The organism is Roseateles sp. AC306 (assembly GCF_979253795.1).
In genome coordinates, this window is the sequence record NZ_CEEDEB010000018.1 from 1 (window position 1) to 99,396 (window position 99,396).

At 66.8% G+C, this 99,396-nt stretch carries 88 protein-coding genes and 2 tRNA genes; 37 read left to right on the top strand and 53 right to left on the bottom strand.

Annotated elements, in window-relative coordinates:
• Positions 1–110: 110 nt before the first annotated feature.
• Genes AC0IZJ_RS24880 through AC0IZJ_RS24900 form a run of 5 tightly spaced genes read left to right on the top strand, consistent with a single transcriptional unit; the run spans position 111 to position 8,129 of the window.
• A complete protein-coding gene (locus AC0IZJ_RS24880; RefSeq protein WP_471854380.1) occupies positions 111–3,050 on the top strand; it encodes a DUF4982 domain-containing protein in 2,940 nt (979 codons plus the stop codon).
• Positions 3,050–5,422: a glycoside hydrolase family 95 protein gene (locus tag AC0IZJ_RS24885; protein WP_471854383.1), complete on the top strand. Its 2,373-nt coding sequence runs from the start codon at positions 3,050–3,052 to the stop codon at positions 5,420–5,422. The genes AC0IZJ_RS24880 and AC0IZJ_RS24885 overlap by 1 nt, the downstream gene beginning before the upstream one ends.
• A gap of 2 nt (positions 5,423–5,424) precedes the next feature.
• Positions 5,425–6,468 (top strand): glycoside hydrolase family 43 protein, encoded by a 1,044-nt coding sequence (locus AC0IZJ_RS24890; protein WP_471854384.1) that lies wholly within the window; start codon positions 5,425–5,427, stop codon positions 6,466–6,468.
• Positions 6,465–7,232, top strand: coding sequence for an alpha/beta hydrolase (locus AC0IZJ_RS24895; RefSeq protein WP_471854386.1), 768 nt, complete (start codon positions 6,465–6,467; stop codon positions 7,230–7,232). Before AC0IZJ_RS24890 ends, AC0IZJ_RS24895 begins: the two co-directional genes overlap by 4 nt.
• 42 nt (positions 7,233–7,274) lie before the next feature.
• On the top strand, positions 7,275–8,129 hold the full coding sequence (locus AC0IZJ_RS24900) for a hypothetical protein (protein WP_471854390.1): 855 nt from the start codon (positions 7,275–7,277) through the stop codon (positions 8,127–8,129).
• A gap of 90 nt (positions 8,130–8,219) precedes the next feature.
• Here the strand turns inward: AC0IZJ_RS24900 and AC0IZJ_RS24905 are convergent, their stop codons facing one another.
• From AC0IZJ_RS24905 to AC0IZJ_RS24925, 5 genes are all read right to left on the bottom strand, one after another.
• Positions 8,220–8,633, bottom strand: a complete 414-nt coding sequence (locus tag AC0IZJ_RS24905; RefSeq protein ID WP_471854522.1) for a DUF1801 domain-containing protein — start codon at positions 8,631–8,633, stop codon at positions 8,220–8,222.
• 5 nt (positions 8,634–8,638) lie between these two features.
• Positions 8,639–9,049, bottom strand: coding sequence for a GFA family protein (locus AC0IZJ_RS24910; RefSeq protein WP_471854392.1), 411 nt, complete (start codon positions 9,047–9,049; stop codon positions 8,639–8,641).
• A gap of 93 nt (positions 9,050–9,142) precedes the next feature.
• Positions 9,143–9,808, bottom strand: a complete 666-nt coding sequence (locus AC0IZJ_RS24915) for a DUF2306 domain-containing protein (protein WP_471854393.1) — start codon at positions 9,806–9,808, stop codon at positions 9,143–9,145.
• A 35-nt stretch (positions 9,809–9,843) separates the two neighbouring features.
• Positions 9,844–11,199 (bottom strand): sensor histidine kinase, encoded by a 1,356-nt coding sequence (locus AC0IZJ_RS24920; protein WP_471854395.1) that lies wholly within the window; start codon positions 11,197–11,199, stop codon positions 9,844–9,846.
• Positions 11,196–11,867, bottom strand: coding sequence for a response regulator (locus AC0IZJ_RS24925; RefSeq protein ID WP_471854396.1), 672 nt, complete (start codon positions 11,865–11,867; stop codon positions 11,196–11,198). The genes AC0IZJ_RS24920 and AC0IZJ_RS24925 overlap by 4 nt, the downstream gene beginning before the upstream one ends.
• 136 nt (positions 11,868–12,003) lie before the next feature.
• Here AC0IZJ_RS24925 and AC0IZJ_RS24930 point away from each other — a divergent pair, with 136 nt between their 5' ends.
• Positions 12,004–12,765 (top strand): MipA/OmpV family protein, encoded by a 762-nt coding sequence (locus AC0IZJ_RS24930; protein ID WP_471854398.1) that lies wholly within the window; start codon positions 12,004–12,006, stop codon positions 12,763–12,765.
• Positions 12,766–12,767: 2 nt separating this feature from the next.
• On the opposite strand, the gene AC0IZJ_RS24935 is transcribed toward AC0IZJ_RS24930, so the two are convergent.
• From AC0IZJ_RS24935 to AC0IZJ_RS24975, 9 genes are all read right to left on the bottom strand, one after another.
• On the bottom strand, positions 12,768–13,649 hold the full coding sequence (locus tag AC0IZJ_RS24935; protein ID WP_471854399.1) for a hypothetical protein: 882 nt from the start codon (positions 13,647–13,649) through the stop codon (positions 12,768–12,770).
• 141 nt (positions 13,650–13,790) lie between these two features.
• Positions 13,791–14,324 carry a hypothetical protein gene (locus AC0IZJ_RS24940; protein ID WP_471854401.1) on the bottom strand — a complete coding sequence of 178 codons (534 nt, stop codon included), beginning with the start codon at positions 14,322–14,324 and terminating at the stop codon, positions 13,791–13,793.
• Complete coding sequence (locus tag AC0IZJ_RS24945) at positions 14,325–15,275, bottom strand: hypothetical protein (RefSeq protein WP_471854403.1); 951 nt, start codon at positions 15,273–15,275, stop codon at positions 14,325–14,327.
• A gap of 135 nt (positions 15,276–15,410) precedes the next feature.
• Complete coding sequence (locus AC0IZJ_RS24950; RefSeq protein ID WP_471854404.1) at positions 15,411–16,406, bottom strand: family 43 glycosylhydrolase; 996 nt, start codon at positions 16,404–16,406, stop codon at positions 15,411–15,413.
• A 13-nt stretch (positions 16,407–16,419) separates the two neighbouring features.
• Entirely contained in the window at positions 16,420–18,837 is a 2,418-nt protein-coding gene (locus AC0IZJ_RS24955) for a glycosyl hydrolase 115 family protein (RefSeq protein WP_471854405.1), read from the bottom strand.
• On the bottom strand, positions 18,837–19,829 hold the full coding sequence (locus AC0IZJ_RS24960) for a hypothetical protein (RefSeq protein ID WP_471854407.1): 993 nt from the start codon (positions 19,827–19,829) through the stop codon (positions 18,837–18,839). The genes AC0IZJ_RS24955 and AC0IZJ_RS24960 overlap by 1 nt, the downstream gene beginning before the upstream one ends.
• A complete protein-coding gene (locus AC0IZJ_RS24965; protein WP_471854409.1) occupies positions 19,826–21,688 on the bottom strand; it encodes a rhamnogalacturonan lyase in 1,863 nt (620 codons plus the stop codon). The genes AC0IZJ_RS24960 and AC0IZJ_RS24965 overlap by 4 nt, the downstream gene beginning before the upstream one ends.
• 90 nt (positions 21,689–21,778) lie before the next feature.
• Positions 21,779–24,925, bottom strand: coding sequence for a TonB-dependent receptor (locus tag AC0IZJ_RS24970; RefSeq protein ID WP_471854411.1), 3,147 nt, complete (start codon positions 24,923–24,925; stop codon positions 21,779–21,781).
• 312 nt (positions 24,926–25,237) lie between these two features.
• The gene (locus AC0IZJ_RS24975) at positions 25,238–26,599 is read right to left on the bottom strand and encodes a TolB family protein (protein ID WP_471854413.1); all 1,362 of its coding nucleotides are present in this window, start codon (positions 26,597–26,599) and stop codon (positions 25,238–25,240) included.
• 133 nt (positions 26,600–26,732) lie between these two features.
• Between AC0IZJ_RS24975 and AC0IZJ_RS24980 the strand changes: the two genes are divergently transcribed.
• The 4 genes from AC0IZJ_RS24980 to miaB all read left to right on the top strand — a co-directional run bounded on the left by AC0IZJ_RS24980 (position 26,733) and on the right by miaB (position 30,369).
• The gene (locus tag AC0IZJ_RS24980; RefSeq protein ID WP_471854415.1) at positions 26,733–28,400 is read left to right on the top strand and encodes a rhamnogalacturonan acetylesterase; all 1,668 of its coding nucleotides are present in this window, start codon (positions 26,733–26,735) and stop codon (positions 28,398–28,400) included.
• Positions 28,401–28,454: 54 nt separating this feature from the next.
• Positions 28,455–28,531: transfer RNA gene (locus AC0IZJ_RS24985), tRNA-Met, on the top strand.
• Between the two features lie 99 nt (positions 28,532–28,630).
• Positions 28,631–29,017, top strand: a complete 387-nt coding sequence (locus AC0IZJ_RS24990; RefSeq protein WP_471854417.1) for a hypothetical protein — start codon at positions 28,631–28,633, stop codon at positions 29,015–29,017.
• Positions 29,014–30,369: a tRNA (N6-isopentenyl adenosine(37)-C2)-methylthiotransferase MiaB gene (gene miaB / locus AC0IZJ_RS24995; RefSeq protein ID WP_471854418.1), complete on the top strand. Its 1,356-nt coding sequence runs from the start codon at positions 29,014–29,016 to the stop codon at positions 30,367–30,369. Before AC0IZJ_RS24990 ends, miaB begins: the two co-directional genes overlap by 4 nt.
• On the opposite strand, the gene AC0IZJ_RS25000 is transcribed toward miaB, so the two are convergent.
• On the bottom strand, positions 30,359–30,634 hold the full coding sequence (locus AC0IZJ_RS25000) for a hypothetical protein (RefSeq protein WP_471854420.1): 276 nt from the start codon (positions 30,632–30,634) through the stop codon (positions 30,359–30,361). The genes miaB and AC0IZJ_RS25000 overlap by 11 nt on opposite strands.
• A 54-nt stretch (positions 30,635–30,688) precedes the next feature.
• Here AC0IZJ_RS25000 and hemA point away from each other — a divergent pair, with 54 nt between their 5' ends.
• The 7 genes from hemA to AC0IZJ_RS25035 all read left to right on the top strand — a co-directional run bounded on the left by hemA (position 30,689) and on the right by AC0IZJ_RS25035 (position 36,241).
• The gene (gene hemA, locus AC0IZJ_RS25005; protein ID WP_471854422.1) at positions 30,689–31,954 is read left to right on the top strand and encodes a glutamyl-tRNA reductase; all 1,266 of its coding nucleotides are present in this window, start codon (positions 30,689–30,691) and stop codon (positions 31,952–31,954) included.
• Positions 31,955–32,020: 66 nt separating this feature from the next.
• Positions 32,021–33,106: a peptide chain release factor 1 gene (gene prfA, locus AC0IZJ_RS25010; protein ID WP_471854424.1), complete on the top strand. Its 1,086-nt coding sequence runs from the start codon at positions 32,021–32,023 to the stop codon at positions 33,104–33,106.
• Complete coding sequence (prmC, locus tag AC0IZJ_RS25015) at positions 33,103–33,912, top strand: peptide chain release factor N(5)-glutamine methyltransferase (protein ID WP_471854426.1); 810 nt, start codon at positions 33,103–33,105, stop codon at positions 33,910–33,912. The genes prfA and prmC overlap by 4 nt, the downstream gene beginning before the upstream one ends.
• A 127-nt stretch (positions 33,913–34,039) precedes the next feature.
• Positions 34,040–34,612, top strand: a complete 573-nt coding sequence (locus tag AC0IZJ_RS25020) for a hypothetical protein (RefSeq protein ID WP_471854428.1) — start codon at positions 34,040–34,042, stop codon at positions 34,610–34,612.
• Between the two features lie 54 nt (positions 34,613–34,666).
• Positions 34,667–34,981 (top strand): Grx4 family monothiol glutaredoxin, encoded by a 315-nt coding sequence (grxD, locus tag AC0IZJ_RS25025; protein WP_457420903.1) that lies wholly within the window; start codon positions 34,667–34,669, stop codon positions 34,979–34,981.
• Entirely contained in the window at positions 34,981–35,544 is a 564-nt protein-coding gene (locus AC0IZJ_RS25030) for a UbiX family flavin prenyltransferase (protein ID WP_471854430.1), read from the top strand. Before grxD ends, AC0IZJ_RS25030 begins: the two co-directional genes overlap by 1 nt.
• A 100-nt stretch (positions 35,545–35,644) precedes the next feature.
• On the top strand, positions 35,645–36,241 hold the full coding sequence (locus AC0IZJ_RS25035) for a hypothetical protein (protein WP_471854432.1): 597 nt from the start codon (positions 35,645–35,647) through the stop codon (positions 36,239–36,241).
• Positions 36,242–36,253: 12 nt separating this feature from the next.
• Here AC0IZJ_RS25035 and AC0IZJ_RS25040 read toward each other — a convergent pair whose 3' ends face one another.
• From AC0IZJ_RS25040 to AC0IZJ_RS25050, 3 genes are read right to left on the bottom strand one after another with little or no spacing between them, the layout of a single operon-like run.
• Positions 36,254–36,910 (bottom strand): lytic transglycosylase domain-containing protein, encoded by a 657-nt coding sequence (locus AC0IZJ_RS25040; protein WP_471854433.1) that lies wholly within the window; start codon positions 36,908–36,910, stop codon positions 36,254–36,256.
• Complete coding sequence (locus AC0IZJ_RS25045; RefSeq protein ID WP_471854434.1) at positions 36,907–38,019, bottom strand: DUF418 domain-containing protein; 1,113 nt, start codon at positions 38,017–38,019, stop codon at positions 36,907–36,909. The genes AC0IZJ_RS25040 and AC0IZJ_RS25045 overlap by 4 nt, the downstream gene beginning before the upstream one ends.
• Positions 38,016–39,758, bottom strand: coding sequence for a proline--tRNA ligase (locus AC0IZJ_RS25050; RefSeq protein WP_471854436.1), 1,743 nt, complete (start codon positions 39,756–39,758; stop codon positions 38,016–38,018). Before AC0IZJ_RS25050 ends, AC0IZJ_RS25045 begins: the two co-directional genes overlap by 4 nt.
• A 140-nt stretch (positions 39,759–39,898) precedes the next feature.
• Between AC0IZJ_RS25050 and AC0IZJ_RS25055 the strand changes: the two genes are divergently transcribed.
• The gene (locus AC0IZJ_RS25055; RefSeq protein ID WP_471854438.1) at positions 39,899–40,543 is read left to right on the top strand and encodes an RNA pyrophosphohydrolase; all 645 of its coding nucleotides are present in this window, start codon (positions 39,899–39,901) and stop codon (positions 40,541–40,543) included.
• Positions 40,544–40,567: 24 nt separating this feature from the next.
• On the opposite strand, the gene proB is transcribed toward AC0IZJ_RS25055, so the two are convergent.
• The 4 genes from proB to rplU form a co-directional block, all read right to left on the bottom strand.
• Positions 40,568–41,683, bottom strand: a complete 1,116-nt coding sequence (gene proB / locus AC0IZJ_RS25060) for a glutamate 5-kinase (protein ID WP_471854441.1) — start codon at positions 41,681–41,683, stop codon at positions 40,568–40,570.
• A gap of 73 nt (positions 41,684–41,756) precedes the next feature.
• Positions 41,757–42,815 carry a GTPase ObgE gene (obgE, locus tag AC0IZJ_RS25065; RefSeq protein ID WP_471854443.1) on the bottom strand — a complete coding sequence of 353 codons (1,059 nt, stop codon included), beginning with the start codon at positions 42,813–42,815 and terminating at the stop codon, positions 41,757–41,759.
• Positions 42,816–42,950: 135 nt separating this feature from the next.
• Entirely contained in the window at positions 42,951–43,214 is a 264-nt protein-coding gene (gene rpmA / locus AC0IZJ_RS25070) for a 50S ribosomal protein L27 (RefSeq protein ID WP_394482031.1), read from the bottom strand.
• A 35-nt stretch (positions 43,215–43,249) separates the two neighbouring features.
• Entirely contained in the window at positions 43,250–43,561 is a 312-nt protein-coding gene (gene rplU, locus AC0IZJ_RS25075) for a 50S ribosomal protein L21 (RefSeq protein WP_471854445.1), read from the bottom strand.
• Positions 43,562–43,915: 354 nt separating this feature from the next.
• Between rplU and AC0IZJ_RS25080 the strand changes: the two genes are divergently transcribed.
• The 8 genes from AC0IZJ_RS25080 (at position 43,916) to AC0IZJ_RS25115 (ending at position 50,678) form a co-directional block, all read left to right on the top strand.
• Complete coding sequence (locus AC0IZJ_RS25080) at positions 43,916–44,845, top strand: polyprenyl synthetase family protein (protein ID WP_471854523.1); 930 nt, start codon at positions 43,916–43,918, stop codon at positions 44,843–44,845.
• A 26-nt stretch (positions 44,846–44,871) separates the two neighbouring features.
• Positions 44,872–44,948: transfer RNA gene (locus AC0IZJ_RS25085), tRNA-Pro, on the top strand.
• Positions 44,949–45,153: 205 nt separating this feature from the next.
• Positions 45,154–46,821, top strand: coding sequence for a type IV-A pilus assembly ATPase PilB (gene pilB / locus AC0IZJ_RS25090; RefSeq protein ID WP_471854525.1), 1,668 nt, complete (start codon positions 45,154–45,156; stop codon positions 46,819–46,821).
• An 18-nt stretch (positions 46,822–46,839) separates the two neighbouring features.
• A complete protein-coding gene (locus AC0IZJ_RS25095; protein WP_471854446.1) occupies positions 46,840–48,063 on the top strand; it encodes a type II secretion system F family protein in 1,224 nt (407 codons plus the stop codon).
• A gap of 69 nt (positions 48,064–48,132) precedes the next feature.
• Positions 48,133–49,074, top strand: coding sequence for a prepilin peptidase (locus AC0IZJ_RS25100; RefSeq protein WP_471854447.1), 942 nt, complete (start codon positions 48,133–48,135; stop codon positions 49,072–49,074).
• Between the two features lie 4 nt (positions 49,075–49,078).
• On the top strand, positions 49,079–49,684 hold the full coding sequence (gene coaE, locus AC0IZJ_RS25105) for a dephospho-CoA kinase (protein WP_471854448.1): 606 nt from the start codon (positions 49,079–49,081) through the stop codon (positions 49,682–49,684).
• 15 nt (positions 49,685–49,699) lie between these two features.
• Positions 49,700–50,455, top strand: a complete 756-nt coding sequence (zapD, locus tag AC0IZJ_RS25110) for a cell division protein ZapD (RefSeq protein WP_471854450.1) — start codon at positions 49,700–49,702, stop codon at positions 50,453–50,455.
• Between the two features lie 7 nt (positions 50,456–50,462).
• Complete coding sequence (locus AC0IZJ_RS25115; protein ID WP_348014033.1) at positions 50,463–50,678, top strand: DNA gyrase inhibitor YacG; 216 nt, start codon at positions 50,463–50,465, stop codon at positions 50,676–50,678.
• A 10-nt stretch (positions 50,679–50,688) separates the two neighbouring features.
• On the opposite strand, the gene AC0IZJ_RS25120 is transcribed toward AC0IZJ_RS25115, so the two are convergent.
• Genes AC0IZJ_RS25120 through tal form a run of 3 tightly spaced genes read right to left on the bottom strand, consistent with a single transcriptional unit; the run spans position 50,689 to position 53,872 of the window.
• Complete coding sequence (locus tag AC0IZJ_RS25120) at positions 50,689–51,309, bottom strand: HAD family hydrolase (protein WP_471854451.1); 621 nt, start codon at positions 51,307–51,309, stop codon at positions 50,689–50,691.
• Positions 51,306–52,928, bottom strand: coding sequence for a glucose-6-phosphate isomerase (gene pgi / locus AC0IZJ_RS25125; RefSeq protein ID WP_471854453.1), 1,623 nt, complete (start codon positions 52,926–52,928; stop codon positions 51,306–51,308). Before pgi ends, AC0IZJ_RS25120 begins: the two co-directional genes overlap by 4 nt.
• 2 nt (positions 52,929–52,930) lie before the next feature.
• Positions 52,931–53,872, bottom strand: coding sequence for a transaldolase (gene tal / locus AC0IZJ_RS25130; RefSeq protein WP_471854454.1), 942 nt, complete (start codon positions 53,870–53,872; stop codon positions 52,931–52,933).
• 123 nt (positions 53,873–53,995) lie between these two features.
• On the opposite strand from tal, the gene zwf reads away from it, so the two are divergent.
• Both zwf and AC0IZJ_RS25140 read left to right on the top strand, forming a co-directional pair.
• Positions 53,996–55,441 (top strand): glucose-6-phosphate dehydrogenase, encoded by a 1,446-nt coding sequence (zwf, locus tag AC0IZJ_RS25135; RefSeq protein ID WP_471854456.1) that lies wholly within the window; start codon positions 53,996–53,998, stop codon positions 55,439–55,441.
• A gap of 2 nt (positions 55,442–55,443) precedes the next feature.
• Positions 55,444–56,304 (top strand): MurR/RpiR family transcriptional regulator, encoded by an 861-nt coding sequence (locus AC0IZJ_RS25140; RefSeq protein ID WP_457421018.1) that lies wholly within the window; start codon positions 55,444–55,446, stop codon positions 56,302–56,304.
• 15 nt (positions 56,305–56,319) lie between these two features.
• Here the strand turns inward: AC0IZJ_RS25140 and AC0IZJ_RS25145 are convergent, their stop codons facing one another.
• The 6 genes from AC0IZJ_RS25145 to AC0IZJ_RS25170 are packed head-to-tail and all read right to left on the bottom strand — an operon-like array spanning position 56,320 to position 60,291.
• Positions 56,320–56,628: an STAS domain-containing protein gene (locus AC0IZJ_RS25145; RefSeq protein WP_471854458.1), complete on the bottom strand. Its 309-nt coding sequence runs from the start codon at positions 56,626–56,628 to the stop codon at positions 56,320–56,322.
• A gap of 2 nt (positions 56,629–56,630) precedes the next feature.
• Positions 56,631–57,281 carry an MlaC/ttg2D family ABC transporter substrate-binding protein gene (locus AC0IZJ_RS25150; RefSeq protein WP_471854460.1) on the bottom strand — a complete coding sequence of 217 codons (651 nt, stop codon included), beginning with the start codon at positions 57,279–57,281 and terminating at the stop codon, positions 56,631–56,633.
• Positions 57,282–57,340: 59 nt separating this feature from the next.
• Positions 57,341–58,195, bottom strand: coding sequence for an MlaA family lipoprotein (locus tag AC0IZJ_RS25155; protein WP_471854462.1), 855 nt, complete (start codon positions 58,193–58,195; stop codon positions 57,341–57,343).
• A complete protein-coding gene (gene mlaD / locus AC0IZJ_RS25160) occupies positions 58,192–58,692 on the bottom strand; it encodes an outer membrane lipid asymmetry maintenance protein MlaD (RefSeq protein WP_471854464.1) in 501 nt (166 codons plus the stop codon). The genes AC0IZJ_RS25155 and mlaD overlap by 4 nt, the downstream gene beginning before the upstream one ends.
• 19 nt (positions 58,693–58,711) lie before the next feature.
• Entirely contained in the window at positions 58,712–59,491 is a 780-nt protein-coding gene (gene mlaE, locus AC0IZJ_RS25165; protein WP_471854466.1) for a lipid asymmetry maintenance ABC transporter permease subunit MlaE, read from the bottom strand.
• A complete protein-coding gene (locus AC0IZJ_RS25170; protein ID WP_471854468.1) occupies positions 59,488–60,291 on the bottom strand; it encodes an ABC transporter ATP-binding protein in 804 nt (267 codons plus the stop codon). Before AC0IZJ_RS25170 ends, mlaE begins: the two co-directional genes overlap by 4 nt.
• 312 nt (positions 60,292–60,603) lie before the next feature.
• Here AC0IZJ_RS25170 and AC0IZJ_RS25175 point away from each other — a divergent pair, with 312 nt between their 5' ends.
• The 7 genes from AC0IZJ_RS25175 (at position 60,604) to AC0IZJ_RS25205 (ending at position 68,739) form a co-directional block, all read left to right on the top strand.
• A complete protein-coding gene (locus AC0IZJ_RS25175; protein WP_471854470.1) occupies positions 60,604–61,050 on the top strand; it encodes a type IV pilin protein in 447 nt (148 codons plus the stop codon).
• Between the two features lie 2 nt (positions 61,051–61,052).
• Entirely contained in the window at positions 61,053–61,670 is a 618-nt protein-coding gene (locus AC0IZJ_RS25180) for a pilus assembly FimT family protein (RefSeq protein WP_471854473.1), read from the top strand.
• Positions 61,664–62,155: a type IV pilus modification protein PilV gene (pilV, locus tag AC0IZJ_RS25185; protein WP_471854475.1), complete on the top strand. Its 492-nt coding sequence runs from the start codon at positions 61,664–61,666 to the stop codon at positions 62,153–62,155. The genes AC0IZJ_RS25180 and pilV overlap by 7 nt, the downstream gene beginning before the upstream one ends.
• The gene (locus AC0IZJ_RS25190; RefSeq protein ID WP_471854477.1) at positions 62,155–63,201 is read left to right on the top strand and encodes a PilW family protein; all 1,047 of its coding nucleotides are present in this window, start codon (positions 62,155–62,157) and stop codon (positions 63,199–63,201) included. The genes pilV and AC0IZJ_RS25190 overlap by 1 nt, the downstream gene beginning before the upstream one ends.
• Positions 63,202–63,203: 2 nt before the next feature.
• Positions 63,204–63,833 carry a PilX N-terminal domain-containing pilus assembly protein gene (locus AC0IZJ_RS25195; protein ID WP_471854478.1) on the top strand — a complete coding sequence of 210 codons (630 nt, stop codon included), beginning with the start codon at positions 63,204–63,206 and terminating at the stop codon, positions 63,831–63,833.
• A gap of 24 nt (positions 63,834–63,857) precedes the next feature.
• On the top strand, positions 63,858–68,123 hold the full coding sequence (locus AC0IZJ_RS25200; protein ID WP_471854480.1) for a pilus assembly protein: 4,266 nt from the start codon (positions 63,858–63,860) through the stop codon (positions 68,121–68,123).
• Positions 68,124–68,280: 157 nt separating this feature from the next.
• Entirely contained in the window at positions 68,281–68,739 is a 459-nt protein-coding gene (locus tag AC0IZJ_RS25205) for a hypothetical protein (RefSeq protein ID WP_471854482.1), read from the top strand.
• Here AC0IZJ_RS25205 and AC0IZJ_RS25210 read toward each other — a convergent pair.
• The 12 genes from AC0IZJ_RS25210 to AC0IZJ_RS25265 form a co-directional block, all read right to left on the bottom strand.
• Positions 68,736–70,211 carry a glutamate synthase subunit beta gene (locus AC0IZJ_RS25210; protein WP_471854484.1) on the bottom strand — a complete coding sequence of 492 codons (1,476 nt, stop codon included), beginning with the start codon at positions 70,209–70,211 and terminating at the stop codon, positions 68,736–68,738. The genes AC0IZJ_RS25205 and AC0IZJ_RS25210 overlap by 4 nt on opposite strands.
• Positions 70,212–70,222: 11 nt before the next feature.
• Positions 70,223–74,983 (bottom strand): glutamate synthase-related protein, encoded by a 4,761-nt coding sequence (locus tag AC0IZJ_RS25215; RefSeq protein WP_471854486.1) that lies wholly within the window; start codon positions 74,981–74,983, stop codon positions 70,223–70,225.
• Between the two features lie 127 nt (positions 74,984–75,110).
• On the bottom strand, positions 75,111–75,836 hold the full coding sequence (locus tag AC0IZJ_RS25220; RefSeq protein WP_471854487.1) for an REP-associated tyrosine transposase: 726 nt from the start codon (positions 75,834–75,836) through the stop codon (positions 75,111–75,113).
• A gap of 60 nt (positions 75,837–75,896) precedes the next feature.
• Positions 75,897–77,033, bottom strand: coding sequence for a deoxyguanosinetriphosphate triphosphohydrolase (locus AC0IZJ_RS25225; protein ID WP_471854489.1), 1,137 nt, complete (start codon positions 77,031–77,033; stop codon positions 75,897–75,899).
• Positions 77,033–78,127: a 3-dehydroquinate synthase gene (aroB, locus tag AC0IZJ_RS25230; RefSeq protein WP_471854491.1), complete on the bottom strand. Its 1,095-nt coding sequence runs from the start codon at positions 78,125–78,127 to the stop codon at positions 77,033–77,035. Before aroB ends, AC0IZJ_RS25225 begins: the two co-directional genes overlap by 1 nt.
• Before the next feature lie 47 nt (positions 78,128–78,174).
• On the bottom strand, positions 78,175–78,735 hold the full coding sequence (locus tag AC0IZJ_RS25235; RefSeq protein ID WP_471854527.1) for a shikimate kinase: 561 nt from the start codon (positions 78,733–78,735) through the stop codon (positions 78,175–78,177).
• Positions 78,732–82,190, bottom strand: coding sequence for a beta strand repeat-containing protein (locus AC0IZJ_RS25240; protein ID WP_471854493.1), 3,459 nt, complete (start codon positions 82,188–82,190; stop codon positions 78,732–78,734). The genes AC0IZJ_RS25235 and AC0IZJ_RS25240 overlap by 4 nt, the downstream gene beginning before the upstream one ends.
• A gap of 37 nt (positions 82,191–82,227) precedes the next feature.
• On the bottom strand, positions 82,228–84,402 hold the full coding sequence (gene pilQ, locus AC0IZJ_RS25245; RefSeq protein ID WP_471854495.1) for a type IV pilus secretin PilQ: 2,175 nt from the start codon (positions 84,400–84,402) through the stop codon (positions 82,228–82,230).
• Positions 84,399–84,923: a pilus assembly protein PilP gene (locus AC0IZJ_RS25250; RefSeq protein WP_471854496.1), complete on the bottom strand. Its 525-nt coding sequence runs from the start codon at positions 84,921–84,923 to the stop codon at positions 84,399–84,401. Before AC0IZJ_RS25250 ends, pilQ begins: the two co-directional genes overlap by 4 nt.
• Positions 84,920–85,600 (bottom strand): type IV pilus inner membrane component PilO, encoded by a 681-nt coding sequence (locus AC0IZJ_RS25255; protein WP_471854499.1) that lies wholly within the window; start codon positions 85,598–85,600, stop codon positions 84,920–84,922. Before AC0IZJ_RS25255 ends, AC0IZJ_RS25250 begins: the two co-directional genes overlap by 4 nt.
• A 5-nt stretch (positions 85,601–85,605) precedes the next feature.
• Complete coding sequence (locus AC0IZJ_RS25260; RefSeq protein WP_471854501.1) at positions 85,606–86,208, bottom strand: PilN domain-containing protein; 603 nt, start codon at positions 86,206–86,208, stop codon at positions 85,606–85,608.
• Entirely contained in the window at positions 86,205–87,284 is a 1,080-nt protein-coding gene (locus tag AC0IZJ_RS25265) for a pilus assembly protein PilM (protein WP_471854503.1), read from the bottom strand. Before AC0IZJ_RS25265 ends, AC0IZJ_RS25260 begins: the two co-directional genes overlap by 4 nt.
• Before the next feature lie 285 nt (positions 87,285–87,569).
• Here AC0IZJ_RS25265 and AC0IZJ_RS25270 point away from each other — a divergent pair, with 285 nt between their 5' ends.
• Positions 87,570–89,969 carry a penicillin-binding protein 1A gene (locus AC0IZJ_RS25270; protein WP_471854504.1) on the top strand — a complete coding sequence of 800 codons (2,400 nt, stop codon included), beginning with the start codon at positions 87,570–87,572 and terminating at the stop codon, positions 89,967–89,969.
• 18 nt (positions 89,970–89,987) lie between these two features.
• Here AC0IZJ_RS25270 and cyaY read toward each other — a convergent pair whose 3' ends face one another.
• Positions 89,988–90,320, bottom strand: a complete 333-nt coding sequence (cyaY, locus tag AC0IZJ_RS25275; RefSeq protein WP_471854505.1) for an iron donor protein CyaY — start codon at positions 90,318–90,320, stop codon at positions 89,988–89,990.
• A gap of 11 nt (positions 90,321–90,331) precedes the next feature.
• Between cyaY and lptM the strand changes: the two genes are divergently transcribed.
• Positions 90,332–90,481: an LPS translocon maturation chaperone LptM gene (lptM, locus tag AC0IZJ_RS25280; protein ID WP_471854506.1), complete on the top strand. Its 150-nt coding sequence runs from the start codon at positions 90,332–90,334 to the stop codon at positions 90,479–90,481.
• Here lptM and AC0IZJ_RS25285 read toward each other — a convergent pair.
• The 9 genes from AC0IZJ_RS25285 to AC0IZJ_RS25325 all read right to left on the bottom strand — a co-directional run bounded on the left by AC0IZJ_RS25285 (position 90,478) and on the right by AC0IZJ_RS25325 (position 99,268).
• Entirely contained in the window at positions 90,478–91,473 is a 996-nt protein-coding gene (locus AC0IZJ_RS25285) for an ABC transporter ATP-binding protein (RefSeq protein ID WP_471854508.1), read from the bottom strand. The two genes, lptM and AC0IZJ_RS25285, sit on opposite strands and share 4 nt — an antisense overlap.
• Entirely contained in the window at positions 91,470–92,450 is a 981-nt protein-coding gene (locus AC0IZJ_RS25290) for an ABC transporter ATP-binding protein (protein ID WP_471854528.1), read from the bottom strand. Before AC0IZJ_RS25290 ends, AC0IZJ_RS25285 begins: the two co-directional genes overlap by 4 nt.
• A 5-nt stretch (positions 92,451–92,455) precedes the next feature.
• Positions 92,456–93,400, bottom strand: coding sequence for an ABC transporter permease (locus AC0IZJ_RS25295; RefSeq protein ID WP_471854510.1), 945 nt, complete (start codon positions 93,398–93,400; stop codon positions 92,456–92,458).
• 6 nt (positions 93,401–93,406) lie between these two features.
• The gene (locus AC0IZJ_RS25300) at positions 93,407–94,384 is read right to left on the bottom strand and encodes an ABC transporter permease (protein ID WP_471854512.1); all 978 of its coding nucleotides are present in this window, start codon (positions 94,382–94,384) and stop codon (positions 93,407–93,409) included.
• 319 nt (positions 94,385–94,703) lie between these two features.
• On the bottom strand, positions 94,704–95,246 hold the full coding sequence (locus AC0IZJ_RS25305) for a hypothetical protein (protein ID WP_471854514.1): 543 nt from the start codon (positions 95,244–95,246) through the stop codon (positions 94,704–94,706).
• Between the two features lie 16 nt (positions 95,247–95,262).
• A complete protein-coding gene (locus AC0IZJ_RS25310; RefSeq protein WP_471854515.1) occupies positions 95,263–96,174 on the bottom strand; it encodes a glycoside hydrolase family 16 protein in 912 nt (303 codons plus the stop codon).
• A gap of 41 nt (positions 96,175–96,215) precedes the next feature.
• Positions 96,216–97,547 carry a GH1 family beta-glucosidase gene (locus AC0IZJ_RS25315; RefSeq protein WP_471854517.1) on the bottom strand — a complete coding sequence of 444 codons (1,332 nt, stop codon included), beginning with the start codon at positions 97,545–97,547 and terminating at the stop codon, positions 96,216–96,218.
• A 9-nt stretch (positions 97,548–97,556) separates the two neighbouring features.
• On the bottom strand, positions 97,557–98,375 hold the full coding sequence (locus tag AC0IZJ_RS25320; RefSeq protein WP_471854518.1) for a carbohydrate ABC transporter permease: 819 nt from the start codon (positions 98,373–98,375) through the stop codon (positions 97,557–97,559).
• Positions 98,372–99,268, bottom strand: a complete 897-nt coding sequence (locus tag AC0IZJ_RS25325) for a carbohydrate ABC transporter permease (RefSeq protein ID WP_471854520.1) — start codon at positions 99,266–99,268, stop codon at positions 98,372–98,374. Before AC0IZJ_RS25325 ends, AC0IZJ_RS25320 begins: the two co-directional genes overlap by 4 nt.
• Positions 99,269–99,396 lie beyond the last annotated feature (128 nt).

Genomic DNA, 99,396 nt, shown 5'->3' on the forward strand with positions numbered 1-99,396 from the left:
GGGCGGTCGGGGGGAGCTCTTTGGTTACTTTCTGGCGGACCAGAAAGTGACTCGCCCGCCGGGGCGAAATCCCGGCACGGCACTCGCCAACAACCCACAGATTCCAAAACATGACGCTGCATCGCATCGCTCTGACCTTGGCGATTTTCGCCCTCGCCCTCAGCGCCCACGCCGCCCGCGAGGTCTACAACTTCAACCCGAGTTGGCGCCTCCACGTCGGCGACGCCCCCGGCGCCGAAACCCAGACGTTCGACGACCGAGTCTGGAAACCCGTCACCCTCCCCCGCGCCTGGAACGAAGACGATGCTTTCGCGAAAGACATCATTGACCACAGCACCGGCATCGCCTGGTACCGCAAGCGCTTCATCCTCCCGACAAACATCGCCACTCGCAAGGTCTTCATCGAGTTCGAAGGCGCAAGACAAGCCGCAGAAATCTGGGTCAACGGCCAGCGAATCGGCCTGCACGAGAACGGCGTGACCGCTTTCGGCTTCGACCTGAGCCAGGCCGTCAAGCCCGGCAACAACCTCATCGCCGTGCGCACCGACAACCGTTGGGATTACCGCGAGCAGGCCACCAACCAGCGCTACCAGTGGGCCGACAAGAACTTCAACGCCAACTACGGCGGCCTGCCCAAGAACCTGCGGTTGCACGTGACGGACAAGCTCTACCAGACGCTGCCGCTGTTCTCCAACCTCGGCACCACCGGCGTCTATGTCCACGCCGCCGGCTTCGACATCAAGGCCGGCAAGGCCACCATCACCGCCGAAGCCCAAGTCCGCAACGAGCACGAGAAGCCGCGCCGCTTCGGCTACGACGTGACGCTACGTGACACCAACGGCCGCGTCGTCGCAACCTTCAAGGCGCCGGCGCAGACCGTTGCCGCGGGCGCCACCACCACCGTCGCTGCCAGCGCACCGGTGACGGGCCTGCAGTTCTGGAGCTGGGGCCACGGCGCGCTGTACGACGTCGAGACGACGCTCACCGTCGACGGCAAACCCACCGACAAGGTGGTCACGCGCACGGGCTTTCGCCAGACGGCGTTCGCCAACGGCATGGTCACGCTGAACGGCCGCGTCATCCAGCTCAAGGGCTATGCGCAGCGCACGTCCAACGAGTGGCCCGCCATCGGCCTGTCCGTGCCGCCCTGGCTCAGCGACTACAGCAACGGCCAGATGCTGGCCAGCAACGCCAACTTCGTGCGCTGGATGCACACGGCGCCGTGGAAGCAGGACGTCCAGTCGCTGGACCGCCTCGGCCTCATGCAGGCCATGCCAACGGGCGACTCCGAGGCCGACGTGACGGGCCGCCGCTGGGAGCAGCGCATGGAGGCGATGCGCGACGCCATCGTCTACTTCCGCAACAGCCCGAGCATCCTGATGTACGAGACGGGCAACCGCGGCGTCAGCGTTGGGCACATGGCGGAGGCCAAGGCCATCCGCGACCGTTACGACCCGCACGGCGGCCGTGCGTCCGGCAGCCGCGAGATGCTGTCCAAGGCGCTGCAGGACGTGGCCGAATACGGCGGCGAAATGCTCTACGTCAACAAGAGCGCGCGCCGGCCGATGTGGGCCACGGAGTATTCACGCGACGAAGGCGCCCGCAAGTTCTGGGACGAACTCTCGCCGCCCTTCCACCGCGACGGCGACGGCCCCGAGCACAAGGGCCAGCCCGCGCCCACCTACAACCGCAACCAGGACTCCCACGCGCTGGAAGACGTGCGCCGCTGGGTGGACTTCTGGCGCGAGCGGCCGGGCACCGGCACGCGCGTGTCGTCGGGCGGCGTCAACATCATCTTCAGCGACAGCAACACCCACCACCGCGGCGCCGAGAACTACCGCCGCAGTGGGGAGGTGGACGCGATGCGCATCCCCAAGGATGGCTTCTTCGCGCATCAGGTGGTGTGGGACGGCTGGGTCGATGTCGATAAGCCCCGCGCCCATCTACTGGGCCACTGGAACTACGCGGCGGGCACGGTCAAGACAGTCACCGTGATCTCCAGCGCACAGCGCGTGCTGCTGACGCTGAACGGCAGGCCGCTGGGCGCGGCCCAGGCCAGCGAACCGTTCGTCTTCACCTTCCCCGGCGTGACCTTCGAGCCCGGCGAATTGCGTGCCGTCGGGCTGGACAAGGACGGCCACAAGGTCTGTGAAGACGTGCGCATCACGGCCGGCGCGCCGGCGGCGCTGAAGCTGACCGTGCAGACCCACCCGCAAGGCCTGCAGGCCGACGGCGCCGACCTGGCGCTGGTGCAGGTCGAGGTGGTGGACGCCGCCGGCCGCCGCAATCCCATCGCGCTGGACACGGTGAAGTTCACGCTGGACGGCCCCGCTGAATGGCGCGGCGGCATTGCGCAGGGGCCGGGCAACTTTGTGCTCGCGCGCGAGCTGCCGGTGGAAGGCGGCGTCAACCGCGTGCTGGTGCGCAGCACGACCGAGGCGGGCGTCATCAGACTGCGCGCCGAGTCGCAAGGCCTGGCGCCGGCGACGCTCGAAATGCACTCGCAGGCCGTGACGGTCAGCGGCGGGCTGAGCGCGCGCTTCCCAGCAGACGGCGTCGTGCCGCAATCCACGCGCGGCGCGACGCCGGCCACGCCCTCGTTCACCACCAGCCGCATCGCCGTCGCCGTGTCCTCGTCGGATGCCGACAGCGGCACACCCGCCAACGCCTTCGACGATGACGAGACCACGTCATGGACCAGCGAGGCTGGCAAGGGCGCCATCCGCTTCAAGTTGGCCGAGCCGGCCACGCTGAACGAGATCACGCTGAAACTCGGCGGCTGGCGCGAACGCCAGTACCCGCTGGTCATCCGCGTGGACGGCGCCGAGGTCTGGCGCGGCTTGACCGAGCGCAGTCTGGGCTACGTGACGCTGCCGCTCAAGCCTCAGCGCGGTCAGCTCGTCAGCATCGAGCTGACCGGCGAGGCCAAGGGCGGCACCGCCACGGCCAACACCGAAGTTGCCAACCAGAAGATCGTCGACACCGGTGCCGCCAGTCTCGGGCGCGGTGTGCTGTCCATCGTCGAAGCAGAGTTCTACAAAGCACCCTGATGATCACCTCACGCCGCCTCTGGCTGCTGCAGCAGCTCGCCCACTCCAACCTGCTGCGCCTGGGCGCGCCGCTGCTGGCCACCGCCCCTGCGCTGGCTCAGATGCCCGCGCCCAACCCGCTGCGCCTCTGGTACCGCCGCCCCGCGGACGAATGGACGGCGGCTCTGCCGCTGGGCAATGGGCGCCTCGGCGCGATGGTGTTCGGCGGCACGCACACCGAGCGCATCCAGCTCAACGAGAACAGCTTCTTCTCGGGCGGGCCCTACGACACGACCAACCCCAAGGCCCGCGAAGGCCTGCCACGGGTGCGCGAGCTGGTGTTTGCCGGCCGCTACGCCGAGGCCGAGAAGCTGGCCAACGAGACGCTGCTGGGTGTGCCCAACCGGCAAATGACCTACCAGCCGCTGGCCGAGCTGCTGCTCGTCTTCCCCGGCCTGGACGGCGTGCGGGACTACGAGCGCAGCCTGGACCTGGACGAAGCCGTCGCGCAGACGCGGTTTCGCGCAGGCGGAGCGACGCTGACACGCGAGGTCTACGCGTCCGCGGCCGACCAGCTCATCATCGTGCGCCTGGCGGCGGACAAGCCCAAGTGGATCAGCGCCGACATCACGCTGACAGCGCCGCACCAGCAGCGCAGCGGTGGCGAAGGCGGCCACACGCTGTGGGTGGCCGGCAGCAGCCCGACGGTGGCAGGCATTGAAGGCCGGCTGCCGTTCGAATGCCGGCTGCAGGTTGTCACGCGCGGCGGCAAGCTCGTCGCCCGCGATGGCGGCCTGCAGGTGCAGGGTGCCGACGAAGTCTTCATCCTCATCGCCGGCGCCACCGGCTACAAGCGCTTTGACGACGTGTCCGGCGACCCCGCGGTGCTGAACCGCCAGACGCTGGCCGCCGCAACGGCGCGCGGCCCCGAGGCCCTTCGTGCCGCCCACCGCGAAGACCACCGACGCCTGTTCCGCCGCGTCGCGCTGGACCTCGGCGCCGGCCCCAACGGCGCCCTGCCCACCGACGAGCGCATCGCCCGTTTCGCCGAAGGCCAGGACCCCGGCCTCGCCTCGCTCTATCTGCAATACGGCCGCTACCTGCTGCTGGCCAGCTCGCGGCCGGGCTCGCGCTTCCCGGCCAATCTGCAGGGGCTGTGGAACGAGAAGACCAATCCGTCGTGGGGGTCCAAATGGACCATCAACATCAACACGGAAATGAACTACTGGCCCGCCGAGGTCTGCAACATCGGCGAAACCATCGAGCCGCTGATCGCGATGGTGGAGGACCTGTCCGTCACCGGCGCGAGGCTGGCGCGCGCCATGTACGACGCGCCCGGCTGGGTCGCCTTCCACAACACCGACGGCTGGCGCGTGGCCGCGCCGACCGACGGTGCGAAGTGGGGGCTGTGGCCCATGGGCGGCGTGTGGCTGGTGAACACGCTGTGGCAGAGCTGGCTGTTCAGACGCGACCCGGCATTGCTGAAGCGCCTGTACCCGCTGATGAAGGGCGCCGCCGAGTTCCAGCTCGCCACGCTGGTGCGCGACCCGAAGAGCGGCTTCATGGTCACCAACCCGAGCGTGTCGCCCGAGAACAACCATCCGCACGGCTCCTCCGTCTGCGCCGGCCCGGCGATGGACAACCAACTGCTGCGCGACCTGTTCGCCGACTGCGCCGACGCCGCGCGCGAGTTGCGCATCGACCGCCCCTTCGAGCGCGCCTGCGCGGCCATGCGCGACCGCCTGCCGCCCGACCGCATCGGCGCCGCCGGCCAGCTGCAGGAGTGGCAGGAGGACTGGGACCTGCAGGCCCCTGAGCTGCAGCACCGCCATGTGTCGCACCTGTACGCGCTCTACCCCTCGGACCAGATCACGCCCGAGGACACGCCCGCCCTGGCCGCCGCCGCGCGCAATGTGCTAGAGCGCCGCGGCGACGACACCACCGGCTGGGGCATAGGCTGGCGCATCAACCTGTTCACGCGGCTGAAGGACGGCGAGCACGCCTACTCGGTGCTGCAGCGCCTGCTGCACCCCAGCCGCAGCTACGCCAACCTGTTCGATGCCCACCCGCCTTTCCAGATCGACGGCAACTTCGGCGGCGCTGCCGGCATCGCGGAGATGCTGCTGCAAAGCCACCGTGGGCGCATCGAGCTGCTGCCGGCGCTGCCCTCGGCGTGGCCTGACGGCAGCGTCAGCGGCCTGCGCGCGCGTGGCGGTTTCGAGCTGGCGCTGACCTGGAAAGGGAGCGAGGTGCAGGCCGTGACAATCACGAACACGGTTGGCGGCAGCACGGAACTGCGCTGGCGCGGGGGCAAGCTGCCGCTGCGCCTGACCGCCGGCCAGACCGCCCGATTCGAACGCCGCGATGGACGGCTTCAACGCCTGGAGAGCTGACCTTGACTTCCCTGATCTCCCGCCGCCTGGCGCTTGCCGCCGCGCTGTGGATGCCGGCCCTGCCCGCGCTTGCGCAGGCCCCCGCCGCGCCCGCACCGACCCCGCTGCCCTGGCCCAACCCGCTCGTGTCCCAGCGCGCCGACCCACAGATCACCCGCCACGGCGACTGGTACTACCTGATGGCCACCGCGCCCGCTTACGACGTGCTGGAGCTGCGCCGCGCACGCAGCATCGCCGCGCTGGCCACGGCCGAGCCCAAGGTCGTCTGGCGCAAGCACGACAGCGGGCCGATGAGCCGCCACATCTGGGCGCCGGAGCTGGCTTTCCTGGACGGCCGCTGGTACATCCACTTCAGCGCGGGCGAGGCCAAGGAGCCATGGAAGATCCGCCTGTGGACGCTGGAGAACGCCGCCGCCGACCCCATGCAAGGCGAGTGGACCGAGCGCGGCCAAGTCAAGACGCAGTGGGAGACGTTCACGCTGGACGCCACCGTCTTCGAGCACCGCGGCAAGCGATACATGGCCTGGGCGCAGACCGACCCGGCCAAGAAGAACCACAGCACCGACATCTTCATCTCGCGCATGAAGAGCCCGACCGAGCTGGAGGGCCCGCAGGTGCGGCTGAGCCAGCCGGACTACGCCTGGGAGAAGGTGCGGCACATCGTCAACGAGGCGCCGGCCGTGCTCGTCCACGGCGGTCGCGTCTTCATGACCTACTCGGCCGCCGGCACCGGCGCCGAGTACTGCCTGGGCCTGCTGTGGGCCGACGAGAACGCCGACCTGCTCGACCCCAACAGCTGGCGCAAGTCGCCCGGCCCGGTCTTCAGCACCAGCGCCGAGAACAGCCAGTACGGCCCGGGCCACAACAGCTTCCTCGTCGAGCCCGACGGGACGGTGCTGAACGTCTTCCACGCCCGCAACTACCGCGACATCGTCGGCGACCCGCTGAAGGACACCGGCCGCGCCACGCGCGTGCAGCCGCTGCGCTTCACGGCCGACGGCATGCCGGACTTCGGGCTGCCGTTGAAGGAGACCGCCAAGCCATGACCGTGATTGCTCTCTCGGCAGGTGAGCCGAACGTTTTCGACGGCGAGTCCCCAGACCGCATCTGCCGCCGCCCCACACGCGCCGAGCTGCACGCCTATGTGTCACCAACACCGGCGCGCGGTCGCGCCCTCGTCTACGCGGGTGGCGGCTATCTGCAACTGATGCACGACAAGGAAGGCGTCGAGATCGCGCAGTGGCTGAACACGCTGGGGCTGGACGCCTATGTGCTCGTCCACCGCCTGCCCGGCCAGGACGGCAACTCGTTCGACATCGCCCTGCAGGACGGCTTGCTGGCGCTGGACCACCTCGCCACGCTGCCGCCGCTGCCGCTGCTGCATATGGGCCTGTCCTCCGGCGGCCACCTGGCCGGCGTGATGGCCTGCCAGCGTGAATCAGCAGGCGCCGTCATCGCCTATGCGCCGCTCAACGCCAACCACCGCGACCACAAGTTCCCGGCCGGCAAACCCGACTTCGCGCCGCCCGAGAAGCAGGCCTTCTACGACGCCTGGCCCATCGGCATCGCCAGCGAGCCCCACGGCCTGCCGCGCTGCCCGGTCTTCCTCGCTTATGCGCTGCATGACCCTATCGTCCCGGTGCAGCACGCGCTGAATCTCATCGTCGCGGCGCAGCGGCACCAGCTGGATGTCGAGGCGCATGTCTTCCCCCAGGCCGAGCACGGCTTCGCATTGCGCGGGCTTGCGGGGACACAGGAGCAGTGGCCGGGGCTGGCGGCGCGCTGGGTCACCGAGAAGCTGGGCCACTGAACATCGCCTACCCTTGCACGCTCATCAGAACAAGACTGAAGCATGCTGGAAGCAATCAACACCTGGGGCGACTACAAGGCCAAGGTCCGTGAATTCGACGCCGTGCTGGAGCATGGCCGGGCAATGTCGGCAGCGCTGGCCGGCTTCGTGGCCCCCTCCGTGCAGGTGGCCTACGGCGGACTGATCTTCATCAAGCTGCTGTCCCACTGCGCAGCCCTGCGCAGCCTCGCCGCGCAATCGGGCGACAGGACCGTCAAGGACCTGCAGGACGTGCCCTCCATGAGCGCCCTGGCCCGCTGCGCGGTAGAAGCGCACGACGCCTTCGAGTACGTCGCCGGGCATGCCGTGACGGACCCGGAACGCAGCTTTCGCATCCAGCTGTGGGAACTGCACGACGCGACCCGCCGCCTGAAGATGTTCGGCGACATGGGTGCGGCGGACCCGCGCGTCGAGACCATCCGCGCCGACGTCGCGCGGCGCCAGGCCGGCATCGAGGGCCACGATTTCTTCGCTTCGCTGCACGCCGCATTGCGAGCCGCGCTGAGCGAGCGCATGGCCAAGGGCGACCCGCCGGCATTCCATCTCGGCCAGCGCCAGCGCTGCGCGCTGAGCGGCGTGAACGCCGACTGGCACAACGCCATCACGCTGCAACTTTCGCAGCAGGTGCACACGCTGCCGTCCTCCGCGCAGTTGCACCTGGACGTTCAGCCGGGCACGACCGAGGCGCTGCGCCTGATGGTGCTGCCGCTGCTGTTTGCGCTGCCCTTCCTGGCCCGCGTCACGCAGACGACGGCGCAGCTCATTCCCGAGCGGGCGCCAGAGCCACCGAGCCGCACGGCTCGCACCATGGCGTGGTGGCGCGCGCTGGCCGAGCAGGGCGTTCAGGCCCGGGGATGAACCCGCACGACGGGGCCAACGCGGCGCGGGTCGATCCGGCGCCGGGGTACACGAACCTGGCGCGCTATCTGAACGGGCTGCTGGTGCACCTCATGCAGGGCGTCGCTCCAGGTGATAGGTCAGCGCCGCCGCGATGCACCAGCCCAGAGAATCCGTCGGCATCTTCCGATCAAGATCGAGCACCAGGGCGCGGTTGCCCTCGAAGCGGAAGTCGTTCGGGAACATCTGCCGGAACGACTCGACCAGATTCGTCTGGCAGTTGAAATAGACGGCGTACTGCGCCGGTGCCCTGGGCTTCCAGTCGATGCGCACCGTGCTGCCCGCCTTGTTGACGGTGACGTAGGCCGGCTCGCCCCACTTCAATGTTTCCTCAATGGCACCGACGCCGGGCGTTTGCGCGGCCGCCTTCAGCACCAGCTCCCTGAGCGCCAACATGCGGCGCCGAACGCCGGCCGGGTAGGCCTCGAATCGGGCCTGAACCTCGGGGCGAAGGAATGGCGTCATCGCGCTCAACCGGCATCGCCGGGCGGTGCGTACTGAGCGATGACCTGCTGCTCGGTCAGCATGGGCGTCTGGTTCGCGAAGTCGTAGTAGCCGGGCTTGTTGTCGACATAGATCTGGCTGGCCAACTCGAAGTCGCCCGACTCGAAGGCGCCGGCCGGCACGAAGTACTCGCCGGTCGCAAGCAGCTTGTAGAAGAGATGCGTGCCGCAGTGCTTGCAGAAAGCGCGCTCTGCCCACTCCGATGAGGCATAGACACCGATGTGCTCCTGGCCATCGAACTGGACGTCAGGCCCGCAGTGGACAGCCAGCAAGGGGCCGCCGCCCCAGCGCCGGCAGAAGCCGCAGTGGCAGGCGCCGATCTCCCGGGCATCGGGCGACGTGAAGCGGACGGCGCCGCACAGGCAATGACCATGCATGGAGGTTCTCCAGGGAGCCAGGACAGGTGCGTGGATTCTTGCGCCGCCGCTGCCCTGCCGGTGCCGGGATCTGTCAGCAGCTGCGCCGCAGGCTCAACGCCCATCCATCTGTGCGTCCGGCCACGCCGGTGCCGGCTGTGGCCCGCGGGCAGGTGCACTGCGCCACAGCCACCATTCCAGCCACAGCGCCTGCGGCAGCCAGGAGCTCCAGGCCAGTGCCGTGTAGAAGGCGTCCACCGGCACGCCAAAAGCCGAGCCCGCGAGGATCTGCAGGCGCAGCGTGATGCCGCCGGCCGTCAGCACGAAGCTGCGCAGCATCCAGCGCCGGTGCGCCGCGACGCGGCGGGCGCGGATGTGGACGAGGGCGATGGCCGTGCTTGCCAGCCACAGCAGGCCGAGCAAGCCGAAGCCCAGTTGCGCCAGCGGCCCGCCGTCGGCCTGCAGCGCCAACGGCAACGCCGTCAGCCCACCGACGAGCAGGCAGCTCGCATAGCCCCAGCCGATGGCCCGGTGCAGGCGCGGGTGCCGCTCGCGCAGCCGTTTGACGAACTGCCACGGGCCCAGCATCAGGGCCAGCCCCGCGCTCACGGCATGCAGCACCAGCAGCTCGCGCTGCGTGGCCAGGTTGGTCAGCGGCGGCGCCCAAGGCTGGCCCGGCAAGGCATAGCGCAGCGCCATGAAGCCGGTGACGGCGGCGGTCACCAGCAGCAGCGCAAGGCCGAGCCGGCGGGCGAATGGGGAAGGGTGTGCGGTGTTCATGCCGTTCAATCTAGGCGGCATGAATGAGTTGGGACTTAGGGCAGGTGAACTCGTGCGACGAGACCGCTGCGCCCGTCCTCCCGATCGCGCAGCTCGATGCGCAGGCCATGCTTGAGCCCCGCCTGCCGCGCAATGGCCAGGCCCAGGCCACTGCCGCCGGCGGGCGCGTCGGGCATGCGGAAGAAGCGGTCGAAGACACGCTCGCGCATGGCCTCCGGCAAACCAGGGCCGCTGTCCTGCACATCCACCCAGCGCGCGCGCCCGGTGCCTGCCGCCAGCCTGAGCTCGACCTCGCTGCCCGGCGGCGCATGGCGCAGCGAGTTGTCGATGAGGTTGTCGAACAGGCTGCGCAGGTCACCTTCGACGGCGCTCAGCAGCAGCGGGCCTTCCACATGATCGACAAAGCCGACCTCCACGCCACGCCGGTCAGCCAGAGCCATGGCCTGACCGATGCTGGCGCGCAGCAGCGCGCGCAGGTCCAGCAGGGCGCCGCCATCTGTCGTGCGCGCCGCCTCCTGGCGCGACAGGCTCAGCATCTGCTCGACGAGATGCTGGGCCCGGTGCATGCCCTGCTGCAGCTGCCCAAACTCGGCTTGCGCGCCGGCCATGTGGGGGCGCAGGTTCTCCAGCTGCAGGTTGAGGGCCGTCAGCGGCGTGCGCAGCTCGTGGGCGGCGTCCTGCACGAAACGGCGCTGCGCCAGCAGCCCCTCGCGCAGCCGCCCGAGCAGCGCCTCGAAGGCCCCCACCAGCGGCGTGATCTCGCAAGGAACATCCAGCGCACCTTCGCCAGTGCTGTGCTCGTCTCGCTGCGCCAGTTGCAGCGCCACACCGCGGAGCCGCCGCGAGGTGCGCCCGATCACCTTGCCCAGCACCAGCAGCGATACCGGCAACAACAGCAACCCCGACAGGCTGGCCAGCACCGCGCGCCCGCCCACCTCCTGGTGGCGAAAAGCCTGGCTCTGCAGCACCTGGGCGCGCAGCTCGCCAGCGTCGCCCGCTGGGGCGGTGTAGGCATACCAGTCCTCGCCGCCGGCACTGAGCGTGCGCCAGCCGGGCTCGGCCTGCAGCGGCACGTCCAGCGCCGGCCAGGAGCTCGCGCGGCGCGCCGGGTCGCGCGCGCACCAGAGCTGCACGATGAAGCCACCGGCCTCGTAGACCTCGGGGCCTGTCCGCTGCAGCGGAACGCTCAGACCCGCGCAGGAACGCGCGGCGTGCGAGTGCGCGAGCGCCTTCATCTGGCCGTCCATGAAGCCATAGACGATGCGGCCGTAGCTCCAGTAGAAGGCGCCACCGATGGCGGCCGTGGTCAGCAGGTGCAGTGGCAGCAGCCACAACACCAGCTGGAGGTGCAGGGAGATCGGTCGCCGCGCGCGCGTCACTGGAGCGCTCATGCCGCGTCCACCAACGCCACGCGCCAGCCCAGCCCGCGCACGTTGCGGATGGCGTCGGCGCCGAGCTTGCGGCGCATGCCGTGGATGAGCACGTCGATCATGTTGCTGCCCACCTCCTCGCCCCAGCCATAGATGCGCTGCTCCAGCTGCTCGCGCGAAAGGATGGCGCCCGGCCGCTCCAGCAGCGCGCGCAGCAGCGCGAACTCGCGCGCGGTCAGCGTCTCGCGCTGGCCGCCGCGCAGGGCCTCGCGGGTGTTCAGGTCCAGCTGCAGCGCCGCGCCCGTGCCCAGCAGCGACTGGGCCGCGCCGCTGGCCCGGCGCAGCAGCGCCCGCATGCGCGCCTGAAGCTCGCCAAACTCGAAGGGCTTGACGAGGTAGTCGTCGGCGCCCAGATCCAGCCCCTGGATGCGGTCCTCGACGCCGTCACGCGCGGTCAACACCAGCACCGGCGTCAGCTCGCCCTTGGCACGCAGCTGGCGCAGCAGGCTCAGGCCATCCAGCCGCGGCAGGCCCAGGTCCAGCAGCACACAGGCATAGCCGCCGTCGGCCAGCGCTGCGCGGGCGGGTTCGCCGTCGCGCACCCAGTCCACCGACCAGCCGGCGCGGGCCAGCGCCTGGGTCAGGCTCTTGCCGATCATCTCGTCGTCTTCCACTAGCAGTGCACGCATGCGCGGCAGCTTAACGACGCCGACTTAAGCCTCCGTGAGGATGGCCAATGCCCCGGCACCTTCCAACCTAAGCCGGCGCTAATTCGCGGCTTCTAGTCTGCGCGGCGTTTCCATCCCCACCCCCAAGGATTTGTCCATGCAAGCCCACGCCCTCCGCCTTGTCGCCGCGCTGCTGATCGCCTCGCCGGCCCTGGCCCAGAACAGCCCGTCCGAGGGCGGGCCGCCCAGGTCGGTGACCATTGCCGGCATCGGTGCCGGTGCCGTGCGCGAGCCCTACCGCGGCGTGGACACCAAGGCCCGCGTGCTGCCGCTGCTGATCTACGAGAACAAGTGGGTGTCGGTCGCGCTGCCCACCCTGGACGTGAAGCTGGGCAACACCGGCCCGGTCAGCTGGCGGCTGCGCACGCGCTTCGGTTTCGAGGGCTACAAGGCCAAGGACTCGGACTTCCTGCTCGGCATGGAGCGCCGCAAGGGGAGCCTGTGGCTGGGCGGCGCGGCCATCTGGGACGGCGAGCTGGGTGAGCTGTCGCTGGAGGCGGTGGGAGACGCCATGGGCAACAGCAAGGGCCGCATCGTGTCGCTGCAGTACGAGAAGCGCTTCGATTTCGGCGACCTCGCCCTCACGCCGCGCGTGGGCCTGCGCGGCGTGGACCGCAAGTACGTGGACTACTACTTCGGCGTACGTACCGCCGAGGCCACGGCGCTGCGGCCGGTCTACGTGGGCGACTCGGCAACGCAGAGCGAGGTGGGCGTGCGACTGACCTATGCGACCGGCAAGAACGAGATGCTGTTTGCCGACGTGTCGGGCATGAAGCTGGGCAAGCCGGTGGAGAACAGCCCGCTGGTGGAGCGACGCTATCAGGCGAGTGTGTTTGCGGGATGGTTGTATCGGTTTTGATGCTAGTTTGGACAACGGGTCTGCATGTCGGACACCAGCCGTGCGACCTCGACGGGATCGGCACCTGCGGGCGTGTCCAGCCCGGCCAGTTTGCGATCCAGAGTGGCCTTCACCATTGGATTTGTCTGAGCGAACGCAGTGATCTGGGCCCGATCCAGCGCGTTCACCGCACCAGCCACATCGAGGCCAATCAGTTGCGGACGGTTGCGCGCAAGGGACCGAAGCATGACAAAAGAAAGGCCATCGCATGCCCAGGCGTCGCGCAACAGGCCGGCGACGATCTCCGGTTCTGCCACCGGGTCAAAACGCTCGCCCAGCGCAAGAACCAGTCTGGCCGCCGCGTCCGCGTCGCCTTCGGCGAGGCTGCGACGCAGCAGCGGCACCCATTGCGCGCGCGATGAACCGTCAACGGCCTGGCAGGCGCGCTGCCGCTCTTCAAGACGGGCGAGCGCATCCCGATAGCCCGCCTCGGACATGCGATGCCGGTCGGCGTCCAGCCGCTCGCGCGGCCGTTCGCCCAGCTCTTGAGTGACCCAGCAGTCGTGGAGATACTTCAACGCTTGGCGAGCCTTGCCACGCTCGTTGCCGTTCAAGGCGACCTGGATCTCGCGCTGCATGCGCGAGACGTCCGGCGGGGGGCGGCTCACCCCCGCGACGGACGCCGGTGCCGGAACAGTGGAAGCAGCTGCCTCGACGGGTGAAGCGGAAGCCGGCATCGGCGCCAGCGTTGGTTCCGGCTGGTTGCGCACTGCCGCAGCGGCTGTTGCCGGCATCTGATCGGGCGGTGCGACGTCATCGGCGCGCCAGCCCGCCGCAGCCCAGGCCATCACGCAGGCTCCAGCGATGGACATCAGCCAAGTGATCCGTCGAGTGGTGGGCTTCATCGTGTGCAGTGGCTTGCAGTCATGGACGACTGCGGACTATGCCCACCGGAATCCATGCAACAGCGCGGTAGTTTTTACGGCGCCTCAGCGCCCACAGGCCCATGGGTGGAGACGACAGTCGACGAGCAAGCCACCCGGCCCTCAGGAGGACAGCACCGCAGCGAGCCGCTCGGCGAGCTGCGTCCGCTTGTCCTCCGATGACACATTCCCCAGCGAACGTTCGGCCGCCGCCCTGGCGTCTGCGGTGCGGCCGGTAGCAAACATCGCCTCGGACTGCGTCAGGTTCAACAACCAATCGTCTGGCAAGGCCACCAACGACGGCGTTACCACCTCCAGCGCGCGCTGAGGCTGGCCCTGGCGTATCAAACGGTCCGCCAGGAAATGGCGGGCAAGCTTCACGCTGGGCGAGGCGTCGTCCGCCCCGCCTTGCGCTTGCTCGGCGGCCAGCGCCAGTTCCGACTGGGCAACTGCGGCATCGAGTCGCCCCTGCACGTCCAGCACGCCGGCCAGTTGGGCGTGCAGGTCCGCCACCGCCGGCAGGCCGCCGTCACGAACCAGCGTGATGGCCGCGGTGAAGCCCGCTGAGGCCTCGACCAGCCGCCCGGCGCCCCAGTGGGCGAAGGCCTGGCGGGCCAGCGCGTTTATCTGCGCGTAGGGATTCTGGGCTTGGCTCATCTAGCTGCCAACGCCACGAGGGCCGCCACCGGGAAGGGCGGTTTGCGCGGCCTCGCAGCGGGCCTGGATCTCGGCCGAGATCCGCGCGACTTCTGCAGGGTCGGCCTCGGGCGGCGGCTTGAAGGTGGCCAGGATGCCTGCGATGGCGGCCTGACGCTTCGGGTCACCTTCAGCCTTGCGCAGCAATGCCTCCAAACCCTTGCTGAACTGGATGCGTTCCTGATCGCGCAAGGCCCCGATCTCGTTGGGGGCCAACAGTTGCGGATCCCGGCGGACCAGACTGCTCAGCACACGTTGTGAGCTGCGGTCGCAGTCCCAGGCGTCACGGCGCAGCGCGGGAACGATGGCGGGCTCATCCACCAGATTGAAGTTCCTTCCCAAGGCCTGCACCAGGCCTTCAGCCGCGCCCTTGTCGCCCTCGTCAAGGCTGCGGCGAAGCAACGGCACCAACTGTTCGCGAGACGCCGCGTCCACGGCCTGGCAGGAGGCAACCAACTGCTGGTGGTTGGCTCTCATGACGCTGTGCGCGGCTTCGGGCAAGCTGCGCAGCATGTCCTCCATCCGCTGGCGCTGTCGCTCTGGGTCGCGCTCCAACGCCAGGCACCTCTGGATATGCCGCGCTGCTTCCCCCGCCTTGCCACGCTGATCGCTGCCGATGGCAAGCTGGATTTCGGGCTGCATGCGCGAGACGTCCACAGGCGGGCGGCGCAAGACGGCAGATGCAGGCATCGCCACTGTCGGCACCGAGGCGGCGACAGTGGCGGCGGCGACGGAGCGCCCCTCATCCAACGGGACGGATGGCGCCGGCGCCACGGGCGGCGAAGGCGCCGGCACAGAGGCTTGCTGCGGCATGGCGTCGCTGTCGCCACGCCAGTGGGTCACGGCAAAAGCCACGGCACCGACACAGGCGACGCCCGCCAGCCAAGCCAAACGTTGGACACCAGGCTTCATCGGGACAAGTCCTTTGTGCTCATGAAGGAAGCGGGCGATGGCCACGCAACGGAAAGATGCAGGCCGCGACAGGTTCTGGATATCGCCCGCCTGGGCTGCAGCGGCCAGCAGGGCAAGGCGCGCTTGCCGTGCGCACTACTTTGTCACGCCTGCAGCAGTGCCAGGTGTTGCCCGCTTGGGAAAATCACCCACGCCTTCGTTCGTCCGCTCCACCTTGCGGATCGTGCCGTCGTCATTGAAGTGCACGTACTCAGCCGTCACATGCCGCTGCTTCTTGTGGCAGGCCGCGCCAGGCGTCTCCAGCCAGCGGTGATAGAACAGGATCCACTGCCCCTTGTACTCAACGATGGAGTGGTGGTTGTTGGCGTTGTTCTCCTGCTCCATGATGACGCCCTTGTACTTCCACGGTCCCTTGGGCGAGGTGGCCGTGTAGTAGGTCAGGATGCGGTTGTGCTCGGGCATCGTGAAGTAGTACAGGCCGCCCCGCTTGAACACCCACGGCCCTTCCATCGGTGGCTCGTAGCCGCCCATGTCCATCTTCTGCAGCTCGCCCTTGAGGCTGCGCATGTCGTCGGCCATCTCGGCCACCAGATAGTTGACGCCCGACGTGCGGCTGTAGAGGTAGGCGCGGCCGTCGTCGTCGACGAACAGCACCGGATCATTGGCGTAAGGCTTGCGCCACAACGGCGCGCCGATCATGTCCTTGAAGGGGCCGGCGGGCGAGTCGCCCTCGGCGATGCCGATGCCCATCCACTTGGTGCTGTTCTTCGGGTTCTGCCGGTCCTTGATGCCGGTGCCGGCGGGGAAGACGAGGTAGTACTTGCCGTTCTTGTAGGCCGCGTCGGGCGCCCAGGCGTAGTCGTCGGCCCAGGTCAGGTCCTTCACCGACAGCACGGCACCGTGGTGGGTCCAGTTGACGAGGTCGGTGGACGAAAAGGCATACCAATCCTTCATGTGGAAGTCGGCCTGGCACTCCTCGTCGTGCGATGTGTAGAGCCACATCCTGCCGTCCTTCCAGACGTGGCCGGAGGGGTCGGCGGTGCGCAGATCCTTGCCAAGGGCAAGCGGGTTCTGGGCCTGCGCCGACGTGACGAACAGCGCGGCGAGGGCGAAAGACAAGAGGCGTTTCATCGCACCTTCCTTTTCATGGGCGGCAGGCGCCGGGCAGCAGTTCGGCGCCGTCGAACATCAGGTCTTCTTGGCCCGCCTTCAGATGCAAGCGCAACGGGCTGGCGCTGCCCGGCAACGTCAGCGAAGTGGTGAGGCGGTTGGCCAGCACGCCCTGGGCCCAGGCGGCGTCCTGCGTGCCACGGGGCCAGCGCAGCGGGTGGGCGCGTCCGTCGACGAGCACATCGGCCTGCCAGGCCTCGCCGGCCGTCAGCGTGTACGTGGGCAGCACATGGACGCGCAGGCAGGCGGTGTCGGTCGCGGGCGATTCGAGTGTCAGCATCGCGCCGGCCCGCTGCGCCGCGAGCACACCGTCGCCACGGCCCAGGCCGGGCACGCGACGCCAGCCGTCGACGGCGGTGACGCGCAGCAGCGGTGCGATCGTCTCGATGAGCGGCAACGGCGCCAGGTCGGCCGCCGCCCTGGTGATGTCGTGCAGCGCATCGGGCGCGCTCCCACCCAGGCCCGCAGCGGGCAGCAGCGGCGCCTGCTGGCGGTAGCTGGTCCACAGGCCGTCGGCCGGCTCCTCGGCCAGGATTCCCGCCCAGCGGCCGCCGTTGTAGCGCGCCGTCAGGGCCTTGAGGCGCTGGTCGGCGCGCACGGCCTGGGCTGCGAAACGGCGAGCGCCGGCCGGGTCGCGCTCCATCGTCGCGGCGTAGCGCTCCAGTGCGAAGAAGCGCTCGTTGGCCAGAGCCGAAGCGCGCAGCGGGTATTCGACCAGTTGAAAAAAACCGTCGCGCTGGGCCGCGGCCACACGCGGCCGTACGGCATCGAGCGCAACCAGCAACTGCGCGAAGCGGCTCAGCCGCTCGTCGACGGCACCCGCCGGCAGGCCGCTCCGCTTCACGCGTTCGCCGGGCAGGTGGAACTGCAGATGCTCCGGCCGCCGCTCGAAGTTGACGCGGTAGTAGCCGTCCCAGATTTGGGCGATGTCGGCGATGCCGAACAGCCGCTGCGCCAGCTCGTGCAGGTAGCCGCGCTGGCCTTGCGCGCGCACGGCCGCCGGGTTCCAGGCCAGGTCGAACCAGTGGCTGAGGTTGACCTCGTGCGGCTTGATGTCGCCCGCGTTGGCGACCCACAGGCGCTGCACGCCGGCATCGAAGGCGCGGCGCATCTCTTCGGCGACAAGCGCGGGCGGCGTCGTGCTCAGCCACAGGTAGGACAGCGGCGCGCCGAGATAGCTCAGGTGGTAGTACACGCCCGAGCCGCCCGAACGCTTCGCCTGAGCGGCATCCGGGAACTGGCGGATGTAGCCGAAGTTGTCGTCGGGCCAGACCAGCGTCACGTCGTCGGGCACGGCCAGGCCCGGTGGCGTGGCCATCAGCGGCAGCACTTCCTTGTAGGGCACGAAGACCTGGGGCAGCGTCGCCGGGTCGCCCACATGCTTGGCGAGCAGCTCGCGCTGGTCGGCGATGAGGCGGTTCAGCAGCGCCTGCTTCTCGGCCACCGTGCCGCCGCCCTGCATGCCTGAGTCGTGGATGCCGCGCATGCCCAGCGTGTAGAGGTTCTCGTAGCGGCCATTGGTCTTCAGCCGCTCGGCCCAGTAGTCGCGCACCTGTTCGGCATGCGCCGCGTAGTTGTACTGGTCGGCCGGCGCCTCCCATTCGGCGACGTTGTTGCGCAGCATGGGCTCCGCGTGGGACGAGCCCATGACGATGCCGTAGCGCCGCGCGAGCTCGGCGTTACGCGGGTTGGCGTTGAAGGCGCCCGACACCTGGTGCATGGCCGGCCACAGCGTGTTGGCCTTCAGACGCAGCAGCAGGCGGAAGACCTGCTCGTAGGTGCGCGGGCCGATGTTCCGGGCCTCGGGCTCGAAGGTGTTCGCGGCCCAGGGAAAGAGGCCCCAGTCCTCGTCGTTGATGAAGAGACCGCGGTATTTCACGGCGGGGCCGTCGTGCAGCGGCTCGTTCACCGAGACGTGCAGCGGCCCGCGCTTGAGCGGCGCCACATCGGCCCACCAGTGCCAGGGCGACACGCCCAGCGCCTGGCTCAATGTGTAGACGCCGTAGGCCGTGCCGCGGCGGTCGGCGCCGACGATGACCAGCGCCTGCTTCACGCCGGGCGCGGGGTTGCGCAGCAGCGTGATCTGGAAGCACTCCCAGCAGCCCTTGAGCTTGCTCAGGTCCAGGCCGGCGCCGTCGATCTGCGCATGTCGGCCGGCGGTGCCGACCCAGATCTGCACCGGGCCTTTGGTCGCAGCCCTCAAGCCCAGGCGCTTGAAGTCATCGGCCAGGTCTTGCGCGACAAAGGCCTCGAGCGGATCAGCGTCGGCCGCCGTGACGATGACGGCGCCGTCGAGCGGCATGCTGCCGGGCGAAGCCGATGTCGCCACGCTCAAGCCTGCTTGAGCCGCCCCAGTCACGCTCAACAACAAGGCCAGCAGCAGCGCGCGCATCAACGGGCTCCGAAAGCCGCGCGCAGGTCCGGTGGCGGCGCGTTGCGGTCGACGGTGAGCCAGCCACCTTCCAGCTTCAGCTCGGCCACCTGGATGACGGTGCGCTGGTGCCAGCGGTCGTCGGTCGTGGCCTCGGGCTCGCCGCTCTGGTGCGTGAAGTAGAAGAGGTAGGCGCGGCCGTCGACAACCGTGACGCCGGGGTGCTGGCCCTTGGCGCGGTCGGTGGGATGCTGGCCAATGCCGGCCAGCAGGCGGCCAGGCTGTTCTTCCCAGTTGTTGGCATCGTCGGAGCGCATGACGAGCAAGCCCTTCCACAGGTCGGCCACCAGCCACCATTTGCCAGCGAACTGGAACACCGTGGGGCCTTCGCCAGGCAGCTGGCTGACCGGCCCGCGCACGGTCCAGGCCTTCAAGTCCGGGCTGTCGGCCACCTTGAGCTTGCTGCCGGCCTGCTCGTCCTTGAACCACATGCGCCAGCCGCCCTGCGGCGCACGGATGACGGATGCGTCGATGACCTTGGGCGACCCGAGGTCAACACGACCGGCGCACTGCCAGTTGCGCAGGTCGGTGCTGGTGAGGTGCTCGATGCGCCGCTCGCCGGTCCAGCTCTTGTGCACGCCGGGCACGATGGTCAACCACAGGTGGTAGACCCCATCGAAGTCCTGGATCTCGGGCGCCCACAGCGTGACGCCGGTGCACTCGGCGGGGAACTTCGCCTCGCCCGACGCGCGCCAGTGGTTGCCGTCGTCCGTCGTCGCAATGCCGATGGGCGTGGCGTGCACCCAGCTCACATCCTTGGGATCGTCCAGCCGCAGCGTCGCGCGGCGGTTGGTGTAGAACATCTCCCAGCGCTTCAGGCCACGGTTGAAGACGAGGGACACGTCGGCCGCGCCGTCCAGCACCGGGTCGCGGTAGAGCGGGCGCGGCGCGGGTTCGGGCGTGGCGCAGCCCGCGAGCGCGGCAAACAGCAGCAGGGCGGCGACGAGTCTCATGGCGTCTTGATCGCAGCGGGCTTGGGCGCCTTCATGCCGTGGCCCAAGTGGTAAGAGGTGTGCGGCGGCTGGTTGTAGCCGGTGTTCTGCGCGGCTACCTGCACACGGTACTGCGGGTCGTGCATCAGCGTGACGAGGCGGTGCTCGGTGGGCAGCGGCGTGGAGAAGACGAGCAGAGCGGTGCTCTCCTCGTTGCGCCAGACGACCTCCTCGCGCCAGTCGCCGAGCAGGTCGGCCGACAGCACCGGCGTGCCCTTGGTGCCGTTGTTGGAGGCGGCGCCGAAGGGCTTGCCGTTCAGCACGTTCTCGAACTTGAACGCGGCGGGGTTCCACTTGTCGATGGCGACGTGGTCGAGCGACTCGCGCAGCAGGTCGCCGTCCCACCAGACCGCGAAGTTGTAGCGGTTGGGGTGGTTCTCGCTGATGAGCTTGCCGCCCGCGCTCATCAGGCCGCCGACATTGCCCCAGCATTCGGCGCCGGGGTGGGCAGGGTCGATGTCGAAGCAGACGCCGCGGCCCACGTCGGTGTTCTTGCCGGACATGCTCCACAGCAGCTTGCCGGTGGCAGCGTCGTGCATCTCCAGGCCATGCTCGCCGTAGCAGCGCGGGCTTTCGTGAACCATGAAGATCTGCTGCTCACCCTCGCGCGCCGGGTCGAAGGCGCTGACATGCAACGCGTCGCCGTGGCACAGGCCGGTGCTGTAGAGCAGCTTGCCGCTGCTGGCGATGGTGGCCGCGCCGTAGATGATGTCGTCGCGGCCGTCGCGGTCCACGTCGGCAACGGAGAACCAGTGGGCGCCCTGCCCCGCTGCGGGTTTGCTGGCTTCGTCTGCGGCGCTGTCGAACACCCAGCGCTGGGTCAGCTTGCCATCGCGCCAGTCCCAGGCGGCAATGACGGCGCGGGTGTAGTAGCCACGGGAGAACACAGCGCTGGGCCGCTTGCCGTCCAGGTAGGCCACGCCGGCCAGGAAGCGGTCGACGCGGTTGCCGTAGGCATCGCCCCAGCTCTCGCCCTGACCGCCGCGCGGCGGGTCGTAGTCGGCCGTCGCCATGGCCGCGCCGGTCTGGCCGTTGAACACGGTGATCCACTCCGGCCCCCCCAGCACATAGCCGGTGGCGTTGCGGTGGTCGGCCTTGGCATCGCCGATCACCTTGCCTTGGCCGTCCACCGTGCCGTCGGCCGTCTTCATCATCACCTCGGCCTTACCGTCGCCGTCGAGGTCGTAGGCCACCATGTGCGTGTAGTGGGCACCGGCGCGGATGTTGGCGCCGAGGTCGATGCGCCACAGCCGCGTGCCATCGAGCTTGTAGGCGTCGACGAAGGTGTGGCCGGTGTAGCCGCGCTGCGAGTTGTCCTTGGCGTTGGTGGGCTGCCACTTCACGACCAGTTCGTACTGGCCGTCGCCGTCCAGGTCGGCCGGCGCGCCGTCGTTCATCTGGTAGGTGTAGGCAACGCCGTCGGGCGTGGTGCCGCCCTCGGGCTTGTGCAGCGGCACGCGCAGATAGGGCTGGCTCCACGGCGAGACCGCGGCCTGCATCGCCTGCTCATGGCCGTTGACGACGGCGCGCACGCTGTAGAGGCTGTCGGGCTTGCCTTGCGCGTCCAGCAGGTTGGTCAACGCCTGCGGCTCGCGGTTGATGCGCTTGCCGTCGCGGTAGACATTGAAGCGCACGCCGGCCGGCTCGGTGCCGAGCAGCCGCCAGCTCACGAAGACGCCCTTGGCCGTCGCCAGCGCGACCACGCCACGGTCCAGCTTCTCGACCTGGCGTGTGTCGGCCTGAGCCGCCAGCGTGCCGGCCAATAGCAAGCCAAAGGCGACGCCACGCGCTCGGCGGGAAAGACGGAACAGAGAAGTCATGTGCGAGCACCCAAAAAAGAGGCCCCTCGCGGGGCCCGCACCTGACATTCAGGTGCAACAGGATTGGCCATGCCGGCCAACGCCCGGAGATCAGAGCTTGAAGCCCAGCGTCACGTAGTAGCGGCGGCCGGACCAGGCCAGTTCGTTGGGGCGCGACAGGTCGCCTGCATAAGTCAGTTCGGCCTGATCGGTCAGGTTCTTGGCCTCGATGGACAGCGTCAAGTTCTTGGTCGCTTTCCACTGGAACTTGGCATCCAGATAGCCCGTCTTGTCAGCAAAGTTGGGGTTGCCGGACACGTCGTTGCCACCCGTGTAGTACTTGTCGCGGTAGGCGTAGGCCAGGCGGGCGTTGAACAGCTCGTTGTCGTACCAGAGCCCGAGGTTGTAGGAATTCTTCGACAGGCCCGGATACGGCAGCACCGAGTTGTCCAGCGGGCTGATGAGCTCGTTGCCCTTGGCGTAGCTGAACGTCATGCGCGTGTAGTTGGCATCCACGCCGAAATTGCTCAGCCAGCCCGGCAAGAAGGACAGCGCCGTGCGGCCCGCCAGTTCCAGCCCCTGCGTGCGGGCACCCTCGCCGTTGATGGCCTGGGTCACATCGAAGATGCGACCGTCGCCGTAGAAGTTGACCCCGCGATTCACGATGCCCTTGCGGACATAGGTGTTGATGTCGGTGCGGAAGGTGGCCAGGCTGACCTGCGTGTCGCGGCCGGGGTAGTACTCCAGGCTCAGGTCGTACTTGGTGGCGCGGTAGGGCTTCAGGCTCGGGTTGCCGGCCGTGCAGTCGTCGGTGCCGTCACCGCCGGGGCGCGCGGGGCTGCCGCTGCCGGTTGTGCAGGTGATGTTGGGCGCCAGCAGGTCGATCGCCGGGCGGGACATCACCTTGGACCAACCACCGCGCACCAGCAGCTGCCCGTTGAGCAACTGCAGCGTGCCGTTGAGACTCGGCAGCACGTCGTTGTAGCTGTTGGTGAGCGTCACCACCTTGTTGCTTCTCACGAGGACCGTGCAGGTCGACACGGCGCTCGGGTCGCACTCGCGGTCGGCCTGCAGGCCGGTCGTGGTCAGGTCGGTGCGGGCGTAGCGCACGCCGACGTTACCGTCCAGAGGCAGGCCGAAAATCTCGGTACCCCAGTCCAGCCGGACGTAGCCCGCCTTGACCTTCTCGGTGACGTCGAACGCCGGGATCTGCGGATAGGTCTTGCCGTCGTTGCCGGGCGACGAATAGAGGTACTTGTGGGAGAAATCGCTGGTATCGAAGATGCCCGACGCCACCGTCGCCGCGTAATTGGGGGACGTCCAATTCGTCGGCACTCCGCTGACGTCGCCATAGCCGCCCATGAACGTGCCGGGCGACTTCGTGCGGATCGTGTTGACGATCTCCTGCATGCGGGTGCCGGTCACATACGACGTCTTGTAGCCGCTGTTGATGTAGGTCTGCGCATCGTTGGGGCGCTGCGCCGTGCCGGTGTAGAGCGGGTCGAAGATGAGGGTCTGGTTGATGTTGGCGGTGCGGACATTGATGTCCACCGCCTCGTCGGTGAGATTCGGCAGGCCGTTGTTCTGCACGAGGTAGCCGCCGCCGTTGAACTGGCGCGCGGTGGACTCGCGGAGCTGGCCCCCGAACCACAGGCTCTGGAAGAAGCTGTGATCGAGGTAGTACTGGAAGTCCAGCTTGCCCTGGCGCTCGGTGTTCTTCGTGGCCGAGGGGCGGTACTGCAGTTGCGCCTGCACATAGGACGCCGCGTTGTCGGGGCTGTAGGCGCCAGGGAAGGTGAACTGCGGCAGGCGGTTGTCGTCGAGCTTGACGATCAGGCCGGGCGCGTTCTGCGTCAGCACGATGTTGTTGCTCTCGCTCTTGTAGTCCGACTTGGAATCACCCAGCAGACCTTCGACGCGCCACTTGTCGTTCTTGAACCTGAAGCCGGCCGTCGTGTACTTGGACTTGATGTCCAGCGCGAAATCGCGCGCCGACGTGCTGAAAGCGCCCTGGCCGCCCTGGCCGGCCACGTTCAGGCAGTTGCCCGCGGTGAACTGCGTGACGTGGTGGTTCTCGACCACCATGCCGGCCGGCGTGGCGGCGGCCGGCGCGGCGACGCAGGTGCCGGCCGTCTGCACCGTGCCGTCGGCCCGGTAGACGGGCGCATTGCCCGCCGAGGCCAACCGCGTCACCGCCGAGAAGTCGGTGCCGTAGTTCATGTCGTTGAGCTTCTGGGCCTGCGTATTGGCCTGGTAGCTCACGTAGGCGTCCAGCTCCTTGGAGAACTGGTACTGCGCCGTCAATTCGGCGGAGCTGCGCTCGTGGTCGCGGGTCCAGATGCCGTAGCGCGAGATGCGCGGTGAGTAGTCGAACCACTGGCTGCGGCAGGGCGCCTGGTCAGCGCTGGCCAGGCTGCCGCAACCGCCAGGAGTGGTCACGGCGGCCGCGTTCGCGTTCAGGCTGGTGAGGGTCTTTTCGGCCGAGAAGTCCCAGTCGCGCAGGAAGGCCCATGACGTGTTGCGCGAGAAGTCGCCGCGCGTGTAGATCTTGTCGTAGACGAGGTTGGCCATCAGGCCGAGCTTGCCGTCCAGGAACTTGTCGGCCAGCAGCAGCGTGCCGCGGGGCTGCACACCGCCGCGCAGGCTGCCCTGCTCGGCCGACAGCGTGCCGGCGATGGTGCGCTTGGTGAAGTCCAGCGGCTTGCGCGTCTTGACGTCCACGGTGCCGCCGATGCCGCCTTCGGTCATGTCGGCCGTGGAGCCCTTGACGACGTCGATGGAGGCGATCAGCTCCGAGGCCAGCTCGCGCAGCTCGGCGCCGCGCCCGGCACCGCCATTGGTGCCCAGCACCGACATGCCGTTGATCTGGACCCGGTTCAGGTCGGGCTCGACACCGCGGATGGACACCTGCGAGCCTTCGCCGAACTGGCGCGAGAGCTGCACGCCGGTGATGCGCGACAGCGCCTCGCCGACGTTCTTGTCCGGGAACTGGTCGATGTCTTCCGCAACGATGCTGTCAGAGACGGTGGACGCATTCTTCTTGCGGTCGATCGCGCTCTGGATGGAGCGGCGAATGCCCGTGACGACGACGGTCTCCAGCTGGTTGGTGTCCGCAGCAGCGGGCGCGGATGCGGCGGACGCCGGCGCGGCTGGCTGCTGAGCCTGTGCCTGTGCCTGGCTGGTGAACGCGGCGGTAACGGCCAGCGCAAGAGGAGTCCAACGGGAAACCGGCGCGCGGCCGTGAATCTGCTTCAGCATTTTGTCTGTCTCCAAGATATCAACCCAACCGGCGCGGCAAAGGCGCCTTCTCTTATTGCCCCGTGACCAGTCTAGGCGCGTGGTTTCTGGCCGTGCCAAGCGATCAAGAAAGAATCAGGGGCGTGATTGCTTAGGCGCGCGTTAACCCTGCAAAACGCAGCCTGGGCTTGCTTTCACAAGCGTTCCCGTTGCGGCACGGCCACTCATTGAATATTCGACATATTCAGGAGCGCCGTGCACGCAAACCATTTCCAACATCAAAATGTTTGAATATCGAATCTCGCCATCAAACGAGAAACATATTCAAACAAGTCAGGGCCTGCGCTCCAGCCAGGCCTGCGGCACCGGCACGATGCAGATACTCATCTCGCGCCCATCCGCGGCCAGGAGCGCGGACTGGATCTGGATCTTCTTGCCATCGGGGCTGAAGGTCGGGTGCGGGTGGTCGCGCGCCGTCGTCTTGTGGCCAGCGCTGAGCAGGATCATTTCGCGCGTGCGGCGGTCGATCAGGTACAGGCCGCGCTCAAAGTCGTCGCCGACCGCGAAGCGGCCGTCGTAGGAACCATGCACATGCCACAGGCCGCTGCCCTTGGGCGTTTGGCCGGCAATCGTCATCTCGCGCGTGCGCAGATTGATGATGGCCAGGCCGGTCGGCTTCTCGCGCGTGCCGGTGTTGCCCCAGCCGTCCTCCTGGCCCGGGTTGGCGCCGCCCACCTCGGTGCCCGCCGGGCGCTTTGGGTCGACCACGCCTGGAACGGGGCGGTGGCCCATGATGGCCAGCGCCACTTCGTCCTTGCCGATGAAGGCCTCATGCGTGACCCACTCATAAGGCGCCTCCGGGTACAGCGGGCGCAGGTCGGTGCCGTCGCCCTTGACCGTCCAGGTGCGCTGCGGCGACTTGCCGCCCGTCTCCCAGCTGAACACCAGTTCGCCCGGGTTCCACGAGTTCGATTGGATGTGACCGATCTGGAAGGGCACCGAGACGACGTGCTGGACCTCGCCCGTCTTCACGTTGATCTTGCCGATAGCATGCGGGCCGGCGCCCATGCCACGCGGGCCGAAGGGCGGCTCGACCTTGGTGCCGGCCGGCAGCTTGGCGCCGGCGTAGGCCTTGCCCTGGATGCGGAAGTAGAACCACTGGCCATCGGCGTCCAGCGCGTTGTCGCCATAGGCCTCCAGCTCCGCCGGCAGCGTGGCGAAGATGCGCTGGTAGGCGCTGGCCGGCTTCATGGCGCCGGCCGCGCTGTCGGCGAACACGCGATCCAGGTCCACCTCGACAGCCTGCCTGACCTTGTCCTTGTCCGCGCCGCCCGGTTCCTTGCGCAGGAAGTAGAGCTTGTTGGCGCCCGACTGCGCGAGGTTGAGCATGCCCTCGTAACCGCCCTCGGTGACCTGCACCAGGTCGCCCGTCGCCTCGTTGACGGCGATGGCCTCGCCCTTCACGCGGTTGGAGCGAAACACCAGCCATTGGCCGTCGGCCGTCCACTGCGGATGGCTGGGGTAGATCTTGGAGTCACCGCGCGGCTGCGTCGTCAAAAAGGTCAGCGGCGTGCCGGTCACCGGGTCGGGCACGACACGCTTCTCGGACGGGAAGCGCTGGCCGATCTGGGCCCAGGCGGAGCCGAGCGCCAGGCTGAGCAGGGCACCGATGAACAGGGATTTGTTGGAGCGCATGGCAGGGCCGTCAGTTCAAAGTGCGGCGACTCTAGGCCCGGCTCTGTCAAGGACTGTTGCTGGCCGCGAATCGCTCAAGAACTTGCGCCGTCGCACACGACGGGCGGCGCACATCGCTCCTAGCATGCGCGCCATGACGCTCATGCCTGCCCTCACCCGCCGCCTAGCCGCGGCCCTGCTGCTTGCGCTGCCCCTGGCGCAAGCCCATGCGCAGGAGTTCTCCGCCACCACCGACCCCGCCCGCGCGCAGATCCAGCTGCCCGAGCCGGCCAGACCTGAGCTGCCGTCGCTGATCCTCATCGGCGACTCCACCGTGCGCAACGGCCGCGACGACGGCCAGGGCAAGGGCGCCGAGGGGCAATGGGGCTGGGGCACGCCCATCGCCGCCTACCTCGATCAGAGCAAGATCAATGTCGTCAACCGCGCCGTGGGCGGACTCTCCAGCCGCACCTACCGCACGAGCGGCCACTGGGAGCGCACCAAGCCCTTCATCAGACGAGGCGACTGGGTGGTCATGCAGTTCGGCCACAACGACGCCAGCCCCGTCAACGACAACAGCCGCGCCCGCGGCGTGCTGCGCGGCACTGGGCCCGAGAAGGAAGACATCAACAACCTGCTGACCGGCAAGCCGGAGACGGTCTACACCTATGGCGCCTATCTGCGCGGCTACATCGCCGAGATCCGCGCGGCGGGCGCCACGCCGGTGGTCGCTTCGCCGGTGATCCGCAAACGCTGGGAGGCCGATGGCGTGAAGGTGACGCGCGCCGGTGGCAACTTCGCCGGCTGGGCCGCCGAGGTGGCGAAGCAGGAGAACGTGGCCTTCATCGACCTCAACGAATGGGGCGCGCTGCGCTACGAGGCGCAGGGCAAGGCGAACGTCGAGAAGTTTTTCCCGGCCGACATGCCGCAGGAGACCGTGCACACCAACTGGCTCGGTGCTGCGGTCAACGCCCAGCTCGTCATCGCCGGCCTGATCCAGAACAAGGTGCTGCCGGACGCGGTCTACACGCAACGCTTCGCGCCCGATGGCAGTGATGACCGGCCGGTGGTCGACGCTCGCAAGGTCAAGGTCGAAGCCCCACGCGACCCCAAGCTTCCCAGCCTCGTGCTGATCGGCGACTCCACCGTGCGCAGCGGCGGCCAGAACGGCGCCTACGGATGGGGCGAGCGCCTGGCGCCCTTCTTTGACACGCAGCGCATCAACGTCGTCAACAACGCCATCGGCGGGCGCAGCAGCCGCACCTTCTTCACCGAAGGCCGCTGGGCCTCCGTGCTCGACCAGTTGAAAGCCGGTGACACGCTGCTGATCCAGTTCGGCCACAACGACGGTGCCCGCATCGGCGACCCGGCCGGCAAGAATCGCGGCTCGGTGCCCGGCATCGGCCCGGAGGCCGTCGAGGACACCAAGCCCGACGGCACGAAGGAGATGGTGCAGAGCTTCGGCTGGTACCTCGCCCGCTACATCAACGATGCCAAGGCCAAGGGCGTGAACGTCGTCGTGCTGTCGCCCATCCCGCACAAGGACCGCTGGAAGCCCGAGCAGCCGCGCGACTTCGAGAACTACGCCGCCTGGGGTGAGCAGGTCGCCCGCGCCAACGGCGCCCAGTTCATCGACCTGACGATGCTCGTGGCCGAGGCCTATCGAACGGCCGGCCCCGAGAAGGTCGACACCTTCTTTGCCGATGCCCGCACCCACACGAATGACGCCGGCGCGGTGTTCAACGCCACCCAGCTCGTCGAGGGCCTGAAGCGCCTGCCGGGCAAGCCGCTGCAAGGCTACCTGCGCCCCGCTGCACCTTGATCTGAGCCGCCTACTTGCCAGCCCCGAAAAACTTCGCTTAGAATGGCGGGCTCAGGCGCTTTAGCTCAGTTGGTTAGAGCGATGGAATCATAATCCACAGGTCCGGGGTTCGAGTCCCTGAAGCGCCACCAGACAAGTCGAGAACGGCCCGAGCAACCCTCGGGCCGTTTTCAATTCCGCAGCGCCTTCTTCTCACCGAAGATGCCTGCCTCGCAGCCACTGGACATGCCATGTACCGCTGTGTTCTCCCTCTCGCGGGTGCCGTGCTCGCCATCAGCAGCCTGGCCGCTCAGGCCCAGGAGCATCGCTTCTTCACGCCACATACGCTGCGTGGCGAACTCGTCGTCACCCAGCACCCCGACGTTCTGCTGAACGGCCGCTCCGCGCGCCTCGCGCCCGGCAGCCGCATCAAGGGCGACACCAACCTGCTCGTGCAGCCGGGCGCCATCACGGGCCAGAAGCTGATCGTGCACTACACGGTGGAGAACAGCGGGCTGATCATGGACGTCTGGATCCTCAACCCCGTTGAGCTGGCCAACAAGCCCTGGCCGACGACGCGCGCCGAAGCGGGCACCTGGCAATTCAACGGCGGCAACCAGACGTGGATCAAGCAATGACTGATGTGATCTCCAAAAAGGTCTACATCAAGACCTTCGGCTGCCAGATGAACGAGTACGACTCGGACAAGATGGCCGACGTGCTGGGCGCAGCGCAAGGCTATGAGCCCACCAACGACCCCGAGAAGGCCGACCTCATCCTCTTCAACACCTGCTCGGTGCGGGAGAAGGCGCAGGAGAAGGTCTTCAGCGACCTCGGCCGCGTGAAGCACCTGAAGGCCAAGGGCGTCATGATCGGCGTCGGCGGCTGCGTGGCCTCTCAGGAAGGTGCGGCCATCATCGAGCGCGCGCCCTATGTGGACGTCGTCTTCGGCCCGCAGACGCTGCACCGCCTGCCCGCCATGCTGGACGCCCGCCGCGAACAGCGCCGCCCGCAGGTGGACATCTCCTTCCCCGAGATCGAGAAGTTCGACCACCTGCCGCCGGCCAAGGTCGAAGGCGCCTCGGCCTTCGTGTCCATCATGGAAGGCTGCTCCAAGTACTGCTCCTACTGCGTGGTGCCCTACACCCGCGGCGAGGAGGTCTCGCGCCCCTTCGACGACGTGCTGACCGAGATCGCCGGCCTGGCCGACCAGGGCGTGATGGAGATCAATCTGCTGGGCCAGAACGTGAACGCCTATCGCGGCAAGATGGGCGACACGTCTGAATTCGCCGACCTCGCCCTGCTGCTGGAATACGCGGCCGAGATTCCCGGCATCAAGCGGCTGCGCTTCACGACCAGCCATCCCAACGAGTTCAGCCCGCGCCTGATCGAGGCCTACGGCAAGATCCCGCAGTTGGTGAACCACCTGCACCTGCCCGTGCAGCACGGCAGCGACCGCATCCTGATGGCCATGAAGCGCGGTTACACGGCGCTGGAGTTCAAGAGCACCGTGCGCAAGCTGCGCGCCATCCGCCCGGATCTGCGCCTGGCCAGCGACTTCATCGTCGGCTTCCCCGGCGAGACGGACGAAGACCATGCCAAACTGATGAAGCTTGTCCACGACGTCGGCTTCGATGCGTCGTTCAGCTTCATCTTCAGCCCCCGCCCCGGCACACCGGCCGCAGCGCTGGAGGACACGACGCCCTACGAGGTCAAGGTCAGGCGGCTTCAGGAACTGCAGGCCGCCATCGAAGCCCACGCGCTGACCATCTCGCAAGGCATGGTCGGCAAGGTCGAGAAGGTCCTCGTCACCGGCACTGCCCGCAAGGACGCCACCGAGCTGATGGGCCGCACCGAGTGCAACCGCATCGTCAACTTCCCGGGCTCGCTGCGGCTGATGAACCAGCTGGTCGATGTGCGGATCACGACCGCCTTCGCGCATTCGCTGCGCGCCGAAGTCGTGACGACCGAAGACGTGCTCAACGCTTGAAGCTGAGCAACCACCACTGCGGCACGGCGACTCCGAGCACCAGCAAGGCATAGCCCGCCATGCGGCCGTCACGGCCCAGCAGCACCAGTGCCACGATCACCGCGGCCGTGCCGCCCGCCGCACCCCAAACGCACAACTTCCGCCAGCTCAAAGACTTCGCCTGCTTCCGCCACAGCCCCTTGATCGACAGCGCCAGCAATGCCGCCAGCCCCCAGGCCGGGGCAAACAGGTTGGCGATGTGCCAGAAGGCGTCGAGTGCACTCATTTCGAGGAAGCTTAGGCAGACGGTGAAAAAGCCGCGAATCCTACAATTCAACCCATGTCGGTCTTTGCTCTCGGCCTGAACCACAACACCGCCCCGCTCGACTTGCGCGGGCGGTTCGCGTTCACGCTCGAGCAACTCGCGCCGTCGCTGGCCGGCCTGCGCCAGAAGCTGCCCGGCGCGCCTGAGGCCGCCATCCTGTCGACCTGCAACCGCACCGAGGTGTACGTTGCAGCGCCGTCGGCCCAGGTTCAGCCGGCCATCGCCTGGCTGGCGCAAGCCGGTGGTGTCGAAGCTGGCGCGCTGCGCGAGCACGCCTATGTGATGCAGGGCAGTGCCGCCGCCCGCCACGCCTTTCGCGTCGCCAGCGGGCTGGACTCCATGGTGCTGGGCGAGCCGCAGATCCTCGGCCAGATGAAGCAGGCCGTGAAGGAAGCCGAGGCCGCCGGCGCCCTGGGCACGACGCTGCACCAACTCTTCCAGCGCAGTTTCTCGGTCGCCAAGGAAGTGCGCAGCTCCACCGAGATCGGTGCTCATTCCATCAGCATGGCCGCCGCCGCCGTGCGCCTTGCCGGGCAGCTTTTCGAAGACCTGGCCAAGACGCGCGTGCTGTTCGTCGGTGCTGGCGAGATGATCGAGCTGACCGCGACCCACTTCGCCGCCCGCACGCCGCGCCACATGGCCGTGGCCAACCGCACGCTGGAGCGCGGCGAGAAGTTGGCCATCCGCTTCGGCGCCGAAGCCGTGCGCCTCTCCGACCTGCCCGACCGCCTGCACGAGTTCGACATCGTCGTCTCCTGCACGGCCTCCAGCCTGCCGCTCATCGGCCTGGGCGCCGTCGAGCGCGCACTGAAGAAGCGCAAGCACCGGCCGATGTTCATGGTCGACCTGGCCGTGCCGCGCGACATCGAACCCGAGGTCGGCCAGTTGGACGACGTCTATCTCTACACCGTCGACGAGTTGGCCCAGCAGGTGCAGACCGCCGGCGAAAAGCGCCAGGCCGCCGTCGAGCAGGCCGAGGCCATCGTCGAGACCGGCGTGCAGAGCTTCATGCACTGGCTGGACCAGCGCCACACCGTGCCGCTGATCCAGGCCCTGCACGCCCAGGCCGATGACTGGCGCGCGCTGGAGATCGCCAGGGCGCGCAAGCTGCTGGCCAAGGGCGCGGACGTCGACGAAGTGATGGATGCCCTGGCCAAGGGCATCACGCAGAAGCTGCTGCACGGCACGCTGGCCGAGCTGAACAGCAGTGATGGCGAGCAGCGCCTGCAACTGGCGCAGACCGTGTCGCGCCTCTTCCTGCGCGGCAACAAGCAGTCTTAGCGGCGCTCACCGCCGCCGCCCGGCGCAGCCTGCGCCGCCCCTGACTGCCTCTCCGTTTGCCGCCCAATGAAAGACTCCCTGCGCCAGCAGTTCGACCGCCTCGGCTTTCGCCTCGCCGAGCTGGACACCATCCTTGCCGACGGCAGCATCGCCGCGGACATGAAGCGCTACCGCGCGCTGACGAGGGAGCAGTCCGAGGTGGCCGGCCTCGTCGAGCGCTACCGCCGCTACCAAGCGCATGAGGCTGACCTGGCCGCCGCGCGCGACATGCTGGCCGACCCGGAGATGGCCGACATGGCCCGCGAGGAGATCGCGTCCAACGAAGCGGCGCTGATGGCGCTGGACGCCGAGTTGCAGCTCGCTCTCATCCCCAGGGACCCCGACGACGAGCGCAACGCCTTCCTCGAAATCCGCGCCGGCGCAGGCGGCGACGAATCGGCGCTGTTCGCCGGCGACCTGGCGCGCATGTATCTGCGCTTTGCGGAGGGCCAGGGCTGGCGCACGGAGATCCTGTCCGAGAACGTGTCGGACCTGGGCGGCTACAAGGAGCTGGTGGTGCGCGTCGAGGGCGACAACGTCTACGGTCGCCTGAAGTTCGAGAGCGGCGGCCACCGCGTGCAGCGCGTGCCGGCGACCGAGGCCCAGGGCCGCATCCACACCAGCGCCTGCACGATCGCCGTCATGCCAGAGCCTGACGAGACCGAGGCGATCACGCTGAACCCGGCCGACCTGCGCATCGACACCTTCCGCGCCAGTGGCGCCGGCGGCCAGCACATCAACAAGACCGACTCCGCAGTGCGCGTCGTCCACCTGCCGACCGGCATCGTGGCCGAATGCCAGGACGGCCGCAGCCAGCACAGCAACAAGGCGAAGGCGCTGCAGGTGCTGCAGGCACGCATCCAGGACAAGGAGCGCAGCGAGCGCGCTGCCAAGGAGGCCGCCACCCGCAAGGGCCTGATCGGCACCGGCGACCGCAGCGACCGCATCCGCACCTACAACTTCCCCCAGGGGCGGCTGACCGACCACCGCATCAACCTGACGCTCTACAAGCTCGGCCAGATCATGGACGGCGACCTGAGCGATGTGATCCAGGGCCTGCTGGCGGCGCAGGCGGCGGAACAGCTGGCCCAGTTGGAAGAAGGTCGCACATGACGGTCGACGAGGCGCTGGCGCTGGCCCGTCAGCTCGGCGTCGAGCGCGGAGACGCGCAGGTTTTGATCAGCCACCTGACCGGCCGGGACCGCGCCTGGCTGATCACCCATGGCGACGCACCGGCTCCCAATGCCGATCAGGCCCTGCGCCGCCTGGCCGCTGGCGAGCCGCTGGCCCATCTGACCGGCTGGCAGCCCTTCCACGGCCTGATGCTGCAGGTCACGCCGGCTACGCTGATCCCCCGCCCCGACACGGAAACCCTGGTCGATTGGGCGCTGGAACTGCTCGCCGGCCTGACTGGCCAACCGAGCGTCGTCGACCTCGGCACCGGCAGCGGCGCCATTGCGTTGGCCATCAAGGCCGCCTGCCCGCGCGCGCAGGTCACGGCCGTGGACTTCAGCGCGAACGCCCTGGCCGTTGCCCGCGCCAATGGCGAGCGCCTCGGCCTCGCGGTGGACTGGCGCCACGGCAGCTGGTTCGAGCCGCTGGCCCGCCAGCGCTTCGACCTCGTCGTCAGCAACCCGCCCTACATCGCCGGCGACGACCCGCATCTGCCCGCGCTGCGCCACGAGCCGCTGACCGCGCTGACACCCGGCGGCGACGGCCTGGCCGATCTGCGCCTTCTGATCGACACGGCGCCCCAGCATCTGAACCCCAGCGGCTGGCTGTTGCTGGAGCACGGCTGGGACCAGGCCGATGCGGTGGCGCAACACCTGGCCGTCAGTCATTTCGGGGACATCGGCCTTCGCCGCGACCTCGGCGGCCGGGCCCGCATCAGTGGCGGCCGCTGGTGCGACCAAGCCTGACTTGCCGCTCGGCGAACGCATCACGCAAATACGTGATCTTTTGCCAGCAGTTCTTCGCTCACAAGCGGTAACAGCGGGCGTAGTATCAAATCCCGGTGCCTCCCTCTGCACCGTGCAGGAGTCGATCATGGCCCGCCTTGCAAGCGCTGCAGTACTGAGCCTCTCTGCCCTCTTCACGTTGCCGGCCTGGGCCGATGGCGACACGCAGCCTCGTTGGCAGGCGCGATTGCAGCTGAGCAGCGCTGATGGCGGCTCCGACACCCTGCCTCATCTGGGCGGCTCCCGCATCCTCAGCGCCAACCTGCTCGGCGACTACTACCTCACCAGCTCCGGCTTCTCCAGCCTGCGCGGCGGCCTGCGCGCTACCGGCGGCCTGCTGCTGGGCCCCTTGTCGATGTCGCAGAGCAGCGGCGGTCTTGCCCTCGGCAGCGGCCCGCTGTCTGCCGGCCGCCGCAGCCTTGTCGTCAGCGGCCTGGACGCCTACTCGCTTGAGCCGAGCGCCAACCTCTCCTACGTGGGCATCGGCTACACCGGCCGGCTGAAGAGCAGCGGCTTGGCCTTCAGCGCCGATCTGGGCCTGATGTCCGGCAGCGTCGGCAGCATGCGCCTGGGCCGCAGCAGCGCCCAGGGCTTTGAAGACGCGATGCGAGATCTGCGCTTCAAGCCCTTGCTGCAACTGGGTCTGGCGTACAGCTACTGAGTCCACGCCCGGGGTGTCCGGGATAATTGCGGTTTTGCCTTACCGAGAACTGCAATGAGCGACGTTCAGCAACGCATCGACGACCTGGTCAAGTCCAACCGTGTCGTGCTCTTCATGAAGGGCACGGCGCAGTTCCCCATGTGCGGCTTCTCCGGCCGCGCTATCCAGATCCTGAAGGCCTCGGGCGTCACCGACCTGAAGACCTTCAACGTGCTCGAAGACGAGGAAGTGCGCCAGGGCATCAAGGACTACGCCAACTGGCCCACCATCCCCCAGCTCTACATCAACGGCGAGTTCCTCGGCGGCTCGGACATCATGATGGAGATGTACGAGTCGGGTGAGCTGCAACAGGCGCTCGCCACCGCCTGATGACCCGACGCCTGGTTGTCGGCCTGACAGGCGCGACCGGTGCGACCTACGCGCTGCGCCTGCTGCGCCGCTCGCGTGAGCTGGGTGTCGAAACCCATCTGGTCGCCACGCCCGCCGGCATCCTCAACGCCCATCACGAGCTGGGCCTGGATCGCTCTGCGCTTGAGACCGAAGCCAGCGTTGCCTATTCGCCCGGCGACATCGGCGCCTGCATCGCCAGCGGCAGCTTCGCGACGGCCGCCATGGTGGTTGCACCGTGCTCGATGAAGTCGCTCGCGGCGATTGCCCACGGCCTGGGCGACAACCTGCTGACGCGCGCCGCCGACGTGACGCTCAAGGAGCGCCGCCGGCTCATCCTGATGGTGCGCGAGACGCCGTTCAACCTGGCCCACCTGCGCAACATGGTGGCCGTGACCGAGATGGGCGGCATCTGCTTCCCGCCGTTGCCGGCCTTCTATCACCACCCCAAGACCATCGACGAGATGGTGGCCGAGACGGTGGAGCGCGTGCTGGAGCTGGCCGGCGTGGCCCAGGCTCAGCCCAAGGTCTGGACCGGCCTCTAGGCTCGGTCGCCTCGATCAGGGCGGCGAACCCCGCCCTGCTGCGGCCTTCGGGCCTGCACCGGCCGCTGCAAGATGCACCCACCAACTCTGCGGGTGTGCGATGTTTTCCGGTCTCAATGGTTCTCTGCTCAGCTATCTGTCCACACAGGGCCAGGGCACGTCCACCAAGGCCGGCACGACTCCCCAGGCCACGGCTTCAGGCAGCAAGGCGGGCACGCCCACCCTGTCGCCGGCGGCGCTGCAACGAGCGGCCGGCGCCACCAAGGCCGCCACCGCCGCCCATGCGCTGGAGACCGGCCAGAAGGCCCTGTCCAACGGGCTGCGCGCGGCAATGGACAAGGCCGGCGTCAAGCTGACAGGCACGGTCGAGTTCACGATCAAGAGCGACGGCAGCGTCGACATCAAGGGAAGCGACGCTGACAAGGCCGCCGCCAAGGCCTTCCTGAGCACCGACTCCAGCCAGCCCAGCTTCGCCACGCGCATCGCCGGTCAGGCCCGCGAGGCGCTGAAGCTGTCGGCGACGATCCAGCAGAGCGCCGCCATCTCGCAGGCGGCCAAGCTCGCCAAGAGCAGCAGCGGCGTCATGTCGCTCTTCAGCTCGCTGATGCAGCAGGCGGGCACAGCCAGCGTCGTGTTCTCCGTCTCGGCAGCGTCGAGCGCCCTGACCTATCCCGGTTCGCTCGCGACCAACGCCTGAGGCCAGGCCCGGCTACTTCTCGCCCGGCAACAGCCACTGACGGCGCGACGCGAACACCGCGTTCGGATACTCCGGCCGCCCCCGGCTGCCGTTGTAGCGGCCCAGGGCCAGGTACATGTCGCCCTTCTCGATGTCGAGGTAATGGCGCAGGATCACGCAGCCGAATCGCAGGTTGGTCTGCATGTGGAAGAGGCCCGACGCATTGCCATCGCCGATGGCCCGCGTCCAGAACGGCATGACCTGCATATAGCCGCGCGCGCCGGCCGTGCTGATCGCGTACTTGCGAAAGCCGCTCTCCACCTGCACCAGGCCCAGCACCAGGCTGGGCTCCAGGCCCGCGCGCCGGGCTTCGTACCAGACGGTCTCCAGGAACTCGATGCGGATCTGCGTCTCGGTCTTGCGCTTCTTCAACCGCTCGCTCATGGCGCCCAGCCAGCGCAGATAGGCCATGCGCGCCTCGGTGTCGTCGAACCTCGGCCGGGGCGGCGCGGCCTGGGCAATGGAAGCGCTCAAGGCCGAGCGGATCGAGTCCATCAACGGCTCCTCGCGCTGAGCGCCGGCCCAGGCCGGGCGAGACGGCAGCAGCAGCCCGGCCGCCCCGGCCAGCAGCAGGCCACGGCGCGAAAGCGACTCCGTCAACGAGGAAAGCACTGTCTTCCCGGCCATCATCTGGACAACCACGCCTCCAACGGCAACCGCCCTTGCCAACGCGGCGCCAACGCCACCCAGACGCCCCAGTAGAGCATCGCCAGCGCGCCCAACGCCGCCGTGCCCAGCGGCAGCGCCAGGCCGGCACCGCTGAGCAGCGCGAGGCTCAACAACGAGCTGCCGATGTACAAGCTGAGCGTATGGCGCCCGGCCATGGCCAGGCGCTCCATTGCAGCCCCGCGGCGCCGCGCTGCCAGCACCAGCCACGGCACCACGCCGAGCAGCAGCGGCATCGCGACATACATGCTGAACGCGTAGGCGACATCTGCCCAACCCGGCTGCGCGGTGCGCAGCCCGTACCAAAGCAGGAAGCCCCACGCCAGGTTCAGCGCCATACCCGGCCACAGCCAGCGCCGCGCGCAGCGCTGGAGTGCGGGTCGCCAGCGTGGGTGACTGAACAGCCGCAGACGCGCGGCCAACAAGCCGGCAGTCATCAAGCCCAACGGCAGCAGGAAACCGAGCAACAGCAAGCTCATCTGGTTGACCAAGAAGCCTCGGCCGTTCAGCGCCAACCACTGGAGCAAATCCGTCGGTGTGGCAAGTGACGCCAACACGGCCTGGGGCTCATCTGCGGCCAGATAAATCATCCACGGCGAGATGAGGGCGATCAACACCAGTTCGACAGACATCAACCCGATGAAACGCCGCCGCAACTGCCGCAAGCGCAGGCGCGACCAGCTCAGCATCAACAGTCCGCAGGCAGCGTAGAGCGTGAGGATGTCGCCTGCGTAGACGAGCAGGCCATGCACCAGACCGAGCAGCAGCAGCCGCGCCATGCGACGCCGGCGCACCGCGCTGGCCTCCGTGCCACGCGCCTGGCGCGACAGCCCCTGGCTGTAGCCGAACAGAAAGGCCAGCAGCGTGATGCCCTTGCCGGCCAGCAACGTCGCGACGGCGATCAGCCAGCCCTGCGCAAGCCAGGAATCCGCAGGCGTCGCAGCGCCGAGCGGACCGGCATCGGGCAGCGTGGCATAGCCCACCCAGTTCACCGCCACCACGGGCAACAGCGCCAGCGCCCGCAGCGCATCTACCGCCACCTCACGAGGCGGCTGGCGCCCCGCGGCGGTCACGCCAACTTTTGCTTCAGGTGGGCCACCACATCGGCCACGGCCACCTTGGTCGCGGCCTCATCGCGGCGCCCCTGGTACTCGACTTGGCCTTCCTTCAGGCCGCGGTCGCCCAGCACGACACGGTGCGGAATGCCGATCAGTTCCCAATCCGCAAACATCGCGCCCGGGCGCTCGCCGCGGTCGTCCAGCAGCACGTCGACGCCGAGCGCCTTGAGTTCGTCGTAGAGCTTGTCGGCGGCAGCCTTCACGTCCGCGCTGCGGTCGGCGCCAATGGGGCAGATGACCACCGTGAACGGCGCAATCGCGTCCGGCCAGATGATGCCGCGCGCGTCGTGGTTCTGCTCGATGGCCGCGCCCAGGATGCGCGTGACGCCGATGCCGTAGCAGCCCATTTCCATCAGCCTGGGCTTGCCGTTCTCATCGAGGAAGGTGGCGTTCATCGCGGCCGAATACTTGGTGCCGAGATAGAACACATGGCCCACCTCGATGCCGCGCTGGATGGCGAGCACGCCCTTGCCGTCCGGCGAGGGGTCGCCAGCGACGACGTTGCGAATGTCGGCGACGACGTCGGGCTCGGGCAGGTCGCGGCCCCAGTTGGCGCCGGTGAAGTGGAAGTCCGCCTCGTTGGCACCACAGACGAAGTTGGCCATGTTGGACACGGTGCGGTCGGCAACGATCTTGAGCGGCGCCTTCAGGCCGATGGGGCCGAGGTAGCCCGGCTTGCAGCCGAAGTGGGCATCGATCTCGCCGCCCGTCGCGAAGCGGAAACCGCCCTTGAGGCCTTCGACCTTGCCGGCCTTCACTTCGTTCAGCTCATGGTCGCCGCGCACCAGCAGCAGCCACACCTGGGTCTTGGCGATGTTGCCGTCCTTGTCCAGCTCGTCGGTGGCCAGCACCAGCGACTTGACGGTCTGCGACAGTGGCAGGCCCAGCAGCTCCGCCACATCAGCGCAGGTGCTCTTGCCAGGCGTGGGCGTCTTTGCCAGCGTCTGGGTCGCCGCAGCGCGCGACGCCGTCAACGCCACGCCCTCTGCCAGCTCCATGTTGGCCGCGTAGTCGCTCGTCGGGCAATAGACGATGGCGTCTTCGCCGGTGTCTGCAATGACCTGGAACTCGTGCGAGCGGTCGCCACCGATGGCGCCGGTGTCCGCTGCCACGGCGCGGTATTGCAGGCCGAAGCGGTCGAAGATCTTGCCGTAGGCCGCGTACATGTTGTCGTAGCTGCGGCCCGCAGCCTCGACGTCACGGTCGAAGGAGTAGGCATCCTTCATCGTGAACTCGCGGCCACGCATCAGGCCGAAGCGCGGGCGGCGCTCGTCGCGGAACTTGGTCTGGATGTGATAGAAATTTTTCGGCAGCTGGCGATAGCTGCGCAGCTCCTGGCGGGCGATGTCGGTGATGACTTCCTCGCTCGTCGGCTGCACGATGTAGTCGCGCCCATGGCGGTCCTTCACGCGCAGCAGCTCGGGGCCCATCTTGTCGAAGCGACCCGTTTCCTGCCACAGCTCGGCGGGCTGGATGACGGGCATCAGGCACTCGATGGCACCAGCCGCGTCCATCTCCTCACGGATGATCTTCTCGACCTTGCGGATGACGCGAAGTCCCATCGGCATGTAGTTGTAAATGCCCGCACCCAGGCGCTTGATCATGCCGGCGCGCATCATCAGCCTGTGGCTGACGACCTCGGCATCCGCCGGAGCTTCCTTGAGCGTAGAGACGAAGAACTGGGTGGCTTTCATGGGCAGACCAAATGCAAAGGCCGGGTGCAAACCCGGCCGGAATCAAGACAGAACAGAGGCAAATCTTCAGGTTAGCGATCGCCGTACCGCGATCGCGGCCCGATGCAATAATCGAACCAACTAGAGATTTGAGGTTGATTATGCTCGACCGTGAAGGCTTCCGCCCCAACGTCGGCATCATCCTGCTCAACCATCGCAACGAGGTCTTCTGGGGCAAACGCATCCGGACGCACTCGTGGCAGTTCCCGCAAGGGGGCATCAAACACGGCGAGACGCCTGAGCAGGCGATGTTCCGAGAGCTCCACGAGGAAGTGGGGCTCATTCCAGAGCATGTGCGCATCATCGCGAGAACGCGAGATTGGCTGCGCTATGAGGTGCCCGAGCACTTCATCCGCCGCGATGCACGTGGCCACTACAAAGGCCAGAAGCAGATCTGGTTCCTGCTGCAGATGGTCGGCCGCGACTGCGACATGAATCTGCGCGCCACCGACCACCCCGAGTTCGACGCCTGGCGCTGGAACGACTACTGGGTGCCGCTGGAGTCCGTTATCGAGTTCAAGCGCGGCGTCTACGAGATGGCGCTGACGGAACTTGCGCGCTTCCTGCCGCGCATCAACCACCACAACCGATACCTGCGCGCCGGCATGCGGCCGGCGCACCGCGGCGAAGGGCGGAGCAGCGGACCGATGCCACTGGATGGCCCGGAGACGCCGCCGGACGGTGAATCGCCGGGCGACTCGGGGCAGGATCAGGTGGTATCGGCGCCGCAGTTTGGTCGTCCCTAGCGGGGCACCAAAGTTTGGCTGCTCCTAGCGGAGCACCAGATTGTCCCGGTGGATCAGCTCCGGCTCGGCGGCGTAACCGAGCACGCTTTCGAACTCCGACGACGGCCTGCGCGCGATGAGTCGCGATTCCGTGCCCGAGTAGTTGGCCAGTCCACGCGCCAGCTCGGTGCCGTCAGGCGCCAGCACGGCGATGACATCACCACGGTGGAAATCGCCCTGCACCTCGGTGACGCCGATGGGCAGCAGGCTCTTGCCCTCGCCACGCAGCTTGGTCACCGCACCCGCGTCGATGCGGACGGCGCCGCGCATCTGCAGGTGGTCGACCATCCACTGCTTGCGCGCCGCCAGCTTGGGCGTCGCTGCGTGCAGGGCCGTGCCGATGGCCTCGCCGCGCGCCAGGCGCAGCAGCACATCCGGCTCGCGTCCCCAGGCGATGACGGTGCCTGCACCGCTGCCTGCGGCTCGCTTGGCCGCCAAGATCTTCGTGATCATGCCGCCCCGGCCGATGCTGGACCCGGCGCCACCAGCCATGCGCTCCAACTCGGGGTCGCCGGCCAGGGCGTTGTCGATGAAGCGCGCGTTAGGGTCCTTGCGCGGATCAGCCGAGTACAGGCCGCGCTGGTCCGTCAGGATGACGAGGGCATCCGCTTCGACGAGGTTCGCTACCAGCGCGCCCAGCGTGTCGTTGTCGCCAAACTTGATCTCGTCGTTGACGACGGTGTCGTTCTCATTGATGACCGGCAGCACGCGGTGGGCCATCAGCGTCAGCAGCGTCGAGCGGGCATTGAGATAACGCTCGCGGTCGGCCAGGTCGGCGTGGGTCAGCAGCACCTGGGCGCTGTGCATGCCATGCGCGCTGAGCTGGCTTTCGTACATCTGCGCCAAGCCCATCTGGCCCACGGCGGCGGCGGCCTGCAACTCGTGCAGTTCCTTGGGCCGCGTCGTCCAGCCCAGGCGCTTCATGCCCTCGGCGATGGCGCCGCTGGACACCATGATCAGTTCCCGCCCTTCGCTCGCCAACGCCGCAAGTTGGCGGCTCCAGTTCGCGATCGCCTCGGCATCAATGCCTCGGCCCTCGTTGGTGACGAGGCTGGAACCGACCTTGACAACGATGCGGCGCGCGCTGGACAACAAACTCATTGGTGCACCCTTCGGCCTGCCGCCGGTCCCGCCAAGCGGGAGCGAGCTTGCCTAGGACGGCCCGGCGCGGCGCTCATTCAGCAGGAGATTCGAAACGGATATCGGGCTCTTCGAGCACACGCTGCTCGGCAGCGACGTGGTCGTAGATGGCGTGGATCAGCGGCTGGCAGCCTTCTCGGGTCAGCGCCGAGATCTTGAAGACCGGACCTTTCCACTTGTAGCGCTTGACGAAGTCCTTCACGCGGGTTTCGCGCTCTTCTTCAGGCACCATATCCAGCTTGTTCAACACCAACCAGCGCGGCTTGGCGTGCAGCGCCGGATCGTATTTCTTCAGCTCCGCGACGATGGCCTTCGCTTCCTTGACCGGATCGACTTCCGGGTCGAACGGTGCTAAGTCGACAACGTGCAGCAGCAATCGCGTGCGCTGCAGATGGCGCAGGAACTGGTGGCCCAGGCCGGCACCTTCAGCGGCGCCTTCGATGAGGCCCGGAATGTCGGCAACGACGAAGCTCTTCTCCGGCGCGACCCGCACGACGCCCAGATTGGGGTGCAGCGTCGTGAAAGGGTAGTCCGCGATCTTGGGCTTGGCGTTGGACACTGCGGTGATCAGTGTCGACTTGCCAGCGTTGGGTTGGCCCAGCAGGCCGACGTCGGCCAGCACGCGCAGCTCCATGCGCAGCTTCTTGACCTCGCCTGGCCAGCCCGGTGTCTTCTGACGCGGCGCGCGGTTCGTCGAGGTCTTGAAATGCAGGTTGCCGAAACCGCCGTCGCCGCCCTTGGCCAGCAGGATGCGCTGGCCCGGCTCCAGCAGTTCGCCAATGACGGACTCGGTTTCAAGGTCGGTGATGATGGTGCCGACCGGCACGCGCAACACAACGTCGTCGGACGCCGCGCCAAAGCAGTCGGAGCCGCGGCCCGCCTCGCCGTTGCGCGCCTCATGGCGGCGCGCATAGCGGTAGTCGATCAACGTGTTGAGGTTGCGGTCGGCTTCGGCCCAGACGCTGCCGCCCTTGCCGCCGTCGCCGCCGTCCGGCCCGCCGAACGGGATGAACTTCTCGCGGCGAAAGCTCGCACAGCCCGCCCCGCCATTGCCAGCGGCGACATCAATGGTGGCTTCGTCAACGAATTTCATGGCGGGCGGCCATCGTAATGGCTGGGTTGTGGCCGGCCCGCCGTCGTGCGGCGCGCCAGGCTTCAGAAATGACAAAGCCCCGGGAGGGCCGGGGCTTGGAGCGTCGGGCGATGAAATCGCCCGCGACGGCTGACCTTAGGCGGCCAGCGGCGTGATGACGACCGTGGAACGGTTCTTCGCGCCCTTGACAGTGAAGCTGACATGGCCGTCGACCAACGCGAACAGCGTGTGGTCCTTGCCGATGCCGACGTTCACGCCGGGGTGGAACCGGGTGCCGCGCTGACGCACGATGATCGAACCAGCGGAGATCAGTTCGCCGCCGAAAGCCTTGACGCCCAGCATCTTGGGCTTGGAGTCGCGGCCGTTCCGTGTGGAACCGCCGCCTTTTTTCTGTGCCATGAGTTAGCTCCTCAAAATTAGCGAAAGCGGCTGGATCAGCCGTTGACCGCGCTGATTTCCAGCTCGGTGTAGTTCTGGCGATGGCCTTGGCTCTTCTTGTAGTGCTTGCGACGGCGCATCTTGAAGATGCGAACCTTGTCGTGCTTGCCGTGGCTGACGACCGTGGCACTGACCGTGGCGCCAGCGACCAGCGGAGCGCCGACCGTCAGGCCGTCACCGCTGCCAACTGCCAGCACTTGGTCGATGGTGACCAAAGCGCCGACTTCCGCGTCGAGCAACTCGACCTTGATCTTCTCGCCGGCAGCAACCTTGTATTGCTTGCCGCCAGTCTTGATGACTGCGTACATGTTCGTCCTTTCACACCTTGCGGTGCATTCACCTGGCTCACAGCGACCACCTGGGTGATCCCCGCATGCGCCGGGCCTTTTTGTCGGTTTTGTTTTCTCTCGGCGCTCGCAGCCATGACGGCGCACGAGTTGCAAAGAGCCCGCGAGTATACCCGTAGCGCCAGCTCAATGGCAACTGGCTCCGCCGCAAGCTCCATGCGCGCCTTGTTCAGCCGCCGACAGGCGATCCTGAATGGACCACGCAAGCCGCTTCCTATAATCTTCGAATTCCCAGCCTGAGAGTCCAGTGTGCGCGTCGAGTCAGCCTCGCCTTCACCCCAAGTTGCCGAGGCCTTGAATCTGCTGGCCGCCGAGATGGCCCAGGTCGACACCGTCATCGCCCAGCGACTGAGTTCCGATGTGGCGCTGATCGACCAGATCGCCCACTACATCGTGCATGCCGGCGGCAAACGCATGCGCCCCAAGCTCGTGCTCCTGTTCGCGAATGCGCTGGGCTTCGAGGGCCAAGCGCGATTTGAACTTGCGGCTGTCGTCGAATTCATCCACACCGCCACGCTGCTGCACGACGACGTCGTCGACGAATCCTCGCTGCGCCGTGGCAAGCCGACGGCCAATGCGCTGTTCGGCAACGCAGCCAGCGTGCTGGTCGGAGACTTCCTCTACTCGCGCGCCTTCCAGATGATGGTCTCGGTGGACCGCATGCGGGTGCTGGACGTGCTGGCCGAAGCGACGAATGTCATCGCCGAGGGAGAGGTCCTGCAGTTGATGAACATGCACGATCCCGACATCACGGTCGAAAGCTATCTGCGCGTCATCCGCTTCAAGACTGCCAAGCTTTTCGAGGCCAGCGCCCGCCTGGGCGCCGTGCTCGCGAACGCGTCGACCGAAGTCGAGGAAGCCTGTGCCGCCTACGGCCGCTCTCTCGGCACCTCTTTCCAGCTTATCGATGACGTGCTGGACTACGAGGGTGATGCCCATGAACTGGGCAAGAACATTGGCGACGACTTGCGCGAAGGCAAGACGACACTGCCGCTGCTGATCGCGATGGAGCGCTCCAAACCCGAACAGCGTGCGCTGCTGCGCCATGCGATCGAGGAAGGCGAACTGGAGAAGCTGGAGGAGATCGTTGCCATCGTCCGCTCGACCGGTGCGCTGGAGTCCACTCGCGAGGCCGCTCGCGCCGAGGCACGGCATGCGAGCGAAAGTCTGCAGCTGTTGCCTCGAAATCGGTGGACAGAATCTCTGCTAGAATTCGCGATTCAGTCGGTTGAGCGGCATTCATGAATGCCTGCTGACGACGATGAAGACATCGGGGTGTAGCTTAGCCTGGTAGAGCGCTACGTTCGGGACGTAGAGGCCGGAGGTTCGAATCCTCTCACCCCGACCAAGTCTTCCGCCCTCGGGACGAGGGCCCTATCGCCGCACTGCGGCATTGCTGAATCCGTCACGGAACTTCGGCGAATCCGCTCGCTGGGTAATAGTTCCGCCGCTGGCACAATCATCAGACTTCGTGTCTTCGCGTCGCTGACGCCATTGCAGTGGAAACCACGCTCGTCGAGCCGCTTCAGTCCGCCCTGTCCGGGGTTGCGCGCATGCTCGTGCACGCCGGCAAGCTGCAGGCCAAGGCTGCCGAGGATCTCGTCAAGCAGGCGCGCGACAAGAAGATCAGTTTCGTCACCGCCGTGATTGCCAGCGGCCAGGTGTCGCCGTCGGACTTGGCGCACACCCTGTCCAGTGCGTTGGCCCTGCCGCTACTGGATCTGGCGGCGATGGACCCGCAGCGCATGCCGAAGGACATCATCGAAGGCAAGCTGGCCCAGCAATATCAAGTCGTCGCGCTGTCGAGGCGCGGCAATCGGCTGTTCGTCGGCGGCGCGGACCCGACCGATCTCGAGGTCATCGAGCGCATCAAGTTCGCGACGCAGCTGCAGCCTGAATGGGTCATCGTCGAGCACGACAAGCTTGCAAAGATGCTGGCCAATGTCGGGGTCAGCGCAACCGAGTCGCTGGAATCCATCGCTGGCGGCGACTTCGACTTCGACATCGCCGAGGACGACGCACCGACACAGCAGGAATCAGCCGAACTGGCCGATGTCGAGGACGCACCGGTGGTGCGCTTCCTGCAGAAGATGCTGGTGGACGCCATCAACCTGCGCGCATCCGACCTGCACTTCGAGCCCTACGAATACCACTATCGCGTCCGCTTCCGCGTCGACGGCGAGCTGCGCGAGATCACGCAACCACCCATCGCCATCAAGGACAAGCTGGCCTCGCGCATCAAGGTGATCTCGCGCCTGGACATCGCCGAAAAGCGTGTACCCCAGGACGGGCGCATGAAGCTGAAGTTCGGCGCCAAGTCCATCGACTTCCGCGTCAGCACGCTGCCCACGCTGTTCGGCGAGAAGATTGTCATTCGTATCCTGGACTCGTCCTCGGCCAAGCTGGGCATCGAGGCGCTCGGCTACGAGAAGATCGAAAAGGAGCGGCTGCTCGCCTGCATCTACCGTCCCTACGGCATGGTGTTGGTGACTGGCCCGACGGGCTCCGGCAAAACGGTGTCGCTCTACACCTGCCTGAACATCCTCAACCAGCCCGGCGTCAATATCTCGACGGTTGAAGATCCGGCTGAAATCAACTTGCCCGGCATCAATCAGGTCAACGTCAACGACAAGGCCGGCCTGAACTTCTCGGCCGCGCTGAAGTCCTTCCTGCGCCAGGACCCCGACATCATCATGGTGGGTGAGATCCGCGACCTGGAGACGGCAGACATCGCCATCAAGGCCGCGCAAACGGGCCACATGGTCATGTCGACGCTGCACACCAACGACGCGCCCAAGACGCTGACCCGCCTGCTGAACATGGGCGTGGCGCCGTTCAACATCGCGTCGAGCGTGCTGCTGATCACGGCACAGCGCCTCGTGCGCCGGCTGTGCGAGAACTGCAAGCAAGCGGCGGACTATCCTCGCGATGCGATGCTCAAGGCAGGCTTTACCGAGGAAGAGTTCGACGGCAGTTGGAAGCCTTATCGCGCAGTCGGCTGTAGCAACTGTACGAACGGTTACCGCGGCCGGCTGGGGCTCTACCAAGTGATGCCCATTACCGAACCGATCCAGCGCATCATCCTGGCCCAAGGAACGGCGATGGACATCGCCGAGCAAGCCAAGAAAGAAGGCGTGCGTGACCTGCGTCAGTCCGGCCTTGTCAAGGTTCGCGCGGGCGTCACGACGCTTGAAGAAGTCCTGTCCGCCACCAACGAATAAGTCGAAAAGGGAGAGCGCATGGCCACTGCCACCGCTTCAGCAAAAGGCGTCAAGGATTTCGTTTTCGAATGGGAGGGCAAGGACCGCAACGGCAAGATCGTCAAGGGCGAGTTGCGCGCTGGCGGCGAAGCCATGGTCAGCGCAACGCTGCGCCGCCAGGGCATCCTCGTCAACAAGGTCAAGAAGCGTCGCGTCAGTGGCGGTTCATCCATCAAGCAGAAGGACATCGCCGTCTTCACGCGGCAGCTTGCGACCATGATGCGCGCAGGCGTGCCGCTGCTGCAGGCCTTCGACATCGTCGCCCGCGGGGCGACCAATCCGCGTTTGGCACGGCTGCTCAACGACATCCGCCAGGACGTGGAGACCGGTACCAGCCTGTCGTCGGCTTTTCGCAAGCATCCGATGTATTTCGACGCGCTCTACTGCAACCTCGTTGAGGCCGGCGAGACGGGCGGCATTCTTGAGGCCCTGCTGGACCGGCTGGCTGTCTATCAGGAAAAGACGGTCGCGATCAAGAACAAGATCAAATCGGCGCTGACGTATCCGATCGCCGTGCTGGTCGTCGCCTTCATCGTCGTCGCGGTCATCATGATCTTCGTCATCCCAGCCTTCAAGGACGTGTTCACGTCCTTCGGCGCCGACCTGCCCGCGCCGACGTTGATCGTCATCGCAATGTCGGAGTTCTTCGTCAGCTATTGGTGGGCCATTTTCGGCAGCATCGGTGGAGGCCTGTATTTCTTCTTCCAGAGCTGGAAGCGCTCGGTGAAGATGCAAAAGCGCATGGACCGCATCCTGCTGAAGATCCCGGTTTTCGGCGATCTGCTGTTCAAGTCGGCCGTTGCCCGCTGGACGCGCACCTTGTCGACGATGTTTGCCGCCGGCGTGCCGCTCGTCGAAGCGCTGGACTCGGTCGGCGGCGCCTCGGGCAATGCTGTGTTCCAGGAAGCCACCGAGCAGATCCAACGCGACGTGTCGACCGGCTCGGCGCTGACGACCTCGATGCAGACGACCGGCATCTTCCCGACCATGGTGCTGCAGATGGCCTCCATCGGCGAGGAATCCGGCTCGCTGGACCACATGCTGGCCAAGGCCGCCGAGTTTTACGAGGACGAAGTGGACGAGGCCGTGAAGGCCCTGTCCAGCCTGATGGAGCCCTTCATCATCGTCATCCTCGGCACCATCATCGGCGGCATCGTCGTGTCGATGTACCTGCCCATCTTCAAGATCGGCACCGTGGTCTGAGCCAGGCGCAAGGTCGCTGCACGCGGGTAGATTCCTGCCCGCCTCCCCTTTCACCTGCACCACAACACCATGTCCCTCGCCTCCATCGACTGGTCTATCTGGCTCTCGCCCTGGGTGCTGGGCATCCTCGGTCTGTGCATCGGCAGCTTTTTGAATGTCGTGATCCACAGGCTGCCGCTGATGCTGGAGCGCGACTGGCTGCATGAGTCGGCCGCGCAATTGACCGAGGCGGCCGCGATGGCACGCGTGGCGCGCATCCCTCAGCCCGAGGCCGACAAGCTGGCCAAGGCGGTCGACGACTTCGGCACTCGGATAGAGGCACTGCCGCCTTTCAGCATCGCCGCGCCGCGCTCGCGCTGCCCGCATTGCGGGCACCAACTGCGCTGGCACGAGAACCTGCCCGTCATCGGCTGGCTGCGGCTGGGCGGCAAGTGCGCGGCCTGCAAGGCGCCCATCGCCAAGCGCTATCCCATCGTCGAGTTGCTCACCGGCCTGGCCTTTGCGGCACTGTCCTGGCGCTTCGGCGCCCAGCCGACGACGCTGCTCTGGTGCGGCTTCGTCGCCGCGCTGATTGCGCTGGCGATGATCGACTGGGACACGACGTTGTTGCCCGATGTCATCAACCAGCCGCTGCTGTGGGCCGGCCTGCTCGCTGCGCTGCTGGGCTGGACGCCCATCTCTCTTGAGAACTCCGTCATCGGCGCGGTGGCGGGCTATATGTCGCTGTGGTCCATCGCCTGGCTCTACGAGAAACTGCGCGGCCAGATCGGCATGGCGCCGGGCGACTTCAAGCTGCTGGCGGCGCTGGGCGCCTGGTTGGGCTGGCAGATGCTGCTGCCGGTCGTGCTCGGTGCGTCGGCCGTCGGTGCCGTCATCGGCCTGCTGATGAAAATGACGGCCAGCCTGCGCGAAGGTCGCTACGTGCCCTTTGGCCCCTTCTTGGCCGGTGGTGGCCTCGTCGTGCTGTTTGCGGGCCGGGAGACCGTGCTGGGCTGGCTCGGCTGGGCATGAAGAAATGAGGATTGGCCTGACCGGCGGCATCGGCTCGGGCAAGAGCACGGTCGCCGGCTTCCTGCGCGAGGCGGGAGCCGCCATCGTCGACACCGATGCCATCTCGCGCGGCCTGACGCTGGCCGGCGGCGCAGCCATGCCGGCCATCGCACAAGGCTTCGGCGCCGACTTCGTGACGACTGACGGCGCGCTGGACCGCGAGCGCATGCGCGCTCTCGTCTTTTCGGACGCCACTGCCAAGCGCCGGCTCGAGGCCATCCTGCACCCGCTGATCACCGCCGAAGCGCTGATCCAGGCCGACGCAGCCACCTCCGCCTTCGTCGTGTTTGACGTGCCGCTGCTCGTCGAATCCAGCCGCTGGCGCGCCCGTGTCTCGCGCGTGCTCGTTGTCGACTGCTCGGCCGAGACGCAGATCGAACGCGTGCTGCAACGCCCGGGCTGGACGCGCGAGCGCGTTGAAGGCGCACTGGCCGCGCAGACCACGCGCCAGGCCCGTCGTGCCGCAGCCGATGCGGTGCTGCTGAATGATGGCCTTGCGCTTGTCACGCTCAGAAACGAGGTCATGAGCCTGGCCGCACGCTGGGGCTGTGAAACAATCCACACGCCCTGACTGAAGCCCTCCGCCGTGGTCCTGTACGAGTACCCGTTCAACGAGAGCATCCGCACGATGCTCCGCCTGGAACACCTGTTCGACCGTCTCGGCACCTTGATGGCCCGTGACCCTGCGCTCGACCATCATTTCGCGCTGGTCACGCTGTTCGAGATCCTCGACGTCGCCTCGCGCGCCGACCTGAAGAGCGACCTGCTCAAGGAGCTCGAAAAGCACAAGGCGCAGTTCAACGCCTACCGCGGCAGCCCCGGTGTCGATGACACGCGGCTGGATGAGGTCGTCGCCCGCATCGACGGTGCCTACCAGCGCCTGAACGCGCTGACCGGCAAGACTGGCGCGACGCTGAACAGCAACGACTGGCTGATGAGCATCCGCAGCCGCATCAGCATCCCGGGCGGCACCTGCGAGTTCGACCTGCCGGCCTACTACAACTGGCAGCAGCTGCCGCCGGTGCGCCGCCGCAAGGACCTGATGGGCTGGGCCCAGACGTTGATGCCCATGGCCGAAGCTCTGCAGGTGCTGCTGAGCCTGCTGCGCGACTCCGGCGCGCCGCACAAGGTGGCGGCCACGGCCGGCCAATTCCAGCAGAGCCTGCCGGCCGGCCGGGTCTACCAGCTTCTGCGCATGCGCCTCGACCCCAGCCTCGGGCTGATCCCCGAGATCTCGGGCCACCGGCTGATGATCTCCATTCGCCTGATGCGCCAGGACGAGGAAGGCCGGCTCAAGCTGGCCGCAGAAGACAGCGGCTTCGAGCTCGCGCTTTGCCAGTGAATAGCCAATGAAGACGAACGCCCAAGGTGAGCGCATCGTGCGCTGCCCGCAGTGCGGTGGCGACAGCGTGTTCGCGCCCAGCAACAAATGGCGGCCGTTTTGCAGCGAGCGCTGCCGGCAGATCGACCTCGGCGCCTGGGCCAGCGAGTCCTTCCGCGTACCCGCCACGCCGCCGCAGAACCCCGATGAATACGGGCCGGACGGCGAACCGCTGGTGCATTGACTGGCGCTGATCAGGCGTTCAGCAGCCGCCTGGAGATCAGCTCCCGCCGCGCGCTGGCGGCGTCCGTGAACAGGAAGGACTGCCAATCACGCGACAACGCCGCGTCGACGTTGACCGGGTGGTCATCGATGAAGAGCAGCTCCTGCGGCTGAGCGCCGAAGTGCCGCTCGGCCATCGCAAAGATTTCTGCGTTCGGCTTGATCTGCTTGATGCGGCCCGAGAACAGCCCCGATTCGAACCACTCGGTGAGCGGATAGGTCGTGCTGAGGTGGTCCGCGTAGGGCTCGGGCATGTTTGACAGGAAGTGCAAGGTATGCCCCGCCGCCCGCAAGTCGCGGATCAGCACCACCGTGCCCGGGATGGGCATCAGCTCATCGGGCACCGCGCGCACGACAGCCTCGACCTCGCCGCGCGGCCAGCCGGTGCGGGCGGAGATGCGGCGCACGACCTCGTCTGCACCGATCAGGCCCTGGTCGAACAGACCCCAGTCGCCGCCGTAGTTCTGGAAGAACTGCGCCGCCGCCTGGGCGCCCTGCTCCAGCGTCTCGATGCGCTGCGGCCAGATGCGCGCCAGGAAGCTGGCCGGGTGCCAGCGGAAGACGACGCCACCGAAGTCGAAGACGATCTTCATGCGGCCACCAGTCGGGTGAGCAGGCCGGCCGTGGAGCCGTCCAGGCCGGCGGTGTCGCCGCTGTCCAGGCGCGGCAGCAACTGGTTGCACAGCGCCTTGCCCAGCTCCACGCCCCACTGGTCGAAGCTGTTGATGCCCCACAGAGCGCCGGTGACGAAGACGCGGTGCTCGTAGAGGGCGATCAACGCGCCGAGGGAGCGCGGCGTCAGCGCGTCCAGCACGAGGGTCGTGCTCGGGCGGTTACCTGGAAAACTGCGGTGGCGCGACAAAACCGCGCGGTCCAGTGTCGCGGAAGCGGTGGGCGCTGTTTCGCTCAGCGCCTCGGCAGCGGTCTTGCCCTGCATCAGCGCCTGGCTCTGGGCGAGGCAGTTGGCGAGCAGCTTGCGGTGCTGGTCAGCCAGCTTCGCTGCCAGCTCGCCGGTCACGCCGTGGTTGGGGCGCTTCACGGCGATGAACTCGACCGGGATGACGTCCGTGCCCTGGTGCAGCATCTGGAAGTAGGCGTGCTGGCCGTTGGTGCCGGCCTCACCCCAGACGACCGGCGATGTGCCAAGCGGCAGCGCGTTGCCATCCAGGTCGACCCCCTTGCCGTTGCTCTCCATCTCCAGCTGCTGCAGATAGGCCGGCAGCCGACGCAGGCCCTGGTGGTAGGGCGCGACGCTGCGGCTGCTGAAGCCGTGGAAGTTGCGGTACCAGATGTCGACCAGACCCAGCAGCACCGGCAGGTTCTGCGCCAGCGGCGCAGTGGCAAAGTGCTGGTCCATCGCATGCGCGCCGGCCAGCAGCGCGCGGAAGTTGTCGGCGCCGACGGCGATGGCGATGGGCAGGCCGATGACCGACCAAAGGGAGTAGCGGCCGCCGACCCAATCCCAGAAGCCGAAGGCCGTGTCGATGCCGAAGGCCGCAGCGGCGGCAGTGTTGCTGCTGGTGGCAACGAAGTGGCGCGCCACGTCCGTGCCACCGGCGGCGGTAAACCAGGCCTTGGCCGCCTGCGCGTTGGCCAGCGTCTCCTGCGTCGTGAAGGTCTTGGAGGCGATGACGAAGAGCGTGTGCTTCGCGTCCAGGCCGGCCAGCACGGGGACCAGGTCGTGACCGTCGACGTTGGAGACAAAGTGCAGGGTCAGATCACGGCGGCCGAAGGCCTGCAGCGCCTGCACGACCATGGCGGGGCCAAGGTCACTGCCGCCGATGCCGATGTGGACGACATCGGTGATCTGGCCCCGCTCGCCGCGGCGCACGCTCTCGGCAAAGGCCAGCATCGCGTCCAGCGACGCCTGCACCTCGGCGTTAAAGGGGGCGTCACTGCCGGCCGGCGCGCGCAGCGCCGTGTGCAGCACCGCGCGGCCCTCGGTGTGGTTGACGGGGTCGCCGCGCAGCAGCGCATCGCGCCGCGCCTCCAGGCCACAGTCGCCGGCAAGCTTCAGCAGCAGAGCCAGCGCGGGCGCGTCGATGCGGTTCTTGGACAGGTCGGCAAAGACCTCGGGCGCTTCAAATGACAGCGCGCCGAACCGTCCCGAGTCGGTCGCGAAAGCCTGGCGGATGTCGAAGCCGCGACCACTCGCGGCGTAGTGGGCTTGGAGTTCAGCCCAGACGGGAGAGAGGTCGCAGCGCGTCGACATGGTCAGGCCTCCTGGATCAGCTTGTCGAGCTTGCCGGCATCGACCGCGAACTGGCGGATGCCTTCGGCCAGTTTCTCCGTCGCCATGGCGTCCTCGTTCAGCGCGAAACGGAAGGCGGCCTCGTCGAGATGCTGCGCGGGGATGTCGGACGGCGTCGCCGGGTCGAGCGCGCGCTCCAGCTTGGCATCGGTCGCCTGCAATTGCGCCAGCAGGTCGGGGCTGATGGTCAGCAGATCGCAGCCGGCCAGCGCCTGGATCTGGCCGATGTTGCGGAAGCTCGCGCCCATCACCTCGGTCTTGATGCCGTGCTGCTTGAAGTAGGCATAGATCTGGCTCACCGACTTGACGCCGGGGTCGTTGACGCCGGCCTGCGCGGCTTCGTCCCAGTTGCTGCCCGCCGACTTCTTGTACCAGTCGTAGATGCGGCCGACGAAGGGCGAGATCAGCTGCACCTTGGCTTCACCGCAGGCCACGGCCTGGGCAAAGGCGAACAGCAGTGTCAGGTTGCAGCGGATGCCTTCACGCTCCAGCTCGGCGGCGGCCTGGATGCCTTCCCAGGTCGATGCCAGCTTGATCAGCACGCGCTCGCGCGCGATGCCGGCGGCCTCGTACAGGCCGATGATGCGGTGGGCACGGCCTAGGCTGGCGGCCTTGTCAAAGCTCAGGCGCGCATCGACCTCGGTGGACACGCGGCCCGGCACGACCTTGAGGATCTCCAGCCCGAAGCGCACGAGCACATGGTCGACGATTTCGTCGAGGGGCTTCTCGCGGTGGGCGGCGACCGTTTCTTTCAGCAGCGGCGCGTAGTCGGGCGACTGGACGGCCTTGAGGATCAACGAGGGATTGGTTGTCGCGTCGCGCGGCGCAAACTGCGCCAGCTGCAGGAAGTTACCGGTGTCGGCAACGACGGTGGTGAGGGCTTTGAGCTGGTCAAGTTGGTTCATGGCGTCCGTTCCGGATTGACCCGGGGAAGAAACTGCTGCATAGTATTTCACGAAACTTAGTTACACAACGGTTAGCGCCATCCTGGTTTCACATAGGGGGACGCTGGCCTGGAGACTCCGCAGATGTCCTTCGATCTCGTGTTTTTCGGTGGTACCGGCGACCTGACGTGGCGCAAGCTGATGCCCGCACTTTTCCAGGCCTTCCGGCATGGCAAGCTGCCTGAGGGAGGTCGAATTCTCGCCGTGGCACGTGACGAACAGACGGACGAACGCTACCGCGAATGGCTGAAGGAGCGCTTCCGCGAGGTGGACGGCGCCAAGCGCCCGACCGACGAGGAGTTCGAGAAGTTCGGCGCGCTGATCCACTACCGCCGCATGGATTTGTCGCAGCCCGAGCACTACCAGGGCCTGAAGGACTGGCTGGACGCGCGCAATGCCGACACGGTCGTCCTTTATTTGGCGACCAGCCCGCATCTGTTCACCGGCATCTGCCAGCAGCTGGGTGCCGTCGGCTTGAATCACCCCAAGGTGCGCGTGGTGCTGGAGAAGCCGCTGGGCCACGACCTGGCCAGCGCGCAGGAGATCAACCGCGCGGTGCGCAGCGTCTTTGCCGAAAGCCAGGCCTTCCGCATCGACCACTACCTGGGCAAGCCCTCGGTGCAGAACCTGATGGCGCTGCGCTTCGGCAATGCGCTGTTCGAGCCGCTTTGGCGCCGCGAAAGCATCGCCAACATCCAGATCACGCTGGCCGAGCGCCTGGGCGTGGGCACGCGCGGCGCCTTCTACGACGGCACCGGCGCTCTGCGCGACATGATCCAGAACCATGCGCTGCAGCTGCTGACGATGATCGCGATGGAGCCGCCGAGCAGCAACGACGCCGACGCCATCCGCGACGAGAAGCTCAAGGTGCTGCGCTCGCTCAAGCCCTTCACGGCCGAGAGCGTGGCTCGCGACGTCGTGCGCGGCCAGTACCGCGCCGGCAGCATCGAGGGCAAGGCCGTGCCGGGCTATCTGGAAGAAGTGAAGGTGCCTGCGGACAGCCAGTGCGAAACCTTCGTGGCCCTGCGTACCGAGGTCAACAACTGGCGCTGGGCCGGTGTGCCCTTCTATCTGCGCACCGGCAAACGCCTGGCCGAGCGCGACGCGCAGATCGTCGTCAACTTCCGCCAGGTGCCGCACAAGATCTTTCCTGGCGGCAGCCAGCCGAATCGCCTGGTCATCAAGCTCCAGCCCGAGGACGGCCTGGAGCTGCAGCTGCTGGCCCAGAAGGGCGCCAGCCACGGCGAACAGCTGACCCCGGTGTCGCTGGACCTGGACTTCGACAAGGCCTTTGCGACGCAACGGGTCGGCGCCTACGAGCGCCTCCTGCTGGACGCCATCGCCGGCCGCCTGAACCTGTTCGTGCGCAGCGATGAGCAGGAACAGGCCTGGCGCTGGGTCGAGCCCATCCTGGACGCCTGGGAAGCCGACACGAGCGGCCCCCGGCCTTATTCCTGCGGCTCCTGGGGCCCGGCCGCCGCCAGCGCGCTGGTTGCACGTGACGGTTTCCACTGGGCGGAAGAGCAATGAGCATCCTCGAACGAGTGAAGGCGGCGCTGCCTGCCCTGCCGCCAGCGGAACAACGGGTCGCAAAGCTGCTGTTGCTGGACGCACGCAGCTTCGCCAGCCTGCCGGTCAGCGAGCTGGCCGACCGGTCGCACGTGTCCAAGCCGACGGTGGTGCGCTTCTGCCGCAGCGTCGGCTACGACGGGCTGGCGGACTTCAAGCTGAAGCTGGCCGGCAGCGTCAACGAGGGCGTGCCCTTCGTGCACCGCGCCGTGGATGAGGACGACAAACCGCAGGACATCATCGTCAAGGTGGTGGACAACGCTGTCGCCGCCCTGCTGCACTACCGCAACGACGCCGCCAGCCATGCCTTCGAGCGTGCCATCGAAGCGCTGGCTGACTCGGCCCGCCACAACCGGCGCATCGAGTTCTACGGCGTCGGCAATTCGGGCATCGTCGCCCAGGACGCCCAGCACAAGTTCTTCCGCCTCGGCGTGAATACGGTCGCGACCAGCGACGGCCATGTGCAGCTGATGAGCGCGACGATGCTGAGCGCCGGTGACTGCGCCGTCATCATCAGCAACTCCGGCCGCAGCCGCGACCTGCTGGATGCCGCCGACATCGCGCGCAAAAAGGGCGCGACCATCATCATCATCACGGCCAGCGCCTCGCCGCTGGCGCAGCTGGCACTGGGCCCCAGCCAAATCCTGCTGGCAGTGGACCATCCGGAAGACTTTGACCGCTACAGCCCGATGGTGTCGCGGCTGCTGCACCTCATCGCGGTGGACATCCTGACGACGGGTGTGGCGCTGAAGCTGGGCCAGCAGCTGCGGCCCATGCTTCAGGAGATCAAGAAGAACCTGCGCGCGAAACGCTACGCGGGTTGAACGCTTGCCGGCTGATCAGCTGACCGCGGGTGCCGGCCAGAGCAGCTCGGCCACGCCGTAGACGCGGGCCAGTTCGCGCAGCTTGTCGGGCGCATCGTCAAGCTTCAGCGTCGCGCCTTGCTCGGTGCATTGGCGCCCGGCGGACAGCAGCAGGCTGAGCGCCGAGGAATCGAAGTCCCTCAACTCCGCCGCCGAAAGCCGCACCTCGCGGCCGGCCGCAGCCAGCACCTGGGCGGCCTCGGCGCGCAGGGCGGGCGACATCTGCGCCCAGGCGGCACGGGCGCCGTCCGTGCGCAGCCGCGAGGGCAGCTTCAAACCGCTCAAGATCAGCTCTTGGCGGCCGGTGCGCCGGCCTTGGCGTTCTTGTCGGCCAGGCTCTTGATCAGGCCGTCGATGCCGTTGGCGCCGATCTCCTGGGCAAAGCTGTTGCGGTACTGGTCGGCAAGCCAGATGCCAAGCACATTGACGTCATAGATCTTCCAGCCGGCGGCACCCTTCTCGAGGCGGTAATCAAGCTGGATGGCGTCGCCCTTGCCGCGGATCTCGGTACGTACGACGACCTCGGTGTCAGTAGGCTGGGCGCGCAGCGGCTTCAGGCCGATGGTCTGGTCCTTCACCTGGGTCAGCGCCCCGGCGTAGGTGCGCACGAGCAGCGTCTTGAACTCGGCCTGCAGGCGGGCCTGCTGGTCGGGCGTGGCCTGGCGCCAGAAGCGGCCGACGGCAGAGGCCGTCATGCGCTGGAAGTTGACGTGGGGCATCACCTTGGCGTCGACCAGGGCAATGATCTTGTTGACGTTGCCCGCCTGGATGTCCTTGTCGGCCTTGACGGCCTCGATGGTTTCCAGGGAGAGCTGGCGAATCAGTTGGTCGGGCGCGCCGGCGTCGGCGGCATGCGCGGAGTGCACGAGGCCCAGGCCCAGGGTCGCAATGGCGGCCACGGTCAGCACACGGCGGCGCAGGGAAGTCAGCAAAGTCATGGTGTCGCTTTCTCAGAACAGGACCAGCGCTTAACGCACGAGCCCAGGTTTTGGTTGGCCTAGCGTGAGGCGGCGGATGCGGGTTCAGCAGGCATTTTCACGGCCGGCGCAGATGCCGCAGCCTCCGGCGCAGAGGCCGCGTCAGCGGGCGCCGAAGCCCCGTTACCAGGCACCAGCACCTCGACCTCTTCGTCATCGTCGAAGCTGCCGCGGCGCTGCAGATAGGCGTCGCGGTAGAAGGTGTACTTGTCCAGCGCGATGCCCTCGAGCATGGCGCCGGCGCGCAGGAAGTTGGCGCGTGTGTTGACCAGGCTCAGCGTCGTGATGGCGACCTTCTTGCTGCCGTCGTCGAAGACAACGCCAGGCGAGGCCTGCCAGTCGACCGGCAAGGCCAGCGAGTCGCGCACGGACGACGGGCCGAACAGCGGCCAGACGATGTAGGCCCCCGTACCCATGCCCCAGTGCCCCAGCGTCTTGCCGAAGTCCTGGCTGTTCTTCTCCAGGCCCGCCTCGGTGGCGATGTCGAGCACGCCAGCGAGGCCGAGCGTGGAGTTGACGGCAAAGCGCATACCCTGCTCGACACCCGCCTTGAAGCGCCCTTGCAGCATCAGATTGAACGCGGACCAGGCGTCGCCGATGTTGCCCATGAAGTTGTCGATGCCAGTGCGGATGGGCGAAGGCACGATCTCGGAGTAGGCCGTTGCGACGGGTTTCAGCACGTTCGCATCCAGCTTCTCGTTGAAGGCGAAGACCTTGCGGTTCCACTCCTCCCAGGGGTCCAGGCGCTGACCCTTGGAGCCCATCACCTTGTCCAAAGCTTTGTCGATACGCGTACCGACGCCCTTGACGGTCTGGCAGCCCACCAGGCCCGTCGTCAATACGAGCAGCGCGAACCAGCGGATCACTTGGCTCACGGCTTGCCTCCCGAGGCTGCGACCGGCGTGGCGGCACTGCCCATGTCAGAAGCCTTGCTGTTGATGAACTGGCCGATCAGGTTCTCCAGCACGACGGCGCTCTGTGTCTGGCTGATCAGATCGCCAGCGGCGAGGTTCTTCTCATCGGCCCCCGGCTCCAGGCCGATGTACTGCTCACCAAGCAGTCCTGACGTGAGGATCTTGGCGGAGCTGTCCTTGGGGAATTGCGTCGCCTTGTTCAGGTTGATGACGACCCTGGCCTGGAAGGTCTTGTCATCGAAGCTGATGGTTTCCACGCGGCCGACGACGACGCCAGCGCTCTTCACCGCCGCGTTGGGCTTGAGGCCGCCGATGTTGTCGAAGCGCGCCGACACCTGGTAGGTCGCGTCGAAATTGAGGCTGAGCAGATTGCCGGCCTTCAGCGCTAGGAAAAGCAGCGCCGCGCCGCCGAGCAGCACGAAGAGACCCACCCAGGCGTCATGTCGAGAGGCTTGCATGTGGTGTCCCTGACTCCAATCAAATCGAAAACATCATCGCGGTCAGCATGAAGTCCAGCGCCAGCACGGCGAGGGACGACAGCACGACGGTGCGCGTGGTGGCTGCGGACACGCCTTCCGGCGTGGGCCGGCAGGTATAGCCCTGCAGCAGCGAAACAAAGGTGACGGTCACACCGAACACCAGGCTCTTGACGACCCCGTTGCCGATGTCCTTGAACACATCCACGCCGCCCTGCATCTGCGACCAGAAGGCGCCGGCGTCGATGCCGATCAGCGGCACCGCCACCAGCCAGCCGCCGATGATGCCGAGCGCCGAGAAGACTGCCGCAAGTAAGGGCATGGCAATAAAACCGCCCCAGAAACGCGGCGCGAGCACGCGCTGCACGGGGTCGACGGCCATCATCTCCATGGCGGTCAGCTGCTCGCCGGCCTTCATCAGGCCGATCTCGGCTGTCAGCGATGTGCCAGCCCGGCCGGCGAAAAGCAGCGCCGTGACGACCGGCCCCAGCTCGCGCACGAGGCTGAGCGCGACCAGCAGGCCGACCGCCTCCGCAGAGCCGTATCGCTGCAGCGTGTAGTAGCCCTGCAGCGCGAGCACAAAGCCGACGAAGAGGCCAGACACGCCGATGATGGACAACGACTTGTTGCCCAGGTGGAAGACCTGCTCGCGAACCAGGACGAAGCGCGCCAGCGCCTTCGGCGAGCGGCCCATCAGGCTGATGAACAGCCGTGCGGACGAGCCGACGTCAGCCAGCGTCAGCCGCACGCCGGCGCCGATGCGGGCGGCGAAAGCCATCATGACGTCATCCCGAAGTCTTCGGCCACGGAGTTGGCCGGCTGGTGGAAGCGCACCGGCCCGTCGGGCTCGGCGCCGACGAATTGACGCACGAGCGGATCGTCGCTGTTGCGCAGTTCGTCCGGCGTGCCCTGGGCGACGACGCGGCCGTTGGCCACCATGGCCACCTCGTCGGCGATGCCGAAGGTTTCGTGCAGGTCGTGCGAGACGATGATGCTGGTCAGGCCCAGCGCGTCGTTGAGGTCGCGGATCAGGCGCGCGGCAATACCCAGGGAAATCGGATCCAGGCCGGCGAAGGGCTCGTCATAGAGCACCAGGTCAGGGTCCAGCGCGATGGCACGGGCCAGCGCCACGCGGCGCGCCATGCCGCCGGAAACCTCGCTGGGCAGCAGGTCGCGCGCACCGCGCAGGCCGACGGCATTGAGCTTCATCAGCACCAGGTCGCGGATCATGGCTTCCGGCAGATCGGTGTGCTCGCGCAGCGGAAAGGCCACGTTCTCGAAAACGCTGAGGTCGGTGAACAAGGCGCCGAACTGGAACAGCATGCCCATGCGCCGACGCACGGCGTAGAGGCCGTCCAGGTCCAGCGGCGCCAGGTCCTGGCCGTCGAACAGCACCTCGCCCGAGATGGGGCGCAGCTGCCGGCCGAGCAGGCGCAGCACGGTGGTCTTGCCGCCGCCGGAGGTGCCGATCAGCGCCAATATCTTGCCCCGCGTCAGCTTGAGATTGACGCCGTCCAGGATCACGCGGTCGCCATAGCCGACGCTGACATTGCGCAGTTCGATCAGGGGAGCGGTGGTCAAGGAGTTCACGCGGGCGGGCCGAAACCTGCGGACAGAAAGGGCGCCATGATAGGGGAAACACCGAGTGTCGCTGGGCAGCCCCTGAATGCGCCCAGAAAGATGCCGATAAGCCGTCCAGACGCCGCCCGCTGTGGTTGTTAAGCCTGGCAGCCCACGTCAACCCCGTGGACGACTGCTGCGGGCGCCTAAAGCGTGTGCCAGTTCACAGATGGGGAGCCTCCTGCGACCAGCGTTCATCGCGCCGCGACGAGCGGTAGGCTGCAATCAGGGGTCGACACCAAAATAGCCGCAACCGCCATGAATGCTGCCGCCATGCCCCCCCGCCAACACCGATGCACTCCCGCCAGGGGCTTCACGCTCGTCGAGCTGATGATCACCGTGGCCATCATCTCCATCCTGGCTGCGGTAGCGGTGCCGCAGTACACGAGCTACATCACGCGCGGCCGTATCCCCGATGCGACCAACATGCTGGCCACCCGGGCGGTGCAGGCCGAGCAGTACTTCCAGGACAACCGCACCTACGCCAACACAGGCACCGCGAACAATCCCGGCTGCGTCAGCGACAGCTCGGGCAAGAGCTTCAACTTCAGCTGCTCTTCGGCCACGGCAACGGGGTTTGTCATCCAGGCCGTTGGCAAGGGCACGATGGCCGGCTTCACCTACACGATCAATCAAGCGAATGTGAAGACGTCTACGGTGCCGACGGGCTGGACTGGCTCATCCACCTGCTGGGTCATCAAGAAGGACGGCTCGTGCTGAGCATGAGGCGTCACCGGGGCGTGAGCATGGTCGAGGCCCTCGTGGCGCTGGTGATCGGCGGCATTCTGCTCGCTGCGGCCCTGCCCAGCTTCTCCGCCTGGATCACCGGCACGCGCATCCGGGCGACGACCGAGGGCCTGCTGGCCGGGCTCCAATACGCCAAGAGCGAAGCGACGACGCGCAACACGCAGGTGCGCTTCCAGCTCACGACGTCGCTTGACGCCACCTGCCGCCGCGCCACGACCAGCGGCAACTGGGTCGTCGATGTCGTCGACGCCAATGCCGCAGAGGACTCGGTCGAAGGCCAGTGCAACGCAGCGCCAAGCGACACCGTCGCGCCCAGCATCCTGCAGCTGCGTGCAGCGACGGAGACCGGCAGCGGCGCGCTCGTGAGCGCCGGCGCTGACCAGATCATCTTCAACGGCCTCGGCCGTCAGGCTCCGGTCGCGGCGGGCGGAGGGACAAACGCCGTCACCATCGACGTGACACCTGTCACCACCAGCGGCCGCTGCCTGAGCGCAGGTGGCAAGATCACCTGCCTGCGCATCGTCGTCTCGCCTGCGGGCCAGGTGCGCATGTGCAACCCCAGCGCCGCCACTGGCGACCAGCAAGCATGCTGAGCTACCCACGCCCGCGCCGCGCGCAGTCCGGCGTCATGCTGCTTGAAGTGCTGATCGCACTGCTGATCTTCTCGCTCGGCGTGCTCGGCCTCGTCGGCCTGCAGGCCAGCGCCGTCAAGCAGTCGGGCCAGGCCAAGTACCGCGCCGATGCGACGCTGCTGGCCAATGAGCTGATCGGTCAGATGTGGCTCAGCGGCCGTACCTTTGCGGTCCTTCAGGCCGGCTTCAGCAGCACCGGCGCTGGCGGCGCCCAATACAACACCTGGAAAGCCCGCGTTACCACGGCACTGCCCGGGGCCGCCGCCAATCCGCCGACAGTTGCCCTGGCGGCGATTCCTGCGCTCCCCGTCCTCATCGCAGGCGTCGAGGTGCCTTCCGCGGAGCCGCCCAGCACTCGCGTGACGATCACCATGCGCTGGAAGGCGCCTGGCGAAGCCACCAGCGACCCCGCTCACAGCTTTGTGCTGGTCAACGAGATCAAGTGATGCGCAGCCTCGCTTTCATGTCCTCTCGCAAGGCAGCCGGCTTCAGCCTTGTTGAACTGATGGTCGGCATCGTCGTCGCCATGGCGGCGGTGGTCGTCGTCATGCAGGTCTTCAAGGTGTCCGAGGGCCAGCGCCGCAACACCACGGGCGGCGACGACGCCGCAACCACCGGTGCCATCGCGGTGAGCCTGCTGCAGCGCGATCTGCGTCAGGCGGGACAGGGCTTCGTGAACCCGCAGATGCTGGACTGCCAGCTGAACCTCGGCAACGGCCGCAGCGTGGGCGACTTGGTACCGGTCCACATCAACCCGACCACCATCCCGGCAGGCGACGACAACACAGACGTGCTGTTGATCAACTACGGCTCGGGCTGGGGCGCGCCGGAGGGCGGTCTGATCATTTCCCAGCCGGGGCCGGCGCAATACAACACCGGGGCGCCGCAGGCGTATCAGGTCGGTGATCGCCTCATCGCAACGCCGGCCATCCGCACGGCACCGTGCTCGCTGACCCTGACCAGCTTGGCCGCCGCACCGGCGGGCAACACCGTCACGGTGGGCTTCGGCATCGCTGGCGCCTCCGGCGGCATGCTGTTCAACCTGGGGCGCACGCCGCGCTTCATCGCCTATGCCGTGCGTTCGGGCCGGTTGACCGCCTGCGACTTCCTCGTGCAGAACTGCACCAACGCCGCGCCGGACAACTGGACGGAGATCGCCGACAACATCGTCAGCATGCGGGCCGAGTACGCGATCGACACGACATCGCCGACGCGGGACCTGGTCGTCGACAGCTACGCGCAGAGGCCGCCCACCGCGTTGTTTCCCGTCGCAGCGTGCGCCTGGTCGCGCGTCTACGGCCTGCGGCTTGTCCTGGTCGCCCGAAGCCGCCAGTCAGAGACGAGCGATGTGGTGGCCCCGGCGCCGACGTGGTCGTCAAGCGCCTCCACGCCCATCACGCTTGAGGATGGGTGGGAGCGCTTTCGCTACAAGACCTTCGAGACCACGGTGCCGCTGCGCAACATGCCGCTCGCCTTCACAGGATGCCCCTGACCATGCGCGCCTCCCCTCGTCGCCAGCACGGCCTCGTTCTCGTGCTCGCCCTGGTCGTACTGGCGGCCATGTCACTCGCTGCCGTTGGATTGATGCGCGGCGTGCTGGGCAGCAACCGCGTCGCCGGCAACCTGGCCTACCAGCAGGCCGCAGTCCAGGCCGCCGATGTCGGCGGCGAAACGGCCATCGCATGGCTGGAGCAGATGGACAAGGAAAAGCTGGCCGGCAGCGCGCCGAGTTCGCCCCCCGTCGACGCCAACCGGCTTTACAACAACCTCCTCAAGACCGCCGGCTCCCGATTCAATTACGTGGCCACGCGTGCCGACCCCGGGGTGAACCAGACGTGGGAAGGCTTCTGGCAGACCCTCGTGGGCGCCGGGCAGGTCAACGACCTGCCCGCAGATGCGACAGGCAACCGGGTGTCCTTCGTCATCCATCGGCTGTGCGCGCGTTCGGGCGCGCCGAAGGACGCGGTCTGCGAGACCTCGCCGGTCATGTCTTCGTGCGAAGGCTGCAGCCATGGCCCCGAGGAACAACTCGACGGCCTGGGGCAGGTCTATTACCGCATCACCGTGCGAGTCCAGGGGCCGCGCAACGCCACCAGTTTCATTCAAGTCATGGCCGCGATCTGAGCGCCCTTTACTGACGAGGTCATCATGAAGTTCAGTTCGCTCCGCCCTTTCATTGCCCTGCTCACAGGACTCCTGGCCCTTGGCTTGAGCCTGCCCGCCTCGGCCGCCGTCACGGACATCGCGCAGTCGCCCCTGATCGTTGCTTCGCCCGATGCCGTCAAGGCCAACCTGCTCTTCATCCTTGACGACTCGGGTTCGATGAATTTCGACTACCTGCCCGACCACGTCAACGATGCGATGTGCCGCAGCACCGGAGCCACGCCGACCAACAGCGGCAACTTCGGCAATGCCTGCTGCATCGGCGGCAGCGACAGCGCGGCCTGCTGGCTCAACGCCGCGCCGTTCGGCACGGCCCGTGGCCAGCCGCCTTTCCTCGCCTCGGCCTTCAACGGCCTCGCCTACGACCCGGCCATCCACTACAAGACACCGGTCAAGGCCGACGGCAGCAACTGGGCAAGCCAGACCCGCTCGGTGACGACCGGCTGGACGTCGGTCAAGAACGATGCCTACAACGTCCAGAACACCGGCAGCATCGACCTGACCACGCAATACCCCGACACAGCCTGGTGCGTGGACGCGACCTTCACCGACTGTCTGCGCAACGACAACTACGTGTTGCCCGGCACCGTGGACGGCAAGGCCTACACGACTTATTTCGCCACCGTCGCCTCGGGCAGCGGTTCAGTCGCGACAGGTGCGCCGGACAACGCCACGACCGCCGCGCGCTCATTCGGGCCGCACTACTACGTCATCGTCGCGGCCGAGTACTGCAACAACGTCAACCTGCGCGACTGCCAGGGGTCGTCCAGCGGCGCCTACACCATCCCCGCGCCGCTGCGCTGGTGCCGGAGCGACGCGGATTCGAGAGCCTCGACGCCTGCCGTGGCCGCCTGCCAGGCAACCCGCAACGGCACCTTCTCCTTCGCCCGCTTCCCGACCAAGTTCTTCTCGGCAGGCTCGGCCGGGTCCGCTGCGGCGCCGGCCAAGACGACCTTTTCGTTCACCGCCAGCCCGAGCTGCGCCATCCAGGTGACCGCAGTGACGGTCAGCGGCGTCAACCTGTTGAATGCCATCACGGCGTCGAGCAATAACCGCAACACCATCGGCACGCAGATCGCGGCCCAGATCAACGCCAAAACAAGCTCGACGGGCTACTCCGCCGGCACGACCAACAACGGCCGCACCGTCACCATCACCGCGCCGGCCGGCCTCAACACGACCGCCACGGTCAGCCTCACGCGCACCCCGACGAACTGCACCTTTCCGCTTGATGTCGCGAACCCGGCCTTCAGCGGCTACGCGCCCGCCGTGGCGCCGGTGCCGGGCAGCTTCACGGGCCGCTTCCAGCGCGTCGACATCGTGTCCACACGCACCAGCTACCCCAAGGCCGCGACCCGCGTCGACTGTGTCGCCTCAGCGGGCGTCTGTTCGTACGACGAGGAGATGACGAACTTCGCGAACTGGTGGACCTACTACCACACGCGCATGCAGTCGATGAAGTCGTCGGCCGGCCTGGCCTTCGGCGCCATCGGCAACAACCGTCGCGTCGGCTACCTCAGCATCAACAACAGCACCAGCAAGGACTACCTCAATCTCAACACCTTCGAGGACGTGGCTTCCAGCAGCTACACGCAGAAGTCCAGCTGGTTCGCCAAGCTCGTGGCGGCCAAGCCGAACAACTCGACACCGCTGCGCGCCGCGCTTTCGACGGCCGGCAAGCTGTTTGCCGGCAAGCTGAACAACACCTCGCTCAACGGCTCCACCGTCAAGGACCCGATCCAGTACTCCTGCCAGCGCAACTTCACCATCCTGTCCACCGACGGCTTCTGGAACGAGACGGCCACGCCGACCAAGCCGGACGGTAGCGAAATGGGCGACCAGGACGGCGCGCTGGAACGGCCGAGATACGACGGCACGGCGACAACGAATACGTTGGCGGACGTTGCGGCCTTCTACGCAACTACCGACTTGCGTACCGGCACGACCGGCACCGCGGCCTGCCTCAGCGGCAGCGGCACCAACGCCGATGTCTGTGGCAACACCACCAACGCAGCGGTCAAGCCTGACGAAGTGCAGAGCATGAAGACCTTCACGCTGGGCCTGGGCGCCTCGGGCTACATGCAGTTCTCGCCCAACTATCTGACGGATGTCACGGGTGACTTCTATTCGGTCCGGGAAGGCGTGGCTCCCAATTCGGCGGCGGGCATCTGCACCTGGCAGACCAGCGGCAACTGCAATTGGCCGACACCGGTAAGCAATACGCTGACCACCATCGATGACCTTTGGCACGCGGCCGTGAACGGCGGCGGGACCTATTTCAGCGCCTCCAACCCGACATCGCTCTACACGGGGCTGGCCAGCGCGATCAAGGCGCTGGACGGCCAGACAGGTGCCGCCGCAGCCGCCTCGGTCAGCAACCCCAACGTGGCGACCGGTGACAACAAGGTCTTCGTCTCGAACTTCATCTCATCGGAATGGTCTGGCGAAGTGCGCAGCCTGGAGATGAACATCGAGACCGGCGCCATCAACCTGGAATCGCCGAACTGGTCCGCGCGCGAGCAGCTTGATGTCAACACCTCGCGCACCATCTACATGTTCGGCGGCTCTGACGCCAGCAAGCTCAAGCCGTTCGACTGGGCCAACATGACCTCGGCCGAAAAGGCCAATTTCAACCTGCCCAACCTGACGACGAGTGGACGCGCGCTGAGCCAGTTCTGCACCTTTGGCCCCTATTGCGTGAGCAGTGGCGATCAGGCGTTGGCCGCTGGCGAGAAGCTGGTGAAGTTCCTGCGCGGTGAACGCACCAACGAGGGCGACCTCTCGGACCCGAGCAAGTACTTCCGCCAGCGCGCTCACGTGCTGGGTGACATCATCAGCTCAGAGGCTGCCTATGTCTCCAAGCCGCGCCTGGCCTATGTCGACTCTGGCTACGGCGCTTTCAAGTCCACTGCCGCCACCCGCACCGGCATGATCTACGTCGCCTCCAACGACGGCATGGTGCATGCGTTCAACGCAGAGACAGGTGCCGAGGCCTGGGCCTTCGTGCCGACCTCCGTGCTGCCCAACCTTTACAAGCTGGCGGACAAACAGTACGCCACCCAACACCAGTACTTCGTCGACGGCTCGCCCGTCTCCCGCGACATTTACATCAACGGCGAATGGCGCACCTTGCTGGTGGGCGGCCAAGGGGCCGGTGGTCGCAGCTACTACGCACTGGACGTGACCGACCCCACGGCCCCCAAGGCGCTTTGGGAGTTCACCGACAGCAACCTGGGCCTCACCTTCGGCAAGCCCGAGATCGGCAAGCTGAAGGACGGCACGTGGGTGGTGATGTTCGGCTCGGGCTACAACAACGTCTCGCCGGGCGACGGTGTCGGCCGCCTGTACGTCGTCAACGCCGCCACGGGTGCACTGGTTCGCAGCATCTCCACCGGCGCAGGCAGCACCGCTTCACCGGCCGGCCTGGCTCACATCACGGCCTGGGTTGACGACAGCAAGGTCGACAACACCAAGCAGCGCGTTTATGCCGGTGACAACCTCGGCAACGTCTGGCGTTTCGACATCAACAACATCATCGGCGCCGCAGGCTATGACGCCCAGCGCATCGCCACGCTCAAGTCCAGCACCGGCGTGGCGCAACCCGTGACGTCTCGGCCTGAGCTCGGTCGGGTAGGCGAATACACGATGGTCTTCGTCGGCACGGGCCGTTACCTCGGCCAGACCGACCTGAGCGACAGCACCTCCCAGAGCATCTACGGCATCAAGGACAAGCTGGACACCACCGACATCGGTGATCCGCGCAGCGCCGGCAACAGCTTCGTCGAACAAGTGCTGACTGCGGGGACCTGCCCGTCGGGCCTCACTGCATGCCGCCCCGGCCAGGTCATCCGTACCAACAATGCGCCGAAGGCAGTCAATCTCGCGGTGAACGGCGGCTGGTTCGTCGACCTGCCGCAGAGCCGGGAACGAGTCAACACTGATCCACAACTGGTGCTGGGTACCCTGATCGTCACATCGAACGTGGTCGATGCAGGCAACATCTGCACCGCAGACGGCACCAGCTGGATCAACTACTTCGACTATCGCAGCGGTGCGCCGGTCAGCAGCAATCTGGCGAGCGTGGCCATGGGCGATGCCTCCACGCGCATGACGGTGACCCGGCTGATCAATGGCGACGTCATTGGCACCGTCCTCGGCGCTGGAGGCGGCGTCAAGCAGGCGCCACCCGACATCGCCGGGCAAAGCGACAAGACCCGTCGCGTGTCGTGGCGCGACCTGCTGCAGCAGTGAGCGGGTGAACGGGGCGAAATCCATCGCGGCCTGCGTCGCCCTCGCCGTCGGCGGGCATGCCGCCTTGCTCGTGCGGGGGGCGCCGGACGCGGGGGATCAGGTCCGTGAGGCCGCAAGGGCGCTGACCGTGCGGCTTCAAGCGGACGACGCTCCTGCGATGAATGCCCCTGAACCCGAGGCTGACGAAACCGCTGCGGCCCTGCCCACCCCGCGGTCGACACCAACGCCGGCCGAAGGCCCTGCGCCCTCCATCAGCACCGAAGCAGCGCCGTCATTCGACGGCGGGCCGCCCGGCATCGACTTTCCCGATGCGCCCTTGCCTGAACGCGGTGCCGATGTCCGGGCCTACCTCACGCTGGACGATCAAGGCGCGGCTCAATCCGTCATCACGGCGGCCTCGCCCGGCCTGCCGGCGGGATTCCAGAGATTGACCGAACTCGGCCTCAAGCAGGCCAGGCTCCACCCCGGCCAAGGCACGCGCTACTGCTTGCTGGTGCGCTTTGAACCCGAAGCCTCATCGGCCAAGCTGGCCTGGCTTCCCGGCGCCGCGCAGGACGCCGCGCGCTGCCTCGCGGGCGCCCTGCCGGCACCGCGCGAGATCACGTCAACGCCTTAGCGCGGCAGGCTGCTCACGCCCATCAGGTATTCGTCCACCGCCTTGGCGGCCTGGCGGCCTTCGCGAATGGCCCAGACGACCAGGCTCTGGCCGCGGCGGATGTCGCCGGCGGCGAAGACCTTGTCGACGTTGGTCTTGTAGGCATTCACGCCCTCGGTCGACGCCTTGCCGTTGCCGCGGGCGTCCTTGTCGACGCCGAAGGCTTCCAGCACGGTGGCGACCGGGGCGGTGAAGCCCATGGCCAGCAGGGCCAGGTCGGCCTTGAGGATCTGCTCGCTGCCTTCGACCTCGGTCATCTTGCCGCCCTGCCATTGAAGGCGCACGGTCTTGACGCCGGTGAGCTTGCCCTTCTCACCGATGAATTCCTTGGTGGCGATGGCGAACTCGCGCTCGCAGCCTTCCTCGTGGCTGGACGAGGTGCGGAGCTTGATCGGCCAGTACGGCCATGTCATCGGGCGGTCTTCCACGTCGGGCGGCTGGGGCAGCAGCTCGAACTGGGTCACGCTCTTGGCGCCGTGGCGGTTGCTCGTGCCGACGCAGTCGCTGCCGGTGTCGCCACCGCCGATGACGATGACGTGCTTGCCGTCGGCGCGCAGCTGGTTCTTCAGCTTGTCGCCGGCGTTGACCTTGTTTTGCTGCGGCAGGAACTCCATCGCGAAGTGCACACCGGCCAAGTCGCGGCCGGGGACCGGCAGGTCGCGCGACTGCTCGGCGCCGCCGGTCAGCACGACGGCGTCGAACTGGGCTTTCAGGTCGTCGGCCGAAATGGTTTCCTTGGCCCAGTTGGTGACCTTGCTGCCCTCGGGCAGCGAAGCGACCATCACGCCGGTGCGGAACTCGACGCCCTCAGCCTTCATCTGCTCGACGCGGCGATCGATGTGGGTCTTCTCCATCTTGAAGTCCGGGATGCCGTAGCGCAGCAGGCCGCCGACGCGGTCGTTCTTCTCGAACAGCGTGACGCTGTGGCCGGCACGCGCCAGTTGCTGCGCGGCCGCCATGCCCGCTGGGCCCGCGCCGACGACGGCGACTCGTCTGCCTGTCTTGACCTTGGGCGGCTGCGGCAGCACCCAGCCTTCGCTCCAGGCACGGTCCGCGATGGCGTGTTCGATCGACTTGATGCCCACCGCGTCGTCATTGACGTTCAGCGTGCAGGCGGCCTCGCAAGGCGCGGGGCAGATGCGGCCGGTGAACTCGGGAAAGTTGTTGGTGCTGTGCAGCACCGTGCTGGCGTTCTTCCAGTCCTCCGGACGGCCCTTGTAAACGAGGTCGTTGAAGTCCGGAATGATGTTGTTGACCGGGCAGCCGCTGTTGCAGAACGGCGTGCCGCAGTCCATGCAGCGCGCACCCTGCTGCTTGGCCTGCTCGACGTTCAGGCCGATGACGAATTCCTTGTAGTTCTTCAGGCGAACCGGCGCGGGCTCGTAGCCCTCTTCCAGACGCTCGTATTCCATGAAGCCGGTGACTTTTCCCACGAGCTTTCTCCTTAGACCTTGGCGGGCTCGGCCTGCTTGGCCTGAGCGATGGTGGTGGCGGCTTCCTTGGCGGCGTTGAGTTCACCCAGGGCGCGGCGGTATTCGTTCGGGAACACCTTGATGAACTTGCTGCGCGCTTCGGCCCAGTGGTCGAGGATGTCGCGCGCACGCTGGCTGCCGGTCCAGCGGTGGTGGTCTTCGAGCAGCTTGCGCAGGATGGCTTCGTCGGTCTGCGCGTCGCGGTCGACGCCGTCCACACCCTTGGTGCGGTGCCAGATCGCCTTGTCGACGCTGGCCTCCTGCTCCTGTGCGGTCATGAACTTCTCCAGCGAGACCATGCTGGTGTTGCAGCGCTTGGCGAAGTGGCCGTCCTCGTCGTAGACGTAGGCGATACCGCCGCTCATGCCTGCGGCGAAGTTGCGGCCCGTCTTGCCGAGCACGGCGACAGTGCCGCCGGTCATGTATTCGCAGCCGTGGTCACCGGTGCCTTCCACAACCGCCGTGGCGCCGGACAGGCGCACCGCGAAGCGCTCGCCCGCCACGCCGCGGAAGAAGGCCTCGCCGCGCGTTGCGCCGTACAGCACGGTGTTGCCGACGATGATGTTCTTCGTCGCATCGCCGCGGAAGTCGATGCTCGGGCGCACGACGACGCGGCCGCCGGACAGGCCCTTGCCGGTGTAGTCGTTGGCGTCACCGATCAGATAGAAGGTGATGCCGTGCGCCAGGAAGGCGCCGAAGCTCTGGCCGCCTGTGCCTTCCATCTGGATGAAGATGGTGTGGTCGGGCAGGCCCTCGGGCTTGCGACGGATCAGCTCGCCGGAGAGCATCGCGCCCACCGTGCGGCGCACGTTGGTCACTTCCTGCATGAACTGCACCTTCTCGCCCTTCTCGAAGGCGGGCAGGCACTTCTCGATGAGCTTGACGTCCAGCGCACGGCCCAGGCCGTGGTCCTGCACATCGTTGTGGATGCGGGCCACGTCGGCCGGCACGACCGGGCGATGGAAGATGCGGCCGAATTCCAGGCCCTTGGCCTTCCAGTGGGAGATGGCCTTCTTGGTGTCCAGCCAGTCAGAGCGACCGATCAGTTCGTCGAACTTGCGCACGCCGAGCTGGGCCATGATCTGGCGCGCTTCCTCGGCGACGAAGAAGAAGAAGTTGACGACATGCTCCGGGCGGCCGGAGAACTTCTTGCGCAGCACCGGGTCCTGGGTGGCCACGCCCACCGGGCAGGTGTTGAGGTGGCACTTGCGCATCATGATGCAGCCCTCGGCCACCAGCGGTGCCGTAGCGAAGCCGAACTCGTCGGCGCCCAGCAGCGCGCCGATGACGACGTCGCGGCCGGTCTTCATCTGGCCGTCGGCCTGCACGCGCACGCGGCCACGCAGGCGGTTGACGACGAGGGTCTGCTGCGTCTCGGCCAGGCCCAGCTCCCACGGCGTGCCGCAATGCTTGATGGACGACCAGGGCGATGCGCCCGTGCCGCCGTCATGGCCGGCGATGACGATGTGGTCGGCCTTCGCCTTGGCGACGCCGGTGGCGATGGTGCCCACGCCGACTTCGGAGACCAGCTTGACCGACACATCCGCCCGCGGGTTGACGTTCTTCAGGTCGTGGATGAGCTGGGCCAGGTCCTCGATGGAATAGATGTCGTGGTGCGGGGGCGGGCTGATGAGGCCGACGCCGGGCACCGAGTGGCGCAGCATGCCGATGTACTCGGACACCTTGCCGCCGGGCAGCTGGCCGCCTTCGCCGGGCTTGGCGCCCTGTGCCATCTTGATCTGGATCTGGTCGGCGCTGACGAGGTATTCGGTCGTCACACCGAAGCGGCCCGACGCGACCTGCTTGATCTTGGAGCGCAGGCTGTCGCCTTCGTTCAGCTCGTAGTCGGCCTCCATGATCTTGTGGCCGAGCACGTCGCCGATCTTGGCGCCCTGGACGATCTTGATGCCCTTGAGCTCGTTGCGGTAGCGGGCCGGGTCTTCACCGCCCTCGCCCGTGTTGCTCTTGCCGCCGATGCGGTTCATCGCCACGGCCAGCGTCGCGTGGGCTTCGGTGGAGATGGAGCCCAGCGACATGGCGCCGGTGGCGAAACGCTTGACGATGTCGGCGGCTGACTCCACCTCTTCCAGCGGCACGGCCTTGGAGGAGTCGAACTTGAACTCGAACAGACCGCGCAGCGTCATGTGGCGCTTACTCTGGTCGTTGATGATCTGGGCGTATTCCTTGTACGTCTCGAACTTGCCGCTGCGCGAGCTGTGCTGGAGCTTGGCGATGGCGTCAGGCGTCCACATGTGGTCTTCACCGCGGACGCGCCACGCGTACTCGCCGCCGGCGTCGAGCATGCTGTCCAGCAGCGGGTCGTCGCCGAAGGCACCGTCGTGCATGCGGATCGCTTCCTCGGCCACCTCGAAGACGCCGATGCCGCCGACCTGCGTGGGTGTGCCGCGGAAGTACTTCTCGACGAAGTCGGCCTTCAGGCCGATGGCCTCGAAGATCTGCGCGCCGCAGTAAGACATGTAGGTCGAGATGCCCATCTTGGACATGATCTTGGACAGACCCTTGCCCACAGCCTTGATGTAGTTGTAGCGGGCCTGTTCGGACGTCAGCTTGGCCGGTAGTTCGTCCTTCATCGCCTCGAGCGTCTCGAGGGCGAGGTAGGGGTGGACGGCTTCGGCGCCATAACCGGCCAACACGGCGAAGTGGTGCACCTCGCGCGCGGTGCCGGTCTCGACGACCAGGCCAGCCGTCGTGCGCAGGCCTTCACGCACCAGGTGGTGGTGCACGGCGGACAGAGCCAGCAGCGCCGGGATGGCGATGCGATCGGCGCTGAGGTGGCGGTCCGTGATGATGAGGATGTTGTGGCCGCTCTTGATGGCGTCCACGGCCGAGGCGCACAGCGAGGCCAGTTGCGCTTCGACACCGGCGCGCCCCCAGGAGACCGGGTAGGTCACGTCGAGTTCGCTGGACTTGAACTTGCCGTTGGTCGGGCCCGCGATGCCGCGCAGGCGCGCCATGTCGTCGAAGTCAAGGATGGGCTGGCTGACCTCCAGGCGCATCGGCGGGTTGATGGCGTTGATGTCCAGCAGGTTCGGCTTGGGGCCGATGAAGCTGTTCAGCGACATCACGATGTTTTCACGGATCGGGTCGATCGGCGGGTTCGTGACCTGGGCGAACAACTGCTTGAAGTAGTTGTAGAGCGGCTTGTTCTTGTTCGACAGCACCGCGAGCGGCGAGTCGTTGCCCATCGAGCCGATGCCCTCTTCGCCATTGGCGGCCATGGGCGCGAGCAGGAACTTGATGTCTTCCTGCGTCGTGCCAAAGGCCTGCTGGCGGTCCAGCAGCGAAGTGGTGAAAGCCGGGCGCGCGGCTTCGGCGGAGACGGCGATGTCGTCCAGCTTGACGCGGACGTTCTCGATCCACTGGCGGTAGGGGCGCGCGTTGGCGAACTGGTTCTTCAGTTCCTCGTCGTCAACGATGCGACCCTGCTCCAGGTCGATGAGGAACATCTTGCCGGGCTGCAGGCGCCACTTCTTGACGATCTTGCTTTCCGGGATGGGAAGCACGCCCGACTCGGAAGCCATGACGACGAGGTCGTCGTCGGTGATGCAGTAGCGAGCGGGGCGCAGGCCGTTGCGGTCGAGCGCAGCGCAGACCTGGCGGCCGTCGGTGAAGGCCATGGCGGCGGGGCCGTCCCACGGCTCCATCATCGCGGCGTGATATTCGTAGAAGGCGCGGCGGCGCTCGTCCATGCCTTCGTGCTGCTCCCAGGCCTCCGGGATCATCATCATCGCGGCGTGCGCGAGCGGATAGCCGGCCATCGTCAGCAACTCAAGCGCGTTGTCGAACGTAGCGGTGTCGGACTGGTGCTCGAAACTGATCGGGTAGAGCTTCTTCAGGTCATCGCCCAGCACCGGCGACTTCATGACGCCTTCGCGGGCGCGCATCCAGTTGAAGTTGCCTTTGACCGTGTTGATCTCGCCGTTGTGGCAGACCATGCGGTAGGGGTGGGCCAGGGGCCACTCCGGGAAGGTGTTGGTGGAGAAGCGCTGGTGGACGAGGGCAATGGCCGAAACCACGCGCGGGTCAGCCAGGTCCTTGTAGTACTTGCCGACCTGGTCGGCCAGCAGCAAGCCCTTGTAGATGATGGTGCGGCAGCTCATGCTGGGCACGTAGTACTCGCGGCTGTGCGTGAGCTTGAGTGCCTGGATGGCGCTGGAGGCGGTCTTGCGGATGACGTAGAGCTTCCGCTCAAGCGCGTCCGGCACGATGATGTCCGGGCCGCGGCCGATGAAGATCTGACGGATCACCGGCTCCTTCTCGCGCACGGTGGGCGACATGGGCATGTCGCGGTCCACCGGCACGTCGCGCCAGCCGATCAGCACCTGACCTTCGGCCTTGATGGCACGGGCGAGTTCCTGTTCGCAGGCCAGGCGGGAGGCGGCCTCCTTGGGCAGGAAGATCATGCCGACGCCGTATTCGCCCGGCGGCGGCAGCGTGATGCCCTGCAAGGCCATCTGTTCGCGATAGAACTCGTGCGGCACCTGGATCAGGATGCCGGCGCCGTCGCCCATCAGCTTGTCGGCACCGACAGCGCCGCGATGGTCCAGGTTCTCGAGGATCTTCAGACCCTGCTGAACGATGTTGTGCGCCTTGTGGCCCTTGATGTGAGCGACGAAGCCGAGGCCGCAAGCGTCCTTCTCACTGGTCGCCCGGTAGAGCCCGTTCTCGGCAAGGTCTTGAAGCTCGGACTGAATCTGCGCGGCGTGGCTCATGGCGCCCTCCTGGAACACGACAGCGGCGAGCGTAACGCAGGAGATCCCATGCATCAACCCAATAAAATGGGGTCAGAGTCGGTTTAACTTCATCAGGCGCTTCAGATTGATTTAATTGGGGCCATAGTCATTGCTCCGTTTTGGGTCCGGACGCTGCCGTCGCCGGTGCGGCTTTCGGCGGCCTGCCGCGTGGGCGGCGGGCGACGACGGCGCCGTGGTCAACAGCCAGCGGCTCAAGGAATGCGTCGCTGCCAACCGGCCGCCCGCGTAACACCGCATCAGTGAACTGGGACCGCTCGGCCGTCGTGACGCCCTGTTCCATGAACTCCCGGTAGGCGTGTTCGCGCTCAAAAGGCGTGTTGCCGAGCAGCCAATACATTTCGTGCTCGGTGATTAGCACATTGCGGGCCAAGCCCAGGTGATGCGCGGCGCTGGACCACGGCCACTGCGCCGGCTCGGTGCACAGGCCGGCGCGCACCGGGTTGAGTTCGATGTAGCGCATACAAGCCAGCAGGTGGCGTTCACCCTCGATCAAGCCAGCGCGGAAGCGCCCTTCCCAGAGCGTGCCGCTGCGCTGATGGCGAACGTTGAACCACCCCACGTAGCGCCGCCCCAGGGACTGCATGGTGCGGCTGAGGGCATCCGCCGTTGGCGGCGTCAGCAGGAGATGCAGATGGTTGTCCATCAGCACATAGGCGTGGACGGCAACGCCGTACTGGGAGGCGGCATCCGCGAGCGTGGCTAGCAGATGCTGGCGGTCCAGGTCGCTGTAGAAGATGGCTTGGCGGTTATTGCCGCGCAGGATGACGTGGTGCGGCTGATCGGGCAGGATCAGTCTGGGAAGGCGAGCCATGCGTGTCCTCATCGCCCGGGTCTGGCGTGGCGGTCAGCATAATTGACTCCGACCCCATTTTTAGAAAAGCGTCTTGCCCGTCATCCTTTGATGCTCGCGAATGGCGAAGCGGTCGGTCATCCCGGCGATGTAGTCGGTGCAGGCCCGCTCGCGGTCGGGCCGCTCGGCGAAGTCCTGCGGCATCTGGGTCGCGTCGCCGGCGTACAGAGCAAACAGGTCGCGCAGCACTTCTTCGGCGCGTGCCCGCGTTGACTGGACCTGCGGGTGGCGGTACAGGTTGGCGAAAAGGAAGCGCTTCAGCGCCGTGCTCTTGGCGCGCATGTCGGGACTGAAGCGCAGCAACGGCTTGTCGCCGCGTCGCGCCGCATCTGCGTCCACCGGGGCCGCGTCCGCAAGGGCTGAACGGGTCGCGTCGATGATGTCGTAGACCTGGGCCGACAGCATGCGGCGGATGGTCTCGAACAGCAGGCGCTTGCCGGCCAGTTGCGGATGAGCGTTCAGCGCCGCGCGCCAGTGCTCACGCACCAGATCCACGTCCAGCAACTGCTCCAGTTCGACGAGACCGGAGCGCACACCGTCATCCACGTCATGGGCGTTGTAGGCCACCTCGTCAGCGAGGTTGCAGAGCTGGGCCTCCAGGCTGGGCTGGCCGCCGTGCAGAAAGCGCGTTGCGATGCCGCCCGGCTCTGCCGCCTCGATGAGTTCGGCGTTGCGGCGGGAACAGTGCTTGAGGATGCCTTCACGGGTCTCGAAACAGAGATTGAGACCGTCGAAATCCGGGTAGCGCTGCTCGAGCGTGTCGACGACGCGCAGCGACTGCAGGTTGTGCTCGAAGCCGCCGTGCCCGCGCATGCAGTCGTCCAGCACGTCCTGGCCGGCATGGCCAAACGGCGTGTGCCCAAGGTCGTGCGCCAGCGCGATCGCTTCGACGAGGTCTTCATCCAGGCCCAGGCTGCGCGCGATGGAGCGGCCCAACTGCGCTACCTCCAGCGAGTGCGTCAGGCGCGTGCGAAACAGGTCGCCCTCGTGGTTCAGAAAGACCTGGGTCTTGTAGACGAGGCGGCGGAACGCTGTGCTGTGGATGATGCGATCGCGGTCGCGCTGGAACTCGCTGCGCGTCGGCGCGGCTGGCTCCGGCAGGCGGCGGCCGCGGCTGCGCGCCGGGTCGGCGGCATAGGCCGGGCGCAGCGGTGCCATCAGGCAGCTCCGTGGGCGACGAGCGTTTCGGCGATCAGCGGGTCGGGCACGGCATGCAGGCCGGCCTGCCCCAACTTCTCGATGAGCACAAAGCGGATCGCACCCGCTTCGGCCTTCTTGTCGACACGCATCAGCTGCAGATAGCGCTCTGCGCCCAGCTTCGGCGGCTGCATCGGCAGGCCGGCGCGTTCAATCAGCGTGCGCAGCCGCACGACGAAATCAGCAGACACCAGCCCCATGCGTTGGGACAGGTCTGCCGCCAGCACCATGCCGCAGGCGACGGCCTCGCCATGCAGCCAGGCGCCATAGCCCAGGCCGGCCTCGATGGCATGACCGATCGTGTGGCCAAAGTTGAGGATGGCGCGCAGGCCCTGTTCCTTTTCGTCCTGCCCGACGACATCGGCCTTGATCTCGCAGCTGCGCCGTACGGCATAGCCCAGAACTGCCTTGTCGCGGGCCAGCAGTGCGTCGAGGTTGTCCTCGATCCAGCACAGGAAGCCGGCGTCGGCGATGGGGCCGTACTTGATGACCTCCGCCAGTCCGGCGCGCAACTCACGGTCGGACAGGCTGTCCAGCGTGTCGAGGTCGGCAATCACGCGCTCAGGCTGGTAGAAGGCGCCCAGCATGTTCTTGCCGAGCGGATGGTTGATGGCCGTCTTGCCACCCACCGAGGAATCGACCTGGGCCAGCAGCGTGGTGGGCACCTGCACGAAAGGTACGCCGCGCATGTAGATGGCAGCCGCGAAGCCGGTCATGTCGCCGATGACGCCGCCGCCGAGCGCGAACAGCACCGTCCTGCGGTCCAATGCCTGGCCCAGCAGGTGGTCGCAGATGCGGTTCAGGCTGTCCCAGTTCTTGTGCTGCTCGCCGTCGGGTAGCACGACGAGATCAACGCGAGGATAGACAACCTGAAGGCGCTCACGCAGCCGCTCGGCATACAGGGGCGCCACGGTCTCGTTGCTGACGATGACGGCAACCGCTGCCTTGGGCAGGCCCTGCCAGCTGGCGGGCTCGTTCAGCAGGCCGGTGCCGATGCGGATCTCGTAGTCGCGGTCGCCGCGGAGATGGATGTGGACGGTGTCGGGAGCAGGCATCGGCCAAGTGTAAGAGCCGCCCTTCCCGCAACGATCCCACTGCGTCGCTACAGACGCTCGGCGCCGACGGTCGCCGCTACGAGGGTTGGATCGAGCAGACCGGCCAGTTCCAGCTGCATCAGCGCCATGTTGACAAGGGCATGCACCGAAGGCCGGGCGCTCTCGAGCACGTAATGGGCGCAGCGGCGGTAGAGGGGGTCGCGCTGGTGATGCAGTTCGCGGAGCTTGGCCAACGGGTCCTTCACCTGCAGCAAGGGCCGGGTCGTGTCATGGCGAAGCCGGCGGAACAGGTCCTCCGGCGTGGAGCGCAGATAGAGCACCGTAGAGCCGCCGTGCAGCAGCTCGCGGTTGCGCTCGCGCAGCACGGCGCCACCCCCTGTAGCCAGCACGCAGTCACCCGGCATCGCAACGAGGTCCGCGATGGCTTCGGTCTCGAGGTCCCGAAAGGCGTCCTCGCCGTGGCACTCGAAGAACTCCTTGATGCTGCTGCCGATGCGCAGCTCGACTTCATGGTCGGAGTCGACAAAAGGCACGCCGATTTGGCGTGCCAGTTGTTTGCCGACGGTGGACTTGCCACCGCCGGGCATGCCAACCAGGGAAAGCTTCAGGGGCAAGGAGTCACTCGGCTCACCGTGAAGGAGTATGACGTTCCGGTTCCACGCGGGCTGGTGAACGTCACCGTAACCGAGCCGGTACTTGCGGTATCGAAGGTGTAGCCGATCGCGACCGCATTCGCCTGGGGCGAGTTGGGTACCGGGCTGCCTCCGGCCATGCTCACCGAGAAGCCATTGGTCGGCGTGCTGGCGGTGACGACGGTTCCGGCGGGCATCGGATTCAAGCGCGGCAAGACGATGTAGTTGTTGCTGTTGTTCGTATCGCTGACGCTGTCATACGAAAAACCATCCTTCAGCAGACCCGGATTCGCATCCGCCGCGATCAACCGGAAGGTGCCGCTTGCGCCAGCACCGCAGATCGTGTCCCCGCTAGCGACGTTGTAGTTGGTCATCTGCGAGGGAAGCGGCCCGGTCTGCATCGGCAGAGTCCTGCTGCTGTTTGCGTAATTCACTCGCGAGTCGGTTCCGGGCCAAAGCGGGCGCGCCTTGGAGGTGGACAGGACGGTCTCGACGGCACGACGGACATAGATCTGCCCCGAGCCCGTCCACTTGCCATCGCAGGTGATCGGCACGCTGGGCGTGTAGGCGGTCAGCCCGAAGATCGCGACGGTCGTTGGCGGCACGCAGGCTGTGCTCGTGTTGCCTGCCAGGTTGACGCCGATGAATTCATCCAGCGTGCTGGTGTAGATGCCGTCGTAGTTGCGGTCCTTGTAGATGTTGCCCAGGTCCTGGAACTCTTCACCGCTGTCGAAGATGTTGTTGCCGTTCTTGTCGATGAACGACTCCTCGCCGAGGGCAAAGGCGACGACGGTGACACGGCCATCAACAGGCTTGGGCTGCGCCGAGACGAAATTCGACGTGGCTTGTGAAATGCCGTTGGTCTGAGAAATCTGCTTGCTCGACTCGACCTGGCCGCCTTCCGTCACGAAGTTGATCGTCGTTCCCACCGGCACGGGGTTGCCGCTGCGGTCGGCAGCGATCAGCGTGTAGGTGTTGGGCACGTTGTCGATCTCGTAACCCTCGATGTTGTACGTCTGCTGTGACATCGAGAAATTGAGCTGCGACGGCAGGCCGATACCCACGCTCAGGTTGCTCGACACCGTGGCGACGGTGTCGCCATTGAGCTTGGCGTGCACGCGCACCGGCGTCGGCTGAGTGCCCGAGTTCACCCGCACCGACACACGCCCAAGGGCGTTGGAGGTTTGCGTGAAGGGGCTGGCGGACGGCGGATCGACGGACTCGACACCGCGGCCTTCCATGGTCACGCCGCCGGCGCCGGTCTGCAGGCGCAGTTCGACCAGCTTGTTGGGCAACGGGTTGCCGGCCGCATCACGCACCTCGAAGGTGACGATGGACGACTCGGTGAAGCCGGAACCCTTCAGGAAGATCTGCTCGGGCGTCGAGGAGATGAAGGCCAGGCTGACCGCCGCCGGAGCGGCGATGGGCAGTGTCAGTTGCTTGGCCGTCGACGTGCCGTCGATGACGACCTGCAACAGGTCCGACGGTTGGACGGCGCCGCAGCCGTTGTCGCGGTATTGCAGCGCAACCGTGTTGCTCGTGGCCGAGATCGACGAGGGCGACACGGTGGCCTTGCCTGCCGCTGCGCACGACGACGAAACGCTCAGCTTGACTGGTGAGTCGACCGCCGCGCCGGTCAGCGTGAGCGTCAGCGTGTCTTGCCCATACGCGGACAACGCCGCCGGGCCGGTGAAGCTGACGATGGTGGCATTGGTCGCCTGGACCTGGAAGCCCTGGGTGGCCGACAAGGATGCGCCGGCGTATTGCACCGTGGCCGTGACCTCGTCAGCGCCTGCCGAAGCCGACGTGGCCGGCGACAGCAGAGCGACGGCCTTGCCCGTCGCATCGGTCAGCGCCGTACCGACGTTGGTACGGCCGAGGCCGCGAATGACGGTGAAGGTGACGACCTGTCCGGAGACCGGGTCGCCACGCGTGTCTGTGAGCTTGGCTGTCACCGTTGCGGGCACGGCGGCACTGACCGACGCGGACGACAAGCTAAGTTGCAGCACCGGCGTACCGGGCGATGTCGCGCTGACCACCTGCACCGGCTTGCTGTCCGTCGCGGCGATGCCGCCCACCGTCACCGTGGCCCTGACAACGTCTGCGCCGTTTGACGAAGAAGTGGCCTGAGTCGCCGTGACCTTGGCTACACCGGTCGCGTCGGTCACCGCCGTGGAGGCGTCGAACTTGACGAGGCCGAACTGCGAGCTGAACTGCACGATCTGGCCCGACACCGGGTTGCCGCCGACATCGCGCACCAGCACGCTGGCCGTCGAGGAAGTCGTTGCACCGCCGATGTTGGAGTTGCTCAGCGTCATCGTTGCCGTGGGCGACTCGCCGACGATCTGCACGACAACGTTGCTGGACAGGAACTGGCTCGCATAGCTGGCGGTCACGCGCAGCGTGTCCGTCGACGAACTGGTGCCGGCAAAGGTGCTCAGGTTGAGCGTGCTGCGCACGATGCCGTTGGTATCGGTCGGAGCGGTGTCCGGATTGGGCGTCACGCTGATGCCGGACGACGGCGAGAAGCTGACGATCTGGTTGGCAACCGGATTGCCGGCCGCATCGCGCAGCGTCGCCGTGACCTGCGGCGCCGGCTGCGACAGGCGCAGCGTGACGGTGGCAGGGCTGACGGTCAGCGTCGGCAGCGCGTTGGTGACGGTGAAGGCCTGCTGCGCGCTGACCGTTGCGGAGCCGAGGGTGGCGAAAGCGGTCACATAGTCGGCACCGGTGACGCCCGAAGGGCTGGCCTTCAGTTGGGCAGTCGCCTGCCCATTGCTGTCGGTACGCACGGTGGCGACGGACAGGTCGGCCAGGTTGCCGCGGCCGGTGGCCAGGCTGACGACGACGTCGGACATGGCCACGCCGGAGGATGATTTCAGTGACAAGGTGACCGTTGCGCCGACCGCAGGCGTGATCTGCGTCGTGGACAGGCCAACCGTCAGCGCCGGGCCGGTGGTCGTGCCGGTGGGCGACGGCGTGACGACGGTGATCTGCGCCGTTTTGGTGATGGAGCCGCTGACGGCCGTCACGGTGATGGTGCGCTTGGATTGGTCCGAGCCTATGCGGACCGAGCCCGTGACCAGGCCGCTGGCGTCGGTCTTGCTGGCGCTGGTGGAAATCAGCGCATTCGAGTCGACTGACACGGCCACGGGCACGTCGGCCAGCGTGTTGCGCTTCGCGTCGACTGCGTAGACGGAGACGAGAACAGAACCCGTGCCATCGGTCGGCAGCGTAGAACCGCTGAGGGTGACGACGAGGTCGGATGCCGTCGGACCGGTGGTCGTGCCTCCACCGCCTGGGCCCGGGAACGTCGGATCGCCGGCACTACCGCCGCCGCCGCCGCAACCTGACAAAAAGGCCGCCATTCCCAGTCCCAGCGCAGCCTGGGCAAGGCGGCGCCAGCCCTGCGTGACGATGGTTTGCAACATGCTCGAACTCCTGAATATCTCTGAATGTCTTGGCGTCTTAGCGCACTGCGGCCCGCTCGCTGACGACCTTGGGCGTCAGGAAGATCAAGAGCTCGGTCTTGGAAGTCGTGCGCGTCTTGTTCTTGAACAGGTTGCCCAGGAAGGGCACATCGCCCAGCAGAGGGACCTTGTTGACGGTCTCGCCTTCGTCCTGCGTGTAGATGCCGCCGATGACGACCGTGCCGCCGTTCTCCACCAGCACCTGCGTCTGCGCATGCTTGGTGTTGATGGCATAGCCCTGGGGCGTCAGCGTGCCGCGGCTGTCCTTGTTGACGTCCACGTTCAGGATGACGCTGCCCTCGGGCGTGATCTGCGGCGTGACCTCGAGCTTGAGGTTGGCCTTGCGGAAGGCGATGGACGTCGCGCCGCTGGCTGTGGCGACCTGGTAGGGCAGTTCCTCGCCCTGTTCGATGATGGCCTTGACTTGGTCGGCCGTGATGATGCGCGGGCTCGACACGACCTTGCCCTTGCCGTCGGACTCGAGGGCAGACAGCTCCAGGTTCAGGAAGCGGTTGGCTGTGGCGCTGAAGAGCGACACCGCGACCGTCTGCGCCACCGCACCGGCAAAGCTGTCCGACGACGTGTTGGCGGGCAGGTTGACGACGTTGGTGTTGTTGTAGCCGGGGTCGACCGAAGTCTGGCGGGTCTGCCAGCCGACGAGGTTGTAGTTGCTGCCCACCGTCAGGTAGTTGTCGCCGCCGACGTTGTAGCCCGGGATGCCGCCCGCGCGACCGCGTGCGTCGTAGCCACCGAGCTTGACGCCCAGCGCCCGGCCGAAGCGGTCGTTGGCTTCGACGATGCGCGCCTCGATCAGCACCTGGCGCACCGGGATGTCGATCTTGGCGATCATGGCCTGGATCTCTTCGAGCTTGCTCGGAATGTCCGACACGAAAAGCTGGTTGGTGCGCGACTCGGAGATGACGCTGCCGCGCGGCGACAGGATCTTGGTGCCCGAACCCGAACCACCGCTGCCACCGCCGGAACTGGAGCCGATGCTCTGTCCGGTCAGCCCCTTGGCGATCTCCTCTGCCTTGACGTAGTTGAGCTGGAAGGACTGCGTGCGCACCGGCTCAAGCTGGGCGATGGCAGCCTTGGATTCGAGATCCAGCTTTTCCTTGGCAGCCAGTTCATCCTTGGGTGCGATCCACAAGACATTGCCGGACTTCCTCAGGCCCAGGCCCTTGGCCTGCATGATGATGTCCAGGGCCTGGTCCCAGGGCACATCCTTCAGGCGCAGCGTGACGTTGCCGGTCACGGTGTCGCTGGTGACGACGTTGAAGTTGGTGAAGTCGGCAATGACCTGCAGCAGCGCGCGAACTTCGATGTTCTGGAAGTTCAGCGACAGCTTGTCGCCGGAATAGCCCGGCCCCTGCGTCAGCTTGTTGGGGTCGATCTTCTGCTGCCGCACTTCGAGCACGAACTGGTTGTCGCTCTGGTAGGCGCTGTGCTCCCAGTTGCCCTTGGGCTGGACGACCATGCGCACGCGGTCACCCGCCTGCGTCGTCGTGATCATCTGCACCGGCGTGCCGAAGTCGGTCACGTCGATCTTGCGGCGCAGGTTCTCGGGCAGGCTGGAGCGCAGAAACTCGACGACGAGGCCCTGGCCCTGCTGCTGGATGTCGACCCCCACCTGGTTGCTCGGCAGGTTGACGACGACGCGGCCGGCCCCGTCCGCGCCACGACGGAAGTCGATGTCGCGCAGGGGTTGGGGCGCGCTGTTCAGGCTCTGCGCAAAGTGCACAGGCTCGCCGGGTGCCTGCGCCGTCGGCGCCGATGCATTCAGCACGAGCACCAGGGCGCTGCCCTCCAGCTTGGCGCTGTAGGTGGACGCCTGGCGCAGGTTCAGCACCACGCGAGAACGGTCTCCCGCCTGAGCCACATTGGCCGAGCGCAGATTGCCCTGGTTGATGTCGACGACGTTGCGGCCGATGGCGTTGACAACACCCGGCAGATCGATGGCGATGCGTGGCGGCGTCTGGACCGTGAAGCCTGTCGGCACGGCCGACAGCGGTTCACTCAGTTCGATGCGCACGACATCCACACCCGCCTGCTGGCTCGTGTTGATTGCCTTGATCTGGGTCTGTGCCCACGCTGCCGGCGCGCTCAACAGCGCGACGGCAACCCCCAGCAACCAGCTACGGCCCATTGCCTTGTTCTCCTGCAGTGTCTTCATCGTCCCTTCTCCTGTAGCTGGAGGGTACTGGTGCGTTCAATCCACTCGCCCGCAGCGTCCTGGACGACTTCTCGCAACGTGATTTCGGTCTCGCTGATCTTGGTGACGCGACCGAAGTTCTGGCCGAGGTAGTCCCCGGCCTTGACCTGATAGAGCAGGTTGTCGACGCGCAGCAGCGCATAGCGCCGGTTGTCGCGCGTCAGGCTGCCCACCATGTTCATGCTGTCCAGCGGATAGGCCTCCAGCGGCTCCTTGCGCCGATTGATCTCGGCGGTCAGCAGCGAATTGGGCTGGGCGGCTTCCTGCTTGATGGCGACGCTGAGCTTCTGTGTGCTGAAGGGCTCGACGCCAGCGCTTGATTCGTAAGGCTGGGGCAGGAACTTCTTGGGCGGCAGCAGCGGCGTGACCGAAGGCTTGGCCTCCTTGCGCTGCTGATCCATCCACTGTCGCAGTTCTTCCCTGTCGCCACCGCATCCGGCCAGGGCCGTCAACGCGGCCATGCAAATCAGCTGGCGCTTCATTTCTTGCCCCCCGCTGCCTTGGCCGCGGCCTTCCTCTGTTCGGCCACTTCCGTCGGATCCAGATAGCGGTAGGTGCGCGCGGTCGCTTCCATGCTCAGCGGGCTGTTCGGAGCGGCCGGCGCAACCACGACAAGGTTGTGCAAGGTGACGATGCGCGACAGGTTGGACACGTCGGCCGCAAAGGCGCCGATGTCGTGATAGCGGCCCGACACGCGCAGGGCGATGGGCAGCTCGGCGTAGTAGTCCTTGACGAGGATCTGACCGGGCCGGAAGAGTTCGAACTGCAGGCCCCGGCCGACGCCGGCGCTGCTGATGTCGGACAGCAGGCTGTCGATCTCGGCCTTGCCGGGCAGTTGCTTCTCAAGCTGGGTCACGTACTCCTCGACCTGGCTCTTCTGCTTGCGCAGCTCGGGCAGGTTGACGGCCTGGCCAAGCTTGTTGCGGAAGTCCTCGCGCAGCTGGGGCTCGCGGGCGTGCTCGGCTTCAAGGCGGTCCTGTTCGTCCTGCAGCAGGGCGATATAGCCGGCGCCGACGACGGTCAGCACCACGGCCAACGCGGTCGCAAGCTTGGGCGCCCAGGGCCATTGGCCGGGCTCCTTGGGATTGAGGTCCTTGAACTGGCTGGCGAATTCCGCGAACCAGGCGTTCACATCGAACTTGGGCATTGAAGTGGCCATCGAGATCAGCCCTTCTTGGGTGCAGACGCGCCCGATGCAGGGTCACGCGGCGGCACCTTGATCGAGACCTTCATGGAGAAGTCGAGCAGCCGACGCTGATCGCGCGTGTTGGCGGTGACGTTCGCCAACTTCACCTCGATGAGGTCCGGCTTTTCAAGCCACTCCGAACCTCGCGACACGTTGCGCAGGAACTCGGAGACCCGCTCGTTGGTCTGGGCAATGCCGCTGACGGTGACCACCTTGTCGGCTTGCCGAATGGCGGTCAGGTAGACGCCTTCGGGCGCCAGCCGCGCCAGGTCGTTGAGCAACTGCACCGGGGTGTTGCGATCGGTCTGCAGGTCTTCCACCGCGCGCTGGCGCGACTTCAGCGACTCGATCTCGGCCTTGAGGTTGGCGATGTCCTTGATCTGCGCCTCCAGGCGCGTGATCTCGGTCTGGATGTACTGGTTGTGCGATTGCTGCTCCTGGGTCAGGAACTGCAGCAGCAGATAGGCAGCCACGACGATGCCCGCGCCGATGATGGCCGCCAGGCCCATGCCGGCGAAGAAGGCAGCCTTGCGCCGCTTGCGCCTCTCCTCGCGGTAAGGCAGCAGGTTGATCAGGATCACTGGAAAAACCTCCGCATCGCGAGGCCGCAGGCGGTCAGATAGGACGGCGCCTCACGCTGCAGCTTGGATTCGCGCACCGTTGAGGCCAGGCTCATGCTGTCGAATGGATTGACCACCATGCAGGCAAAGCCGGTCAGGTCAGTCACCCGCTCCTTGAGGCCGGGCAGCGTCGCCGTGCCGCCGGCCAGCATCACGTAGTGCACCTTGTGATGCGGCGTGCTGGTGAAGAAGTACTGCAGCGCGCGGCCGATTTCCTGCGACAGACTGTCGACGAAGGGGGTCAGCACGCTGGTTTCGTAGTCTTCCGGCAGATCGCTGGACAGCTTTTTCTGCTCGGCCTCTTCAAAGGAGAAGCCGTACTGGCGCGAGATGAGTTGCGTCAGCTGGGAGCCGCCGAAGGACTGGTCGCGGTCATAGAGCAGTTCGTCGTCGCGCAGCACCTTGAGGCTGGTGGTGTCGGCGCCGATCTCGAACAGGGCGACGAGGGCGTCCCTGCCCTCGTTCGGCAGTGCGGCAATGAGGCGGCCCATGGCCATGCGCGAGGCGTGCGATTCGATGTCCAGCACGACGGGCCGCAGGCCGGCCGCTTCGGCCAAGCCCTGCCGGTCCTGTACGCGGTCTTTCCTGGACGCGGCGATCAGCACCTCGACGTCACCCACCGATGTCGGACTGGGGCCTATGACGCAAAAGTCCAGGCTCACCTCGTCGAGCGAGAAGGGAATGTATTGGTTGGCCTCGGCCTCGACCTGCAGTTCGAGTTCTTCCTCGCGCAGGCCGGCCGGCAGCATGATCTTCTTGGTGATGACGGCGGACTGGGGCATGGCCAGGGCGGCGTCGCGGGTCTTGCTGCCGCTGCGGGCCACCACACGGCGCACGGCATCGGCCACTTCGTCGAATTTCTCGATCTGGCCGTCGACGATCCAGCCTTTCTCGAAAGGCTCACTGGCAAAACGCTCCAGCACGAATTCGCCGCTCTTGGTCTGGTTCAACTCCACCAGCTTGACGCTGGAAGAACTGATATCCAGGCCAATCAGCGCTGGGTGCTTGCGACCCAAAAGTGCGTCAAGTATTCCCATGCCCTTTGTCCCCGATGCGTGGAGTTACGTATCGGACTATTAATAAGTTACTTGAATGCTAGCAGCAAAGCCATTGACAGCGAACGGGATTTCCCTGCGAGCTCGTAACGCCACGTTGCTAAACATACACGATCAAACAGGTTTGCAACCTCTTGAAAGACACATGGGAAGCGTTCGTTTGGCACGGCATTTAGCGGTCTGATTGGTATACAAGGGGTTGTACATGCGCCTTCCTATAATCAACCGCCTCCCCCTCATGCGCCCGCAGGCGCGACTTGCCGGCACATGAAAGATAAGTCTCGATCCGCTGCGCCCAGCCCGTCCTCCGCAGTTGCCGGTTCTCCCTCCGCCTCCCGCTCTACCGCCTCGATGAGAGCCCGCCTGGGTCATCTGGCGCTGTGGGGCGTGGGCCTGCTGGCGGGCGGCGTCGTTGCGGTGGCCTTGCTATTGGCGCTTGGCCTTGCGCTGGCCTATCCCAACCTGCCGGACATCGGGGGCCTGACAGATTACCGCCCCAAGCTGCCAATGCGCGTGCTGTCCAGTGACGGCGTTCTGATGGGCGAGTTCGGCGAGGAGAGGCGCAGCTACCGGCCGATCGAGCAGATCCCGAAGCTGATGCAGGAGGCCGTGCTGGCCATCGAGGATGCGCGCTTTTATCAGCACGGCGGCGTCGACTACCTCGGCGTCATCCGCGCGGGCCTGGCCAACGTCGGCGAGTCGCGCAGCCAGGGTGCGTCGACGATCACGATGCAGCTGGCCCGCAACTTCTACCTGTCGACCGAGAAGACCTTCACCCGCAAGATCTACGAGATCCTGCTGGCGCTCAAGATCGAAGCGGCCCTGCCCAAGGAAAAGATCCTCGAGATCTACATGAACCAGATCTTCCTGGGCCACCGCGCGCATGGCTTTGCTGCGGCCAGCGAGGTCTATTTCGGCAAGACGCTGGACAAGCTCAGCATCGCCGAGGCCGCCATGCTGGCCGGCTTGCCCAAGGCGCCGTCGGCCTACAACCCCATCAACAACCCCAAGCGCGCGACGATCCGCCAGCAATACATCATCGAAAGGATGTATGAGACGGGCTATATCACCGAGGAGCAGCGCGACGAAGCCAAGGCCGAGAAGCTGCGCATCCGGCCGGTGCAGGAGTCGGTGTCGCATGCCGAGTTCGTGGCCGAGGCGGCGCGCCAGCTCATCTACAGCCAGTACGGCGACGAGGCCTACTCGCGCGGCCTGAATGTCTACCTGACCCTGAACAGCGCCGAGCAGAACACCGCCTACCGCGCACTGCGCCGGGGCATCCTCGACTACGAAAGGCGTCAGGTCTACCGCGGACCCGAGGCCTATGCCGACCTGCCCAGCGACGCCAAGGCGCTGGACGCACGCGTCGCCGAGGCGCTGACTGACCACCCGGCCAACGATGAGCTGCTGGCCGCGGTCGTGCTGGAAGCCGACCCCAAGAAGGTCACCGCCGTGCTGCAGAGCGGTGACACCATCGCCATCGTCGGCGAGGGCCTGAAGCCCGTCACGTCCGGCCTGGCCGACAAGGGCAACCCCAAGACCCGCATCCGGCGCGGGGCGGTCATCCGCGTCGTCAAGGGGCCGAAGCAGAAGGACGGCGGCGAGTGGACTGTCACGCAGTTGCCCGAGGTGGAAGGCGCATTCATCTCGCTGGACCCGCACAACGGCCAGGTGCGCGCCATGGTGGGCGGCTTCGACTACGCCAAGAACAAGTTCAACCACGTGACGCAGGCCTGGCGCCAGCCGGGCTCCAGCTTCAAGCCCTTCATCTACTCGGCAGCGCTGGAAAAGGGCTTCACGCCAGCCACCGTCGTCAATGACGCGCCGCTGTTCTTCGACGCCGGCACCACCGGCAGCCAGCCCTGGGAGCCCAAGAACTACGACGGCAAGTTCGAGGGGCCGATGCCGCTGCGCACAGCGCTGGCCAAATCGAAGAACATGGTGTCGATCCGCGTGCTGCATTCCATCGGCGTGCGCTACGCGCAGGAATGGCTGACTCGCTTCGGCTTCGAGGCCGAGAAGCACCCGGCCTATCTGACGATGGCGCTTGGCGCCGGCTCGGTCACGCCGATGCAGATGGCCCAGGGCTATGCGGTGTTCGCCAACGGCGGCTACCGCGTCAGCCCGCAGCTCATCAGCCGCATCACCGACAACAAGGGGCGGATGCTTTACGAGGCCGTGCCCGTCACGCTGACCGACAACGCCCGCGCCATCGAGCCGCGCAACGCCTTCCTGATGAGCAGCCTGCTGCAGGAGGTCACGCGCAGCGGCACGGCCGCCCGTGCGCAAGCCACGCTGAAGCGCCCCGACATCTACGGCAAGACCGGCACGACCAACGACTCGATGGACGCCTGGTTCGCCGGCTACCAGAAGGACCTGGTCGCCATTGTCTGGATAGGTTATGACCAGCCGCGCAAGCTCGGCGACCGCGAGACCGGTGGCGGCCTGAGCCTGCCGGTCTGGATCGAGTACATGCAGTTCGCGCTGCGAAACAAGGCCGTGGACGAGATCACGCCGCCCGAGGGCATCATCAACATCAACGGCGAGTGGTTCTACGAGGAGTACACGGCCGGCAGCGGCGTGCGCGAACTCGCCAGCGAGCCGACCGCGCCGCCGGCGGCGACGGACGACGAGAAGAAGTCGATCCTCGACCTCTTCAAGCGCTGACCAAACGGGTCCTGCGGATCAGGCGCTGAACGTCAGTGCCTGGCCGGCCTGCTCGCTCGCGCAGCGCGACAGCCGCGCGAGGATCTCCTGACCCTCGCGGTCGACCCACTGGGCGCCGTCCCACTTGAAGTGGAAGCCACCCGAGCGCGCGGCCAGCCACAGTTCCTGCAGCGGCGGCTGCGTGTTCAGCACGATCTTGCTGCCGCCGGGCATGCTCAACTCAAGCAGGCCACCCGTGCGATGGGTGTCGATGTCGACCAGGTCTTCGTCCAGCCAGGCGTCGATCTGCGCCTCGATGCGGGCAAGCAGGGCGTGGGCCCTGGCGTGGTAATCGGCGTCGGACAGGGACATAAACTGGGCAGATGAACAAGACTGCCGTCAGTGTAGGTGGGCGCCTTGCGGCGCTGCTGATCACCCTTACCGCCCTTGCGGGTTGCGGACAGAAGGGCCCGCTGACCCTGCCCAAGCCGGCCGACTCCGCGTCGGCGCCGGGCTCCGCGCCCGCCCGCTAGTCCCTGCCCTCTTCGACCGCGTGGCAGGCCACGCGGACACCACGCAGTTCCAGCAACGCCGGCCGCTCGGCCTTGCAGCGCGCGTTGGCCAACGGGCAGCGCGGGTGGAAGCTGCAGCCGCTTGGCGGGTTGAGCGGGTTGGGCACCTCCCCCTGCACCGGCGTGCGGGCGCGGCCGCTCATGTGGATGTCGGGAATCGCATCCAGCAGCATGCGCGCGTAGGGGTGCAGCGGCCGCGCGAACAGCTCCGCCTTGCCCGCCACCTCGACAAGCCGACCGAGGTACATGACGCCGACCCGGTCCGCCACATGGCGCACGACGGCCAGGTTGTGCGAGATGAAGAGGTAGGTCAGGCCCTTGTCGCGCTGCAGGTCCTTCATGATGTTGAGAACCTGGGCCTGCACGGAGACGTCCAGCGCCGACGTCGGCTCGTCGCAGACCAGGAACTCCGGATTCGTCGCCAGCGCCCGCGCAATCGAGATGCGCTGGCGCTGGCCGCCGGAGAACTGGTGCGGGAACTTCTCGGCGTCGGCGGGGTTCAGCCCCACCGAACTCAGCAGTTCGCCGACCCGCAGGCGCGCCTCGGCATCACCCGTCACGAGACCATGCTCGCGCAGCGGCTCGGCAACGATGTCCAGCACCTTCCAGCGCGGGTTCAGCGACGCATACGGGTCCTGGAAGATCATCTGCATGCGCCGCCGCAGCGGGGCGGCACCCGAACCGGCCAGTGTCTTGACGATGTCCTCGCCGTCGAAGCTCACGGAGCCACGCGTCGCACCGTAGAGGCCGACCAGCAGCCGCGCCACCGTGCTCTTGCCGCAACCGCTCTCACCGACGAGAGCCAGCGTCTGGCCGCGCTCGATGGCAAACGAGACGCCGTCTACCGCATGCACGAAGGCCTTGGGCTTGCGCTCGACGACGCGGTTCAGCCAGGGCGGCGACACGTCGAAGACCTTGGCGAGGTCTCGCACCTCGACGAGAGGCTGGCTCATCGCGCCACCTCCACGGTCACGGGGCGCCAGCAGGCTGCGCTCGTCGCTCCGACCGAGGCCAGGTCAGGCCTGTCGACACGGCAGCGCTCAACGACGCGGCTGCAGCGCGGGTTGAAGGCGCAGCCGGGCGGGATGGCCGTCAGCCGCGGCATGGATCCGTCGATCTGCAGCAGGCGTTCGCGGTCCTCGTCCATGGCCGGGATGGAGCCCATCAGGCCGACGGTGTAGGGGTGGGCCGGGCGGTGGATGACGTCGGCCACAGGCCCGATCTCGGCGATGCGGCCGGCGTACATGACGGCGACACGGTCGCAGGTCTCGGCAATGACGCCCATGTCGTGAGTGACCAGCATGACGGCCGCGCCCTGGTCTTTGCAGACCTTCTTCAGCAGCGCAATGATCTGCGCCTGGATGGACACGTCCAGCGCCGTGGTGGGCTCGTCGGCAACGATGAGCTTGGGGCTTGCAGCGAGGGCCAACGCGATGACGACGCGCTGGCGCATGCCGCCGGAGAACTGGTGCGGGAAGTGATCGATGCGCGCCTCGGGCGCCGGAATGCCGGTGGAGGCAAGCAGCTCGATGGCGCGTTGGCGCGCTTGGGACGCGCTCAGGTCGAGGTGGGTCGTGATGGTCTCGACCAACTGATGGCCGACGGAATAGAGCGGGTTCAGCGAGGTCAGCGGGTCCTGGAAGACGGCGCCGATCTCGCGGCCCCGCACGCGGCGCATCTGCTCGTAAGGCAGGTTGTCGATGCGCCGGCCGGCGAGGCGGATCTCGCCAGCGGCGATGCGGCCCGGCGGGTCCAGCAGGCCGATGATGGCCGCGCCGGTCAGCGACTTGCCGGCGCCGGATTCACCGACGACGCCGAGGATCTCGCCCGGCGCGATGGCGAAGGAGATGTCGTCCAGCGCCAGCAGCGTGCCGCGGCGGGTTGGGAACTCCACGCGCAGGTGGTTCACTTCAAGCAAGGGAGCAGTCATCGCCATCAACGCAGCCTTGGGTTGAGCGCGTCACGCAGCCAGTCACCCAGCAGGTTCACGCTGAGCGTGATCAGCACCAGGGTCAGGCTGGGCCAGGCGGTGATCCACCACTCGCCCGAAAAAAGATAGTCGTTGCCGTTGCGGATGAGCGTTCCCAGCGACGGGCTGGTGACCGGCACGCCGACGCCGAGGAAGGACAGCGTGGCCTCGGTGATGATGGCCGAGGCAATCTGGATGGTGGCCAGCACCAAGACCGGGCCCAGCACGTTGGGCAGCACATGGCGGCGCATGATGCGCAAGGACCCGACACCGATGACGCGGGCCGCCTGTACGTACTCCTTGTTGCGCTCCACCAGCGTCGAGCCGCGCACGGTGCGTGCGTACTGCACCCAGCCGGTCAGCGAGATCGCCAGCACCAGGACGACGAAGGCCAGGGCGTCAGGCGCGTTGGGGAAGAGGCTGCGGCCGACGCCGCTGATCATCAACGCGACCAGGATGGACGGGAAGGACAGCATCACGTCGCAGATGCGCATGACGAAGGCATCAACCCGCCCGCCGACGAAACCCGCGAGCAAGCCGAGGCTGACGCCGATGACGATGGACAGCAGCACCGAGGCAATGCCGACGAGCAGCGAGATGCGCGCGCCGTACATCAGCGCGGACAGGATGTCGCGACCCTGGCCGTCCGTGCCCAGCAGGTATTTGGACTCGCCGCCGTTTATCCAGGCCGGGGCTTTCAGCGAGTCCATCAGCTCCAGGGTCGCCAGATCGAAGGGGTTGTGCGGCGCGACGACTTCGGCGAACAGCGCGCAGATGAAGCAGACCAGCGTGACGGCGGCAGCCAGCATCGCCACCGGCGATGAGCGGAAGGAGTGCCAGACGTCGCCGTCGAAGAAGCCGCGCAGCGCAGAGGCCGACGGCGTGGCGTGGGGGTTGGCGTCGACTGCCATCTTGTTTCAGTGCGCCTTGCCCTCGACACGCAGGCGCGGGTCGACGGCGAAATAGAGCAGATCCACGCCGAGATTGATGACGACGAAGATCAGCGAAATCAGGCAGAGGTAGGCCGCCATGACGGGGATGTCGGCGAACTGCACGGCCTGGATGAAGAGCAGACCCATGCCGGGCCACTGAAAGACCTGCTCCGTGATGATGGCGAAGGCGATCAGCGAGCCGAGCTGCAGGCCGGTGATGGTGATGACCGGCACCAGCGTGTTCTTCAGCGCATGGCCGAAATAGACGCTGCGGTTGGTCAGCCCGCGGGCGCGGGCGAAGCGGATGTAGTCGGTGCGCAGCACCTCCAGCATCTCGGCGCGCACCAGACGCATGATCAGCGTGAGCTGGAAGGCCGACAGCGTGACGGCCGGCAGGATCAGATGCAGCAGGCCGTCGCGGGTCAGCAGGCCGGATGTCCAGCCGCCGAAGTCGACGACCTCACCGCGGCCGAAACTGGGCAGCCATTTCAGCTCGACGGCGAAGACCCAGATCAGCACAATGCCGATGACAAAGTTGGGCAGGCTCACGCCGAACAGCGTTCCCGTCATCAGCAGCTGGGCGCTGGCCTTGCCGCGCCGCAGCGCCGCGTAGACACCCAGCGGGATGCCGAAGCCCAGCGCGATCAGGCCGGCGACGAGGGCCAGCTCCAGCGTCGCCGGAAAGCGTTCGACGATGAGGCTGGACACCTTGCGACCCTGGCGCAAGCTGATGCCGAACTCGCCATGGGCGGCATTGACGGCAAAGCGCGCAAATTGCACAGGAAAGGGCTGGTCAAGCCCGAGGTCCTTGCGCAGCGCGGTGCGCTGCTCCTCGGTCGCGTCCTGGCCCAGCAGGTTGGTGACCGGGTCGCCGACATACTGGAACAGCATGAAGGCGATGAAGGCCACCGACAACATGACGACGACGGCCTGGGCCAGCCGGCGGAGGATGAAAACCAGCATGACGTTCTGGCGCCCTAGATACCGCAGTCGCGCGCAGCGCGCCAGGCCGGCAAGTGGGCAGCATGTGTCACCAAAGTGGTGAGCGTTGAGCAGTTCTCAGGTTGTGGATGCACCAAGACTTTCGCCGAGTAACAAGCGGCCAATTGCCGGATCTGGGTTGCGGGCCAGTCGCGCGGCTGCGCCGCAGGAGGAAGCGATCATGGCGAAGGCCGCGAGGCCCTGACGCCCGGGAAAGCCCTAAACAGCAAAAGCGGTGCCCGGATCGCGACGAAGGCGATCAGCTTACCCCGAGCGAGCGCATCCCGCGCCGCTCAGCGCCTCATTGCGGCGCGGATGCGGCTGCGGCGGGCAGCGCCCACGCAAAGCCCTCGATGCCCTTGGCGAACTGGTCCATCAGCTCCTTGTACGGGCTGCCCGGCGGGCCCTTCAGCAGCACCACGAGGCGGTAGCCGCCATTGACGGCGACGTAGCTGACGGCACGCGAGCCGTTGGGCAGCTTGCCCTCGTAGCGGCCGGCTTCCACGCCGCCGACCAGTGCCGGCTTGGCGGCCTCGCGGGTCAGGCTCTTGTCGAAGGGGTTGCCGATCTTGACCGCACCGTCCAGCGGGTCGTAGGGCTTGGCCGGATCGGGCTCGGCGTAGTTCCACACGACGATGAAGACGGCCTTGGGATCATCGGTGCGCGAATAGACCACCATGCCGGCGGGCTTGCCGGCCTTGTCGGGCTTCTCGTCGCGGTTCACGACGGTCACGCCGTCCGGCGCGTTGAAGCTGCCGTAGCCGGTCTTCACTTCGGCGGCCTGGGTGACCGGTGCGCAGAGCAGGCCGGCCATCAGCGTCAGGGTCGAGAGCAGGCGTTGCATGGACGGAACTCCTTGCTCAGTTTTCCTTGTAGATCCGCACCCAGTCCACCTGCATCTGCGCAGGCAGCGGCGTGGTCGCGTCCGGCGCGCCAGGCCAGTCGCCGCCGACGGCCAGGTTCAGGATGACGAACAAGGGCTTCTCGAACACCCAGGTGCCGCCGGCCGGCAGGTTGGCGGGCGTCAGGCGGTGGAACTCCTTGCCATCGACGTACCAGACGATCTCGTTGGGCCGCTTGACGATGGTGTAGGTGTGGAAGTCATTGATCACCGGCGCGCCAAGGTCGACCGGCTTGCCGATGCCCTGTGCGCCCGAGTAGCCCGGGCCGTGCAACGTGCCGTAGGTCGAGTTCGGCGTCTGCGGGACGAACTCCATGATGTCGATCTCGCCCGAGGCCGGCCAGGGGTTGGTGGCGATGTCGGTGCCCAGCGCCCAGAACGCCGGCCAGATGCCCTTGCCGGTCGGCAGCTTCATGCGCGCCTCGACCTTGCCGTAGATGAAGCTGACCTTGCTGTTGGTGTGGATGCGGGCGGACGTGTAGTCGCAGGGCTTGCCGTTCCAGCACGGGCCGGGGTTGCTGGCCTTCTCGGCGGTGATGACGAGCATGCCGGCGCCATCGGTCCGTGCGTTGCGCGCGTCGCTCGTGTAGTACTGGAACTCGTGGTTGCCCCAGCCGCCCTTCTCGGCGTTGCCGAGGTCGTAATTCCAGTGCTTGGCGTCGGGCACGGTGCCGGCGGCGCCGTTGAACTCGTCGCTCCATACCAGCGCCCAGGTGTTGGACGGCGTGGGCGTCGGCGCGGCCGGCGCCGCGGCAGGCGCCGCGGGCGTCGCAGCCGTGGCCGAGCCGCCACCGCCGCCGCAGGCGGTCAGCGCAAACGCGATGGCGGGCAGGACGCCGCGCCAGCGTCGAGGGGCAGGGCTTGGGGTCATGTCTTGCATGGGTGTTGTCTCCGGGTGTTGTCGTTATGGGGTCAGCCGCGCCAGTCGCGCAGAAAGGCGCGGTACCAGTCGGCGCTGGCCTTGGGCGTGCGGACCTGCGTGCCGTAGTCGACATGAACGATGCCGAAGCGCTTCAGGTAGCCGCTGGCCCATTCAAAGTTGTCCATCAGGCTCCAGACCATATAGCCGGCCATGGGCACGCCCTGCTGCATGGCGCTGGCCACCGCCGCGATGTGTTCGCGCAGGTAGGCCACGCGGTCGTCATCCTGCACGCGGCCGAGCACGACCGTGTCGTCCTTGAAGGCGCCGCCGTTCTCGGTCACGTAGACGGGCGGCAGGGCGGCGTAGTCGCGCTTGAGCAGCACGAGCAGGTCGGTCAGGCCCTGCGGGTAGATCTCCCAGTCCATGTCCGACACCGGCAGGCCGCGGGCCTTGGCATTCCACTCTTCGCCGCCGGCCGAGACGACGCTGCGGGTGTAGTAGTTGACGCCCAGGTAGTCCATGGGCTGGGCAATTGCCGCCAGGTCACCGGCCTCGACGACGGGCGCGTCTGCGCCCAGTTCGGCCAGTACATCCTCGGGATAAGCGCCCTTGAACAACGGGTCGGCATACCAGCGGCGGCCACGCGAGTCGGCGAGGTTGGCGGCGGCGATGTCGGCGGGCATGGCCGTGGCCGGCACGCATGACGACAGATTGAGCACGATGCCCAGCTGGCTCTTCGCACCATCGGCGCGCAGCGCCTGCAAGGCCAGGCCGTGGCTGAGCAACAGGTGATGGGAGACCTGCGTGGCGATCTTCTTGCTCTTGATGCCGGGCGCGAAGTTGCCCTGGTCGTTGCCCAGCGTAGCGACGACCCAGGGCTCGTTGTGCGTCGTCAGGCCGTGCAGCCGGTCGCCGATGCGCGCCTGCACGTGGCGGGCGTAGTCGACGAAGCGGTGCACGGTGTCGCGGTCGTTCCAGCCGCCACGGTCCTGCAGGCCTTGCGGCAGGTCCCAGTGATTGAGCGTGGCCCAGGCCTGGATGCCGCGCGCCTTCAAACCGTCGACGAGGCGCTCGTAGAAGTCCAGGCCCTTGGGGTTGAACGGCCCGTGGCCCAGCGCCTGCACGCGCGGCCAGGCGATGGAGAAGCGGTAGGCGTTGACGCCGAGCGAGGCGATGAGGTCGAGGTCTTCGTCGAGGCGGTGGAAGTGGTCGCAGGCGACCTCGCCGTTGCTGGCGTCGGCAATCGCGCCGGGCTGCTTGCAGAAGCGGTCCCAGATGGATTCGCCCTTGCCATCGGCGAAGGCGGCGCCTTCGATCTGGAAGCTGCTGGTGGCCACGCCCCAGACGAATTCGGGCGGGAACTGACGGTGCAAAGGATTCATGGACTGTTCTTATTTGACGGCGCCGGCGGTCAGGCCCGCGATCAGTTGGCGCGACGAGATGACGAAGAGAACGATCAGCGGCAGCGTGGCGATGGCCGAGCCCGCCATCAGCGCGCCCCACTCGGTGCTGGTGGTGCTGAACAGGCTGCGCAAGGCCAGCGGCAGCGTGTAGTTGTCGGCATTGCGCAGCACGATCAGTGGGCTCATGAAGTTGTTCCACGAGCTGATGAAGGTGATGAGGCCGAGCGTGCCGAGCGCCGGCTTCATCAGCGGCAGCGCGATGCGCCAGTAGATGCCCAGCTCGCTGGCGCCGTCGATGCGCGCCGCATTGAGCAGTTCCTTCGGCACCGTGCTGGCCGCGAACTGGCGCATCAGGAAGATGCCGAAGGCGCTGGCCGCGCCGGGCAGGTACAGCGCCCGGTGGGTGTCTATCCACCCTAACGCGTCCATGACCATGAAGCTGGGGATCATGTTCATGAAGCTTGGCACCATCATGGTGGCCATGACGAGGGCAAACAGCGCCTTCTTGAAGCGGAACTCCAGCATCGCGAAGGCATAGCCGGCCATGGAGCAGAACAGCAGCGTGAGGCCGGTAGACATGAGCCCGACGTAGAGGCTCCAGCCGACGTTCTTCCAGAACGGCAGCCGCGTCGTCAGCACCTTGATGTTGTTGAGCAGCTCGTCGCTGAAGAACAGTGGCGGCGGGACGTTGAAGATGTCGGTGCGCGACTGCGTGGCGAACACGAACATGAAATAGAACGGCGCCAGCATGAAGAGCGCGCCGATGGCCACGATGCCGTAGGCCAGGAACTTGGGGGTTTGCTTCATGGCTGCACCTGCCTTTCCGCAAAGGCCTTGTTCGTCAGCCAGGTCAGCAGCGCAATGATCCCGAACATGATCCAGGCCAGCGCGCTGGCGCCACCGAAGTCGCTGAAGTCAAAGGCCAGGCGGTAGAGGTACATGGCCACGGTCATCGCGGCCTGGTCGGCGCCGCCCTTGCCGTTGGTCAGGATGAAGGGCTCCTCGAACAGCTGCAGCCCGCCGATGATGGACAGCGTCACGCCGAACAGGATCATGGGCTTGATGCCCGGCAGTGTGATGCGCAGGAACTGCTGCCAGGGGCCGGCGCCGTCGAGCTTGGCGGCCTGGTAGAGGTCGTGCGGAATGGTCTGCAGGGCGGCCAGGTACAGCACCAGGTTGAAGCCGACGTAGCGCCAGAACACGATGATGGCCACGGCCGGCTTGATGGCATCCGGCGAGCGCATCCAGTTGATGTTGTCGGTGCCGAACATCGCGTGCAGCGCCTGATTGACCAGGCCGTAGTCGGTCGAGAACAGCGAGCCGAACAGCATCGCGATGGCGACGGTAGAGGTGATGTAGGGCAGGAAGTAGGCGCCCGAGAACAGGCCGCGCCAGCGCCCGAAGGACCGGTGCAGGAAGACCGCCAGCGGGATGGCCACGAGGTGCTGCGGCACGCCGGTGGCGATGGCCAGCCACAGCGTGTTGCGAAGCGCCTTCCAGAACCAGCCGTCGGTCAGGGCGAAGACGAAGTTGTCAAAGCCGACAAACTGCATGGCCTCGATGCCGCTGGTTGGCTCCCAGGACTGGAAGGCCAGCCAGGCCGAGAACAGCAGCGGGAACAGGCCGAAGACGGCAAACAGGATGAGGAAGGGGCTGACCAGGAGGTAGGGGGCCCAGCGGGACGGGATGCGCAAGTTCATGTCAGTGGCGCTCCACGGTTTCTCGCGGGAACGGTTTTGTGGCGAGGCCCAGCCGGGATTTCGCCCCGGCGGGCGAGTCACTTTCTGGTCCGCCAGAAAGTAACCAAAGAGCTCCCCCCGACCGCCCC

Excerpts from the sequence above, each read along its gene's own strand:
- AC0IZJ_RS24885 (WP_471854383.1), top strand. The coding sequence starts at position 3,050 with ATGATCACCTCACGCCGCCTCTGGCTGCTGCAGCAGCTCGCCCACTCC.
- AC0IZJ_RS25100 (WP_471854447.1), top strand. The coding sequence starts at position 48,133 with ATGTCCCTCGCCTCCATCGACTGGTCTATCTGGCTCTCGCCCTGGGTG.
- AC0IZJ_RS24950 (WP_471854404.1), bottom strand. The coding sequence starts at position 16,406 with ATGAAACGCCTCTTGTCTTTCGCCCTCGCCGCGCTGTTCGTCACGTCG.
- AC0IZJ_RS25050 (WP_471854436.1), bottom strand. The coding sequence starts at position 39,758 with ATGAAAGCCACCCAGTTCTTCGTCTCTACGCTCAAGGAAGCTCCGGCG.
- grxD (WP_457420903.1), top strand. The coding sequence starts at position 34,667 with ATGAGCGACGTTCAGCAACGCATCGACGACCTGGTCAAGTCCAACCGT.
- AC0IZJ_RS24990 (WP_471854417.1), top strand. The coding sequence starts at position 28,631 with ATGTACCGCTGTGTTCTCCCTCTCGCGGGTGCCGTGCTCGCCATCAGC.
- AC0IZJ_RS25020 (WP_471854428.1), top strand. The coding sequence starts at position 34,040 with ATGGCCCGCCTTGCAAGCGCTGCAGTACTGAGCCTCTCTGCCCTCTTC.
- AC0IZJ_RS25300 (WP_471854512.1), bottom strand. The coding sequence starts at position 94,384 with ATGCTGGTTTTCATCCTCCGCCGGCTGGCCCAGGCCGTCGTCGTCATG.
- mlaE (WP_471854466.1), bottom strand. The coding sequence starts at position 59,491 with ATGATGGCTTTCGCCGCCCGCATCGGCGCCGGCGTGCGGCTGACGCTG.
- AC0IZJ_RS24895 (WP_471854386.1), top strand. The coding sequence starts at position 6,465 with ATGACCGTGATTGCTCTCTCGGCAGGTGAGCCGAACGTTTTCGACGGC.
- AC0IZJ_RS24980 (WP_471854415.1), top strand. The coding sequence starts at position 26,733 with ATGACGCTCATGCCTGCCCTCACCCGCCGCCTAGCCGCGGCCCTGCTG.
- AC0IZJ_RS25000 (WP_471854420.1), bottom strand. The coding sequence starts at position 30,634 with ATGAGTGCACTCGACGCCTTCTGGCACATCGCCAACCTGTTTGCCCCG.
- AC0IZJ_RS25265 (WP_471854503.1), bottom strand. The coding sequence starts at position 87,284 with ATGGGAATACTTGACGCACTTTTGGGTCGCAAGCACCCAGCGCTGATT.
- AC0IZJ_RS25180 (WP_471854473.1), top strand. The coding sequence starts at position 61,053 with ATGAGGCGTCACCGGGGCGTGAGCATGGTCGAGGCCCTCGTGGCGCTG.
- AC0IZJ_RS25095 (WP_471854446.1), top strand. The coding sequence starts at position 46,840 with ATGGCCACTGCCACCGCTTCAGCAAAAGGCGTCAAGGATTTCGTTTTC.
- AC0IZJ_RS24940 (WP_471854401.1), bottom strand. The coding sequence starts at position 14,324 with ATGAGCCAAGCCCAGAATCCCTACGCGCAGATAAACGCGCTGGCCCGC.
- pgi (WP_471854453.1), bottom strand. The coding sequence starts at position 52,928 with ATGTCGACGCGCTGCGACCTCTCTCCCGTCTGGGCTGAACTCCAAGCC.
- AC0IZJ_RS24965 (WP_471854409.1), bottom strand. The coding sequence starts at position 21,688 with ATGACTTCTCTGTTCCGTCTTTCCCGCCGAGCGCGTGGCGTCGCCTTT.
- prfA (WP_471854424.1), top strand. The coding sequence starts at position 32,021 with ATGAAAGACTCCCTGCGCCAGCAGTTCGACCGCCTCGGCTTTCGCCTC.
- AC0IZJ_RS24960 (WP_471854407.1), bottom strand. The coding sequence starts at position 19,829 with ATGAGACTCGTCGCCGCCCTGCTGCTGTTTGCCGCGCTCGCGGGCTGC.
- pilV (WP_471854475.1), top strand. The coding sequence starts at position 61,664 with ATGCTGAGCTACCCACGCCCGCGCCGCGCGCAGTCCGGCGTCATGCTG.
- AC0IZJ_RS25205 (WP_471854482.1), top strand. The coding sequence starts at position 68,281 with ATGAATGCCCCTGAACCCGAGGCTGACGAAACCGCTGCGGCCCTGCCC.
- AC0IZJ_RS24900 (WP_471854390.1), top strand. The coding sequence starts at position 7,275 with ATGCTGGAAGCAATCAACACCTGGGGCGACTACAAGGCCAAGGTCCGT.
- coaE (WP_471854448.1), top strand. The coding sequence starts at position 49,079 with ATGAGGATTGGCCTGACCGGCGGCATCGGCTCGGGCAAGAGCACGGTC.
- lptM (WP_471854506.1), top strand. The coding sequence starts at position 90,332 with ATGAACAAGACTGCCGTCAGTGTAGGTGGGCGCCTTGCGGCGCTGCTG.
- AC0IZJ_RS25030 (WP_471854430.1), top strand. The coding sequence starts at position 34,981 with ATGACCCGACGCCTGGTTGTCGGCCTGACAGGCGCGACCGGTGCGACC.
- AC0IZJ_RS25285 (WP_471854508.1), bottom strand. The coding sequence starts at position 91,473 with ATGAGCCAGCCTCTCGTCGAGGTGCGAGACCTCGCCAAGGTCTTCGAC.
- AC0IZJ_RS25195 (WP_471854478.1), top strand. The coding sequence starts at position 63,204 with ATGCGCGCCTCCCCTCGTCGCCAGCACGGCCTCGTTCTCGTGCTCGCC.
- AC0IZJ_RS25055 (WP_471854438.1), top strand. The coding sequence starts at position 39,899 with ATGCTCGACCGTGAAGGCTTCCGCCCCAACGTCGGCATCATCCTGCTC.
- AC0IZJ_RS25225 (WP_471854489.1), bottom strand. The coding sequence starts at position 77,033 with ATGGCACCGCTGCGCCCGGCCTATGCCGCCGACCCGGCGCGCAGCCGC.
- cyaY (WP_471854505.1), bottom strand. The coding sequence starts at position 90,320 with ATGTCCCTGTCCGACGCCGATTACCACGCCAGGGCCCACGCCCTGCTT.
- AC0IZJ_RS24925 (WP_471854396.1), bottom strand. The coding sequence starts at position 11,867 with ATGCGTGCACTGCTAGTGGAAGACGACGAGATGATCGGCAAGAGCCTG.
- pilQ (WP_471854495.1), bottom strand. The coding sequence starts at position 84,402 with ATGAAGACACTGCAGGAGAACAAGGCAATGGGCCGTAGCTGGTTGCTG.
- AC0IZJ_RS24880 (WP_471854380.1), top strand. The coding sequence starts at position 111 with ATGACGCTGCATCGCATCGCTCTGACCTTGGCGATTTTCGCCCTCGCC.
- AC0IZJ_RS24930 (WP_471854398.1), top strand. The coding sequence starts at position 12,004 with ATGCAAGCCCACGCCCTCCGCCTTGTCGCCGCGCTGCTGATCGCCTCG.
- AC0IZJ_RS25315 (WP_471854517.1), bottom strand. The coding sequence starts at position 97,547 with ATGAATCCTTTGCACCGTCAGTTCCCGCCCGAATTCGTCTGGGGCGTG.
- AC0IZJ_RS25325 (WP_471854520.1), bottom strand. The coding sequence starts at position 99,268 with ATGAACTTGCGCATCCCGTCCCGCTGGGCCCCCTACCTCCTGGTCAGC.
- pilB (WP_471854525.1), top strand. The coding sequence starts at position 45,154 with ATGCTCGTGCACGCCGGCAAGCTGCAGGCCAAGGCTGCCGAGGATCTC.
- obgE (WP_471854443.1), bottom strand. The coding sequence starts at position 42,815 with ATGAAATTCGTTGACGAAGCCACCATTGATGTCGCCGCTGGCAATGGC.
- AC0IZJ_RS25150 (WP_471854460.1), bottom strand. The coding sequence starts at position 57,281 with ATGACTTTGCTGACTTCCCTGCGCCGCCGTGTGCTGACCGTGGCCGCC.
- AC0IZJ_RS24945 (WP_471854403.1), bottom strand. The coding sequence starts at position 15,275 with ATGAAGCCTGGTGTCCAACGTTTGGCTTGGCTGGCGGGCGTCGCCTGT.
- proB (WP_471854441.1), bottom strand. The coding sequence starts at position 41,683 with ATGAGTTTGTTGTCCAGCGCGCGCCGCATCGTTGTCAAGGTCGGTTCC.
- AC0IZJ_RS25305 (WP_471854514.1), bottom strand. The coding sequence starts at position 95,246 with ATGCAACGCCTGCTCTCGACCCTGACGCTGATGGCCGGCCTGCTCTGC.
- AC0IZJ_RS24975 (WP_471854413.1), bottom strand. The coding sequence starts at position 26,599 with ATGCGCTCCAACAAATCCCTGTTCATCGGTGCCCTGCTCAGCCTGGCG.
- AC0IZJ_RS25175 (WP_471854470.1), top strand. The coding sequence starts at position 60,604 with ATGCCCCCCCGCCAACACCGATGCACTCCCGCCAGGGGCTTCACGCTC.
- AC0IZJ_RS25035 (WP_471854432.1), top strand. The coding sequence starts at position 35,645 with ATGTTTTCCGGTCTCAATGGTTCTCTGCTCAGCTATCTGTCCACACAG.
- AC0IZJ_RS25255 (WP_471854499.1), bottom strand. The coding sequence starts at position 85,600 with ATGGCCACTTCAATGCCCAAGTTCGATGTGAACGCCTGGTTCGCGGAA.
- AC0IZJ_RS25290 (WP_471854528.1), bottom strand. The coding sequence starts at position 92,450 with ATGACTGCTCCCTTGCTTGAAGTGAACCACCTGCGCGTGGAGTTCCCA.
- AC0IZJ_RS25220 (WP_471854487.1), bottom strand. The coding sequence starts at position 75,836 with ATGGCTCGCCTTCCCAGACTGATCCTGCCCGATCAGCCGCACCACGTC.
- AC0IZJ_RS24955 (WP_471854405.1), bottom strand. The coding sequence starts at position 18,837 with ATGCGCGCGCTGCTGCTGGCCTTGTTGTTGAGCGTGACTGGGGCGGCT.
- hemA (WP_471854422.1), top strand. The coding sequence starts at position 30,689 with ATGTCGGTCTTTGCTCTCGGCCTGAACCACAACACCGCCCCGCTCGAC.
- AC0IZJ_RS25215 (WP_471854486.1), bottom strand. The coding sequence starts at position 74,983 with ATGAGCCACGCCGCGCAGATTCAGTCCGAGCTTCAAGACCTTGCCGAG.
- AC0IZJ_RS24920 (WP_471854395.1), bottom strand. The coding sequence starts at position 11,199 with ATGAGCGCTCCAGTGACGCGCGCGCGGCGACCGATCTCCCTGCACCTC.
- rpmA (WP_394482031.1), bottom strand. The coding sequence starts at position 43,214 with ATGGCACAGAAAAAAGGCGGCGGTTCCACACGGAACGGCCGCGACTCC.
- mlaD (WP_471854464.1), bottom strand. The coding sequence starts at position 58,692 with ATGCAAGCCTCTCGACATGACGCCTGGGTGGGTCTCTTCGTGCTGCTC.
- AC0IZJ_RS25310 (WP_471854515.1), bottom strand. The coding sequence starts at position 96,174 with ATGACCCCAAGCCCTGCCCCTCGACGCTGGCGCGGCGTCCTGCCCGCC.
- AC0IZJ_RS25320 (WP_471854518.1), bottom strand. The coding sequence starts at position 98,375 with ATGAAGCAAACCCCCAAGTTCCTGGCCTACGGCATCGTGGCCATCGGC.
- AC0IZJ_RS24915 (WP_471854393.1), bottom strand. The coding sequence starts at position 9,808 with ATGAACACCGCACACCCTTCCCCATTCGCCCGCCGGCTCGGCCTTGCG.
- AC0IZJ_RS25240 (WP_471854493.1), bottom strand. The coding sequence starts at position 82,190 with ATGTTGCAAACCATCGTCACGCAGGGCTGGCGCCGCCTTGCCCAGGCT.
- AC0IZJ_RS25270 (WP_471854504.1), top strand. The coding sequence starts at position 87,570 with ATGAAAGATAAGTCTCGATCCGCTGCGCCCAGCCCGTCCTCCGCAGTT.
- AC0IZJ_RS25120 (WP_471854451.1), bottom strand. The coding sequence starts at position 51,309 with ATGAAGATCGTCTTCGACTTCGGTGGCGTCGTCTTCCGCTGGCACCCG.
- AC0IZJ_RS24905 (WP_471854522.1), bottom strand. The coding sequence starts at position 8,633 with ATGACGCCATTCCTTCGCCCCGAGGTTCAGGCCCGATTCGAGGCCTAC.
- AC0IZJ_RS24935 (WP_471854399.1), bottom strand. The coding sequence starts at position 13,649 with ATGAAGCCCACCACTCGACGGATCACTTGGCTGATGTCCATCGCTGGA.
- miaB (WP_471854418.1), top strand. The coding sequence starts at position 29,014 with ATGACTGATGTGATCTCCAAAAAGGTCTACATCAAGACCTTCGGCTGC.
- AC0IZJ_RS25295 (WP_471854510.1), bottom strand. The coding sequence starts at position 93,400 with ATGGCAGTCGACGCCAACCCCCACGCCACGCCGTCGGCCTCTGCGCTG.
- tal (WP_471854454.1), bottom strand. The coding sequence starts at position 53,872 with ATGAACCAACTTGACCAGCTCAAAGCCCTCACCACCGTCGTTGCCGAC.
- aroB (WP_471854491.1), bottom strand. The coding sequence starts at position 78,127 with ATGCCTGCTCCCGACACCGTCCACATCCATCTCCGCGGCGACCGCGAC.
- AC0IZJ_RS25190 (WP_471854477.1), top strand. The coding sequence starts at position 62,155 with ATGCGCAGCCTCGCTTTCATGTCCTCTCGCAAGGCAGCCGGCTTCAGC.
- AC0IZJ_RS25250 (WP_471854496.1), bottom strand. The coding sequence starts at position 84,923 with ATGAAGCGCCAGCTGATTTGCATGGCCGCGTTGACGGCCCTGGCCGGA.
- AC0IZJ_RS25200 (WP_471854480.1), top strand. The coding sequence starts at position 63,858 with ATGAAGTTCAGTTCGCTCCGCCCTTTCATTGCCCTGCTCACAGGACTC.
- AC0IZJ_RS25040 (WP_471854433.1), bottom strand. The coding sequence starts at position 36,910 with ATGATGGCCGGGAAGACAGTGCTTTCCTCGTTGACGGAGTCGCTTTCG.
- zwf (WP_471854456.1), top strand. The coding sequence starts at position 53,996 with ATGTCCTTCGATCTCGTGTTTTTCGGTGGTACCGGCGACCTGACGTGG.
- prmC (WP_471854426.1), top strand. The coding sequence starts at position 33,103 with ATGACGGTCGACGAGGCGCTGGCGCTGGCCCGTCAGCTCGGCGTCGAG.
- AC0IZJ_RS25080 (WP_471854523.1), top strand. The coding sequence starts at position 43,916 with ATGGCCCAGGTCGACACCGTCATCGCCCAGCGACTGAGTTCCGATGTG.
- rplU (WP_471854445.1), bottom strand. The coding sequence starts at position 43,561 with ATGTACGCAGTCATCAAGACTGGCGGCAAGCAATACAAGGTTGCTGCC.
- AC0IZJ_RS25115 (WP_348014033.1), top strand. The coding sequence starts at position 50,463 with ATGAAGACGAACGCCCAAGGTGAGCGCATCGTGCGCTGCCCGCAGTGC.
- AC0IZJ_RS24970 (WP_471854411.1), bottom strand. The coding sequence starts at position 24,925 with ATGCTGAAGCAGATTCACGGCCGCGCGCCGGTTTCCCGTTGGACTCCT.
- AC0IZJ_RS24910 (WP_471854392.1), bottom strand. The coding sequence starts at position 9,049 with ATGCATGGTCATTGCCTGTGCGGCGCCGTCCGCTTCACGTCGCCCGAT.